Annotated in this window: 107 protein-coding genes and 1 other RNA gene (1 of these 108 running past the window's edge); 76 read left to right on the forward strand and 32 right to left on the reverse strand. The window is 38.9% G+C overall.

Features of this window, described 5'->3' with window-relative positions:
• Positions 1–59 precede the first annotated feature (59 nt).
• The gene (locus NYP54_RS00005; RefSeq protein ID WP_283156606.1) at positions 60–293 is read right to left on the reverse strand and encodes a type I restriction-modification system subunit M N-terminal domain-containing protein; all 234 of its coding nucleotides are present in this window, start codon (positions 291–293) and stop codon (positions 60–62) included.
• 182 nt (positions 294–475) lie between these two features.
• Between NYP54_RS00005 and NYP54_RS00010 the strand changes: the two genes are divergently transcribed.
• Together NYP54_RS00010 and NYP54_RS00015 are read left to right on the forward strand one after the other, a co-directional pair.
• Positions 476–778, forward strand: a complete 303-nt coding sequence (locus NYP54_RS00010) for a type II toxin-antitoxin system RelE/ParE family toxin (protein WP_283156607.1) — start codon at positions 476–478, stop codon at positions 776–778.
• Positions 775–1080, forward strand: coding sequence for a helix-turn-helix domain-containing protein (locus tag NYP54_RS00015; RefSeq protein ID WP_283156608.1), 306 nt, complete (start codon positions 775–777; stop codon positions 1078–1080). Before NYP54_RS00010 ends, NYP54_RS00015 begins: the two co-directional genes overlap by 4 nt.
• 242 nt (positions 1081–1322) lie before the next feature.
• Here NYP54_RS00015 and ssrA read toward each other — a convergent pair.
• Both ssrA and NYP54_RS00025 read right to left on the reverse strand, forming a co-directional pair.
• Positions 1323–1733, reverse strand: a transfer-messenger RNA (tmRNA) gene (gene ssrA, locus NYP54_RS00020).
• 56 nt (positions 1734–1789) lie between these two features.
• Complete coding sequence (locus NYP54_RS00025; RefSeq protein ID WP_283156609.1) at positions 1790–3307, reverse strand: hypothetical protein; 1518 nt, start codon at positions 3305–3307, stop codon at positions 1790–1792.
• Positions 3308–3487: 180 nt separating this feature from the next.
• Between NYP54_RS00025 and NYP54_RS00030 the strand changes: the two genes are divergently transcribed.
• The 5 genes from NYP54_RS00030 to NYP54_RS00050 all read left to right on the forward strand — a co-directional run bounded on the left by NYP54_RS00030 (position 3488) and on the right by NYP54_RS00050 (position 6895).
• On the forward strand, positions 3488–4240 hold the full coding sequence (locus tag NYP54_RS00030) for a YebC/PmpR family DNA-binding transcriptional regulator (protein WP_283156610.1): 753 nt from the start codon (positions 3488–3490) through the stop codon (positions 4238–4240).
• Positions 4237–4752: a crossover junction endodeoxyribonuclease RuvC gene (ruvC, locus tag NYP54_RS00035; protein ID WP_283156611.1), complete on the forward strand. Its 516-nt coding sequence runs from the start codon at positions 4237–4239 to the stop codon at positions 4750–4752. The genes NYP54_RS00030 and ruvC overlap by 4 nt, the downstream gene beginning before the upstream one ends.
• On the forward strand, positions 4749–5396 hold the full coding sequence (gene ruvA / locus NYP54_RS00040) for a Holliday junction branch migration protein RuvA (protein ID WP_283156612.1): 648 nt from the start codon (positions 4749–4751) through the stop codon (positions 5394–5396). The genes ruvC and ruvA overlap by 4 nt, the downstream gene beginning before the upstream one ends.
• A 117-nt stretch (positions 5397–5513) precedes the next feature.
• A complete protein-coding gene (locus tag NYP54_RS00045) occupies positions 5514–6344 on the forward strand; it encodes a hypothetical protein (protein ID WP_283156613.1) in 831 nt (276 codons plus the stop codon).
• Positions 6341–6895, forward strand: a complete 555-nt coding sequence (locus tag NYP54_RS00050) for a DNA-3-methyladenine glycosylase I (protein ID WP_283156614.1) — start codon at positions 6341–6343, stop codon at positions 6893–6895. The genes NYP54_RS00045 and NYP54_RS00050 overlap by 4 nt, the downstream gene beginning before the upstream one ends.
• On the opposite strand, the gene NYP54_RS00055 is transcribed toward NYP54_RS00050, so the two are convergent.
• From NYP54_RS00055 to smpB, 3 genes are all read right to left on the reverse strand, one after another.
• The gene (locus NYP54_RS00055) at positions 6869–8065 is read right to left on the reverse strand and encodes a Bcr/CflA family efflux MFS transporter (protein WP_283156615.1); all 1197 of its coding nucleotides are present in this window, start codon (positions 8063–8065) and stop codon (positions 6869–6871) included. The genes NYP54_RS00050 and NYP54_RS00055 overlap by 27 nt on opposite strands.
• A 149-nt stretch (positions 8066–8214) precedes the next feature.
• Positions 8215–9036 (reverse strand): tRNA 2-thiocytidine(32) synthetase TtcA, encoded by an 822-nt coding sequence (ttcA, locus tag NYP54_RS00060; RefSeq protein ID WP_283156616.1) that lies wholly within the window; start codon positions 9034–9036, stop codon positions 8215–8217.
• 4 nt (positions 9037–9040) lie between these two features.
• Positions 9041–9523 (reverse strand): SsrA-binding protein SmpB, encoded by a 483-nt coding sequence (gene smpB, locus NYP54_RS00065; protein ID WP_151193601.1) that lies wholly within the window; start codon positions 9521–9523, stop codon positions 9041–9043.
• Positions 9524–9597: 74 nt separating this feature from the next.
• Between smpB and NYP54_RS00070 the strand changes: the two genes are divergently transcribed.
• The 7 genes from NYP54_RS00070 to NYP54_RS00100 all read left to right on the forward strand — a co-directional run bounded on the left by NYP54_RS00070 (position 9598) and on the right by NYP54_RS00100 (position 16401).
• Positions 9598–10041, forward strand: coding sequence for a type II toxin-antitoxin system RatA family toxin (locus tag NYP54_RS00070; protein WP_117002697.1), 444 nt, complete (start codon positions 9598–9600; stop codon positions 10039–10041).
• Positions 10038–10340, forward strand: a complete 303-nt coding sequence (locus tag NYP54_RS00075) for an RnfH family protein (protein WP_283156617.1) — start codon at positions 10038–10040, stop codon at positions 10338–10340. The genes NYP54_RS00070 and NYP54_RS00075 overlap by 4 nt, the downstream gene beginning before the upstream one ends.
• 146 nt (positions 10341–10486) lie before the next feature.
• Positions 10487–11536 (forward strand): PDDEXK nuclease domain-containing protein, encoded by a 1050-nt coding sequence (locus tag NYP54_RS00080; RefSeq protein ID WP_283156618.1) that lies wholly within the window; start codon positions 10487–10489, stop codon positions 11534–11536.
• Complete coding sequence (locus NYP54_RS00085) at positions 11529–12554, forward strand: PDDEXK nuclease domain-containing protein (protein ID WP_283156619.1); 1026 nt, start codon at positions 11529–11531, stop codon at positions 12552–12554. The genes NYP54_RS00080 and NYP54_RS00085 overlap by 8 nt, the downstream gene beginning before the upstream one ends.
• Before the next feature lie 177 nt (positions 12555–12731).
• Complete coding sequence (locus NYP54_RS00090) at positions 12732–13154, forward strand: hotdog fold thioesterase (RefSeq protein ID WP_283156620.1); 423 nt, start codon at positions 12732–12734, stop codon at positions 13152–13154.
• Between the two features lies 1 nt (position 13155).
• On the forward strand, positions 13156–15120 hold the full coding sequence (gene mnmC, locus NYP54_RS00095) for a bifunctional tRNA (5-methylaminomethyl-2-thiouridine)(34)-methyltransferase MnmD/FAD-dependent 5-carboxymethylaminomethyl-2-thiouridine(34) oxidoreductase MnmC (protein WP_283156621.1): 1965 nt from the start codon (positions 13156–13158) through the stop codon (positions 15118–15120).
• A gap of 69 nt (positions 15121–15189) precedes the next feature.
• On the forward strand, positions 15190–16401 hold the full coding sequence (locus tag NYP54_RS00100; RefSeq protein WP_283156622.1) for an MFS transporter: 1212 nt from the start codon (positions 15190–15192) through the stop codon (positions 16399–16401).
• A gap of 2 nt (positions 16402–16403) precedes the next feature.
• On the opposite strand, the gene NYP54_RS00105 is transcribed toward NYP54_RS00100, so the two are convergent.
• From NYP54_RS00105 to NYP54_RS00120, 4 genes are all read right to left on the reverse strand, one after another.
• Entirely contained in the window at positions 16404–17609 is a 1206-nt protein-coding gene (locus NYP54_RS00105) for a multidrug effflux MFS transporter (protein WP_283156623.1), read from the reverse strand.
• Between the two features lie 13 nt (positions 17610–17622).
• On the reverse strand, positions 17623–18792 hold the full coding sequence (gene bamB / locus NYP54_RS00110) for an outer membrane protein assembly factor BamB (RefSeq protein ID WP_283156624.1): 1170 nt from the start codon (positions 18790–18792) through the stop codon (positions 17623–17625).
• A 22-nt stretch (positions 18793–18814) separates the two neighbouring features.
• Entirely contained in the window at positions 18815–19462 is a 648-nt protein-coding gene (locus NYP54_RS00115) for a tetratricopeptide repeat protein (RefSeq protein WP_283156625.1), read from the reverse strand.
• A gap of 128 nt (positions 19463–19590) precedes the next feature.
• On the reverse strand, positions 19591–20340 hold the full coding sequence (locus NYP54_RS00120; RefSeq protein WP_283156626.1) for a TatD family hydrolase: 750 nt from the start codon (positions 20338–20340) through the stop codon (positions 19591–19593).
• A 101-nt stretch (positions 20341–20441) separates the two neighbouring features.
• Between NYP54_RS00120 and NYP54_RS00125 the strand changes: the two genes are divergently transcribed.
• Complete coding sequence (locus NYP54_RS00125; RefSeq protein WP_283156627.1) at positions 20442–21809, forward strand: sodium:alanine symporter family protein; 1368 nt, start codon at positions 20442–20444, stop codon at positions 21807–21809.
• Between the two features lie 3 nt (positions 21810–21812).
• On the opposite strand, the gene NYP54_RS00130 is transcribed toward NYP54_RS00125, so the two are convergent.
• Both NYP54_RS00130 and NYP54_RS00135 read right to left on the reverse strand, forming a co-directional pair.
• Positions 21813–22073 (reverse strand): BolA family protein, encoded by a 261-nt coding sequence (locus tag NYP54_RS00130; protein ID WP_151193590.1) that lies wholly within the window; start codon positions 22071–22073, stop codon positions 21813–21815.
• A 4-nt stretch (positions 22074–22077) separates the two neighbouring features.
• Positions 22078–22662 (reverse strand): 5-formyltetrahydrofolate cyclo-ligase, encoded by a 585-nt coding sequence (locus NYP54_RS00135; RefSeq protein WP_283156628.1) that lies wholly within the window; start codon positions 22660–22662, stop codon positions 22078–22080.
• A 267-nt stretch (positions 22663–22929) separates the two neighbouring features.
• Here NYP54_RS00135 and NYP54_RS00140 point away from each other — a divergent pair, with 267 nt between their 5' ends.
• Positions 22930–25239 carry a hypothetical protein gene (locus NYP54_RS00140; protein WP_283156629.1) on the forward strand — a complete coding sequence of 770 codons (2310 nt, stop codon included), beginning with the start codon at positions 22930–22932 and terminating at the stop codon, positions 25237–25239.
• Positions 25240–25300: 61 nt separating this feature from the next.
• Here NYP54_RS00140 and secB read toward each other — a convergent pair whose 3' ends face one another.
• Positions 25301–25759 (reverse strand): protein-export chaperone SecB, encoded by a 459-nt coding sequence (secB, locus tag NYP54_RS00145; protein WP_117002667.1) that lies wholly within the window; start codon positions 25757–25759, stop codon positions 25301–25303.
• A gap of 113 nt (positions 25760–25872) precedes the next feature.
• Positions 25873–26760, reverse strand: coding sequence for an NAD(+) kinase (locus tag NYP54_RS00150; RefSeq protein WP_117002664.1), 888 nt, complete (start codon positions 26758–26760; stop codon positions 25873–25875).
• Positions 26761–27129: 369 nt separating this feature from the next.
• Here NYP54_RS00150 and NYP54_RS00155 point away from each other — a divergent pair, with 369 nt between their 5' ends.
• From NYP54_RS00155 to NYP54_RS00170, 4 genes are all read left to right on the forward strand, one after another.
• Positions 27130–29265, forward strand: a complete 2136-nt coding sequence (locus NYP54_RS00155) for an adenosylcobalamin-dependent ribonucleoside-diphosphate reductase (RefSeq protein WP_283156630.1) — start codon at positions 27130–27132, stop codon at positions 29263–29265.
• Between the two features lie 10 nt (positions 29266–29275).
• Positions 29276–29866: a BglII/BstYI family type II restriction endonuclease gene (locus NYP54_RS00160; RefSeq protein ID WP_283156631.1), complete on the forward strand. Its 591-nt coding sequence runs from the start codon at positions 29276–29278 to the stop codon at positions 29864–29866.
• Complete coding sequence (locus tag NYP54_RS00165) at positions 29866–30489, forward strand: MT-A70 family methyltransferase (RefSeq protein WP_283156632.1); 624 nt, start codon at positions 29866–29868, stop codon at positions 30487–30489. The genes NYP54_RS00160 and NYP54_RS00165 overlap by 1 nt, the downstream gene beginning before the upstream one ends.
• A 66-nt stretch (positions 30490–30555) precedes the next feature.
• Complete coding sequence (locus tag NYP54_RS00170) at positions 30556–32385, forward strand: alpha/beta hydrolase fold domain-containing protein (protein WP_283156633.1); 1830 nt, start codon at positions 30556–30558, stop codon at positions 32383–32385.
• 2 nt (positions 32386–32387) lie between these two features.
• Here NYP54_RS00170 and NYP54_RS00175 read toward each other — a convergent pair whose 3' ends face one another.
• Positions 32388–32858, reverse strand: a complete 471-nt coding sequence (locus NYP54_RS00175; RefSeq protein ID WP_283156634.1) for a polyhydroxyalkanoate synthesis regulator DNA-binding domain-containing protein — start codon at positions 32856–32858, stop codon at positions 32388–32390.
• A gap of 227 nt (positions 32859–33085) precedes the next feature.
• Between NYP54_RS00175 and ftsZ the strand changes: the two genes are divergently transcribed.
• Positions 33086–34171 (forward strand): cell division protein FtsZ, encoded by a 1086-nt coding sequence (gene ftsZ, locus NYP54_RS00180; RefSeq protein ID WP_283156635.1) that lies wholly within the window; start codon positions 33086–33088, stop codon positions 34169–34171.
• 191 nt (positions 34172–34362) lie between these two features.
• On the opposite strand, the gene NYP54_RS00185 is transcribed toward ftsZ, so the two are convergent.
• Positions 34363–36420, reverse strand: a complete 2058-nt coding sequence (locus tag NYP54_RS00185; protein ID WP_283156636.1) for an AMP-binding protein — start codon at positions 36418–36420, stop codon at positions 34363–34365.
• Positions 36421–36603: 183 nt separating this feature from the next.
• Here NYP54_RS00185 and NYP54_RS00190 point away from each other — a divergent pair, with 183 nt between their 5' ends.
• From NYP54_RS00190 to NYP54_RS00200, 3 genes are all read left to right on the forward strand, one after another.
• Complete coding sequence (locus NYP54_RS00190) at positions 36604–37035, forward strand: universal stress protein (protein WP_283156637.1); 432 nt, start codon at positions 36604–36606, stop codon at positions 37033–37035.
• The gene (locus tag NYP54_RS00195) at positions 37028–39730 is read left to right on the forward strand and encodes a PD-(D/E)XK nuclease family protein (protein ID WP_283156638.1); all 2703 of its coding nucleotides are present in this window, start codon (positions 37028–37030) and stop codon (positions 39728–39730) included. The genes NYP54_RS00190 and NYP54_RS00195 overlap by 8 nt, the downstream gene beginning before the upstream one ends.
• 103 nt (positions 39731–39833) lie before the next feature.
• On the forward strand, positions 39834–44009 hold the full coding sequence (locus tag NYP54_RS00200) for a glycosyl hydrolase (RefSeq protein WP_283156639.1): 4176 nt from the start codon (positions 39834–39836) through the stop codon (positions 44007–44009).
• Here the strand turns inward: NYP54_RS00200 and NYP54_RS00205 are convergent.
• Positions 44006–44287, reverse strand: coding sequence for a hypothetical protein (locus NYP54_RS00205; RefSeq protein ID WP_117002643.1), 282 nt, complete (start codon positions 44285–44287; stop codon positions 44006–44008). The genes NYP54_RS00200 and NYP54_RS00205 overlap by 4 nt on opposite strands.
• Before the next feature lie 264 nt (positions 44288–44551).
• On the opposite strand from NYP54_RS00205, the gene NYP54_RS00210 reads away from it, so the two are divergent.
• The 5 genes from NYP54_RS00210 to NYP54_RS00230 all read left to right on the forward strand — a co-directional run bounded on the left by NYP54_RS00210 (position 44552) and on the right by NYP54_RS00230 (position 50936).
• Positions 44552–45214 carry a phosphoribosyl-AMP cyclohydrolase gene (locus NYP54_RS00210; protein WP_206609098.1) on the forward strand — a complete coding sequence of 221 codons (663 nt, stop codon included), beginning with the start codon at positions 44552–44554 and terminating at the stop codon, positions 45212–45214.
• Between the two features lie 101 nt (positions 45215–45315).
• Positions 45316–47175 (forward strand): thiol reductant ABC exporter subunit CydD, encoded by a 1860-nt coding sequence (cydD, locus tag NYP54_RS00215; RefSeq protein WP_283156640.1) that lies wholly within the window; start codon positions 45316–45318, stop codon positions 47173–47175.
• The gene (gene cydC / locus NYP54_RS00220; RefSeq protein ID WP_283156641.1) at positions 47163–48842 is read left to right on the forward strand and encodes a cysteine/glutathione ABC transporter ATP-binding protein/permease CydC; all 1680 of its coding nucleotides are present in this window, start codon (positions 47163–47165) and stop codon (positions 48840–48842) included. Before cydD ends, cydC begins: the two co-directional genes overlap by 13 nt.
• Before the next feature lie 109 nt (positions 48843–48951).
• Positions 48952–49845, forward strand: a complete 894-nt coding sequence (gene era / locus NYP54_RS00225; protein WP_283156642.1) for a GTPase Era — start codon at positions 48952–48954, stop codon at positions 49843–49845.
• Positions 49846–49871: 26 nt separating this feature from the next.
• Complete coding sequence (locus NYP54_RS00230) at positions 49872–50936, forward strand: HlyD family secretion protein (RefSeq protein ID WP_283156643.1); 1065 nt, start codon at positions 49872–49874, stop codon at positions 50934–50936.
• 1 nt (position 50937) lies between these two features.
• Here the strand turns inward: NYP54_RS00230 and NYP54_RS00235 are convergent, their stop codons facing one another.
• Positions 50938–52419, reverse strand: a complete 1482-nt coding sequence (locus NYP54_RS00235) for an MFS transporter (RefSeq protein WP_283156644.1) — start codon at positions 52417–52419, stop codon at positions 50938–50940.
• Between the two features lie 219 nt (positions 52420–52638).
• On the opposite strand from NYP54_RS00235, the gene NYP54_RS00240 reads away from it, so the two are divergent.
• The 20 genes from NYP54_RS00240 (at position 52639) to NYP54_RS00335 (ending at position 72550) form a co-directional block, all read left to right on the forward strand.
• The gene (locus tag NYP54_RS00240) at positions 52639–53187 is read left to right on the forward strand and encodes an HAD-IIIA family hydrolase (RefSeq protein ID WP_117002631.1); all 549 of its coding nucleotides are present in this window, start codon (positions 52639–52641) and stop codon (positions 53185–53187) included.
• A complete protein-coding gene (gene lptC / locus NYP54_RS00245) occupies positions 53187–53768 on the forward strand; it encodes an LPS export ABC transporter periplasmic protein LptC (protein WP_283156645.1) in 582 nt (193 codons plus the stop codon). Before NYP54_RS00240 ends, lptC begins: the two co-directional genes overlap by 1 nt.
• Entirely contained in the window at positions 53755–54570 is an 816-nt protein-coding gene (locus NYP54_RS00250) for an LptA/OstA family protein (protein WP_283156646.1), read from the forward strand. The genes lptC and NYP54_RS00250 overlap by 14 nt, the downstream gene beginning before the upstream one ends.
• A 9-nt stretch (positions 54571–54579) precedes the next feature.
• Positions 54580–55014: a DUF3301 domain-containing protein gene (locus NYP54_RS00255; RefSeq protein ID WP_117002623.1), complete on the forward strand. Its 435-nt coding sequence runs from the start codon at positions 54580–54582 to the stop codon at positions 55012–55014.
• A gap of 2 nt (positions 55015–55016) precedes the next feature.
• Positions 55017–55724: a glutathione S-transferase family protein gene (locus NYP54_RS00260; protein ID WP_283156647.1), complete on the forward strand. Its 708-nt coding sequence runs from the start codon at positions 55017–55019 to the stop codon at positions 55722–55724.
• Between the two features lie 239 nt (positions 55725–55963).
• Positions 55964–56923 (forward strand): adenosine deaminase, encoded by a 960-nt coding sequence (locus tag NYP54_RS00265; protein ID WP_283156648.1) that lies wholly within the window; start codon positions 55964–55966, stop codon positions 56921–56923.
• A gap of 38 nt (positions 56924–56961) precedes the next feature.
• Positions 56962–58257, forward strand: a complete 1296-nt coding sequence (locus tag NYP54_RS00270; protein ID WP_283156649.1) for an NCS2 family permease — start codon at positions 56962–56964, stop codon at positions 58255–58257.
• A 16-nt stretch (positions 58258–58273) separates the two neighbouring features.
• Entirely contained in the window at positions 58274–59131 is an 858-nt protein-coding gene (pheA, locus tag NYP54_RS00275; RefSeq protein WP_151193566.1) for a prephenate dehydratase, read from the forward strand.
• A 102-nt stretch (positions 59132–59233) separates the two neighbouring features.
• A complete protein-coding gene (locus tag NYP54_RS00280) occupies positions 59234–60325 on the forward strand; it encodes an AI-2E family transporter (RefSeq protein ID WP_283156650.1) in 1092 nt (363 codons plus the stop codon).
• Positions 60325–62142 carry a DHHA1 domain-containing protein gene (locus NYP54_RS00285; protein ID WP_283156651.1) on the forward strand — a complete coding sequence of 606 codons (1818 nt, stop codon included), beginning with the start codon at positions 60325–60327 and terminating at the stop codon, positions 62140–62142. Before NYP54_RS00280 ends, NYP54_RS00285 begins: the two co-directional genes overlap by 1 nt.
• Positions 62139–64229, forward strand: a complete 2091-nt coding sequence (gene dinG / locus NYP54_RS00290) for an ATP-dependent DNA helicase DinG (RefSeq protein ID WP_283156652.1) — start codon at positions 62139–62141, stop codon at positions 64227–64229. Before NYP54_RS00285 ends, dinG begins: the two co-directional genes overlap by 4 nt.
• Positions 64230–64385: 156 nt before the next feature.
• A complete protein-coding gene (locus tag NYP54_RS00295; RefSeq protein ID WP_283156653.1) occupies positions 64386–64922 on the forward strand; it encodes a methylated-DNA--[protein]-cysteine S-methyltransferase in 537 nt (178 codons plus the stop codon).
• 154 nt (positions 64923–65076) lie between these two features.
• Positions 65077–66000: an EF-P lysine aminoacylase EpmA gene (gene epmA, locus NYP54_RS00300; RefSeq protein ID WP_283156654.1), complete on the forward strand. Its 924-nt coding sequence runs from the start codon at positions 65077–65079 to the stop codon at positions 65998–66000.
• A gap of 94 nt (positions 66001–66094) precedes the next feature.
• Positions 66095–67048 carry a transaldolase gene (gene tal, locus NYP54_RS00305; protein ID WP_283156655.1) on the forward strand — a complete coding sequence of 318 codons (954 nt, stop codon included), beginning with the start codon at positions 66095–66097 and terminating at the stop codon, positions 67046–67048.
• Positions 67049–67055: 7 nt separating this feature from the next.
• Positions 67056–68261 (forward strand): flavodoxin-dependent (E)-4-hydroxy-3-methylbut-2-enyl-diphosphate synthase, encoded by a 1206-nt coding sequence (gene ispG / locus NYP54_RS00310; protein ID WP_283156656.1) that lies wholly within the window; start codon positions 67056–67058, stop codon positions 68259–68261.
• Between the two features lie 2 nt (positions 68262–68263).
• Positions 68264–68500: a hypothetical protein gene (locus NYP54_RS00315; protein ID WP_206609097.1), complete on the forward strand. Its 237-nt coding sequence runs from the start codon at positions 68264–68266 to the stop codon at positions 68498–68500.
• Between the two features lie 5 nt (positions 68501–68505).
• The gene (locus NYP54_RS00320; RefSeq protein WP_157968248.1) at positions 68506–68673 is read left to right on the forward strand and encodes a hypothetical protein; all 168 of its coding nucleotides are present in this window, start codon (positions 68506–68508) and stop codon (positions 68671–68673) included.
• 64 nt (positions 68674–68737) lie between these two features.
• Complete coding sequence (locus tag NYP54_RS00325; protein WP_157968247.1) at positions 68738–68908, forward strand: hypothetical protein; 171 nt, start codon at positions 68738–68740, stop codon at positions 68906–68908.
• A gap of 11 nt (positions 68909–68919) precedes the next feature.
• Positions 68920–70467, forward strand: a complete 1548-nt coding sequence (locus NYP54_RS00330) for a DUF1186 domain-containing protein (protein ID WP_283156657.1) — start codon at positions 68920–68922, stop codon at positions 70465–70467.
• 46 nt (positions 70468–70513) lie between these two features.
• Positions 70514–72550 carry an NADPH-dependent 2,4-dienoyl-CoA reductase gene (locus NYP54_RS00335; protein ID WP_283156658.1) on the forward strand — a complete coding sequence of 679 codons (2037 nt, stop codon included), beginning with the start codon at positions 70514–70516 and terminating at the stop codon, positions 72548–72550.
• On the opposite strand, the gene NYP54_RS00340 is transcribed toward NYP54_RS00335, so the two are convergent.
• From NYP54_RS00340 to NYP54_RS00350, 3 genes are all read right to left on the reverse strand, one after another.
• On the reverse strand, positions 72547–73800 hold the full coding sequence (locus NYP54_RS00340; protein WP_283156659.1) for a linear amide C-N hydrolase: 1254 nt from the start codon (positions 73798–73800) through the stop codon (positions 72547–72549). The two genes, NYP54_RS00335 and NYP54_RS00340, sit on opposite strands and share 4 nt — an antisense overlap.
• Before the next feature lie 38 nt (positions 73801–73838).
• The gene (gene ubiA / locus NYP54_RS00345) at positions 73839–74672 is read right to left on the reverse strand and encodes a 4-hydroxybenzoate octaprenyltransferase (protein ID WP_283156660.1); all 834 of its coding nucleotides are present in this window, start codon (positions 74670–74672) and stop codon (positions 73839–73841) included.
• A gap of 225 nt (positions 74673–74897) precedes the next feature.
• Entirely contained in the window at positions 74898–75422 is a 525-nt protein-coding gene (locus tag NYP54_RS00350; protein WP_283156661.1) for a chorismate lyase, read from the reverse strand.
• 279 nt (positions 75423–75701) lie between these two features.
• Between NYP54_RS00350 and NYP54_RS00355 the strand changes: the two genes are divergently transcribed.
• From NYP54_RS00355 to NYP54_RS00390, 8 genes are all read left to right on the forward strand, one after another.
• The gene (locus NYP54_RS00355; protein ID WP_151194226.1) at positions 75702–77456 is read left to right on the forward strand and encodes a DEAD/DEAH box helicase; all 1755 of its coding nucleotides are present in this window, start codon (positions 75702–75704) and stop codon (positions 77454–77456) included.
• A 347-nt stretch (positions 77457–77803) separates the two neighbouring features.
• Entirely contained in the window at positions 77804–78886 is a 1083-nt protein-coding gene (gene hppD / locus NYP54_RS00360; RefSeq protein WP_283156662.1) for a 4-hydroxyphenylpyruvate dioxygenase, read from the forward strand.
• A gap of 197 nt (positions 78887–79083) precedes the next feature.
• Entirely contained in the window at positions 79084–79728 is a 645-nt protein-coding gene (maiA, locus tag NYP54_RS00365) for a maleylacetoacetate isomerase (protein WP_283156663.1), read from the forward strand.
• On the forward strand, positions 79721–81013 hold the full coding sequence (hmgA, locus tag NYP54_RS00370; protein ID WP_283156664.1) for a homogentisate 1,2-dioxygenase: 1293 nt from the start codon (positions 79721–79723) through the stop codon (positions 81011–81013). The genes maiA and hmgA overlap by 8 nt, the downstream gene beginning before the upstream one ends.
• Positions 81013–82362, forward strand: a complete 1350-nt coding sequence (gene fahA, locus NYP54_RS00375) for a fumarylacetoacetase (RefSeq protein WP_283156665.1) — start codon at positions 81013–81015, stop codon at positions 82360–82362. The genes hmgA and fahA overlap by 1 nt, the downstream gene beginning before the upstream one ends.
• Positions 82334–83158, forward strand: coding sequence for a phenylalanine 4-monooxygenase (gene phhA / locus NYP54_RS00380; RefSeq protein ID WP_283156666.1), 825 nt, complete (start codon positions 82334–82336; stop codon positions 83156–83158). The genes fahA and phhA overlap by 29 nt, the downstream gene beginning before the upstream one ends.
• Positions 83159–83226: 68 nt before the next feature.
• Positions 83227–83562 (forward strand): 4a-hydroxytetrahydrobiopterin dehydratase, encoded by a 336-nt coding sequence (locus tag NYP54_RS00385; protein ID WP_283156667.1) that lies wholly within the window; start codon positions 83227–83229, stop codon positions 83560–83562.
• Between the two features lie 238 nt (positions 83563–83800).
• Positions 83801–85108 carry a Glu/Leu/Phe/Val dehydrogenase dimerization domain-containing protein gene (locus NYP54_RS00390; protein ID WP_283156668.1) on the forward strand — a complete coding sequence of 436 codons (1308 nt, stop codon included), beginning with the start codon at positions 83801–83803 and terminating at the stop codon, positions 85106–85108.
• A gap of 16 nt (positions 85109–85124) precedes the next feature.
• Here NYP54_RS00390 and NYP54_RS00395 read toward each other — a convergent pair whose 3' ends face one another.
• The 7 genes from NYP54_RS00395 to NYP54_RS00425 form a co-directional block, all read right to left on the reverse strand.
• The gene (locus tag NYP54_RS00395; protein ID WP_283156669.1) at positions 85125–86216 is read right to left on the reverse strand and encodes a TfuA-like protein; all 1092 of its coding nucleotides are present in this window, start codon (positions 86214–86216) and stop codon (positions 85125–85127) included.
• Positions 86209–87273, reverse strand: a complete 1065-nt coding sequence (locus NYP54_RS00400; protein ID WP_283156670.1) for a YcaO-like family protein — start codon at positions 87271–87273, stop codon at positions 86209–86211. Before NYP54_RS00400 ends, NYP54_RS00395 begins: the two co-directional genes overlap by 8 nt.
• Positions 87274–87880: 607 nt before the next feature.
• A complete protein-coding gene (gene lptE / locus NYP54_RS00405) occupies positions 87881–88549 on the reverse strand; it encodes an LPS assembly lipoprotein LptE (RefSeq protein ID WP_283156671.1) in 669 nt (222 codons plus the stop codon).
• Positions 88549–89457: an MlaD family protein gene (locus NYP54_RS00410; RefSeq protein ID WP_283156672.1), complete on the reverse strand. Its 909-nt coding sequence runs from the start codon at positions 89455–89457 to the stop codon at positions 88549–88551. The genes lptE and NYP54_RS00410 overlap by 1 nt, the downstream gene beginning before the upstream one ends.
• A gap of 2 nt (positions 89458–89459) precedes the next feature.
• The gene (locus NYP54_RS00415; RefSeq protein ID WP_283156673.1) at positions 89460–90254 is read right to left on the reverse strand and encodes an ATP-binding cassette domain-containing protein; all 795 of its coding nucleotides are present in this window, start codon (positions 90252–90254) and stop codon (positions 89460–89462) included.
• A 3-nt stretch (positions 90255–90257) separates the two neighbouring features.
• Positions 90258–91391 carry an ABC transporter permease gene (locus NYP54_RS00420; RefSeq protein ID WP_283156674.1) on the reverse strand — a complete coding sequence of 378 codons (1134 nt, stop codon included), beginning with the start codon at positions 91389–91391 and terminating at the stop codon, positions 90258–90260.
• Positions 91392–91465: 74 nt separating this feature from the next.
• Positions 91466–92065 (reverse strand): nucleoside triphosphate pyrophosphatase, encoded by a 600-nt coding sequence (locus NYP54_RS00425; protein WP_283156675.1) that lies wholly within the window; start codon positions 92063–92065, stop codon positions 91466–91468.
• Positions 92066–92196: 131 nt separating this feature from the next.
• Here NYP54_RS00425 and NYP54_RS00430 point away from each other — a divergent pair, with 131 nt between their 5' ends.
• The 5 genes from NYP54_RS00430 to nudE all read left to right on the forward strand — a co-directional run bounded on the left by NYP54_RS00430 (position 92197) and on the right by nudE (position 95586).
• The gene (locus tag NYP54_RS00430) at positions 92197–92892 is read left to right on the forward strand and encodes a hemolysin III family protein (protein WP_283156676.1); all 696 of its coding nucleotides are present in this window, start codon (positions 92197–92199) and stop codon (positions 92890–92892) included.
• 215 nt (positions 92893–93107) lie between these two features.
• Positions 93108–94154, forward strand: a complete 1047-nt coding sequence (locus NYP54_RS00435) for a PDDEXK nuclease domain-containing protein (RefSeq protein WP_283156677.1) — start codon at positions 93108–93110, stop codon at positions 94152–94154.
• Complete coding sequence (locus NYP54_RS00440; protein WP_283156678.1) at positions 94147–94293, forward strand: hypothetical protein; 147 nt, start codon at positions 94147–94149, stop codon at positions 94291–94293. Before NYP54_RS00435 ends, NYP54_RS00440 begins: the two co-directional genes overlap by 8 nt.
• Positions 94294–94325: 32 nt before the next feature.
• The gene (locus NYP54_RS00445; protein ID WP_283156679.1) at positions 94326–95045 is read left to right on the forward strand and encodes a nucleotidyltransferase family protein; all 720 of its coding nucleotides are present in this window, start codon (positions 94326–94328) and stop codon (positions 95043–95045) included.
• Positions 95035–95586, forward strand: a complete 552-nt coding sequence (gene nudE / locus NYP54_RS00450; protein ID WP_283156680.1) for an ADP compounds hydrolase NudE — start codon at positions 95035–95037, stop codon at positions 95584–95586. Before NYP54_RS00445 ends, nudE begins: the two co-directional genes overlap by 11 nt.
• 105 nt (positions 95587–95691) lie before the next feature.
• On the opposite strand, the gene recN is transcribed toward nudE, so the two are convergent.
• On the reverse strand, positions 95692–97350 hold the full coding sequence (gene recN / locus NYP54_RS00455) for a DNA repair protein RecN (RefSeq protein ID WP_283156681.1): 1659 nt from the start codon (positions 97348–97350) through the stop codon (positions 95692–95694).
• 144 nt (positions 97351–97494) lie between these two features.
• Between recN and lipA the strand changes: the two genes are divergently transcribed.
• From lipA to tsaB, 5 genes are all read left to right on the forward strand, one after another.
• Entirely contained in the window at positions 97495–98481 is a 987-nt protein-coding gene (gene lipA, locus NYP54_RS00460; RefSeq protein WP_283156682.1) for a lipoyl synthase, read from the forward strand.
• Positions 98482–98513: 32 nt separating this feature from the next.
• Entirely contained in the window at positions 98514–98720 is a 207-nt protein-coding gene (locus tag NYP54_RS00465) for a type II toxin-antitoxin system VapC family toxin (protein ID WP_283156683.1), read from the forward strand.
• Between the two features lie 141 nt (positions 98721–98861).
• On the forward strand, positions 98862–100226 hold the full coding sequence (glmU, locus tag NYP54_RS00470) for a bifunctional UDP-N-acetylglucosamine diphosphorylase/glucosamine-1-phosphate N-acetyltransferase GlmU (protein ID WP_283156684.1): 1365 nt from the start codon (positions 98862–98864) through the stop codon (positions 100224–100226).
• A gap of 171 nt (positions 100227–100397) precedes the next feature.
• Entirely contained in the window at positions 100398–102245 is a 1848-nt protein-coding gene (gene glmS / locus NYP54_RS00475) for a glutamine--fructose-6-phosphate transaminase (isomerizing) (RefSeq protein ID WP_283156685.1), read from the forward strand.
• Entirely contained in the window at positions 102245–102910 is a 666-nt protein-coding gene (gene tsaB / locus NYP54_RS00480; RefSeq protein WP_283156686.1) for a tRNA (adenosine(37)-N6)-threonylcarbamoyltransferase complex dimerization subunit type 1 TsaB, read from the forward strand. The genes glmS and tsaB overlap by 1 nt, the downstream gene beginning before the upstream one ends.
• Before the next feature lie 2 nt (positions 102911–102912).
• Here the strand turns inward: tsaB and dnaX are convergent, their stop codons facing one another.
• The gene (gene dnaX, locus NYP54_RS00485) at positions 102913–104901 is read right to left on the reverse strand and encodes a DNA polymerase III subunit gamma/tau (RefSeq protein WP_283156687.1); all 1989 of its coding nucleotides are present in this window, start codon (positions 104899–104901) and stop codon (positions 102913–102915) included.
• Between the two features lie 149 nt (positions 104902–105050).
• Between dnaX and cgtA the strand changes: the two genes are divergently transcribed.
• The 6 genes from cgtA (at position 105051) to NYP54_RS00515 (ending at position 111530) form a co-directional block, all read left to right on the forward strand.
• A complete protein-coding gene (gene cgtA, locus NYP54_RS00490; protein WP_117001142.1) occupies positions 105051–106076 on the forward strand; it encodes an Obg family GTPase CgtA in 1026 nt (341 codons plus the stop codon).
• Positions 106077–106096: 20 nt separating this feature from the next.
• On the forward strand, positions 106097–107464 hold the full coding sequence (locus NYP54_RS00495) for a LysM peptidoglycan-binding domain-containing protein (RefSeq protein ID WP_283156688.1): 1368 nt from the start codon (positions 106097–106099) through the stop codon (positions 107462–107464).
• Between the two features lie 169 nt (positions 107465–107633).
• Positions 107634–109013: a class II fumarate hydratase gene (gene fumC / locus NYP54_RS00500; RefSeq protein WP_283156689.1), complete on the forward strand. Its 1380-nt coding sequence runs from the start codon at positions 107634–107636 to the stop codon at positions 109011–109013.
• A gap of 172 nt (positions 109014–109185) precedes the next feature.
• Complete coding sequence (locus NYP54_RS00505; protein ID WP_283156690.1) at positions 109186–109599, forward strand: hypothetical protein; 414 nt, start codon at positions 109186–109188, stop codon at positions 109597–109599.
• Positions 109600–109634: 35 nt separating this feature from the next.
• Positions 109635–110567: an ABC transporter substrate-binding protein gene (locus NYP54_RS00510; protein ID WP_283156691.1), complete on the forward strand. Its 933-nt coding sequence runs from the start codon at positions 109635–109637 to the stop codon at positions 110565–110567.
• Positions 110568–110792: 225 nt separating this feature from the next.
• A complete protein-coding gene (locus NYP54_RS00515) occupies positions 110793–111530 on the forward strand; it encodes an MIP/aquaporin family protein (RefSeq protein WP_283156692.1) in 738 nt (245 codons plus the stop codon).
• Here the strand turns inward: NYP54_RS00515 and NYP54_RS00520 are convergent.
• Both NYP54_RS00520 and NYP54_RS00525 read right to left on the reverse strand, forming a co-directional pair.
• A complete protein-coding gene (locus NYP54_RS00520) occupies positions 111527–112108 on the reverse strand; it encodes a hypothetical protein (protein WP_283156693.1) in 582 nt (193 codons plus the stop codon). The two genes, NYP54_RS00515 and NYP54_RS00520, sit on opposite strands and share 4 nt — an antisense overlap.
• Entirely contained in the window at positions 112105–113292 is a 1188-nt protein-coding gene (locus NYP54_RS00525) for a nucleoside transporter C-terminal domain-containing protein (protein ID WP_283156694.1), read from the reverse strand. The genes NYP54_RS00520 and NYP54_RS00525 overlap by 4 nt, the downstream gene beginning before the upstream one ends.
• A gap of 166 nt (positions 113293–113458) precedes the next feature.
• Here NYP54_RS00525 and NYP54_RS00530 point away from each other — a divergent pair, with 166 nt between their 5' ends.
• The 3 genes in view from NYP54_RS00530 to NYP54_RS00540 are tightly spaced (at most 11 nt apart) and all read left to right on the forward strand, a layout consistent with a single transcriptional unit that may run on beyond the window.
• The gene (locus NYP54_RS00530) at positions 113459–114070 is read left to right on the forward strand and encodes a glutathione S-transferase N-terminal domain-containing protein (RefSeq protein WP_283156695.1); all 612 of its coding nucleotides are present in this window, start codon (positions 113459–113461) and stop codon (positions 114068–114070) included.
• Between the two features lie 11 nt (positions 114071–114081).
• The gene (gene sohB / locus NYP54_RS00535; protein ID WP_283156696.1) at positions 114082–115086 is read left to right on the forward strand and encodes a protease SohB; all 1005 of its coding nucleotides are present in this window, start codon (positions 114082–114084) and stop codon (positions 115084–115086) included.
• A 10-nt stretch (positions 115087–115096) separates the two neighbouring features.
• On the forward strand, positions 115097–115343 hold the 5' end (the start) of the coding sequence (locus NYP54_RS00540) for a DNA polymerase III subunit delta' C-terminal domain-containing protein (protein ID WP_283156697.1). It continues 674 nt past the right edge of the window; 247 of the gene's 921 nt are visible here — the first part of the coding sequence; the start codon lies at positions 115097–115099; the stop codon falls past the right edge of the window.

Raw genomic sequence — 115343 nt, forward strand, 5'->3', positions numbered from 1 at the left:
GTATCGCATTCAGTTCAAGTTAAACTACAGCTGATTTACCCACAAATCGCGAATGCGCCCTAATCTTCGCGAGGCATATAGTAGATATTGTCAATGCTGTTATCTTGCGTAAAAAGAGACTTAAGCTCTTGTTGTCGCTCCTCAAATGCGTCTGATACATATTTTAGGAAGATAAGCCCTAATACGACATGCTTATAATTAGCCGCATCCAAATTGTTGCGCAGTTTATCGGCAGCTGCCCATAATTTTTCATCAAGTGCGTTTAGAAACTCTTGCTCGGCGTATTGTGTCATGATTTAAAATTCCTTGCTCTGTGCAGATATGGCATCAGCGATGACCTATTTTCTATAGCGAAGGATTATAAGGAAAAATAATGGGCTAAGCCAACAACTATTGTTTCATTGTTTTATAGCACCTTGATTAATACTTTTTATCGTACTACTATAAAAAGAACTGAAAGAGCCAGAGTTTAGATATGTGGGAAATAAAGTATCTTGAAATAGTAGAAAAATGGCTAGATGCACTAACTATTCCCCAATATAAATCAGTTGCTAAGGAACTTAAGCTGTTGGAGATGTGTGGTAATAAACTTAAACTCCCACACAGTAAAACACTTGGTGGCGGATTGTTTGAGCTAAGGGAAAGAAAATTTGGCTATAGAATATATTATAAATTTGAAAAAGATTGCGTGGTTTTGTTATTGCATGCTGGTGACAAGACATCTCAACAAAAAGATATAAAGAGAGCTAAAAAATTATTAAAGGAGATTCATTTATGAAGATTGAAAGTTTTTCAGAGCACCTTGAAAAAAGGCTTGATAAAGAAGAAATTAAAGAAATTGAACAAGCGGCTAAAATTGAATTTGATGCGCTGAAAGCATTACAAAATGAAGTGTCACAGGCAGTGATACACTATATGTCTGATAACAATATAGGCTTTAATGACATGGTTTCAAAGCTAGGTAAAAGCCCATCACAATTATCTAAAATAATTAAAGGAGAGGCTAATTTAACAGTATCTACCATAGCTCAAATATCTTCTATTATGGGTTACAAGCCTCATTTACACTTTGCTAGATAGGCGGTTTGATAAAGTATTTATAAGGTTTTAATGGTGTTTTTTGGTGGAGGCGGCGGGAGTTCTTACTGCACTTGGCTTCCTGCCAAGTTTGCAAGTCGGCCTTTCGCAATCCGTGCTTCAGGCGTTCGCCAGTAAAAAGCGCAATCGCTTTTTATAATCTGGCTCACCTCGCGTCCCGCGAGTTCAACTGCAACGATAAATAAGTATATGAAACGTCATTGGTATATTATGTATTATTGATTTGGTGGAGGCGGCGGGAGTTGAACCCGCGTCCGCAAACTCGCCATCTTCAGATCTACATGCTTAGATTTATCTATTATCTTTAACTTAAATTTGCCCGATAAATCAGGGCAGCATTTAAGCGAGTCTTAAGGTTTAACCGCAGTGTTTAGACAGACACCTTGGCGATCTTGTGAAAGAGATGAACGAACGTAAGATAGATCCACAAGCAAATACTATCGGTTCGTGCGTATCTAGGTTCTTAAGCTAGATTAAGCAGCTTTACGAGCAGCGAAAGCTGTGTCGTTAGCTACAACGCGGTTTGCTTTATTTTTGCCAGTTATTAGCAAATTGTAACGTGTTTTACGAGGCAGATACACCCTCGGCATGCACCGTAAGACATTGACATTCCCGTCGAAGCCATATTCGCCCCCCAGTGAGGTTTGTTATTGTAGGTAAGGGCAGCAATAAAGGCAAGTGGCAAGCTAAGTTATTTTGATTTTTTTGCGCATTTTAATGATTTTGACTTTTGTGCAAATCGGGCATAGATAATAATACCAATCAGAGGTGCTAATAAACCAATAACTGAGACGGTGATTAACAGTACGCCTAGCTCACTATAGTTTGCCGGTGTGGTAATGGTGTTATTGCTATGATCCACGACTTCACGTGTGACGACAAAGATTTGATTAAGATATTTGCTAAATAGAGATCCTGCAGTTAAGGCTAAATTCATAAAGCTTGCCATTAGGGCAAACCAGGTCGCGGCATTGCCCTTGGGTGCGTAGCGTGCGATAAGGGCTAACATCGGAATCATTGCTAGTTGGGCAAAGGGTGAGGCAATCGCGCTATCAATGAGCACAATCGTGCGTGCACCAAAACCAAAATAAACCATTGTCCACTCATGTAAACCATAATAAAGTGCGATAAGTGGTAGCTCTAATAAAAAGCCTGCAACAGTGAGCCATAATAGCACCCATGCGATCGATTTCTCGGTGATAAGACGCGCGAAAAACCACATGCCAACAATCGACATAAAAGCACCAATTTGTGAAAGTGTGCCAAAAAAAGCTTTATCAAATCCAAGCACATCGATCATAAACCATTGCGCGCCGGGCCCAGCTGTAGGTGAGGCGCGAAAGATAAAGATCATAAGGGCGGCGACAAAAATAGCACGCAATAAATCTCGCGGTAATTCTTTGGTAATGGATTTAAGTAAATAGATAATAATCACTAACGATACGATAAAGACAACCTCTTGGGCAAAGGGAATATTACTCAAACCGATTACAATAATAAAAACAGCGTAGATCAGCCCACCAATAAGTACTGTTTTGTTGATTGGTTTTCTCGGTACTTTATCCAAGCGAATACATAAAATACCGGTAATACTAATCAGTGGAATAACTAAGGTCAGCAAAAATAGATTTTGATAACTCATTACTTGCGCAAGCCAGCCACCAAGACCTGCCACCAAAAACATACCTAAGCTTAAGCTTAGGCGCCCCAAAAGTTGAACCATTGCCAAGTCTTTGTCGATATCTTCTTGTGGGCGTCCCTCGCGTTCAACCACCTCAACACTCATGGCATCAGCAACAACATCCTGTAAGACAACGCCAAGAACAGTCAGAAGTGATGATACAAAGAAAAGCGTATTATCGGGTGCTAAAGCCACGACAAAAGACCAGCGCCCAGCGAGTCCTGCCATAAGTAGAGAGCCACAAACCATTAAAATCGCTGCAAGGTAGATATAGGCTTTGCGTTGTGAGCCAAACAAGGGTAGGCTGTCAACAAATTGCCCAAAAACCATTTTGATATTCCATGGCAAGCTTAACCATACACCAATAACAATAAGGCTTTCAGCCGATAAGTTTAATTGCTCTTTGACAAAAAAGGATTCACCAATGCCCGAGAAGATGCTGCAACCATAGGCAAAATAAACCATCAACAGCGGCAAATAACGCAGGCGCATCGCCTTGATTGGTTGGATTAAACTATCAACTTGCATATTAAAATCATCCTTGCCTGATATTCCCTGTAATGTTAAGCATAGCCAAGATTATCTAATTTACAAAAATCATATCAAACGCACTAATCACGGCATTGTTTTGCCATGTTTTATGATACAATTGCCGCGTTTTATTAAGCTAAATATCAAAAAGATCAAAGATTCAACAGAGGTTTTAATATGGCTGGTCACAGTAAATGGGCAAACATTAAACATAAAAAAGCAAAAGAAGATGCTAAGCGCGGTAAGGTGTTTACTAAGCTTATTCGTGAGATCACCGTTGCTGCACGCTTGGGTGGTGGGGATAAGGACTCAAATCCACGTTTGCGCGCGGCAGTGGCAACTGCGTTGTCAAATAACATGACCAAAGATACGATTGAGCGCGCAATTAAAAAGGGTGCTGGCGGTGAAGAAGGGGGTAACTTAGAAGAAATTCGTTATGAGGGTTACGGTCCCGCGGGTGTTGCATTTATCGTTGATTGTATGACCGATAATCGCAATCGTACGGTGGCTGAAGTGCGCCATGCCTTTACGAAAGCCGGCGGTAATTTGGGTACAGATGGTTCAGTAGCATATATGTTTAATAAAAAGGGCATTATCAGCTTTGATGCGGGCTTAGATGAAGATATGGTGATGGAAGTCGCCATTGAAGCTGGTGCTGAAGATGTCGTGAGCTTTGATGATGGTGCGATTGATGTCATCACCGATCCCAATACGTTCTCAGAGGTTAATGATGCTTTAGAGGCTAAAGGCTTAAAGGCGATCTCAGCCGAGATTACGATGGATGCGGATGTTAAAACCAATATTGACGATGCCGAAATCGCACAAAAAATTATGAATATGATCGATCGGTTAGAGGATCTTGATGATGTGCAAAGCGTTTATAGCAATGTCGAGTTTGACGAAAGTGTAATGGATGCGCTTAATTCGTGATTATCTTAGGCATTGATCCGGGCTCGCGTATTACTGGATTTGGTGTAATTAAAGTTCAGGCAAAAGAATGCTTGTATGTTACCAGTGGCTGTATACGGATCACTAAAGAAGCAACTGCTGAGCGCTTAAAGCAAATTCAAGATGGCATTAATGATATTGTTGCCGCTTATCAACCAACGGAAGCGGCAATTGAGCAGATCTTTATGTTTCAAAACCCAGGTGCTGCATTAAAGCTCGGGCAAGCGCGCGGTGTCGCAATGTGTGCTTTGGCAAATCAAAATCTCATGGTTAACGAATACTCAGCTAAGCAGGTGAAACAAGCCGTTGTTGGCAATGGTAATGCAACAAAGTTTCAAGTGCAGCATATGGTGCAGTCTTTTTTGCAATTAAGTAGCAAACCACAAGCCGATGCCGCGGATGCTTTGGCGATTGCGATTTGCCATTTTCACAGTCGCAATAGTTTGCAGTTTATTCCAGGGGCTAACAAAATAGTGCGAGGAAGATTAAGATGATTGGAAGAATAAAAGGTGAGCTTATCGAAAAGCAGCCGCCATTGATATTGGTTGAAGCCGCTGGTGTTGGCTATGAGATATGGGTGCCAATGAGCTCAATTTACAAGCTTGGTGATATTGGACAAGAGGTGATATTGCATACCCATTTTGTTGTGCGTGAAGATGTACAACAACTCTATGGCTTTGCGACTAAGTCAGATCGCAGATTATTCCAAGAGCTTATTAAGATCAATGGCATTGGTGCTAAGATGGCGCTAGCGATCTTATCAGGTATGGATGGGGTCACTTTTGTTAGCTGCATTGAGTCACAAGATCATGGGTTGTTATGCACGATTCCTGGTGTTGGTAAAAAAACGGCTGAGCGTATTATTATTGAGATGAAGGATAAGATCACAAAATTAGTCCTTGAGTTAGGTGCTCTAACGCAGAATATACCGCATACTACAGAAGATAGCACAAGCCTCGCTCATTCAGGTAATACAAGCTATCAGGCAAGCTCAATGATACATCAAGCGGTTGATGCACTGGAAGCACTTGGTTATAAGCGTAAAGAAGCGGAAAAATACGTTCAAAAAGTCAAAAATGACGCTGATAGTGTCGAAAGCCTTATCCGTTTAGCGTTGCAAGGGACGCAAAAGGTGTAAAAGACGTAAAGGTTATTTGCTATAAAACATTCTTCACTTAAATAAAAACTTTGTTAAGCTAATCAGCGAGTGTCCTACTTGGCAAAATGGAAAATAAGAAAGGTGAGAGATTAGCTTATGAAGAAAATTAAAAAAATGAGAAAAATCGTTAAAACATTATCGTTACCACTCATAGGTATGAGCTTAATGTCATCAGCAGTTGCAATGACAAATTACCAAGGTCCCAATCAGACGAAAGCATTATTTATATTACACAATGCGCATACGAATCCTTTATATAAACCTGTGCTTGAGGTACCTGCCAAAGATAACGTAAAAGGACATGCCAATGTGTATCAAGGTGAATATGCCGTATATATTCCTGTCAAAGGTAACAAGCCATTACTGACTCTGTTAAAAGAAGTTAATACGTTGGCATATCCTGATATGGCAACAAGAGTTATGACAACGCCGCATATTAGTATTATTCAAGGTGTATTTAAAGGAAAAAACTATCAAGAGTTGGTTGCAGCGGTTACCCAGTTGGCGAAAAACACCAAAGCGCAAGAGGTGACTTTAGCCAAAAACTTCAGCGTGGCAGGGGATACCTTATCTTTGGATGTTGCCGGAGATAATGCCTTTTTGAATGGGCTTAATGCAGAGTTAACTGCCAAAACGCATCCCAATGCACCAACACATCAAACGATTGTTGCTATTGAAGAAGGGCATGCTGATCTTACGCAAATGCAAAGCGGTAGCGCGTGGCGTGATTATAATATTCCAGGCAGTAATCGCTCTCATATTACAGCGGTTTATAACAAAGGTAATAGTGAATTGGCTACCAAAGCAAATAAGTTACTCAATGACAAAAGCTATAGTGTAATGGCTGATAGCATTGCGATTGCCAAAATGGATGATAATGGCAATTTATATGGTAAACCACTTTTTGTTGCTCAATTCAAATCATGACTTTAGTGCGTTGTCCTTGGGCAAACTCAAGCCGTCAGATGCGAGATTATCATGATCACGAGTGGGGTGTGCCACTATATGATGAGCAAAAACTGTTTGAGTTTTTATGTTTAGAAGGAGCGCAAGCAGGCTTAAGTTGGCAAACGATATTAAAGCGACGTGATAATTATCGCCAAGCTTTTTGTGACTTTCAGATTGATAAAGTTGCAAACATGACCTCAGATGATATTGAAACTTTAATGCAAAACCCTGGTATTATTCGTAATCGTCTTAAGATCAAAAGTGTGATTAACAATGCTCAGGTTTGGCTTCAACTATCCAAAACACAATTGATGGTTGAGGCGCTTTGGCAGTTTTCCCCTAAAGAAGCAATTATTTATAGGGAGCATGAAATGATTCCAGCATTCACTGAAGAGTCAAAGCAGATGAGCAAATGGCTTAAATCACAAGGTTTTAGCTTTGTTGGACCAACGATATGTTATGCCTTCATACAGGCAACAGGGATGGTTAATGATCATTTAAGCTCATGTTTTGTCTTTGATGCCAAATAGAACAACAGTAGCAATAATCGCCATAACAAGTATTAATAAGGCAATTAGCAAGTTGGGCGCCAAAGGTAGCGATAAAGCAAAGCCACTGATAAGGCCTGCGGCAAGCATGCTAATGCAGCCATATAAACTACCCACTGCACCTAAACGCGCTTTAAAAGTGACAATGGCTAACGTGCTACTCGTTGGAAAAATGACACCCGCGGCAAAGTTAAAGATAATCACTGCCAGCATGATAAATTCAAGGCTATGGCTAAAGAATACGGCTTGAATGGTAATGAGAATGCCTGAGAGCAAAAAAAGCATCACAGCAATGGCTTGAGAGCGTTCAATAGAAATATATTTAAGTGCCATACCATTGGCAAACATACCTACAGCAATAAAGGCTTCACCAATGCCAAATACAATGGCGTAGTGGATTTCGCTTAAACCAAAATATTGTTGAAATAAGAAAGCGCTCATTGATAGATAAGCGATGATAGCGCCCATAATCGTGCTTGAGATTGTCATGTTTTTAATGAATGTTTTATTCTTTATAACCCATAGATAGGTTTTAACGGATAATTTGGCTGAAAGGCGTTTTTTGGGGTTCAGTAGAGTCTCAACCAAATAGATATAGGCGCCAATATAACAGATTACACTTAAAGTTAAGATGAAAATAAAGTCTGCACGCCAATGATAAACGTGTGCTAAGAATGCACCAACGATTGGTGCAATCACAGGTGCCATTAAGGTGCCAATACCCATAAATGACATAAAACGCGCATATTTGACTTTATCAGGAATGACATCACGCAAAATAACACGACCTAATGACATAGGTGCTGCCATACCAATGGCTTCAAGTGTGCGTCCAACCATCAGCATGCTAAAGTTTAGACTAAACACGGTAATCAGTGTGCCAACAATGCTAATAGCAAGGCCTGTAAGAAAAATTTTGCGTCGTCCAAAGCGTTCTGACAGGGGACCATAAATAAGCTGCGCACAGGCAAAAACAATAAAATAATAGGTAACACTAAATGCTAATAAGTGGGCTCCCGTGCCAAAATCCTCACTAATACTTGGTAACGAAGGGACATAAATATCAGAGACAAAAATACCTAGCATCGAGGTAACCATAATAATAAAAACGAAAATAACCTTCGCCGATGTAGATGCTTTAATATGTAACATGATGCCTGCCCAATAACTAAACTTTTAATGTTGTAAAACTTTCAAAAATGAACGAAAGTTCAGTATAAAGTAAAACAATTTTTTGTGCCAGACGGATTCCGGGAAAGTTTGTAGTGAAATTGTAATCATTGGGTGTTTAATTAAAACAACTAAAACAGATGTTCAGATGATTCATTGGTTATTAAGCAGTTACTATCAGCATATATGCGTTCTTGATCACATTCACGCGTATCAAATAGGTTTTGATCATATAAGTGACTAGGGACAACATTACTCAGTGATGCAAAGATATTCTGTGGAATAATCGGGTTTTGTTGAGCTAACTCGTGAATGAGATTTTTTACCTGCTGACGCTTTAGGTTTTCCTGCGTGCCACATAGGTTACATGGGATAATTGGAAAAGCTTGCTCTTTGGCAAAGCGGGCAATATCACGTTCTTGGCAATAAACCATCGGTCTGATCACCACATTTTGCTTATCTTCAGTTAATAGCTTGGCAGGCATTGATTTAATCTTGCCTTGATAAAACATCGACATTAATGCCGACTCAATTACATCATCCCGATGATGACCAAGCATGATCTTATTAATGTGGTTATCGCGTGCGAAACGATAGATATTACCGCGACGTAAGCGTGAGCATAACGAACAATAAGTTTTATTTTCAGGCACTTTATCAATCACGACAGAATAAGTATCACGCTTTTCGATAATATATGTAATGTTGTGATCTTCAAGATATTGTCTTAATCCAGAGTCATCCCAGCCTGGTTGGGTTTGATCTAAAGTGTAGACAATTAAATCAAGTTCATAAGTGCCGTTGGCGACTAAATCGTGCATGACTTTAACCAATGTGAAAGAATCTTTACCACCGGATAAGCAAATCATCACCTTGTCACCTTTTTGCAGCATTTTATAATCGGCAACGGCTTTGGTGATATAAAAATGAAGTTTCTTTTCTGTTTGCGTCATGGTGTTATAGGCTCTTTTTAAATAAACGCTCTTTTTCACGTTTCCAGTCATGCTCTTTAGAAGCTTGGCGTTTATCATGCAGTTGTTTGCCTTTGGCGATTGCGATCTCAATTTTAACGCGTGAGCCTTTCCAGTACATTGCCAATGGTACAATCGTGTAGCCTTTGATATCGACTTTACCTAAGAGTTTATTGATTTCTCTACGGTGCAATAATAGTTTTCGCGTGCCTGCAGGAACAGGGACAACATGTGTTGATGCAGAGTGCAAAGGTGTGATCAATGCATTAAAAAGCCAAGCTTCATTGTTTTTAACATGAATGTGACTATCGGTTAATTGCACACGACCTGCGCGGATGCTTTTGATTTCCCAACCTTGGAGCACAATACCTGCTTCAAAGCGCTCTTCAATTAGGTACTCATGAAAAGCTTTTTTATTTTTAGCAATCGTACTACTGGTTGCCGTTGATTTTGGTTTTATCTTTGCCATTGTTTTGCAAAATAGTGCATAAGCGTTACAATAGCCAAGATTCTAACATGAACTTATGACATAAGAGAAACACTATGACAACAATTCATCGAACGGCATTGGTTGAATACAGTGCTAAAGAGATGTATGACCTTGTAAATGATATTGATAAATATCCTCAGTTCTTACCCATGTGCCAAGCAGTAGAAGTGCACATGCATACCGAAACCGAAGCTGAGGCGACACTCAAAATTGCCAAAGGTGGCGTTAAGATTGATTTTGGTACGCACAACGACATGATTCCAAACAAAGAGATTAAGATACGATTAATCAAAGGTCCCTTTAAGCGTTTATTAGGCGTGTGGCATTTTATTCCTTTAAATGACAAAGCCTGTAAAGTGACACTTGATTTAGAGTTTGAATTCTCCTCCAAAGTCATGGCATTAGCATTAGGTGTTGTTTTTAATACGTTGGCTAATACGATGCTTGATGCTTTTTGTAAGCGTGCGAAAACAGTGTATGGGGCAGAAGCTGTATGAAAGTAGAAGTGATTTATGCTAACCCTCAAGCGCAAAAGCTATATCAACTTGAGTGTGATGAAAATATGACGGTCAAAAATGTGATTACACAAAGTGGGGTGTTAAGTGATTTTCCTGAGATTGATTTAACGACACAATCAATAGGCATTTATAGTGAAGTTGTGACACTTGATCATATTGTAAAGCCTGATGATCGTATTGAAATTTATCGCGAATTAACCATTGATCCCAAAGATGCCAGAAGAATTCGCGCTGAAGAAAAGCGCAAAAAAGATGGATTAAAACTGTTTGGGGCTTAAAAGAGAGTAAAGATGGTAATTAAAAAATCTCAGTTATATTCATCACTACGGGCAATTTGTGATGAGCTACAGTTAAGCATTAACTATTATTTTGTGGGATTCATGCAAACAAAGGCTGTTGTTATCGATATTGAGAGGACAGATAGATGAGCTTTCCTAAAGATACTCAATTTATGAGCCTAATTAATGATATTGCCATTATTATTGAAAGCAGTAGGCAACAAGTACGTCAAACGGTCAACCATGCGATGGTTCAAAGCTATTGGGAAATTGGTCGGCTAATAGTTGAACATGAACAAAAAGGCGAAAGTCGAGCCGCTTATGGTAAGCAGCAGTTACAGTTACTTTCAAAAGAACTTACCGAGCGCTTGGGAAAGGGTTTTGATGTAGGTAACTTACGTAATATGCGCCAATTTTATATTACTTTTCCAATTCGCTACGCAGTGCGTAGTGAATTGAGTTGGACGCATTACCGTATTCTTATGCGCATAGATAGTTTGGTTGCACGCGAGTGGTATTTGCAAGAAGCAATTACGCACGACTGGAGCGCCCGAGCATTGGAACGTCAGATCAGTAAATTATATTATGAGCGATTGTTATCAAGTAAAGACAAAGAGCTCGTGGAGTCAGAGGCGGCACAAGCAACAAAACTTTTGGCAGAAGGTGCTAAAGACTTTTTACGAGATCCTTATATTCTAGACTTCCTTAATCTTCAAGATAAAACCTATCAAGAAAGTGATCTTGAAAAAGCAATTATTAGTAATTTGCAACAATTCTTATTGGAGCTAGGTAAAGGTTTTGCATTTGTAGAACGTCAGCAACGTATTCGCTTTGAAGATGAAGATTTTTATATTGATTTAGTGTTTTACAACTTTAAGCTTAAGTGTTTTTTATTGGTTGATTTAAAGCTAGGTAAACTTAAGCATCAAGATATTGGACAAATGGATACTTATGTGCGTTTGTATGATGAGCAGAAAAAAGGCAAAGATGATAATCCAACCATCGGTTTAGTGTTATGCAGTGAGAAAAGTGAAGCAGTTGTTAAATACTCGATATTATCCGATCAAAAGCAGCTATTTGCTGCAAAATATCTGCCTTACTTACCGACAGAAGAAGAGCTGATAAGAGAGCTTGAGCGCGAGCGGATGCAAGCGCTGATGAAGCTCAATCAGCTTAAGGGTGATGAAAATGAGTGAAATAGACAGCTTACCAGATAATTATCAAGCTTTGCTGGATAGTCTTTCGAGTGCTTACTTGCAAGGGCAAAACCAAACGTATTATGCTATTAATAGACAATTGGTAGAAACTTATTGGCAAATCGGTAGATACATAGTGGAGTATGAGCAGCAAGGTCATAAGCGAGCCATTTATGGCAAAGCACTGCTAGAAGCACTTTCAAATGATTTAACTTTGCGTCATGGTCGAGGGTTTAGTCGAAGTAATTTAACTCGAATGCGCCAATTTTATGTGTTGTATCCAAATTGTGCGACGGCGTCGCACAATTTAACTTGGTCACATTGGGTTGAGTTATTGAAAATTGATGATGACATGGAGAGAAACTTTTATCTACAACAATCACAAATAGAAAAATGGTCATTACGTGAACTCAAGCGACAAAAGTCATCTTCATTGTTTTTGCGTCTTGCTGCAAGTAAAGATAAAAAAGCGATTTTAGCGTTAGCTCAAAAAGGGCAATTAGTTAAAAAACCAAGTGATTTATTAAGGGATTCATATGTTTTTGAGTTTTTAAAAATTCCAGAACCTTATCATATATCTGAAAATAACTTAGAAAGTTTGCTTTGTGATCATCTTCAGCCTTTTTTGTTAGAACTTGGCAAGGGTTTTACTTTTGTTGGTCGACAATATCGTATTACCTTAAATAATACACATTACAAGGTTGATTTAGTGTTTTATCATCGAATTTTACGCTGTTTTGTTTTGATTGATTTAAAGCTTGGCGATGTTGAGCATTATGATATTGGTCAAATGAATATGTACCTTGGTTATTTTGCTAAAGAAGAAAATATTAAAGGGGATAACCCACCAATTGGTATTATCCTTAGCCGAAACAAAGATGAGTTATTAGTAGAATATGCAACTTATAATCTAAATAGCCAGTTATTTGTGCAAAAGTACCAACTCTATCTTCCTGATCGTGAAAGTTTAAAGAAAGAGATTGAATTGGCTTTGCAGGAGGCAGAAGGTGAGAAATAGCACCCAATTAGATCATAAAGTGCCTTGTGTCTATAAACTAAGCGAAGTAGAAGTGATGCCGGAGGATCGGGCTTCTTCCTATGGATAAGTTTTTACCTACTTGGCGAATATGCAAAGATCGCTTGAATGCCGAGCCCCTAGTGCTTGAAAATTAAAAATTAAACGTTGGAGAAAAACATGAGCATTTGGAAAACACCTGTAACACTAGCGCAAATGAATGAGCGAGGAGCTGGTTTATTCTCGGATACTTTAGGTATTCGTTTTACTGAGTTAGGTGATGATTATTTATTAGCTGAAATGCTATTGCAAAAAAAACACAAGCAGCCAATTGGGATAATGAATGGTGGCGTTTCTTGTGGTATTGCAGAAACCGTTGGCAGCACTGCCGCGAATTATGCCGTTGATCTGACAAAACAATATTGTGTTGGTTTGGATATCAATACCAACCATATTCGTCCGGCAACAGAAGGTGTGTTAACGGCTAAAGCCTATCCACATCATATAGGGCGAACAACACATGTATGGGCAATTGAAATTATCGATGAAAAGGGGCGTTTGATATCGATCAATCGTTTAACGATGGCTGTCAAGGATCGCTAAATTGCAAAATGCAAAACTCAAATGGCAAGAGACAGGTGAACCATTCTCAGATGAATTTGCGGATGTTTATTTCTCAAAACAGAATGGGCTTGCCGAGAGTGAATATGTTTTTTTAGATGGGAATCAGCTGAAAAAAAGATTTGAAAATCTTGATCAAAATGCACATTTCGTGATTGCTGAGACAGGTTTTGGTACGGGGTTGAACTTCCTTGCGACGCTAAATCTTTGGGATAAATGCACACCTAAAACGGCTAAATTAAGCTTTATAAGTTGTGAGAAATATCCGTTAACTTATGGTGATTTAGAGAAAGCATTATCGATATGGCACGAGCTTAAACCCCAAGCTGATCAATTACTTCAGGCTTATCCAAATAGCTTTTATATTGGTGCAACATCTTTAAATATCACTGAAAATATCAATTTAACGTTATTAATCGATGATGCAGCAAATGCGTTGGCAGCAATTGATCTAAGCATTGATGCTTGGTTTTTAGATGGCTTTGCTCCGGCTAAGAATCCTGATATGTGGTCGGATGATTTATTTAAAGAGATTTATCGCTTAAGCCATGGCAAAACAAGCTTGTCTACCTTTACTGCAGCGGGTTTTGTTAAACGGGCGCTCGAAGCTCAAGGTTTTGAAGTGAAAAAACAAAAAGGTTTTGGTCATAAACGTGAAATGATTTGTGCTGTTGTTAAAGACACAAAAAAATTGGCACAAACCAAGATTAAACCGTATTTTGCCAAACCGCAATTAACACTAAGCAAAAAGCAGAAAGTTGCAATTATTGGTGCCGGAATGGCAGGGTGCGCGTTAGCCTATGAGCTAAGCCAATTAGGCTTTGAAATTGATCTATTTGATCAATATGATGATATTGCGCAAGGTGCCTCAGGTAATCCTTATGGCATATTAAAACCTTATATTACAGCCGATGCTAATATCTCTGATAACTTTCATACCCAAGGCTTTGTGCATACCAGAGATTATATTTTGAAGCATAAAAGCGAGATTGATTTTAATGAATGTGGTGCTTTGGAGTTATTAAGTGATAAAAAAACACAGTTACGTTTTGACAATATTATCAAAAAGCGTGCCTATCTTCATGGTTTGCTGCAAATCGTTGATGCAGCAACAGCTTCTGAAATTGCAGGCTGTGATATTTCAAAAGCTTGTGCTTATTATCCAACGGCAATGATGGTTAATCCTTACTCGTTATGTCAGAGCCTCATTCGTAATAGCAAAAATGTGAATTTGTTTTTATCGCATCGCTTAGATGAATTTGTCAGATCAGATAATACATGGCAGCTGAGATTCACTGATAACAAAAAAAATCATAGAGGATCGTTAGTATACGATGCGGTGGTTTTTGCTGGCAATGCCTTGCTTATAAAAGACCTTGAGGCATTTAAACATATAGAGGTTTATCCATCATATGGACAAATCACTCAGGTGCAAACTTTGTTAAATAATAAAACAATCATACTTGATCAAGGCTATATTTTGCCAAGTGTTAATGGCAAACAGCTTATTGGTGCGACATTTCGTGATAATAATGATTTAATGGCTGAAGTGCGTCAGAGTGACCACAATGTTAACTTGGCTCAATTAAGCCATGTTATTGATCCGTCAGTAGATATGAAAATCATCTTGGGACGTGTATCATTACGCTGTGTCACTGCGGATCATGTGCCGATGATAGGTGCCATTGCTGATAACGTGAAGTTCATTGAGCAATATTATCAACGGTTACAAAAGGGTGTTATTTTAAAGGCGCTGCCTCAAGCAGAATATCTCTCAGGGCTTTATTTATTGACTGGTTTTGGTTCAAAAGGATTATGCTCAATGATGTATGGCGCTAAGATATTAAGTCAATTGATGAGCAATGGACGCCAAGCGTCAATGCCAAATTATCTTATAGAGGGATTGCATCCCTTAAGGTTTAATATAAGAACTTTTAAAAAGAGATAAGCTTTTCTTCAAGTTTTAACTATAATGACGGCTGATAATGTAAGAATAATAAATGGATATTAAAAGATCATGGGAATAGAGAAATCGCCAATAACAAACAAGCAAAGTAAAGCGATATTAATTACTTTATTTATTGCTGCTGGGTTTATTCTGGCATATCCGCAAGCAATGATGGATATCTATTTGCCGGTATTGCCTTATTTGGATAAAGCATTAAATACCTCAAAAGAAATGGTGCAGTATACGGTAGCATTTTTCCTGTTGGGTAGTGCAATTTCACAACTTATTTCAGGTGTGTTATCCGATCGCTTTGGGCGTGTGCGCATACTAATTTTAGGGTTACTTATTACGATGTTAGGTAGTGCTTTGTGCCACGTTGAGCATACGATAGAATGGATGCTTGTTGGACGGATTTTACAAGGCATTGGCGCTGGTATGGCGGCTGTGTTAGCACGTGTCATTGTTGCGGACTCTTTTCAAGGCAAAGCTTTTTCAAAAATCTATGCGCTTCTTATTGCATTTTCAGTATTTACTGTATCAATTTCTCCGGTGATCTCAGGCTACTTAATGCAATACCAAGGATGGCATAGTGTCGTTAGCTTTATGTTTTGGTATGCTTTGATCATTGCGTTAATCGTAGGTTTTGGATTGATTATTGGTAGAAATGCCATTAAATCAACTACTTCACATATAAAAATAAATATCGCACAAGTAATAAAAATCATGTTTAATCTACGTTTTCTAAGTGCTACGCTGGTGATGTTTTTTGTTTATGGTGTTGTTGCTAGTGTGCTTTTAACCTACCCTTATATTTTTGTTCAAGTTTACCATATGCCGGTTGCAGCATTTGGTTGGGTTATTGCATTGGTTATTTTATGTATGCTGATTGGTGCATGGTTGAATAGTATACTCCTTAAAAAATATACGATGATGACGTTGGTTAAAGTGGCACTCATTGTCATGTTTATTAGCATGATTGGTGTGACCTTATCATCAAATACCAGTACTTATATTACTGATATTATCTGTCTATCTGTGTTTTGGCTTGTCTATCTTTGGGTTTATCCCAATATGATTGCCATTGCAACATCCGTTTACCCAGAATATAAAGGTACAACAATCGCGATCTTTAGCTTCATTCAGATTATTGGTGGCTTTGTATTTACCGCGTTAGGTGCTTGGCATGTCTTAGATACGGTTTATGAGCTTGGCGTTACTGGCATGATCGGATTACTGTTAGCGTTAATCTCTTTTTTCATTTTGCAACGCTCAAGCCTATAAATTCAATTTACCCTTTTAAGCCACAACATATAAATGACTAAAATAATGATGCTTAAGCTTGAAAGAAAGGTAAAAGCAATCGGCATTGACAATATATCGCTAAAGGGTAATACGGTCACAATTGCTGTGATAAGTGAAGCCGCACCCATTTGAAAAAAGCCCATCATTGCTGACGCAGATCCTGCTGTTAAGGTAAAAGGAGCAAGTGCCTTGGCGGTGGCGATTGGAATAACAAACGATATCCCAGTAAAAAGGATGATTACGGGTGTTAATAAGCTGTATAAATGAACGATGTCAAGTGACATAAAACACAAGAGCATAATTGCACCTATAAGACTAATAATCATGCCAATGAGTAAGATTCCGTTTTGACTGATTTTGTGTACCAAGTAAGTGCATAATACTGATCCAATCATAAATGCCAATACAATTCCTGCAGCAATGACAATAAACCAGATTTTGTCTAAGTGAAGTATATTAATGACAATGCCTGGCGCTTCAACCAAGCAGGCATAAACCATACCAATATTAAGCCCTAAGAGACATAAGTAAACAAAATAGCCACGCGCTTGATATAACTTAAAATAGTTAATAACGAGCTTCTTGGGACGAGTCGCACCATAGTTCTTTTGACGTAGTGTCTCAGGAAAGAGAAAAATCACGGCAATAAGTAGAATAATAGCTAAAACAAATAACACAATAAAATTTGTCTGCCATGAGATAAAGGTGCCGACAATGGCTCCTGCCCCTGGAGCAATAGCAAAAGCGGCATTCATCTTGGCAAATACTTTGCCTTGATCTTTTAAGGAAAATGCATCGCGTACGGCGGCACTTGAGATAACAGCACCAGCACAGGCACCAAACCCTTGTAGGAAACGAGCAAAAATGAGTAAGGTAATACTAGGGCTAATTAAGCAAACGATTGAACCAATAAGAAAAATAACTGCACCAGTAATCATAATCGGTTTACGCCCAAATCGGTCAGAAAAAGGACCATATAGTATCTGACTGATAGAGTAACCTAAAAGATAAAAGGTAATGGTTAATTGAACATTATGGTAAGGTGTATTAAAGGCTTCGGCAATGCTTGGCAAAGAGGGTGCATAGATTGTATCGCCAAAGGGACCCACTGAAATCATCAGCACCAGAATAAACAAAGAAGGGGCAATAAATGCCGCAATTTTCTGTGAAGTGTTCGTGCTAGACATTTACAATATGTTTTTATAATTGGATAGCAGCAAGTGTGCCACTGTTGGTTTGGGCAATGATCGATTTGCCCGTAGCAATAGGTGTAGCACTAATACCATCACCACCAATTTCAACACGTGTGAGATACTTACCTGTTTCGGCATTAAAGATATGCATATAGCCTTCATAATCACCCACGGCAATCATGTTATTAATATATAAAGGCGCTGATGGCTTACGTCCTTCAAGCTCAGTGGCTTGCCAGAGCTTATCACCTGTTTTGAGATTATAAGCGGTAATGTCACCTTTAGTATCAGTTGTAAAAATAGCCTTTTGTCCTAACGCTATATTGCGATAAATAGACGCTTTTTTCTGCCAGTTCATACTACCTAGTTTAGTGTTGAAACTAATCAAATTGCCTTGGAATGTTGCGACATATAGCGTGTCATTATGAATAATAGGTGTGGCAGTGATATCAACCATCTGTTGCGCGGGTGAGCCTGATTGAGGTAAAGCAATCGGGTTATCCCATTGTTTTTCACCAGTGGCTGTTTTTAAGCCCCATAAGCTTCCAGATGAAGTGCCAGCAATTACTAAGCCTTGGTAAACGATAGGTGAGCTGTTGCCAACTAACATTAAATCAGGCGTAGCAATGCTTTGCGTCCATAGTTGCTTACCATCTTTAAGATTATATGCTGAGATGCTACCGTCATGTGTTTGTGTGTAGATGACGTTATCAACAATAGTGGGCGCTGAGAATAAGCTGCTTGGTAATGCGCTTTGCCATAGCACTTTGCCAGAGCTGGTATCCACTGCCACTAATGTGCCACGCAGGCTACCGACAACGGCAACATTACCATTAACCGCAACTGCTGAGCTTAACTGCAATTTAGTATCGGTTGACCATAAACGTTTGCCTGTTGTTGCATTTACCGCTGATATATATCCGTCATAGCTTGATGTGTAGATCACACCATCTTCAATCGCAGGTGTTAGCGTTAAATCAATTTGCCCATCATTGCCATTGCCGATATTGGTATCCCAGACGTATTTAGCATCTAAGCTTGATTTAAATTCAACAAGTGGCTTAGGTGGCGTGTCATTACTTTTATTACCACAAGCAACTAAAGCGCCACCAAATAAAGCAATCAGTGCGGTACTTAGAATAATTTTTTTAGTATTTTTGATTGTTAACTTTGTCATATGTTTATCCGTTTATCCGTTATCATTTGCTTAATGCAGCAAGATTATCGATTTTCATTTGTAATAAGCTTTTAATATTTGCTAACTCTGGCTTGTCGGCTTGAGATAGTGCGCTTTGCCAGTATGTTTTCGCTTTGGCATAATCTTTGTTGGCAAAATAAGCATCACCCAATAGCATATTGCTTGAGAGACTAAAGCCCGCCAATGTGATGCTATTAAGTGTTGCAATGGCATCAGTTGTTTTGTTTTGTGCTAATTCAACGCGGGCAAGGCGAAGCTTGGCAATCGCTTGAAGATTTGGGTTAAGCGTATTATCAGCGACCTGCTTAAGGCTCGCTGCTGCTTGGTCTAATTGATTTTTCAAAACCGATTGCTTAGCAATTTCCAAACGCGCAAAATCAGCATAAATTGATTTAGGATAAAGTGAAATCAGGTTTTGTGCTTGATTTAAAATCGCCTCTGAATTACTTGATGCATTATCAGCAATAAGGGCTAAATTTTGGTAAAGCTCAGCTGCTTGCACATTATTTTCAAGCTTTCTTTTTTGCCAATATTGCCAAGCGATGATAAGTATTAAAATAACGCAAATTAGTGTTACTAGCTTCGAGCCATATTTTTTCCATAAAAGCTTTACTTTATCTAACTCATTACTATCCAATTGTTCAGCCATATTTATTGTTCGTCTTGATCAAAACATTGTGTGGCAATATATCATAAAGCGTGGTGTCACTGTAGTGTATTATCGGCTTTTGCTAGATAAAAACGGCAAAATGTTTGAGATAAGTGATATCGATTGTTTTAAATAATCTGTTGTGCATTTTGTGCCAGTATTCGATGTATTTGATCTTTAGAAAGATTAAAAATGTCAACCAACAGATCGCGTGTTTGCAATAGTGATAATGGTGTGTTTATTTCGTTAGCACTATTTGGTATCGACATATCAGGGGAATCGGTTTCCAGTAAGATATTTTCAATGCCGATGCGTTTTAAAACATTGGGTAATTTGCTATTAGGGTAATGCAAAATACTGCCAATACCCAGTTTAAAGCCAAGCTCGCAATAGGCTTTTGCAATATTAAAGCTACCAGAGAATGCGTGAATAATGCCGCCATTCGTAAAGTGATGATGCTTTAATGTGGCAATCATTTCATGATGTGCTTTAACACTGTGAATGATCACCGGTTTTTGTAAATCTTGGGCAATCGCTAATTGTTCATTAAAAAAGAATACTTGCTGATCAAAACTCTCGATAAAGCGCTTATCTAAACCGATTTCACCAACCAGTGGAATGTGATGTGCTAGAAGCCATGATTTCAGTGCACTAAGGTGTTCTTTCTGATGTTGTTCAACAAAACATGGATGTAAGCCCAATGCTGGTGTGATGGATGGGTATTTTAAACTTAAATCAATTACTCTTTGCCAGTTACTAAACGCTACAGCCGGGTTAATAAAATGAGTAATGTCTTCTTCAACACACTGATCTAAAAGATTGTTGCGCATGCGGTTAAAACAAGGAAAATCAAGATGGCAGTGGCTGTCTATAAGCATAAAAGTAAGTGTTATTTACACATCATGCACAATATTGTAATGCAAATACATGTTTTATTGCTATAGTCAATAAGGGTTTGATGTTCAATGGAGGAAAAATAATGGAGTTTATTCATAATATAGTCGCGTCAATCAATGGTTATGTATGGGGTCCATACATGTTAGTGCTTATCTTAGGCGTTGGTTTGTTTTTGATGTTGGGCTTAGCGTTTTTGCCGCTAAGGAAACTAGGGTTTGGTTTTAAGTTATTATTTAGACGTCACTCAAATGACACTAAAGAAAAAGCAGGGGAAATCTCGCCTTTTCAAGCATTGATGACGGCACTCTCAGCAACGATTGGAACAGGTAATATTGCAGGGGTTGCAACGGCCATTGCCATTGGTGGACCAGGTGCGATATTCTGGATGTGGTGCACGGCATTAGTTGGAATGGCAACGAAATATTCCGAAGCGGTATTAGCGGTAAACTTTCGCGAGGTTGATCAAAAAGGGGCTTATGTTGGTGGTCCTATGTATTACATCAAGAACGGCTTAGGGAAACGTTTTGTTTGGCTTGGTGTGCTTTTTGCTATTTTTGGCTCTATCGCCGGATTTGGCATTGGCAATATGGTGCAGATTAACTCAATGGCAGATGTTATTGATAAAAACTTGTATATTCCTGCTTATGCCACCGGTACGTTTGTTGCACTATTAGTTGCCTTGGTATTGCTTGGAGGTATTAAGCGAATTGCCGAGGTTGCCAGTAAGATTGTTCCGTTTATGGCAGTGGTCTATTTTGTCAGTTGCTTTATCGCGATTGCTTTAAATATTAGCGCTTTGCCAGGGGCTTTTGCTTTGATTTTTAACTATGCATTTAGTCCAATTGCTGCCACTGGTGGCTTTGCCGGTGCTGGTGTGATGCTTGCCATTCAGATGGGTGTCGCACGCGGCGTGTTTTCCAATGAGGCGGGTTTGGGATCTGCTCCTATTGCACATGCTGCAGCTAAAACCAATAGCCCAGTCAAGCAAGGTACAATTGCGATGCTGGGCACATTTATCGATACGATTGTCATTTGCACGATGACAGGGCTTGTTATTATCTTATCTGGGCAGTGGAGCGGTGGCTTAAATGGAGCAAGTCTCTCATCAGAAGCGATGAATACCTTAATGCCAAATTTTGGCGCCTGGGTAATTACCTTTGGTTTGATTCTGTTTGCATTTACGACAATTCTAGGCTGGAGTTATTATGGTGAGCGCTGTGTTGAGTTTTTGTTTGGTGTGAAAGCGATTATTCCTTTTCGGATAGTTTGGGTTATTGCAATTCCAATTGGTGCGGTGTTAAAGCTTGATTTTGTGTGGTTATTAGCCGATACCTTAAATGGCTTAATGGTGCTACCAAACTTAATTGCATTGTTGTTATTAAGCCCAGTAGTATTTAAATTATCGCATGCCTATTTTCGTGAAAATACGCATAGTTCCCCCAAAAAATAATCATTAGCTTTTATCAATCTGAATCGATAGCGCATGGATTTGAGTTTGCATGAGCTCACCTAAACAAGCATAGATTGCTTGATGTGCCTTTAATGTGCTAAGTGAACTAAGCTGTTCACTGGCAATGCGCAATTTAAAGTGCGATTTCCCCGCTTGAAACTGTTTATGTTTTTGATGTTTATGCGTCTCGTCAATAAGCTCTAGTGTAGAAGGTGAGAACGCTTTCTCAAGTTTATCAATAATCTCTTTCTCTAATGTATTCATATAATCAGCGGATGATGCGTGTTGGTGTAATAATGGTGTCCATTTTAATGTCCCAATCATTCATTGCAATGGACTTATGTTCAAATTTGTCAAATTGTTGCTCATCAAAGGCAATACCAACAAATTCAGTTTGATTAAAGGTTTTGCATAATGCTAATGAGCTATCATAAAATCCACCACCCATACCAATGCGATTTTTATGTGAATCAAAGCCAACCAGTGGCACGATAATCATATCAAGCTCCCATGGGGCTAAAATGTCTTTGGCAATAAATAAGGGCTCTTCTAGGTGATATTTATTAAGTCGTTTGCTCTCTGTTTCTTTAGCAAAAAAAAGTTGGCGCTTTTTAAATGGGTGTAATACCGGATAGTAAAGCGCGTGAGTTTCACTTAAAACCTCATCAATCCATCGTGGTGAGATTTCCTCATCAGATGCGTAGTAGCTTGCTATTTTTTTTGGACTTGAAGTTAATAAAGACTCGTAATAGTCAAAAAAAATCGTTTGCAGTTCTTTAGCATATGTTGTTTTTTGTGTCTTAGAAATTGCTTGCCGTTGTTGGCGTAAAGCTTGGCGAATACTTTGTTGCATAGCAAATATCAATATCAGAAATAAAGCTCATTGTATGAGAAAAAATACAAATAAGTCGATGCAAAATTGTAGATTGTAAAAATAAATCTAGCCGCGTGTATAAAATCTGCTTAAAAATGTTTTCAATATCAGCAAAACGGCATATGCTGTTTTTTATCTTTTTATTAAATACTGAGTGTCAATGACCGTCCATCTACATAGCTGTGATAAAAAGACTTAAGTAAAAAACGAGGGAAGTATGTAGAACAGGTAATACAGGAGGAAAATATGACAATTCAACGTCTACAGGATCAATCAAAAGCTTTGACAGAAGTGATTACACTTTTTTCAAAAGAGGCTAAAGTCTACGCACAAGATATTGATAACTTGGCAAGTCAGTATTATTTAAGGATGACGCTAGAGGAGAAGCGCCAACATCGTTTTGATGGCGCGGTAGATGTAGTAATGGGTATGGCAACGGTGGCTGCGACGTTTTTTGGTGGTCCATTGGGCTACGCAATTGCTACCAGTGTTACCAGTATCTATAAGGCATCACAGGTTGATGGAAGCTTAAAAGAGCGTGTTGCCAATACGTTCCTTGTTGCTGTGACATCGAGCCTAACGAATTATATTGTGGCCAAAACCATTAGTGCGGATATTCGTGGCTTTAGTATGACTGATCCAATGACCGGCAAAAAAAATTATGATTCGACAAATGAGTTTTATACTGCAAAGTATAAGGCTCAGAACTGTATTAATGAATTTCTAAACACTATGGTCAAATCTGGTGATCGTGGGGCAATTGACAGCAAAACAGTTGAAGAAAAGATTGACTATTTGCAGCGCAATCAAGATAAATATGCTGAATACGCGTTAAACCAAGCTATTTTAATGGTGACCTTGCGTTTGTATCATCTTAAATCAATAACAAAGGGTGTGAATTATAAAACCAACTTGTTATACATTAGTCTTGCTAATCTTGTTGCAGCTGTTCAACCGGCGGATCGTCATCTAGGAACCAAAGCGCGAGAGGTCTACAATCGCTTTTATGCCGACAAGGACAAACTGGGTAACATGACCCCCGAAGAAGTTAAACAAGTGCGTCAAGAGCTGCTTAAGAAAGTCATTCATTCTGAAGTGATGGCACGTGATACAAGCTATAATCGCAAATATAAAAAACTCAACTTCACAAATAATGGACTTCAAAGTGAATTGCTTGAAAGCTATCCTGTTTATGAATTAAGGCAAGTTGGTCAAGCTAGACAAGCCGAATATAGCATAACGCGAGAGCAGTTTTTTAAAGTGATTGACACCAAGGTCACCTTATGGGCGTATTTTGATGATTACAATAGCTATTTCAATAAAAAGCTAGGTGCTGAAGTGAAACGAGAGATCATTAAAATCATTCCTGATAATTATCAAAAGCATTGGAAAGAAACCTTTGGAAATGATTTGCGTGTACGCGACTTATCAATGGTCTATTTAATCAAAGTCATTCCTGAATTTATTTTAAATGAGCCTATATTTAGCTCATCGCTAATAGGTGAGAACTTGAGTGATGCGATGAATCAATATTTGAGTGCTATATATAATGGCATTGTGAGTGCTTGTTATTTTTATTTAGAATTTTATTCATTGCGCAATCGAGTGGCTGGTCGATCTACTATTAGGCAAAGAGATATTGATGATGCCGTTACCTTGAGTTTTTGCTTGGCAGAAAAAATAAAAGGAATTCTGTGCGCGCCTTTATATCGTGTTAAGGTTGATGCTGCCGTATCACCGCTTGGCAAAGAAAAGCTTAAAATCTATGGGCTTGGTGAAGAGCATTTAAACGAACATAATCAAAAGTTAAATAGCAATGCTTTTTTAACCTTAGTTAATGCTTTTGATCTAAGCAAGGTCAAAGGCTTTTCAGAAGATAGTACCCCCGTAGATCATGGTATATCTGACAGACAACGTAATGAGCTTGCCACAAAAGTTTTTGATCGACTTAAAACGTTTATCTTATCTTGGGATATAGTAGCAGCGGCGCCATATGTTGCTAATCATGTTAACGATTACCAAATGCATGCAGAGATTAATCAAGCATTTGCGGATGTGTTGCCAAAGCCAACAGCTATTTTGAGTTTAACAAAAACAGAGATCACTCATGCGCAGATTACGCATGCGGGGGAAGACTTTAAAAACATCAGTGAATTTTATCAGGATCGTGGTAATCAGCGCTATGTATCAGGCGGTATTGCGGTCAAAACAGGGATGGTTGAAGCTGGTAACGAGCGAACAGAGTATGGGAATTACGGTGAGAAATATTTACAGCATTCGCTCACAAGCCTGAATACAAAGGTTGGGGCAACAAGTCAAAAGCCTGAGCTTAATAAGGCATCACGCTATTTTGCATTACAAAAGAGCTTTCTAAAACAGCGTTTGAGTTTACAAGCCTATCATCATAAAAAAGCGAGTATTGAAGATGTGCTTGAGAATATGGAAGAAACAATGCTTCTAATCACTGCTGAGTTGTTTGCAGATGAAAAAGAGGTAATTGAAAATATAAAAAATAGTCAGCAAAAGGAAATTCAAGAACAAAAAGAAAGAGCTTGACTCTTAGCGCAGTTGCCAGACTATGTTGATTAGCTATGAAAAAGCTATTTTATACTATAATTTAGTGCTGTGTCTGCTCACCTGATTGCTGTTGCGCAAGTCGTTGCATATAAAGTGCATCAAAGTTAATAGGTGCTAGATTAATCTGTGGGAAACCGCCACGGTTGATTAGGCTATCGATGGTTTCTTTGGCATATGGGAATAGTGTGGTTGGGCAAAAAGCGCCTAGCATTGGTGCAATTTGATCTTCCGGCATGTTTTGTAACGTGAAAATACCCGCTTGAGAAACTTCGATCAAATAAGCATTTTTATCATTGTTTTTAACAGTAACAGTTAAGCTTAGTTCAACTTCATATACATCATTATCAAGCTTTGAAGATGTTGTATCCACATTAACATTAGCTTCAGGTTGCCATTGTGCTTTGAAAACATCAGGTGTGCTTGGTGCTTCAAATGAAATGTCTTTGGTATAAATTTTTTGAACAACAAAGTTAGGCTGACTATTTTGTGTGTTTTCCATGTTTAATCCTATTATTTTCTGTCAAATTTGAGACGTTATTATGCCCGATCAAAGCTTAAATACCAATAGCTTTACTGGCAAACAAAGCTCAATGGTTTGAATTTAAGGAAAGATTAAGGAAAGAGCATTTTGCCCCAATGAAGTTTTGAACGTAATGAGTGAAAATAGTCATAATCCAGTGGATGCAGGATTGTTACTGATTTTGGGCAGCGACTAAGTTTTATAGTATCCCCTGGCGTGAGTTGTAGCTTCATGTGTCCGTCAAAACTTAAGCTTGGTTCTGGATTGTTATACTCGCCAATAGTGATTTGAATATCACAGTTGGCATTTAGAACAATCGGGCGGCTATTTAGCGAGTGTGAGAACATCGGCACCATAACAATGGCGTCAAGTCCAGGATGCATGATAGGCCCCCCTGCGGAGAGTGCGTGCGCAGTTGAACCGGTAGGGGTTGCCACAATCATACCGTCAGCACGTTGATCAAAAGCGTAGCGACCATCGATATGGACATGCATCTGAAACAAACGACTATGCTGACCTGCGGCAATAACAATATCATTTAATGCCACGGTTTTTTCAGGTGGGCAGATGTCACTTTTGATTGATGCTTGTAGCATAAAGCGTTGTTCTTGTTGGTAATTCCCTTCAAGCACATCAAATAAGCGCGTGCTTAATTCATCGGGGTTAATATCTGTTAGAAAGCCAAGCTTGCCACGGTTAATCCCGACAATGGGGATACTACTTAGCAGAGATAAGCTTCTTGCCGCATTTAAGAAATTGCCATCCCCGCCAACAACGACAGCAACATCACAGTGTTTTGCGATTGCTTTTAAATCATAACCTTCCCCAAAGCGATGATCTAAACTCTCTGCCGTTTCAGCTTCAAGATAAATGCGTGCTGAGTGCTCAATCAATGTATGTGCCAGATATTCAACAGTTTCAGCAACCGCAGGGTTATCGTGTGTGCCAATGATGGCAATTTTTTTAAAAATAAAACCCATGTTGTATAGATTGTCCTTAATTTTTTAAACCACAAAATGATACTCGAGCACTACAAACTAAAGCGCATTGTCATTGTTAACTGGTTGGTTTCTTGTCACTAAAAGATGTCCATCATCATATATCAGTTAAGTATTCTTTACCAAATGCTTTTGTTTAAAATTGCATGGATAAATTAGGTTAAGCGCTAAATAAATGCATGCCAAAACGGTACTGCTGCCTCGAAGGTTTGTTTTGTCACGAAACTCAATTAAAGCCGATGAGTCAAGTCATATCATGAAAATATTCAGGGAAAAAAATACCGCCATTCATAAAAAATAGCGCTAGAATAGCACGAGTATTTTTTGGTTTTTAAGTTATGAGGAGCCCCCATGTCGTTGACAGAAGCAACAGCTACAATAGATTTTCAAGCAGCATCCTTGGATATTTGGGATAGTAAATACCGTTTAAAAACACGTTTAGGTGAACCAGTTGATCAAGATATTGATGCGACATATCAGCGTGTTGCGAAAGCATTATCAGAGGTTGAGACAACCAAAGCGTTACGACAAAAATATTATGAAGAGTTCTTGTGGGCTTTAAGAAATGGTGCCATTCCTGCTGGGAGAATCGTCTCTAATGCTGGCGCACTTGAGCATAAACCTGCCACCTCTACGATCAATTGTACAGTTTCAGGTACAATTCATGATTCAATGGATGATATTTTGCAAAAAGTGCATGAATCAGGATTGACACTTAAAGCCGGGTGCGGGATAGGTTATGAATTCTCGACATTACGTCCAAAGGGTGCGTTTGTCGCAGGCGCTGGCGCGCATACTTCAGGTCCCATGTCATTTATGGATATCTATGACAAAATGTGCTTCACCGTGGCGTCAGCAGGTGGCAGACGTGGTGCGCAAATGGGCACATTTGATGTTGGACATCCTGATGTCTTTGATTTTATCCGTGCCAAACGTGAAGATGGACGTTTGCGCCAATTTAATCTGTCATTACTCATTACTAAAGACTTTATGGATGCCGTTGAACATGATGGGCAGTGGCATTTGGCTTTCCCAATGACCGAAGCTGAACAAAAAGCGCATAAGATTGATTTACAGGATAAATCACAAGTATTATGGCGCGATTGGGCAGTGAAAGAGGGCTATATCAGTGATGATTCAGGACTTGTCGCGTGCAAAATTTATAGCACGATCAAGGCGCGTCGTTTGTGGGATATGATCATGTCATCAACCTATGATTATGCTGAACCGGGATTTATCTTAATCGATAAAGTTAATGAAGATAATAATAATTGGTTTTGTGAGACAATACGCGCAACAAATCCATGCGGTGAGCAACCATTACCACCTTATGGCTCTTGTTTGTTAGGCTCGGTTAATTTAACTAAGTTTATTGAAGCACCATTTACCAAAGAAGCACGTTTTGATTGGGATAAATATCGCAAAGTTGTGCGTATTTTCACGCGTATGCTTGATAATGTCGTTGAAATCAATGGTTTGCCATTAAAAGAGCAACGTCATGAGATCGAATCCAAACGCCGCCATGGCATGGGCTTTTTAGGTTTGGGCTCTGCAATTACCATGCTTAAGATGAAATATGGAAGTAAAGACTCGGTAGCGTTTACCGAAGAAGTTGCCAAACAAATGGCGCTAGAAGGTTGGCGTGAAGGGATTAAACTTGCCAAAGAAAAGGGTAGTGCGCCGGTGCTTGAAAAAGACTATACCGTTACAGAAGAGTTTTTGCGCTTGCGTCCTGAAATGGCAGCAGATGGGATTAAAGTTGGCGATGTAATCAAAGGGCGGATGTTGCATGCTAAATATAGCCGCTATATGCAGCGCATCTCTCAAGAAGACATCTCCATTATTGACGCCATTTGTGAGCAGGGCTGTCGCTTTACCCATCACACATCTATCGCTCCCACTGGCACGATCTCGTTATCACTAGCGAATAATGTTAGTAATGGTATTGAGCCGAGCTTTGCGCATCACTATGCGCGCAATGTCATTCGTGCAGGTAAAAAATCCAAAGAAAAAGTAGATGTATTTTCCTATGAGCTATTGGCATATCGTCAGTTAGTCAATAAAGAAGCCATGCCTTTTACCAAAGATCCAACGCAAAAATTACCGGAGTATTTCATCAGTGCCGATAATGTCAAACCAAAAGAGCATGTTGATATTCAGGCAGCTGCACAAAAATGGGTTGATTCAAGTATTTCAAAAACAGCTAACGTGCCAACGGATTTCCCATTTGCTGATTTTAAAGACATCTATCTTTATGCCTATCATCAAGGCCTAAAGGGTTGTACGACCTTTAGGTTTAATCCTGAAGTTTTCCAAGGTGTTTTGGTTAAAGATGAAGATCTTGAGAAAACCAAATATCGTTTCACGCTTGATGATGGCTCAGTGCTTGAGCTAAAGGGTAATGAAATGATCGAGTATGATGGTGAAGAGCATACAGCAGCAAATCTTTATGATGCTTTAAAAGAAGGGTATTACGGGAAATTTTAAGGTGTAGTCAATGGGAATTGAAATATTGTCTGATTATATTCACTCGCACTACGAGGTTTATGAATATAAGCATGCTTGTGCCATTTTAAAGGAAGACTTTCCTGAAGAATGGTCAGAGCTACTTGGTTTACTAAGTAATTTTAAACTAAAAAAAAGTTGGATTGTAAATCCAGGTGGGCGCAAGTCAAAAGTGTCTGAATACATTGATACATATTTGTACAAGCGTGGTTGGGTTGAAAAACAATTTAACACTCAAGTAGTTATAGATAGTGTGAATTATGATTCTCCAACACATAAGGTTGATTGCTTTAAAAATAGAGTAGCATTAGAGATCGAATGGAATAATAAAGACCCTTTTTACGATAGGGATCTTAATAATTTTAGGCTGTTATTTGATTTAAAAGCCATAAGTGTTGGTGTTATTATTACTCGCTCAGATGAGTTACAAGAACTCTTTAATAAGCTTGGGAGAGGGTCATCTTATGGAGCGTCTACAACGCATATTGGCAAGTTATTACCGAGAATAGATGGGGGTGGGGGTGCGGGCTGCCCCTTGCTTGTCTTTGGAATTAAGAAAACTTTATTTGAAGAGGATATTTGATGGGGGCTAAAGAAGATTTCATTAATGAGCTAGGTGGCAAAAAATTTAAAACAATTTTAGCAGATCCACCATGGCAATTTCAAAATAGAACTGGAAAGGTCGCTCCTGAGCATAAAAGATTAAATCGTTATCCAACACTAACGCTAGATGAGATTAAACAGTTGCCTATAGCTGATGTATCCGACGATGCATCACATTTATATTTATGGGTTCCTAATGCACTCCTAGCTGAAGGTCTTGACGTTATGAAATCTTGGGGCTTTACTTACAAAACAAATTTAATCTGGTATAAAGTTCGTAAAGATGGTGGCCCTGATCGAAGAGGCGTGGGATTCTATTTTAGAAATGTTACAGAGATAATTCTGTTTGGAATAAGAGGCAAGCACGCAAGAACATTGCAACCAGGTCGAAGCCAGGAAAATATTCTGTTATCTAGAAAGCGTGAGCATAGCAGAAAACCAGATGAGCAATATGAATTAATTGAAGCATGTAGCCCAGGTCCTTATTTAGAACTTTTTGCCAGAGGTTCACGAGAGGGTTGGGTGGCATGGGGAAATCAATCAGAAAACTATGTGCCTGATTGGGATACTTACGCTAATCACTCACAAGCATTATCAAAATGAGGTAATTTCAATTTGGTTATGTATAAAGCTATACATGATATAGTGAAAATTTTATAAGGAAGCGTTATGTGGGCAATTATCGGTAGCAGTGGATTTGAAGAGTTTGACGAGTTTGAAGTATTAGAAACCTTGCCGCGCGAGACACCATTTGGGCTATGTTCAAATGGCTTTTATCGTATTAAAGTCGGCGATGCTGAAATGTTGTTTTTGTGTCGCACAGGACAATCTGAAAATATCTTACCAAGTAAAATCAATTATCGCGCGAACATTTATGCCCTTAAAAAATATGGTGCGACCGCTATTTTAGCCTTGTCATCTGTGCGTAGCTTGCAAACGGTATTAAAACCCGGTGATATGGCGATACCTTACCAGTATATTGATCGCACCAAGGGGTTGCGTGAATCTACCTTTTGTGACGATGGCATTTTAGCCTATGTTTCACTAACCCATCCAATCAGTGAAAAGGCGGCTAACATCATCAAAAAACAAAAAGCGCATTTTGATTTTCCAATTCATTTTGGACAAATCTGTGTATGTATTGATGGACCACAATTTCCAACGATGATTGATGCTAAATGTTATCAGGCAATGGGTGGTGGAGTTATTGGTATGACTGCCTTTCCTGAGTTTGCCTTGGCACGCGAGGCGGGGCTTCATTATCTGCCTTGCAATTTTATCGTGGATTATGTGCCATGGTCGGATGATATTGCCAATAATGATTGTATATTACAAACGCGCTTTGACAACCATGCAAAGGCAGTGATGCTAATTCACTGGGTTGGTGAAAACTTAACTGAATTCTCACAAAGTGATTGTAGTGATCAAGGTATTGCAAGCTCAATCAGTGGCATGGGGGACAGAATGACGCCACGCCAGCAAAGCTGGTTTAATGTGTTAGCGAAATCTCATAGTGAAACGATTGTTGCTACATCAACTGCTGAAAGTATTCGTGAAGTAACCCTTTATCACGGGCAAAAAGCAGTGCCAGAAAAACTGCAAAACTTATTAGATTTCGTCAATAAGTATAGAAAGGATGAGGTTTTATCCATTGCAGGTGTGCGCAAATCAGCCGCATCGCTTATGTTATACGCTGGCAGCAAAGTCGATATTGCCTCTGTGCGTGATTTTGCGGTTAAGGTAGATGGGCGTGAGATTAATGTACGCTTATATCATCCAAATCCTAAAGAGCATTTACCTATTGTGATTTATACTCACGGTGGCGGATTTGTGTCTGGAACACTTGATTCATTTGACGCACCATGCAGGCATTTGGCACATACGACAAATCGTGTGGTGTTAGCTATTGACTATCGTTTAGCACCCGAGAATCCATATCCATCAGGCTTTAATGATGTCTACCAGGTAGCTAAATGGGCATATGAGCATGCTGCTGATATTAAGGCTGATCATAATGACTTCACCATGATTGGTGATAGCTCAGGAGGAAACTACACGGCACTTTGTGTTGAGAAATCCATTCAAACAGGTGAGTTTACGGTAAGCAATCAAGTGCTTATTTATCCGACAACTGATTTAACACATAACACCGAGTCAATGCGCGAATTTAGTCAAGGGTATTTATTAGAGTCACGTCAAGTCAATTGGTATAACGCACAGTATCGACCTGAAAATATGGATGGTACTGAGCCAGAGATATCGCCACTGTATATTAAAGATCTTGAAAAAATGCCACGCACAATGGTGTTTACCGCAGGCTTTGACCCATTAAGAGATGAAGGTTTGCTCTTTGCGCAAAGTCTGATGGAGAAAGGAGTTGACACACATCATTATCATTTTGATAACATGATTCACGGCTTTATTAATTTTGGTAAATTAGTGCCGCAGGAATGCGAAGTATTATATCAGCGGATTGAACGCTTTTTAGCTGCTAAATAACGCTATGGCTTTTTTGAGCTTTTTAGATTATCCCAAGATTTTTGCCAGCGATTAATATTCTCTCTTGCAGTGGTGTTGAAGTAATCGCTTGGTGACATTGCAGTATTTGATTTTTTGGTAATGGCTTCCGTGGCATGCTTTTGTCCTAGATATAAATCTAACGTTTTGTTAAAACACATCACTAGCGTATTTTGCATATCGGTGCCATAAGATTTAATAATGTGTGCCAAAAATTCATTACTAAACATCTGTCGAGGACTCCTTTCCTCAAGATCGTTAATAATCTGCATAAGTACACTACGGGTGATATCTTTGCCACTTTTATTCTCAACGACAACGACATTTTCATGCTCAATAATCAGTTTGTGTACACCTTCTGCGGTAATATAACAACTGTCTTGAGTGTCATACAAACGCCGATTAGGGTACTTCTTAATGAGTCTAACTTCGTTTTTATCGTATTGCTTCTCCATGAAAAAATTCCCATCATCTAGAAAACTTACTTGAATCGCAGTGTAACATAAATCATTCATTATCAATATATGAGAAAAGCAAATACACGGTGCAAAAAATAATTTATGCTAAATTTCTTTTATTTACGAAAAATTTTTGCATGAAAGCGCAGAAATATCGTTATTTTAGCGTATTTACATATATACTATAAGCGTTTTTAGTTAAGGGAAAAGTTTTAGGAGAAACGATGGCAAGTTTAGATCAAGAACAACATTCAAGTGGTTTTGAACATGGTCGTATTAAAGTAATCGGTGTTGGTGGCGGCGGCGGCAATGCTGTCAGCTACATGGTCGAGAAAGGCTTACAAGGTGCGCAAATTTATGCGATGAATACTGATAAGCAAGCGCTTGATAAAAATTTAGCACCACATAAAGTGCAAATTGGTGAGTTTATTTCCAAAGGACTAGGTGCCGGGGCCAATCCTGAGGTTGGTCTTAAAGCCGCGCAAGAAAGTATGCATCACATTGAAGAAGCTATTGCTAATTGTGATATGTTATTCATTACTGCAGGCATGGGCGGTGGTACTGGTACAGGAGCTGCTGGCGTTATTGCTGAAGTTGCAAAACGTAAGGGCATTGTGACAGTGGGTGTGGTAACGACACCTTTTTCATTTGAAGGGCGACGTCGCGAGGTTGTTGCTAGACAAGGTATTTCAGCACTTCAAGAGCATGTCAATTCCTTGATCGTTATTCCGAATGATAAATTACGTAAATCATTGGGTGATAGAACAACGCTAATGGAAGCTTTCCATGCTGCCAATGATGTGCTTTTTAATGCGATGTCATCAATGACTGGGATTATTCGTACCCCTGGTCACATTAACGTTGACTTTGCGGATGTGAAGACAGTTATGGCATCTCCTGGTTTGGCAGTAATCGGTACAGGGCACGCCGGTGGTGAAGATCGTATTTTAAAAGCGGTTGATAAAGCGGTTTCTTGTGATTTGTTGGAGGACATTGAACTGAAAGATGCCAAAGGTTTATTGGTCTGTGTTACCTCTAGTAATGATATATCTTTAGGAGAGTTCACCGAGTTGGGTGATCGCGTGGCAGAAATTGCATCTCCTGACGCGCCAGTTATTATCGGTACCTCAATCAAAGAAGATATGGGTGATCATGTCGATATTACGATTATTGCAACTGGTTTTGATGTTGATGTCACGACTGAGCGTTATAACACGATTCGTCAGGTAAAAACACAGACTCAATCTAACCAAAATAGCTTAACCGAAGGGCAAACCTTAGCGCGTAAAGCAAATCCAGAAGATAATTAATAACTTGAGTTACGACTTTTGCTATTTCAACACCCCGCCTCGCAAGCTCGGCACCCCTCTTGCAAAGAGGGGAATTAAAATCACAGTCGCCCAATTCCCCTCTTTGCAAGAGGGGTGGCAGCCGTAGGCTGACGGGGTGTTTATGCAATCATGGTTTTTCTAAAGTGCGTAACCTCAGTTAATAAACTTCTTCAGCAACATGGGCTGTTTTGACAATATTGCGCATAATGCGCTTTTAATTCCCGATGCATTATTTTGTTACTTGCTGTTCTTGGCAGTTTTTCAATTAAAATAACATCGCTTATTTTAAACAATGGATTTAAATACTCTTTAAGCAATGTTTGCATTTGTGTTTTTAATTGGCAGAGATCAATTTGTGCTGTTGGTACAACATAAATAACGAGTTTAGATATTCCTTCAATTTCATCATTAACTGCCACGGCAGCAAGTTCATAAATATGCGCTAAATTTAAAAGCACTTGCTCAATTTCAGCACTTGAGGTTTTAATTCCACCTAAATTCATGGTGTTATCAGCACGTCCTAATGAGCGGTAATAGCCATTGACAGAGCGCTTTAATAAATCACCATGTCGACGTAATGGCATATTATTGTAAGATGGCATGTCACGATAATATATATCATTGTTATCGGCATTTAATAAACGATTTGATAAGCCTAATGCACAAGAGCTTAATGCAGCTTCACCAATGCACACAGTGTTTTGTGGCAAAATGTGATGCTTCTCATCCAAAAGTTTAAGCTCAATACCAAAACATACTTGCGAGAATTGGGAAGGAACATTCGCTTGCAACAGAGTTGAGCTGATATAAGCACCGCCAATCTCAGTGCCGCCACAGTATTCTATAATCGGTTTATAGCCGACATGTAATGATAGATAAAACATGTCTTCAACATTAGAGGATTCACCGGTGCTGGCAAAGAGCTTAATATGCTGCCAATTAACTTTTTCAAGCACGGCATTGGTACGCCATGCGTTAACGATACTTGGAATAACACCTAATTTAGTGACTTGAGTTTTTTCAATAAACTGGGCGAATTCAAGTGAAGTTGGTAAGTCTTCAGTTAATACCATCGTTGCTCGATTTAAAAAAACCGCAAATACAAGCCATGGACCCATCATCCAGCCAAGATTGGTTGGCCATGCCCAGATATCTTCTTTGTTAGTATCCATATAAATCTTAGCATCGGTTGCTGCTTTAAGTGCCGTGCTTTGCTCCCAAATAATGGCTTTTGGAGTGCCTGTTGTGCCTGAAGAGAATAAAATGTTAATGACACCTTGCGCATTATGTAGATAAGGATCAACCATTATATTTGGAGTTAACAGATCATCAAAAGACATATCATTAGCACGTAAGTTAATGCCTTGATTCTTAGTGTTTAAACGGATAATTGATGAAACCTGACAATTTATGATCTTTTGATAGAGCTCAAGTGTTTTATTGCCACGAATGATTACATCTTGTGTTACTACGAGTTCGCAATTGCTAATCTTAAGTCGTTTATTGATTTCACTCTCAGAAAAGCTATCGGCAATTGAAACAACACTTGCACCAAGATAGATAACAGCCAAGTAAGTTGCCACTGCCTCAATATTCATTGGCATAATAATGGCAACGGTATCCTTTGGGCTTAATTGATAATGATGTTTAAACCCTTGAGCGATCGTAAGTACCAAGTCTTTGAGCTCTGCATAATTTATTGTTTGATCGGTATATTTACCATAACGCATCCCTTTATAAATAATCGCAGGCTTCATCGCAAGATCATCTTCAACATCAATACAACAATCAGCAATATTAAAAGAAGCGCCTGGCAACCATGTTGGCGTGTAGGGAAATAATGACATATCAAAGCTTGCTAGTGGTTTTTTGTTAAAAGACAAACCCAAATCAGCAATGGCTTGTCCCCAAAAAGCTTGAGGGGAGTCAATGCTGTATTGATAAAACTGAGAAACATCCGAGAATTTAAGCTCATTAAGCCATTTGCCTAGATAACTATTTTTCATTGTTTCACTATCTGGCAACCAAATGGGTTTAAATTCAGTTTCAGCGTAACAAAGGTGATATAATTTATAATGGATATCAAAAGGAATATCTGACGTTAAATAGTGTCTTGTTAGTTGTTGCCACTTTTCCTGAGATGATAATTTACTTGCAAGTAATTGTTTGATGGCGTTTATATCAGCTGTTAATGGTGTATTGCATAAAAAATCTAAATCCTTATCCATGGCTTTTCCTTTTTTAATTTTTTAAATTGATTTAAAGCACAAAACAAGGATATTGTAGCTAAAATTAAATTGAAGTAAAAAGGTTCATTCCTGCAAAGTATTCGCTTGACCTTAATCCCAAGGTCGGAATAGAGTGTAGAAGAGCGGTATATGTCATTTCAATGCAACTAAAAGGAGATATGAATGTTTGAATACCAAAATATTATTTATGCAATCGATGCCAATGACGATGTGGCAAAAGTATTGGATCATTTGGTTGATTATGCTAAAACCAAAAAAGCAAACTTACATGTTATCAGTGTTCATAAAACGGTTTTTGACTACGGCTATGGCGCAGGTATTTCAGAGAAAACACCTAACCAGTTAATCAAAGATCGCTTGATACAAAAATTTACTGAAGTCACTGCAAATATTGCCAAACATGATCATGTGATCTGTAAAGTGATTGATGCGGACTCTGTGGCAGATGGCATTATTGAATATATTGAAAAACAAAACATCGATCTTCTGATTCTCAATGGACATCACCATGGCGTTTTTGGGCGCATGGGCTCAGTGGCAAGCAAGATTTCTAATAATGCACCGTGTGATGTGGTTATTCTAAAAAATGCTTGATGCATACAAACAATTAAATGATGATCAAGGCATCAGTCATTATCTTGGGTTATTAAATCAAATTGATGACAAAACAATCGTCATCACCGCCAATACGCGCTTAAAAGATCATTTAACGACAATGTATTTAGACTATGTGCGTAATCAGCAGCAGTATGTTGTATTCTATGATGTTTGTATGAGCTTTGATGGGTTAATTGACGCCTTATATACGCATGCACAAATAATTGATAATACGTTACCTAATTTAATTAGCGATGATGAGGCACGCTTTTTATTATTGAGCTTTCTTAAGGACGATGCGGATGTTTTTATGCCCAATGCGCAGCAGGCAAAGCTCGTACTGGGTGCATGGCAATTGTTACAACAATGGAATCTGGATGTTAAAGCGCTTGGGAGTGAAACAGCAAATAAGAATGTTTGTTTGTTTTTGCGCTGGATCGAACGTTATCAAAACACCTTGATTGAACATAATTGGATAGATAAATCACGCCTCATCACAGCGCTTTTGGCAAAGAGAGAGGTATTAGCTAAGACGTTTGCGCATTTAGATTATCAGAAGATTATTTTAGTTGGTTTTGATACCTTGACACCGCAAATGGAGGGGCTTTTTGCGTACTGTATATCTAAGCTTAATATTACGATAGCTAATTGGACTTTAATCAATACAAAAAGCAAGCTGCAGATAACCGAATATCTTGAGGATCAACTGGAGATTCAAAAAGTTGCCAAAGCTGTCTTTGAATTAATCCAAAGCAAACCACTAGCAACAATTGGCGTGATTGTGCCAGATTTACAGACGCAATTTAGTACTTTGATTGATGCCTTTGATCAGTATTTTATTGCAACTGAAGTCAAACAAAATCCACTGTTAGATAACAGTGCGCGTGAATACACCATATCAGGTGGCGAAAGTTTATTGTATCAAGGCATTGTTTATCAGCTGATGCTATGGCTTAAGATGAGCAAAACGCTAGGCTATGATGATATCAAACTGATGATAAGCTCAAGCTATCTTAAAGGGCACACTGATTTCAAAACTCAAAGATATCAAAAGCTGCAATCTCTTAAATCAAAAGTCCCTGAATCCATTGAGTTTGCTAAGTTGGTTAAACTTAAGTTATTTACTGATGATTGTGATCCGATCTTATTGGAAGTAATCACGCAAATGTTACGTTTCCATAATTCACAAAAGCAAGAGGGTAAAATCACAGCCTTTACTTTTATTGAAAAGCTAAAAGAAGCACTTGTAATACTTGGGTATCTTGATCATTGCAGGCTTACCAGTACAGAGCACCAGGCATTGGCACAGTTTTATAAGCTACTGAATAAGCTTATTATATTAACGCGCTTAGAGATTAAGCTTGAGTTTAATCAGTGGTTAATAGAGTTACAAACCTTAGCCAGTAACACGCTTTTTCAAACTGAAACAACGACGAATCCACGCGTACATATCCTAGGGATGCTTGAGGCAACCGAAGTTTACTTTGATCATCTGTTTGTGATACGCATGAATGATAGTAACTGGCCAAGTCTTGCCAATATGAATCCTTATTTGCCTTTGTCATTGCAAAGATCACACTCGATGCCACATTCCAGTGTCGAGCGAGAGCTTCAGTTCGCCAAAACCATTACCAAGCGCTTAACCAAACAGGCGAAACATATTCATTTTAGCTATGCCTTATTAAATGATGAAAAAATACAAATGTGCTCACCTTTACTGATGGGGTTAGCTGCAATTGACTATGATCACACAAAGATTGATTATAAAAAGAATGATGAAGTTCACTTTGATGTATTTGAGGATAGCTCATTGTCAGCCATGACAACTGAAGTTTGTCAAACACTCAAAGGTGGCTCGCAAGTGTTTAAAAACTTTGCTGAATGTCCGTATCGCGCGGCATTGATTCATCGGTTGCGTCTGGATGCCGATAAGGCGCATAAGCCAATATTATCAGCACTTGAGAAGGGTGTGATTATCCATCACGTACTAGAGCAGATTTGGCGCGAGTTAAGAACATCGGATAAGTTAAGCAATATGCCAAAAGATGTATTGATTCAAAAAGTAGCGCAACATGTCCAATCAGCGTTAAATATGCATGTGGCGTTAATCAATATGCTGCCACAACTTATCAAAGAAGTTGAGATCATGCGTCTGCAAGAGGTGATCATACAATGGCTTGACTATGAGAAGTCACGCCAAGAGCCGTTTGAAGTCTTAACCCTTGAGAAAGAGCTCAAATGCACGATTGCAGGGGTGACACTTAAACTACGTTTAGATCGAGTTGATCGACTTAAAGACAATCATACCGTAGTCATTGATTATAAAACGTCTAAAAGTTATCAAATTAGTGATTTGCTAAAGTCGCCGATTACCGAATCTCAATTGCCATTATATGCGATCTATGAAAATGCTGATGCCGTGGCAGTTGCGACGGTAAACGGTGCTAAGATTGGCTTGCAAAGTATCTCAAGCATTGACGATTGGATACAAGAAGGCGAACCAAAAGCTTATCCTGCCAAAAAAATATCTGAAGATGCGCCACAAAATTACATGGTATTAAAGCACTATTGGCAAAGACAACTTGATGAACAAATGTCAGGTTTCGTTGCAGGGGAGTCGATGCTAACACCCTCAGCGGCGAGTTGTCAGTACTGTGAGTTTGCGATTGTTTGTCGTATAAGTTACTTCTAGTCATCATTAGTCATTTTTAGTCATCAAAAAAACACCTGTGATTCTTTATTCCATTTGTATACTAAATGTGCACACATTCTTTTGACTTTAAGAGGAGCATATTATGAATACCAATAAGTTGTTATCACCTATTAAGTTTTTTAAAGTGTCACGTCTATCTCGTTATTTAGGCTTTGGCTCATTATTTTGTTTGTCACCAACATTTGCCGATATCTTACCGCTTGAAAAGGGTAGCTATACCGATAGCTTGCAGAATAGAGTGGATATAATGAGTGGCAAACCATTTACTGCATTAAATGCAGCACCTAAAGTCTCCTCACAATTGAGATCACCTTATCCAACAACCGATTGGTGGTCATCGCTTATTTGGAGTTTTAATAATCAAAACATGTTTTCAGAGGCGATGTTTCCGCATCCATTAAGTGTAAAAACAAATGCCAAAGGTTTAGAGATTGGCTATCCACAAGAGGCGCGTGTTTATTCGCATGAATGGCAGGGCAAAATACTGCAACGCAATTCAGGCTATCAATACCCGCACTTTGCTGATATGACGGTTGGCTTAGATGGTTTTAACGTTGATAAAACGGTTGTTGATGCCTATTCCGATTGGACTGTGACAAGCTTATGGCAACAAGGGCAAGATGAGTTAAGAGCGACTTTTGGTCATGGATTACCTTTTACCTATTTTGAAAAAAAGGGCAACAAAGATGCAGTGATTGAATTTGCTGAGCTTAAACAAAATCATCATTTCTCACCTTTTAATGCACAAGTATTCACATTAGATCATATCAATGGTCAATATCTTGGAAGTGCTACAGAGTTTGCCATATTTATTAATGCCAACGCGCCAGGCTTGGCGGTTAAAGCGCGTATATCCTATGATTTCAATGGTGATGGCGAGTATGACAAAGTCGAGCTTTATAGTAATTTTGCGACGGATGCCGACGAGCAAAGTATTGAGCGATATACACAGAATGATCGCGGTGGCTTAGATCAAGATCGATCGTATGGTCAGTATCAGCACTTTAATAATGGTAAAGTACGTGTTGAGGTTTGGCAAACGGAAGGACAAGGAAGTTTGCTACTGGATCTAACGCAAACAAATGTCAAATTACCTTTTCAACTAGAGACACAAAGCTATTATCTTGATGCATCAAATAATCGCCTAACAGCACATATGCCTGCTGTGAATGTTGCAAATATTGGTAGCAGTAACGAGCCGCGTGCAGTTGGAGATATCGCCAAGGTATGGTATCAGTCAAATAATACTGTTGGCGTTACCATTAACAATCACCATTATGGAATATTTGCACCACATGGTAGCCAATGGCAGCGATTGCAGCATGGCAATAATGACTGGGTTTATGGCTTACGCTCTAATTTATCCGGCAAAGATTACTTCTCAGTGGCAGTTTTGCCAGACAACACACCAGAAACGCTTAGCTTTTATCAAAAACATGCCTTTGCCTTTGTGCGTGATACGCAAGTTAGTTTTGAGTATCAAAAAGAGCAAAGTAGGGTATTGAGCACTTTTAATATGCAAACAGAATTAAAAGAGTCTCACCCTGATTACATCAACACGCCATTGGCTGCACTCTATCGCCATCAATGGCTTAATAGTAGTGATGAGCTAAGCGCATATAGCTATCAAAGCGCGCGCGGTGAAATGCGTGTTGTTGCGAATAATCATTTTAATACGTCAATGCGTTTTCATGGGGTGTTGCCAATATTGCCTAAGTTTGAGGATAACACGCTATTGCGTCAAAAATTTATGGCAGATTTTCAAAAACTACAGGCAAACCCAACACTCTTTAGTGCCAAAGATACTTATTGGCGTGGTAAGGAATATGCCAAAGTTGCCGATCTTATTCAAGTAGCAGATCAATTGGGATTATTGACAGAGCGCGATTACTTATTATCACACTTAAAAAGTGATATTGCCGCATGGTTAACGGTTGATGCCAATAATGATCAAGCATTTTATTACTATGAGCCAATATGGGGTACACTCATTGGCTATCCGGCGTCTTTTGGCAGTAATGATCAGTTAAATGATCACCATTTCCATTATGGCTATTTGGTCAAAGCGGCTGCCGTTGTTGCACTGTACGATAGTGCGTGGGCTCAGAATTATAAAGACATGATTAATTTGGTCATTAAAGATGTGGCAAATATTGAACGCAATGACATGCGCTTCCCGTGGTTAAGACAATATGATCTATATGCTGGACACGCTTGGGCGTCAGGGCATGCGAGCTTTGCCTCAGGTAATAACCAAGAGTCATCGTCAGAGTCGATGCATTTCTCAAGTTCGGTGATTTTATGGGCAGAAGCAACACAGCAGGATAACTTAAGAGACTTGGGTGTGCTGTTATATAGCTTAGAAAATCAAGCGATTAATCAATATTGGTTTGATGTGGATAACGCCGTTTTCCCGAGTGATTTTGGTCACTCTAATAATGCGATTGTCTGGTCTGATGGTGGTGTTTATGGCACGTGGTGGACAGCAAATCCTGAGGAAATCCATGGGATTAATTTCTTACCGATTCATGGTGGTTCGCTATATTTGGGGCAATATCCTCAGTATGTTGCTAAAAACATCGCAGATTTAAATGCCAGCAATGCTTTTTTTGAAACTGCCAATGGCAACAATAATTTACAGTGGAATAACTGGCAGGGGATTTTGTTGCAGTATATGGCACTGCAGGATGCGCAAGGGGCGATGACAGCTTACCAAAACATGCAATACACGCCAGAATATGGTACGACAGATACCTTGATATATCATTGGTTGCATAATCTGACACTACACGGTCAAGTGGTTAAAGATATTTATGCAAATACGCCAAGCTATGCGGTTTTTAATAACAATGGTCAATATGGTTATGTTGCCTTTAATGCCGACAATGTGGCGAAAGAAGTGCGCTTTAGTGATGGTGTGAGTTTTATTGTGAACCCTCGAAGTTTCGCACTTTTAGATAATGGCATTGTCAAACATATCCCCTTATCGGCTCAAGAGAATACAACTGAAGATCCGCATGATAATACAAGCACAAATAATAATACAAATGATCAAACAAACAATGCCTCTGAGGATACAGCAGATAATAATTCATCTACAAATAACTCAAATAATAGTAATGACAGTAATAGTAGTGACCAGAATAATCAAAGTGGTGACAATAATAATGAGCAATCATCAACCACAGAGAATAACTCACAAGATACAACCACAAATAATGATGTCGTTTTCGCAATAACTGATCCTGAAGGGCGCTTTGATGGTGTATTACGTGTTAATGATAATGTGGTTACCGTTCAGATAAATAGCGAAGTGACGCGTAACTATATTATTCTGCACTTTATCGATCATAATGGCGTGCAGCAAAATGTTCAACTGATACTAAATGGTGTGATCAATGGTAAGTCGCAGTGGACTTATAGCACACAATACTTTGATTTGAGTAAACCGTTTAAATTTACCTTGCAGGATTTAAAATTTGGGCAGTTTGAAAGTATAGCGTATTTAGCAGCTGACTTAGCCGTAAATACCGACAATACAGCGGCAAATAATAGTAATAGCACAAGTGATGCAAATACTTCAACTGATCCAAATAATACAAACGAAGAAGCTCCGGTTAATTCAAATAGTATCTTGCTCAGTGATTCAGAGGGGCGTTTTAGTGCCAAGATGACACGCAATAATGATGAGCTACAATTGACGTTTGATGCAAAACAGCAGCGTCATTATGTGATTTTCCACTATATGGATCAGCAGGGTCTTAAACAAAATGTGCATCTATTACCTACAGATGGTTATCAATGGACTTGGCAGGGCAATAATATTGACTTGATGAAACCAGTGCAGTTTACCGTACACGATATGCATGTTGGGCAGTTTAACTCATCGGAATATTTATTAGCGGCATTGCAAGTGGGCTCAGTAACTGAGACAACAGAATCTGCGAGTGACTCCTCTAACAATAGCAATCATAACGACGATCAACGTATTGAAGTGAATGAAGAACGCTTTAGCTTATTGGCAGTTATCAACCAGTCGAATGGAGTGTTTAATATCACGTTCAATGCCAAACAAGAGCGTGCTTATGTGATTATTCATTACGTAGATAAACAAGGCATTCCGCAGAATAGACACCTTATTCGACAAGAAAATAATCAGTGGCAATTAGATGCTGATAGTTTTGATCAACATAAAGGTTTCTCTTTAACGATTGACGACCCTCGTGGGCAATTTTCAACAGAGAGGTATTTTTTCTAAGCATATTGCCCAACTCGCCAACGACGAGAGAGGAAATTATCGATATTGAGCTTCTTTTTAAGGAAATTTTGATTTTGTGCCAACATCGGTGTCGGCTCGGGGTGGTGAAAATGAAAATTATACTTGCGCGCGATACGACGCAAGTTACTGACACTACAATCGAGTAATTTTGCAATATCATGGGTTTCCATTTTGCGGTGCATGCACTGTTGAAAAAACTCTAAAATTGAGCAGTGGTAAAGGTTAGTAATTTTTTCTTCAACGGTGATTTTCTTCATTAACTTTCTCCCTATGTATTTGTCCTTATATTTGTTTTGTCATTGAGACTTAACAAAATATTATCATTCACATCTCCTAATTAAGCATCCTGCTTTGGCAAATAAGCTCAAATTTCAATATGGTGCTTATTAGTTGCGACTTACTTTATATAAAGCCTTAGCGATTGGCTAGCATAAAATGTAAAAAAATTGCAAATTTAGCAATTTAGTGCTTAACTCGCCAAGGTTACATGTTGATACAAACTATAACAAAGGAGATAGTTTATGGATAATGATAGAAAACTACCAAAATCTCAGGCTGAAAAAGTTAAGTCATTGGATTTAAAAGGTCGCATTACACCTGTTGTATTGAGTTTATTTCTCGTGCTTGGGATTGCTGCTATGCAAAAAGCAAATGCAGCAGCGACATCAACAGCAACGGACAGTAAAGCATTAACAACACTCACAAAAAGCACCAACAGTGTTACGGTAGCCGAGGTTGAAAAAGCACAATCACAATGGGCAGCAGGAATTGTGGCAATAGGCGATGCTTATACAAATAAAGGAAATTATAAAAAAGTTGCTAAAGATCTTATTAATACACTCTATGCGTATAATTATGAAAAAGGTGTGGTGATGTTTAAACCAACTAAAGCCAAGGATATTCCATTTAGACCAACGAAGGAATCAGCACTTTCTTACTTTGTCGGTGGCAATAAAAAATTCAAAGAAGATAAGGGTTTTGCTCTTCAACCATGGACTAAAGTGGTTTTCCATAATGATGAGATGTATTTCCATGGTGATATGGCAATTGCAATGGGTACGTATGACTTTACCGACACTAAAGGCAAAGTAACCACCGTTGAATATACCTTTGCTTATGTCAAAATGCCAAATGGGCAGTTAAAGATTGTCTTACATCATTCTTCCGCACCATTTTCAGATTGATTTATCCTACAATAACTCTCAAATTGCCTATATTCACTTACATGTCAGCGTGGTGCGGTATATAATGCCGCCATTGTTTCAGATCGATTTATTTCACCTTTATGCAAGCAAATACAGCTTCAGAACGTAAGTCAGCACGGATCTGGTTAAAGTCGCGTGCTCATCCTGCTAAAAAATGTGTACAACTCACCATACTAGTGAGTTTTTTAAGTGGCTTGTTACTCATAGGACAACTTTATCTGTTGGCACATATTTGTTATGCCGCTTATATCGAAAAACTCTCAAACATTGAACTTATTAGCTACTTTGTGGCGATTATTGCTATTGTGTTCATGCGAGCAGGTCTGTCGTGGCTTAAGGAAGTTGTGAGCTTTAAGGCTGCGGCTAAAGTAAAAGAGCAATTAAGAGACGATGTTATTGCGCATATTAATCAATTAGGTCCTGTGAAATCAGGCGAGCTAAGTAGTGGTGATTTGATCAGTGCGGCAACGGAACAAGTGGAAGGCTTAAATAATTTCCTAATGTATTTCTTGCCACAAATGACCTTAGCCGGACTTATGCCACTGGCGATTTTAATCTTTGTTTTTCCACAAAGTATTGTTTGTGGCATTATTTTACTGGTATGCGCACCTTTAATTCCACTTTTTATGATGCTGGTTGGTTGGGGCGCTGAAAGTGAAAACCAAAAGCATTTTCAAACCTTGGCACGAATGAGTAGTGTCTTTTTAGACACACTGCATGGCTTAGCTACTTTACGACTGTTTAATCGTGCTGAAAGCCATGCGCAAAAAATCTTTGAATACTCTGATGATTATCGTGTTAAAACTATGAAAGTATTGCGTATTGCGTTTTTATCATCCGCGGTACTTGAAGTATTTTCAGCAGCCTCTATTGCACTGGTTGCGATTTATCTAGGCATGGGCTTTATCAATAGCGCTAATGTTGATACTGTTTGGTGGTCTTTTGAAAATATGACCTTGCAAGGTGGATTGTTTATTTTGCTATTGGCACCTGAGTTTTTCTTGCCTCTTCGTGAGTTAAGCACGCATTATCATGCAAAAACCGAAGCGATGGGGGCAGCCTTGGAGTTACAAAAAATATTTGCTTTATCAAAGCATGAGGATGCAAAAGGCGAGAATAGTGAGCAAGGTAAAAAAGGTGAAAAAGGTGATCAAGTCAGCTTGATACAAGACTTACCAATGATTGATTTAATTCAATTTAATCATTTAAGTTTTTGTTATGCCAATAAATCTAAAAATGCACTGACTAATATTTACTTTGAGGTCAAGCATAAACAGAAGATTGCGATTGTTGGCGCCAGTGGTGCTGGTAAAACGACTATTTTAAATTTGCTTATGCAATTTATGTATGCAAAAGATGAAGAGATTACGATTAATCATGATTTGCCACTTAATCGCATTGATGAAAAGCTTTGGCTTAGTAGAATCAGTTGGCTTGGACAAAATGCAGGTCTCTTTAAAGGCAGTATTCGCTATAATTTACAATTAGCAAATGCTACTGCTTCAGATGACGAGCTATGGCATGTATTAAAACTTGCGCAATTAGATCAAGAAGTGAACGCGTTTCCCGATAAATTAGCAACTGAAATCGGTGAGCAAAGTATAGGCTTATCCGGAGGGCAGGCACAGCGTTTGGCATTAGCGCGCGCCTATCTTAAGCCTTGTGAGTTACTCTTGTTAGATGAGCCTACGGCAAGCTTGGATAAAGAAAGTGAGAACTTGATTATGCAAAGCTTATTAAACAATTGGCAAAATAAAACGGTGATTATGCTTACGCATCGCTTACAGTTCTTGAGTGAGATGGATCACATTATCGTGATGGATGAAGGTGAAATTGTACAACAAGGGTGCTTGGAGGAATTGTTGCAAGATCAATCAAGTTACTTTTATGCACTATACCGTCACCAAGTCTTAGAAGGAGAAGTTGCATGCGCGCATTAATTCCTTTTTTAAGCATTTTTAAGCATCAAGCAAAATGGATGTTTATTGGCACCTTTCTGGCATTTTTAGCAATTTTAGCCAGCATTGGTTTATTGTCTTTATCCGGTTGGTTTATCTCATCAACTGGGTTTGTGGCTATTTCAAGTTATGCGATTGCTAGTCAATTCAATTATTTTTACCCATCAGCTGGCGTACGTGCTTTTTCATTGATGCGTATTTTAACGCGCTATGGTGAGCGTGTTGTCACACATGAGGCAACGTTTAAGTTATTAACTGATATTCGAGTATGGGTGTATAACAAGCTTGTGCCCTTGGCGCCAACTCATTTAGCACAATATAAAAGTGGTGATTTACTCAATCGCTTAGTCACTGATGTTAATAGTTTGGATAATCTATATATTCGGATTATTTCACCAAGTTGTGTGCTGTTTTTGTCGATTTTGCTGATTGGGGTATTTTTTAGCTTTTTAAGTATTCCTTTAGCGTTAATGACCATGGGCTTTGCTTTTGTTGCAGGGTTTTGTATTCCTGTTGTTGGGGGCAAATTATCTGCCCATACCGCAAAAACGCTAGCGGAAGAGTCTGCAGATTTAAAAACATCAATTACTGAGCATGTGCAATATTTAGCAGAGCTTAAGGTCTTTGCTGCAGAAGATAAGCATGCAGAGATAATTAATATGCAAAATAAAGCGCTTATTACAACGCAACAAAAAATGAGTCATTATACTGGGCTTAATGCAGCCCTTATGACCCTGTTTTTGGGTGCGACACTATGGTGTGGTGTGTGGCTAATGGTCGGGCTTGTCCATCAAGGTGTAATAAGTGGTGCTTTTATTGCTTTGGTTGCGCTAGGCATTATGGGCTTGTTTGAGGCGATTATGCCTTTGCCTGTGGCTTATCAGTATTTAGGACGTACAGTATCTTCGGCTAAAAGATTATTAAATATTATTGAGCAAAAACCAGCAAAATTATTTGTTGATGATGACAACAGTGAGCAACTAAATACATCAAAAAAACCAAAACACAATAACATTTCTTTTGAGGATATTTCGTTTAGCTACCCTGGGCGTAATAATCTGATCTATGAGCATTTTAATCTTGAGATTGTAGCCAATGAAAAGCTTGCTATTGTCGGTGCTACTGGTTGTGGTAAGTCAACGATTGTTTCGTTGTTAGCACGGTTTTATGCGCCATCAGCAGGCAAAATATCAATAGGTAATATTGATATTGCACAATTTACCGAATCACAACTGCGTCAGCAAATAACGATTATCAGTCAGCATGCGCATATTTTTAATGGCAGTATTCGTGATAACCTGTTAATAGCGAATCCTAAAGCGACTGATGAGATGTTATGGCATGCTTTACATGTTGTCGATTTAAAAAACTTTGCATTAGAGTTGCCACGTCAGTTAGATAGCTGGACAGGGGAGCATGGAAGGCATCTTTCAAAAGGGCAGCAAAAGCGTTTGTCATTAGCGCGTGCGGTATTGTCGCAAACACCTATTTTGATTTTGGATGAACCAACAGAAGGTTTAGATAAGGTCATTGAAAAAAAGGTGATTGATAATTTACAGGCGGTATTTAAAGATAAAACGGTGATCATTATTACGCATAACGACACATTGCTAAGCAGCGTTGATAGGGTATTGCGCATAACACAATAAAAAATGAAGTATTGCATTGCAATATAAACGCGTGATTTCATTCGACAATGGGCATTGTGCTAACTACAATGACTACAATTTCATAAGGAAACAGTAAGACGATCATAAGATGAAAAAATGTGGATTTGTCGCCATTATTGGGCGACCTAATGTTGGAAAATCAACGCTTTTAAATCATATTCTAAAATACAAAATCAGTATTACAAGTCGCAAACCACAGACAACACGTCATCAAATTACCGGTATCAAAACCATTGAAAATACACAGTTTATCTATGTTGACACCCCTGGACTTCACCAAGATGAACCGCGTGCCATTAATCGCATGATGAACAAGCAAGCAAGTAGCGTGATCAATGACGTCGATGTCATTTTATTTGTTGTTGAAGTGGGTAAGTGGACAACGGCTGAAGAATGGATATTGCAAAAAATCGAGTCGGTCAAAGTGCCTGTGATCTTAGTGATTAACAAGGTTGATCAGTTAAATAATCGACATGAGGCAGTCGAATTTACTGATGAGATCAAGCAAAAATACCCCTTTGCTGCCAGTTTTCTTGTTTCTGCTAAGCAAGGGCATTTAATCAATGACTTAGAAAGCAAAATTGAAAGTTATCTTCCTGAAAGTGAACATTTTTTCTATGCCGAAGATCAGGTCACTGATCGCACCGAGCGATTTATGATGGCAGAAATTATTCGTGAGAAATTAATGCGCACATTAGGTCAAGAGGTACCATATCAATTAACCGTTGAGATTAATAAAAGTAAATTTGATGAAGCACGTCAAATTATGGAGGTTTATGCCACCATTTTGGTTGAACGTGCTGGACAAAAAGCAATGGTAATTGGTGCCAAAGGACAGAAACTCAAAAAGATCGGCAGTGAAGCACGTCAAGATATGGAGTTTATGCTTGGAAGAAAAGTGTTCCTACAGCTATGGGTCAAGGTTAAAGAGGGCTGGTCAGATGATGATCGCGCACTTAAATCATTGGGTTATGATTTTTAGGGTTTTCAGGACTGGAGCTATTGTCAATGACTGAACAAACGACAGAAATTTCAAATAAAACAGAAATAGATAATCAAAATAAAGTGCCAACAGCAAAAAATGCTAGAGCAAAAACGTGGAAGAAATATGCCATTTTAGGGATTGTGATTTTGCTTTGTGTAATCGGTTTTTACGCTTACGTAAAATATACTGAAATATATCCATCAACCGATGATGCTTATGTTAATGCTGATGTGATTCATATGTCAGCGCAGGTCACGGGTAAGCTTGATAAGTTATATATCAGTAATAACCAAGAGGTTAAAAAAGGTGAGCTGTTATTTACGATTGAGCCGCAAAGCTTTGAATATGAGCTTGCTAAAGCCAAAGCAGATTTGACATTAGCACAAGAGGAAGTTGCTGCGATTAAAGACTCAATTAACCTACAAGAAGCAAAGCTTAAACAGGCACAAGCACAGAAATTTGTCGCAGAACAAAAAGAGGCGCGTATTGGCAAGCTGGTTGTTCAGGGAATGGTTTCAAAAGAAGATGCTGATGAGGCTAAAGGTGATCTTGAAGTGGCTAATGCCAATGTCAATGCTGCATTTGCCAGTATTGCTCAAGAGCAAAAGCAATTAACATTGCAACAATCAAAAATTGCGGCTGCCAAAGCAGATGTATCAACGGCAGCATTAAACTTAAGTTATACCAAGATTTATGCATCAACATCTGGGTTTATTACTAACTTTACGTTGCGTCCTGGTTCGCTGATTACACAAAATCAAAATCTATTTGTGCTAGTGAGTAATGAGGCCTATTGGTTAGATGCGAACTTTAAAGAAACGCAAATGTCACGGATGAAAGTCGGACAAAAAGCATCTGTAATCCTTGATATGTACCCTAATGTGACATTACATGGCACGGTTCAAAGTATTAGTGAGGGTAGTGGTAGTGTGTTTTCTTTATTGCCTCCTGAAAATGCATCAGGCAACTGGGTCAAAGTAGTACAGCGCTTTCCTGTAAAAGTGGTTCTTGACCAAAGTGAAGTGAACAAGGTGCCGCGTCTACGCGTTGGCGCATCAGCAACTGTTGAGGTTGATACTAACTCTTAAATTATTCTAATTCGCTTTGTAAAACCGGTTGAATTTTATTGGCATTAAGCATGCTGTTTAGCTTTTTCATCATCAGTGAGAAGATAATAGCAACAACAAAAGCAACTGCTGTCATGACTAGGAATATCTTGGCATACATTGGGTTTGTTGCTGCCGCAGTAATGTTTTGAGCATGCTCAGCGCCACTTAACGCAAAGTTTGACACAGGACCTGCCAAATTAATGCCAAAGGCGATATTGATAAATAAATAGCCTGTAAATAAGCCTTGATGTTTTGGCTCAATCATCTCTCCTGCCATAGCGTAATTGACGGAATTTACATGAATTTCACCCGCTGAAACGATTAAAAGTAGCAAGATAGGAAAGAGTACATTAACCAAGTGTGCTTTATCTGCAAGGAATATGCCTAAAGGGATCATTAAAAAAGCAACAACATACATGCTTAAGCCGCGTGCGACTAATGAGCCGGGTTGATAAGGGTTATTCGCTTGCTGACGTCTTTTCATCATTCCGGCTAAAATAAAGCCAAAGATGATAACACCTAGACTTTCAAAAAGGTTAACTGTTGCAGGTTGCATCGGGATGCCAAAAAGAGATTTTGACGTGTTGAATTCAACAAAGTTTTCTAAGGCGGTTGATTGTAAGCCTTGAACAAAGGCAAATGCCATACTTGCTGAGCTTAAGATAAGGTAGGCGTAAATTTTTGTGCGATAACTGCTTTGCTGTTTTAGTGCAAAATAGATCATGTAAATCAATGCGGCAATAAAAGCGATATAAATAAGTGCGGAGCCAAGCTCAGGATGATGCATTAAGTAGTAAGCAAATAATAAGCAAGCAATAACAATTAGCGGCGCAACATAGAAGCGTTTTGTATTAAAGGCAAACGAGGTGACATAATATGTTTGTTTGTCATTAACATGTTTCCAGTTCACAAGGTGTATTATAAATGCGATAAATAAACACACCGCAGCAAAGATAAAAGCAGCGCTGTAAAGATTATTCCCTTGCAAGATCCCAGCGACAAAAAAGCTTAAAACAAAGCCTATATTCATGCAGCTATAGTTAATTGAAAAAGCAATACGGCGACGTTTATCGTCTTGACTAAATAATTGCGTGAGCATCATATTAATACAACTAACATTAAGACCTGAGCCGGTGATAAAAACTGCCATGCCGATTAAAATAATCATATGCACATGCACTGCAATTAGAAATAACCCAACAAACTGCAACACTAAGCTTGCACAGAATAAGGCTCTGAAGCTTAAATAGCGTCCACCGACGGTACCACCTAGAAAGTGAAATAGAAAGTTTAGAGCAAAAAAGCTGGCAGTTAGTGTGTTTGCTTCGATCTTACTCATGCCTGCTTCGCGACTAAGATAGAAATTTAATAAACCCATGAGCACGGCATAACCAACCGTTGAGAAGATTTGAATAAGATTGATATTTAAGACACCCTTGGGCATGTCCTTATAACTTAACATGTAGTTTCCTTTTTATTATCTTTTTTATTAATAAGCTCGAGCATACTAATACGCCATAATTTAAATGTCATGCAGAGAGTTTGATTTTTTAAAACGCACTGAATTTGGTCTGATAAACATCAGAAAACACGTGAGAAATTCAATGGCGGAAATTCTGTAAAATGATTCGCGAGCGGTATATACTAAGCCAAGTTTCTAAATAGAGTTTATATCAGATAAATGGTTAGTTCGGATTTAAAAGAGAAAATAGCAAATATTCAGTTATTGATACTAGATGTTGATGGTGTCTTAAGTGACGGCAAAATTATTCTAAGTAATGATGGTAACTTAACTAAAAACTTTGACGTTAAAGATGGCTTAGGCATGCTGTTGCTGCAGAAGTTTGGCGTTAAATTGGCCGTGATTACGGGGAAGACCTCGCAAGTTGTTCAGGATCGCTTAAGTTCACTTGGTGTGAATGATGTTTACCAAGGGCAAAAAAATAAAATTAAAGCCTATGAAGACTTGTTAAAAAAGCACCAGATAAATCAGGAAAATATCGCCTATATGGGTGATGATTTACCCGATCTGACCTTAATGATGAAATCAGCGGTTTCCTTTGCACCAGCTGATGCCTTAAGGGCTGTTAAAACACGCGTTGATTATGTAACAGCACAAAAAGGTGGATATGGTGCGGTGCGCGAAGTCTGTGATCTTATATTAGAAAGCAAGGGGCTATTAGATAAAATTGTTGATGACTATATCACCTTTGGTGAGGCACGCCTTTAATGTTTTTTAGTAAACGTGTTTTTTTTACAACGATTGGATTAGTTGTTGTCATTGGCACCAGTGGTTGGCTAGTGGTTAAATCAGCACAAGAGCAGATTAGTCATGGTGATCTGCCGGCACATTTTGTTGAGAACACGGCAAAAGCGATTACCTATGAAAAATATGACACGAAAGGTTGGTTAGAGTATACGGCAACCGCAGTTGACGCCACACGTTTTTATAATCAAGATGCAAAGCTTATAACGGTTAATGCCACGCTGTATTCAAAAGATAAAAAAGACAAGCCGTGGAATATCACTGCCAATTACGCTGATATTACCAATAGCAACAATAATATGCATTTATATGGCAATGTGGTGATGTTGCGTAACGCCAATGGCAAAAACTCGCCTGCGATTAAAATTGCGACTGATTCGGTCAATTACGATGATAGTAAAGACTATATGGATACGAACAAAAAAGTCACGATAAGTCAACCAGGTACACCCAACAATACGGTTGGCACAGGCATGAATGGCACACCTAAAAAAGGTGATTTTAAGTTATTGAAGGATGTAAGAAGTTATTATGCAGGACAGTAAAAGAAATAAAAGAAATAAGAGTGGGGTAAAACATAGCTTGCTAAAATATACGCTATGCGGTGTGGCTTCTTTGCTTATGCTACAGCACGCCTTTGCCGCTGAACAAAGCGGCTCAATGGATGCCGCTGGCATGTTTGGTAAAAATGCCAGTAGTGATGGTCAAATTACTATTTGCAGTGACAGTTTATCTTATAGTCAGGATGCACATAAAATCATTTATCAAGGCAATGTGCTTGTCATGCAAACCAAAGATGCAAATATTCAATGTAGTGGTTATAGCGTTCCAAATGAAAATAGCAAATGGCCGGTATATCAATTCCCCGATCCAAAGGAAGCCGATGGCAAAATGGATTATACCAAAGTGCAAAAAGCGGCATTAGACTATGCTAAGGACGTTTGTACAAAGCAAAATGGCTGCCGTTTTTTAACTGGGCAAACGCTGACGATTCTATTTGATGATCAAAATAAGCAAGTCAAAGATGTCGTATTAACGGCTAATACACCTTATATTGCTAAGTTCTATTCCTTACCATTTCCAAAGCAAGATAAAAATAATCAAAACAAAAATAAGAGTGATAGTTCGGACCAGCAAACGGTATATGCTGAAGGTAGACAAATGAACTTTAACTTGCTCAATAGTACGCTAACGATACAAGATAAAGCCTATGTTGATCGCGCAGGAAATCGCTTCTCCGGAGATAAAGTGCTTTATGACACCAAAAATGGTCTAGTGACGGTGCCAAATACGGGGCAACGAGCAACGGTTATTTTAAATAACTTAAATAGTGAAAATAGTAAGTAGGTTGTTAGCATGAGTATTGGCGTAGTAAGTGCCGTTATTATCATTGTCATCGCGATCTTGATCTGGCGTAATTCAATGAAAGCAAGAGAGCATGCGGTTTATATGGCAGTTAAAACAGCTAAGCAATGGGATGTTCAGCTATTAGATGATACCGTGTGCCTCACAAAAATGCGTTTATCGCGCCAAAGTAACATAGGTAGCATGTGTTTGTTTCGCGAATATGCGTTTGAGTATAGCTATGATGGTGTGGATCGCTATAAGGCTTTTTTGCAGTTTAATGGTAACCAATTCTTGCAGGTGATTGCTAATGATCAAAAAATCACGGTTGAAGAAATGAAAGCAGCCAAAATGCCTGAAGATACAGAGGGTGGTAATATCATTGATCTAAGTGAATATCGCATGCAGCAAGCAAAAAAATCAAAGCATGAGGATGATAAGGAATAGTTATGATTGAATTACATCAATTTCCTAAATTAGGTAATGTGCCAAACTCCAGTCCTTTTTGTATGAAATTAGAAAGCTATTTGATTGCACAAAAAGTGCCTTATCAAAATTTTTATAGTGCAGATTTACGTCGCTCACCAACGGGCAAAATGCCATATATTAAAAAGCAAGATAAGTTCTATAGCGACAGTAGTTTTATTATTGATTTATTAGAGAAAGAAAGTAGCACACCAATGCAGCAAGGCTTAACTGCTTTAGAAAAATCGCAAACCTTGGCGTATCAAAGACTATGTGAGGAGCATTTATATTGGGCGTTGGTTTATAGTCGTTGGGTTGATGTTTCTACTGATAATAACTGGCGCAGCATAGTACAAAAAGGAACGAAACTGCCTAAATTATTGTTTGGCATGATTTTTAAAGTCATGAGCAAAAATGCGTCCAGGCAAACCTATGAACAAGGGTTAGGGCGCTTAACCAAAGCGCAAATCTATCAAAAAGCAGATGAAGATTTATGTGCATTGTCTGAGTTTTTAGGTCAAAAAACCTATTTTTTCAATGAGTCACCAAGTTTGTTAGATCATGTTGTTTATGCTGTTGTTGCTAATATTGAGCACACCCCTTGGCAAAGCCAGTTAAAACAACAACTAACCAAGTATCCCAACCTACAAGCGCATAGTGCGCGTATGCTTAAGGAGATTTTTAGCAAATGAAACCATTGATAACTAGAGTTACATATTTTTGAAAAAAACTATAATTCTAAGAACACCCCGTCAGCCTACGGCTGCCACCCCTCTTGCAAAGAGGGGAATTAGGCAACGGTTTTATATTCCCCTCTTTGCAAGAGGGGTGCCAAGCTTGCGAGGCGGGGTGTTGAAATAGCAAAAGTGCTTAACCTCAGTTAGTAAATAAGTAAAAGAAAAAAACACAAAAAATAGGTAAAAACAAAACCATGTCACACGATATCAAAACCTTATTGCAACAGCCGAAAGCTGAGTTACATATGCATCTTGAGGGGAGTCTTGAACCTGAGATGATGCTGAATTTGGCGCAAAAAAATGGTGTTAATCTAAAGTACAAAAATTTAGCAGAGATCAAAAAAGCATATAACTTTAATAATCTGCAAGAATTCTTGGATTTATATTATCAAGGCATGTCTGTACTTCAAACCGCTGATGATTTTTATGATTTAACCTATGCTTATTTACTTAAATCACAACAAGATCATGTGACACATGCTGAGATTTTTATCGATCCACAAGCGCATTTATCGCGCGGTATTTCACTTAATACCCTTTTTGATGGTGTTAATCGTGCCGTCAAAAAGGCGCAAACTGAGCTAAACATAGATACGCAATTAATCATGTGTTTTTTGCGTCATTTATCAGAAAAAGATGCTTTAAACACCTTTGATCAACTGATGGAATATCGTGATAATTTTATTGGTATTGGTCTGGATAGCTCAGAGCTTGGCAATCCACCAGAGAAATTTAAAAATCTCTTTGAATTAGCACGTAAAGAGAAGCTTCATTTGGTTGCTCATGCTGGTGAAGAGGGACCTGATGAGTACGTTTGGCAAGCATTAGATATCCTAGGGGTTGAACGCATTGATCATGGTAATGCAATATTAACTGATGATGCATTAATGAAGCGTATTGCAAAAGATAATATTGCACTCACGATGTGCCCACTATCAAATAAAGCCTTAAAAGTAGTGCCAAACTTAGTCGATCATCCGGCACGAATTTTGTTAGATAAAGGCATTAAAGTGACGATTAACTCCGATGACCCAGCGTATTTTGGTGGTTATGTTAATCAAAACTATATTGAACTGATTGACGGTTTAAAGCTAGGTACTGCAGAAATTCAACAGTTAATTCATAATAGTTTGTCAGCAAGATTTATCAAATAATATGTGAGTGCCATACTATGTTGCCCAGAATCTTTGATTTGAAATCTCAATCAGTTAATGTTAAAACGGAATTTATTTCAGCGATAACAACTTTTTTAGCAATGATGTATATTATCGTTGTTAACCCACTTATTCTTGCGGACGCAGGAATTCCATATGCTGCAGCATTAACAGCAACGATTACAGTTTCAGCAATAGGCTGTATATTGATGGGCGTTTTTGCTAATAACCCAATTGCAGTGGCGCCAGGAATGGGTATTAATGCATTTTTTACTTATGCAATTGTCGTGCATATGCAAATTAGTTGGCAAGTAGCTCTTGGAGTGGTTTTTTGGTCTGGCGTTATCTTTACCATTCTATCCATTTTAAATTTACGCACTTATATTATTAGAGCAATTCCACAGCAGATTCGTTATGCCGTAGTGTCTGGCATTGGCTTGTTAATTGCGGTAATAGCATTAAAGTCAGCTGATGTAGTCATGCCAAGCCAAACAAACATGATACAAATGGCGCCATTAAATTTATCTTATATTTTGTTTCTATTAGGACTTTTGGTGGTAGGTATACTGCTTTACCATAGAGTCAAAGGGGCATTGATCATAAGTATTCTATTAACAAGTACACTTTATTTTATGGTCACAGTATTTTTTCCAGAAGTTGGAGATCACATAAAATGGCAAGGTATTTTCTCTATGCCTGATTTTTCGATTTTCTTTCAATTAGATTTGATTAGTTCATTATCTATCGCATTATGGCCAGCTATATTTGCTTTCCTATTTACCACTTTGTTTGATAGCTTATCTGGACTTATTGGGGTCTGTGAAGCAGGTCAGTTACTTGATAAAAATGGAGATCCTAGAAATATCAAAGAAGCACTAACAGTCGATGCTATATCAGGTGTTTTGTCTGGTTTATTTGGCACAAGCTCGGCTGTTTCTTATATCGAATCAGCGGCAGGAATTGAGGAAGGGGCTAAAACAGGTCTAAATGCAATTTTTGTGGGTCTATTGTTCCTACCATTTTTATTTTTTGCGCCATTATTATCGATGGTACCAAAAGTTGCCACAGCACCAGCATTGATGATTGTTGGTGTTTATATGATGAAAATGGTGACTAAAATTCAATGGACAAAGATAGACGAAGCTTTACCTGCAATTTTAATTATCTTAATTATTCCGCTCTCTAGCTCAATTACCCATGGAATTATATTAGGCATTATTATGTGGCTACTGATGAAATTTTTTACCAAGCAACGTGATCAAATAGATATAACGTTGACTATCATTGGTGTGTTATCATTATTGTTGCTGATCATTGAAGCTATATCTATATAGTAAAAAGGGGGTTAATATGAGTTTGGTGATATCTTTCCAGGGGGAAAAGGGGGCTTATTCAGAACAGGCAATTCATAAGTTTTATCAAACGCAAAATAAGAAAAACGAGCAAAGTGCGATTGAAACTTTAGCCTGTGGCTCATTTGCCGAAGCACTCGAGATGGTTGCTGAGAAAAAAGCTGACTTTGCAATGATTCCAGTGGAAAACTCAATTGCTGGCAGTGTGATTCCTGCCTATGATGAGCTCATTAAATACAATCTACGCATTCAGCATGAAGTCATTCTAAAGGTTGAGCATTGTTTGATGATCCATCCTAATGCAGATATTGATAATATCGACTTAGTACGTTCACATCCACAAGCCTTGGCACAGTGTCAGAATAATATTGCACGCATGCATTTATCACCTAAGAGCTTTGTTGATACCGCGGGAGCTGCTAAATACATCGCTGAAAAAGAGATTCTAACGCAAGCGGCAATTGCCAGTAAGTTAGCCGCACAAACCTATTCGTTAAAGGTCATTAAAGAGCATTTTGAAGATGAGCCGTTTAACTTCACGCGATTTTTCTTATTGGGGCGTGATGCGTTAAATATGCCTTATGCAGAGAATGAGCTCTATAAATCATCAATTATCTTTACGACACTGCATAAACCCAATGCATTAGTGCAAGTACTTGCCTGTTTGTCAGAGCACAATATCAATATGTGTAAGATTGAATCCAGACCATCACGCTCGCGTGCTTGGGATTATAGTTTTTTTGTCGATTTTGAAGGTCATGAAGAACAGCAAAATGTGCAGGCTGCCTTATTAGCAATTTTAAAGAAGACTTCATTTTTGAAGAACTTAGGGTGCTATCAATCGATCACGCTGTAAATCTTAAAAATTCACTCGTATTTGCAATCATGAAACACTATAAAAAACACGATAATTTGTATACAATCGTTTGTCATTGAATCTTACAAATAGGTAATTCCTTTGATTAAGTATTTAAGGCAGTGGTATCAGAAAAAATTTGATAGTAATGAACCTGCCGTCTTTATTGTTGTAACGGTTATTGCGGTACTCATTATTAACTTTTTTGGTAATTTATTAGCACCAATTTTAGCCGGTGTTGTCATTGCATATTTATTAGAAGCCATTGTTTCTTTTTTGTCAAAAAAATTAAAATTAAACCGCAATTTGTCTGTTTATATCGTTTTCTTAATTTTTATTGCGTTAGTGATTATGTTATTACTATTTGTGCTTCCAGCATTAATGCATCAAGCAGGGCAATTTGTGCAAAGTATTCCGCAACAAATTAATAATCTACATGCCAGTTTATTAGCGTTATCTCAAAAATATCCGACGATTATCACCCCTGAACAGATCAAAGATGCGATTAGTACGATCTCAAATATTAAGATGGATAAAATTGCCGGTATTGGTCAATATCTACTTAAATTTTCTCTAGCATCTCTATCAAGTATATTTACTTGGCTAGTGTACTTATTTATCGTGCCATTGTTAGCATTTTTCTTTTTGAAAGACAAAAACCGCATTGGTAAGTGGTTTGTCAATATGCTACCTAAAGAGCGCGGTGCATTAGAGGAAGTATGGGCAGATGTGCGCCCACAATTGGGTAATTATGTCAAAGGTAAAACAATTGAATGTTTGATTGTTACTGTCGTTACCTATATTGGCTTTATCGTTTTTGGCTTGAATTACTCACTACTATTAGCCATTTGCGTTGGGCTTTCGGTATTTATTCCTTATATCGGGATGGTGATTGTTACCATTCCTGTGGTACTCATTGGAATCAGTCAATTTGGCTTTAGCTCTGAGCTTTTCTATATGCTGCTAGTTTATTTGATCATTCAAGGTTTGGATGGCAACTTATTGGTGCCGTTATTATATTCTGAAGCATTAAGCCTTCATCCCGTGGCAGTCATTGCTGCTGTTCTTATCTTCGGTGGAATATGGGGCTTTTGGGGTTTGTTCTTTGCGATTCCATTAGCGGCACTTATTAATTCTGGTGTTAAGATGTGGACTCGACGCAATATTAGCAATAAAAAGCCGAAGGAAGCCTAATGGCTGAAGTGAGGATCAAAGAGAGGTTAAAGCGTCCAGAGATTATTATTCAACTGCGTCCCTTTCATCGCAAAGTGCATCAAGTATTGCTTGAGAATAAGGTGGATAGCTTTATTGCGAGTATTATCGCACGACGCATCGATGATCCTGAACATGCTTTAAAATTTGCACACCTAAAGCTTAAATTTCTAACCTCGCCACATTTATTAAAAGACGCAACAAAAGCGGCAAAGCGTATTATTCAAGCATTAGAGCGTGGTGAAATTATTGGTCTTGAAACTGATCATGACTGTGATGGGCAAACATCGCATGCGATTTTGCATGTTGCATTGACTCATATTTTTAATCATCCAGCTGATAAGATTCGTTCATATATTGGGCATAGAATGGCAGAGGGATATGGCTTATCTGATAAGCTTGCACAACGTATTTTAGATGATGATATGCGTCCGACATTGGTGATCACTGCCGATAATGGTTCAACCGATGAAGCGCGTATTGCATTATTAAAGTCACAAAATATCGATGTGATTGTCACCGATCATCATGCAATTCCTGAAGAAGGCGTGCCGCAAAGCGCTTATGCTGTGCTAAACCCAACCCAAAAGGGCTGTGAGTATAATGACCCCTTTATTGCTGGATGCATGGTTGCTTGGTTACTAATGGCAGAGGTCAGAAGACTATTACTGCTTGAAGGAAAACCAACCAATAGTGATTGCCAGTTAACTGATTTACTTGATTTTGTTGCTGTTGGCACAGTTGCTGACTGTGTTTCTATGGCAAAGAGTATCAATAATCGTGTTGTGGCTTACTATGGTATGCACAAAATTTCACAGTTAACACGTAGCTGTTGGAGTAGTTTTAGTGATCATTTTCATCACAAGGTCGATAGTGAGTTTTTAGGGTTTGTGATAGCGCCTTTACTCAATAGTGATGGACGCATGTCTGATGCCTTAAGCTCGGTGAGTTTCTTATTAAACGAAGATCATCAAAAAACCAAACAATGGGTTGAGTTCTTGCAGCAGCAGAACAATCATCGCAAGGTCATTCAAAAAGATATGACTGCCAAAGCGATGAGTGAAGCCTCAAAGCAATACGCAAAGGGTGCCTCAAGTATTTGTGTCTATCTTGATGATGGGCATGCTGGGGTGCATGGCATTTCAGCAAGTCGCATTAAAGATAGTTTTGGCTTGCCGACAATTTTATTCTCACCCAAGCAAGGGGAAGATGATATTATCACGGGATCAGCGCGCAGCATTGATGGCTTAAACATTAAAGCTGTTTTAGATCTTATTTATCAAAATACGACAGATATTCTGATCAAATATGGTGGACATACCGGAGCTGCTGGATTAACCATTTACAAAGATAAATTTGTAGAATTTTCTCAAAGCTTTAATGATTACTGTCAAAAAGCGATTGCTGAGAATAATATTACTGCCACACCAATTATTTATTGTGATGGTGAGTTAACTGCTGAGGAGTTTACGCTTAAACATGTTGAAAAATTTGCTTTGCTTGAGCCTTATGGTCGCGAGTTTGAAGCGCCTGTTTTTTGTAATAAAGCAAGTATTTATAGCTTTAAATGGGTGGGAAAAGAAAGCCAACATCTGCAATTAATGCTTACCATTCATGGTAAAACACTTAAAAGCATTTGGTTTTTTGCTGATGAGTATTTAGATGATGCTGATATTCAAGTGGGTGAAGAAGTCCAAGTGGCGTATCGTTTATCAAAAGAGCACTTTAATGGTCAGACTTATGTGAGCTTAAAGATCGTGCACTTGGCTAAGTTGACGCATCAAAGGCAAATATTATGACGACTCAAAGTGTTGGACATACAGAGCTTAATATCAAAAAGTTGTTTGAAGAAGCCGGCTTATATGTGCGTGATGCGCAGCTGACAATGATTGAAGCAGTTAAAGAAACATTGATCAATAATGAAAAAATTGTTATTGAAGCGCCAACGGCAACCGGTAAAAGCTTTGCTTATTTGCTTGGTGCGCTTTTAGCCAATGAAGTGCGCGCTAAACAGGGGCAAGATAAGTTATCAATTGTTGTCTCAACGGCAACAGTAGCATTGCAAGAGCAGCTGATTGATAAAGATTTACCGTTTATTCATGAGCTTATGCAACACCATAAAATTGAGTTTAGTTATCAATTGGCAAAAGGGCGCTCGCGCTATTTATGCCCGCGTAAACTGCATCATTTTGACAGTGATGATAGTGACTTGCAAAAAGAAGCAGAAATGCTCGATCAGCGCTTGAGCAAAGATTGGGATGGCGATTTTGATCTGTTGGAGAAACCGGTTTCTAAAGCACTGATGAGTGAGATTTATAACACCAGCAGCTCGTGTTCGTTTAGCCGCTGTGAGTGTTATCGCGAATGTCCTTTTTTTAACGCGCGCCAAGGCTTACGCAAAGTGGATATTATCGTTGTCAATCATAGTTTGTTATTGTCACACCTTGATCTTGGTGATGGCGCGATTTTGCCTAAATTTGAAGATAGTCTTTATATTATCGATGAGTGTCATCATTTACCCGATCGGGCATTAAGATCACTTTCTGGTTTTGCTTCATTACTTGGCTCGCAAACATGGATTAATGATGTTGATAAATTGTTAAATGGCTTACCTTCTGAGCTTGCTGATCGTACCATGCGTGAGAATTGGAAAGAGGTGCGTAAAAACCTGATTCAGCAGCTCACTCAAATGCAGCAGTTAATTGATCCTATGTATGCTAAAGCGATGAAGGAAGAAAATGTTTGGCGCATGACCCATATTACGGATGAGATGCTTCAGCTTGCGACATCCATCAAAGAGGGTGCGGCTTTTTATATGAATCAGTGTGATAAGCTTAAAACGAAGCTTGATGATTTTGCCGAGAAAAGCCAGATTCATTCAGCCAGTAGTTTAGAGAAGCAATTCACGCAAATTGGCTTTTTATTAGAGCGCTCAAAAAATCTCTACAATGTCTGGTCATTGATGATTAATCAAGCGACGATGCCGCCGATTGCCAAATGGGTTGTCCCGCATGAAAAGAAAGTAAAACATGAAGAAGTAAAAGAAGCAAAAGAAGCAAAAGAAGTGCAAACGGATATGTTGGCAACTCATTTTCAAGATTATGATATTCATGCCTCACCGATTGAAGCTGCTTCATTATTAAAACAGGTCTTTTGGCAAAATGTACAACATGGTGTGGTGATGTGTTCAGCCACGGTGCGTTCATTAGGTAAGTTTGATCGCTTCTTAAATGCCACATCCCTTAAAAAAGAAGCCAAAACCTTGCTTTTATCTTCACCGTTAAATTATTCAAAATCAAAGCTTATTATTGCTGATATGCAATATGAGCCAGCACAACAAGACAAACATATTGAAGAGACAGCCAAGCTCCTCAATGAAGTCTATTTTAAAGACTTACATGAAGGTGCCTTGATGCTCTTTACCAGTATTCATGCGATGGAAAAGGTCTATATGCGCTTAAACAGTGCCCTTAAGAAAATCACGCTTATTCAAGGTGATCGCTCAAAACAGGCAATGATTGCCATTCATAAAAAGCGCGTTGATCAATTTAAACCATCGATTATTTTTGGTGTCGATAGCTTTTCTGAAGGGGTTGATTTGCCTGGCGCTTATCTAACACGATTGATTATTCACAAATTACCATTTTCTGTGCCAACCAATCCGATTGACAAAACACGCTCTGAATGGCTAGAGTCGATTAAGCGCAAACCCTTTATGGATATATCACTGCCGCAAGCTTCCTTGAAATTAACACAAATGGTAGGGCGTCTCGTGCGCACAGAGGCGGATATTGGTGAGGTAATTATTCTAGATAAGCGTTTAAAAACCAAGTTTTATGGTAAAGCACTTTTGGAGAATTTGCCTGATTTCGAAATTGTAAAATGATAAAATTGTGACATAGTAATGATGTATGAATAGGTTGCATCAGCTAGTACCTCTCCCCTTGAGGGATTGCTCATGCAGCATAAGCTGCACGGGTGAGGGAATATTAAAGCTCAACTTATTCTTGATTCATTACATAGTAAAACGAAAGGGAAAACCATGAAAAGAATTCAGAAATTTTTCAAACTTCTACCTGATCAAACCGTCTATGATAGGCTGAATTCACCCATTGGAGAGCTTATTTTATTTGCATCAAATAAAGGACTTCATCATGTCTTTTGGGAACATGAAGCACAGTTAGAAGCTTTTCAGATGGGTATTCAATCATTTAAGCAAGATGTTAATCATCCGATAATCGTTAAAGCAAAAACTCAGTTGTCTGAATACTTCAAGGGCAAACGTCAAGTATTTGATATTCCATTATGCCCGTATGGCACGGACTTTCAGCTAAGTGTCTGGCAAGAGCTTCGTAATATCCCTTATGGCAAAACGATAAGCTATGGCGAGCAGGCAAGGCGCTTGGGTGATAAAAATAAAGCACGTGCTGTTGGACTTGCTAATGGTTTAAACCCGATTTCAATTATTGTGCCATGCCATCGAGTCATTGGCAGCAATGGCAATTTAACGGGCTTTGGTGGGGGATTAGATAATAAGGCGAAGTTGCTGGAGCTTGAGCGGGGTGGTGCTAACTCTTGATTAGGTAAACCACTGGTTTGACCAGTGAGTCAATAACACTTCTTTATACACCTTCATTGGTGATTATAAAAATTGGTTCACAAAACCTAATAACAGTTATTTTCATCATATTTGTTTGTTAGAATATTGGCACTTTATATAGATGATCTAGATTATGCTGCCATCAAATAGCGCACTGATTCAGCGTGCTGAATATATTACAAAAATCCGCAAGTTTTTTGCCAAAAGAGATGTATTAGAAGTCGATACTCCTTTGTCTTACCCATATCCTGTGAGTGATCCCTATATCGATGCTTTTGCTATTGATACCCAGTCAGGCATACGCTTTTTGCAAACCTCACCGGAATATGCGATGAAGCGATTATTAGCACAGGGTTCAGGCAGTATTTATCAGATCTGTAAAGCATTTCGTGATGATCCTAAAGCGCAATATCACAACCATGAATTTACGATGCTTGAATGGTATCGTGTGGGATTGGATGATATGGCATTGCGTGAGGAAATTGCACAAATGTTGCTTATATTGAAGCCGCAAACATCTATTGAATATTTTAGCTATAAAGCATTATTTCAACAGTTGATAGGCATAAATCCACATACGGCAGATTTGAGCTCTTTGCAAAAAGCGCTTTCTCAGCATGTGGGAGATATTCAAGGCTTAGCCAGTCCAAATAATATCGAGTGCTTAGATGTATTATTTACCCATGTCATTGAGCCTAAACTTAAAGCGCATCAATTTGTGTTTGTCTATGATTACCCTGAAGTGCAAGCTGCCTTGGCGTGCGTGATGCCAGATAGTAGTGGGCAAATGGTTGCCAAGCGTTTTGAGCTTTTTTATCAAGGTGTTGAGTTAGCCAATGGTTATTATGAGTTAACAAGTGCCATTGAACAAGCAAAGCGTTTTGAGCATGATTTACATTTGCGTCAAAGCCTTGGTAAAGCAGCAGTTCCTATTGATCAAGGCTTATTAGCTTGTCTTGATCACATACCAGAGTGCTCAGGCGTTGCTTTAGGCTTGGATCGCCTTTTAATGTGTCTTGAGGGCTATGCGGATATACAAGAAGTGTTATATTGCTAGATTGCTGGGCGTAAAGCTTGAGCGTGAAGCTAATCAACTATATGCTATGACACAGTCAAATAGATAAAAGAAAAAAATAAAAGTGGAAAACAAGATGAATAAATTAGAACAGTTAAAACAAATGACCAAAGTGGTTGCTGACACCGGTGATTTTGCGCAAATCGAAGCATATCAACCCGTTGATGCAACAACTAACCCAAGCTTGTTATTAAATGCAGCTAAAATGCCTGCATACAATTATGTAATTGAGCAGGCATTGGCAAAAAGTGCGCATTTAAGTGGTAAATCACGCGTTGATGAGGCAATGCTTGATATGGCAGTAAGTTTCGGTATTGAGATTTTAAAGGTAATTCCTGGGCGTGTTTCCACCGAAGTTGATGCCCGCTTATCGTTTGATACAGAGGCGACCATTGATTACGCGCGTCGATTAATCGATAAATACCAAGAAGCCGGTGTTGATAAATCGCGTGTGCTTATCAAAATTGCATCAACTTGGGAAGGGATTAAGGCTGCTGAAGTGCTTGAAAAAGAGGTGGTGAACTGTAATTTAACCTTGATGTTTAGTATTGCCCAAGCCATCGCCTGTGCTCAGGCTAAAGTCTTTTTGATTTCACCTTTTGTTGGGCGCATTACTGACTGGTATATGAAAGAGCAAGGTGCAACAAACTTCCCTGATGTCAGTGAAGATAACGGCGTGTTATCGGTTAAAGAAATTTATCAGCATTACAAGCGTTATGGTTATCAAACAATTGTGATGGGGGCAAGTTTCCGCCATGTGGGACAAGTGGAAGCCTTAGCAGGATGTGATGCATTGACGATTGCGCCAAATTTATTACAGCAGTTACAGCAGGATGATAATACGTTAAATAGGCAGTTAGTTGAGATTGAGAAAACCAATCAACCAGATCGCAAATTAACAGAAGGTGATTTTAGATGGGCAATGAATGAAAGCCCAATGGCAACGGAAAAATTAGCCGAAGGTATTCGTAAGTTTGCCATTGATACGGTGAAACTTGAGAAGTTAATCGAACATAAATTAGGACTATAGCCACACTATGCATAAGTCTATTGCGGTAAAAGTAGGGAATATCACAATCGGTGGTGGAGCGCCGGTTGTCGTGCAATCGATGACGGATACAGCGACTGCCGATATTGAAAAAACAGTGTCACAAGTTTTAGCACTTCATCGCGCGGGTAGCGAGCTTGTGCGCATTACGGTTAATGATGAAGAAGCAGCTAAAGCCGTCCCTGAGATCAAAAAGCGCTTATTACAAAAGGACTGTGATGTGCCTTTAGTTGGCGACTTTCACTACAATGGTCACAGATTATTAGCAGACGTTCCAGAATGTGCTAAAGCACTGGATAAATATCGTATTAATCCAGGCAATGTTGGCTTTGGTCGCAAAAAGGACACACAATTTGCTGAGATTGTGCAAAAGGCGATTGAATATGATAAACCAGTGCGTATTGGTGTCAATTGGGGTAGCTTAGATCAAGCGCTACTGGCAAAGCTAATGGATGAGAATAGTCAGCTGACGGTACCGTTATCTGCGCGTGAGATTATGCACAAAGCGCTGATTGAGTCGGCTTTATCAAGTGCAGAATACGCTGAGCGTCTGGGACTTAAGGCTGATAAAATCATTGTATCATGCAAGGTCAGTGATGTTCAGGATTTGATTGAAGTTTACCAAAAGCTTGCACGTGAATGCCCGTATCCTTTGCATTTAGGGTTAACTGAAGCAGGGATGGGGATTAAAGGCATTGTTGCCAGCAGTGTAAGTCTGGGCTATCTATTACAGCAAGGCATAGGTGATACGATTCGCGTATCCTTAACACCAGAGCCAGGTGCGCCACGCACCAATGAGGTGAAAGTCTGTCGTGAGATCTTGCAAACGATGGGCTTAAGAGCGTTCACGCCAACGGTTTCCTCATGCCCTGGATGTGGGCGGACAACTAGTAGTTTTTTCCGTGAGCTTGCCAATGATATTCAAAACTATCTTAGTGAGCAAATGCCCATGTGGAAACATCAATATATCGGTGTTGAAAACATGAAAGTTGCGGTAATGGGTTGTGTGGTAAATGGTCCTGGCGAGAGTAAGCATGCCAATATCGGTATTAGCCTGCCAGGCACAGGTGAGGCACCTGTTGCCCCGGTGTTTATCGATGGACAGAAAAAGCATACATTAAGAGGCGAGCATATTGCTAAAGAATTTATGGTGATCGTTGATCAGTATGTTAAAGCAAAGTATCACAGAGATTAACCATGGACTTTAGCAAATATACTTTAATGAAGCAAAAGCTTGATGCATATCGTCCTTTGCCAAAAGAGGTTGTTCATAATTTACATGAAAATCTTATTCTAAACTGGACGTATCACTCTAACGCAATTGAAGGAAATACGCTGACGCTTAAGGAAACAAAAGTCGCACTTGAAGGGATTACTGTTGGTGGTAAAACGTTAAGAGAGCACTTTGAGGCAATCAATCATAAAGGAGTTTAATTATTATGACGGATCAAAAAAATCCTTACCCATTATTATCAGAACCTTTGGATTTAGGCTTTACGATGTTAAAAAATCGCGAGGTAATGGGGTCGATGCACACTGGTCTTGAAGAACAAAAAGGTGGGTTTGAGCGTTTGGCTTATTTCTATCAAAAACTTGTGAAGCCGTGAATAAGTTCAACTTAGACAAGATGAAAAAGTCGCTCAAAACACGGGTGGTAGCTATTCACTTGTAATGAGAGCTATTAAAAACGATGAGGTACTGCATGAGGTTAATACAACCAAAGATAGTAAGCAGTTTGCAACAAGGCGTTGTTATTTCAAGTTGTACATGCTACTAATGCACGATATTAAGGCATATGCATTTGATTATGTGGTGCCAGAGTTTAAGAATGTAGAACATTAGGATTTAAAGCAATGAGTGATGCAGTAGAAATAAGATATAATTTTGAAATTCAAGATGAGTGGTACTCATCTCAGACAATCAAAGATATAGACAGTTGGAGCGACTATTATCTAGATGAGTTTCTGGTAAAGAAGCCAGACGAGTTATCTGAGTTAGATAATGATGACATAAGAATTTTAGTAAGGGATTCTTTTTGGTGGATGTATAGACTATATCTTAATAAACCAAACTTTTGGGATGAAAAAAAATTAAAATATTTCCTATGTAGTCATGTCCCAAGATATTGGATTGTTGAAAATGACCTGAAATTAGAATGCCTTACCAATGTATTGGTAGTATTTATAAAATGGTTAGATGCCCAACGTGTAACCACCAATCAAGATAATATATTAAGAGTGATTATTGATTCTCAGGATGAATTTCAAAAGAATTTGAATAATAAAAAACTCTGGAGCGATAGAAAAACACTTAAAAATGGTCTTAGATTACCTAATTTATTAGGCTCTGCTAGTAGAGGGAAATATAAGGCAAACAGACCTGCCGATGAGGAGGAAATATCAGAAATAATGTCTTCATTCATCAAAAAATCAGGGATAGATGTCGAGAAAAACAAACTTGAATCAAAAAAACTCAGGAGTAAGAAACTAAGAGCAGCAACAGCAGATGATTTAAACAATTACCCAAATGCAGCTACAGTGTATAAAAAGCTTAATGAAATTGGATATACCTATTTCCCTGAAACAGAGTTAGCTGCTGCAATTCATTATAAAGATGACATCTCACCAATGTTGCTTGGTTGTCTTGATGACTTAATTGCTAATAAAGGTATAGATAAATACGACACCACCTTGTTTATGTATGCATTTTATTTGCTTAGCATTTTTAGGGATCAGCGAGCGTATCCAAAAATTATTAAGATAATGCAATTAGATAGAGATAATGAATTATTGGGTGATTTGATAACAAGTTATGATCTTAAAAATATAATAGCTTCAACTTATAATGGTGACCTTTCAATACTAGATAAATTAATCAAAGATAGTGATGCTTATTTTTATGCACGTAGTGCTGCGATACATTCTATTGTCACCTTAAAAGTTATGGGCAAAATTGAGCAATCAACTTTTGAGAATAAACTAGATTACTATTTGAATTACAAATATAGCAATATAGCAAAAGAGCAAAAAGAGATGGTAACATCCGTAGGTAGCTGTATTTTAGAAAGTGATTCACTTCATTTGTTAAATAAGCTGCAAGAGTTGATTATACAAAACAAAATTGATATTGATCATTATGGTCTTGAATCTATTAGAAGCTCCGTGGATAAAATTAAAAATAAGGCAGATGATTGTAGAACCTCACCCTATCATTTTATTGATGACATACAATCAACTTTTGGTACATGGGCGATGTTTCATGAATCGAGTGTTTCTAATCATTCTAATGACCAATTATTATTCTCAAATAAAGAAAGAAGCAAAAAGAAAGCAGGCAGAAATGACCCTTGCCCTTGTGGGAGTGGTAAAAAATATAAGAAATGCTGTTTACTGAATTCATAATTCTTTTCTAACCTTAGAGAAAAGTAAAAGAGGAGTTTATATTGTTATGACGGATCAAAAAAATCCTTATCCATTATTATCAGAACCTTTGGACTTGGGCTTTACGACGTTAAAAAATCGCGTGGTAATGGGGTCGATGCACACTGGTCTTGAGGAGCAAAAAGGTGGGTTTGAGCGTTTGGCTTATTTCTATCAAAAGCGCGCTGAAGGTGGTGTTGGTTTAATTGTCACAGGAGGTGTGGCACCTAATATCTCAGGGTGGCTTTACCCCTTTGCGATTAAGTTAACCAATCAAAAGGAAGTTAGAAAACATCGGTTAGTGACTGAGGCGGTTCACAAAGCAGATGGCAAGATTTTGATGCAGATTTTACACGCTGGACGCTATGGATATCATCCTTTGTGTGTCAGTGCTTCAAAACTTAAAGCGCCGATGAATAAATTTAAACCCAGAGCATTAAGTAACTGTGGTATTAAGCGCACGATTAAACACTTCGCTCGTGCGGCTAAACTTGCTAAAGAGGCAGGTTATGATGGTGTTGAGATCATGGGATCTGAGGGGTATTTGATCAATCAATTTCTCGTTGAGCATACCAATAAACGTAAAGATAAATGGGGTGGTAGCTTTGAAAATAGAATGCGTCTGCCGCTTGAGATCATCAAAGCAACACGCCAGAAAGTCGGTGAAGAATTTATTATTATGTTTCGTTTATCGATGCTTGATCTGGTTGAAAAGGGTAGCAGTTTTGATGAAGTTGTCACTTTAGCTAAAGCCTTGGAAAAGGCAGGTGTTACCATTATCAATTCAGGGATTGGCTGGCATGAAGCGCGTATCCCAACGATTAGCACGCAAGTGCCACGTGCCGCTTTTGTGCCGATTACCGAGGAAATCCGTAAGCATATTAATATTCCTATCGTTTGTGTTAACCGTATTAATACACCTGAAGTGGCTGAGGATATTTTACAAAAACAAAAGGCAGATCTTGTTTCAATGGCGCGTCCATTATTGGCTGACCCTGATTTTGTCAAAAAAGCACAAAATAACCAATCCCAAGCGATTAATACCTGTATCGCGTGTAATCAGGCTTGTTTAGATCATGTCTTTGTTGGCAAACAAGCTTCTTGCTTGGTCAATCCTTATGCCTGTAATGAAAGTGTCATGCAATCAAAACCTGCCACAGATAAAAAGAGTATTGCTGTGATTGGTGCGGGACCTGCTGGCTGCACTGCGGCAATTGAGCTTGCCAAGCGTGGGCATCAAGTTGATCTCTATGAAGCATCTGATAAGGTCGGAGGGCAGTTTAAGTTAAGTGCAAAAACGCCGGGTAAAGAGGAGTTCTCTGAAGCGTTGCGTTATTTTGAGTATCAGTTAAATGCGAATGAGGTCAATGTTAAGCTTAATACCAAAGTTAATGCAGAGGATTTAAAATCGCTAAATTATGATGAGATTGTGATTGCTTCAGGTGTTATGCCTCGGATTCCTAAGATTGATGGGATTGATCATCCAATGGTTATTAACTATATGCAGCTGTTAAATGGTGAAGTGGCAGCTGGTAAAAAGGTCGCAGTTATTGGTGCCGGTGGCATTGGCTTTGATGTCTCTGTTTTTCTGGTGTTTGCCGGTAAAAAAATTGGTGAGAATACGGAAGACTATTATCACGAATGGGGAGTTGATGTGACGTTGGCGCATCGCGGTGGTTTGACCAAACCGCATGAGCCTGTGCCGGAAGCGGAAGTTTATCTATTGCAACGCAAAGATGAAAGACTCGGCAAGCGTCTAGGTAAAACAACTGGTTGGATTCATCGCACCACCTTGAAGCATCAAAAGGTTAAGATGTTAAGTGGCGTGAGCTATGACAAAATTGATGATGCTGGTTTGCATATCACACTTAAAGGTGAGAAGAAGCTACTTGATGTTGATCAAGTGGTGATTTGTGCCGGACAAGAATCAGATAGATCGTTATACAATAGCTTAATAGATCAAGGCATTAAAAATGTGCACATCATTGGTGGTGCACATGTTGCTGCAGAGGTTGATGCGAAGCGTGCAATTAAAGAGGCAACTGAGCTAGCATTAACGCTTTAGTTAAATCCTAAATTTTTGGCATCATTTAATCCTGGAATATCATTAATGGATAATACCCCTGAAATCTGATCCTCGGGGGTGATCTTTAGCCCTGAGTTTAATTGCTCTGGCGTAAATGCCACAAAATCTATCTTTGTTAGGTCATATTCAACAAAGCCGTTGTTTAAGGTGTTTTGTTTGATGCGATCACGATCGTAATACAGTAAATCACGATAGTAGATACGTTTATTATCAAGATCTTTAATTGATTGCCATAAGGTTGCCGTTGCCTCATAGTAGGGCACGGTCACACTTGAGAGAATTGTATTGGCTTGGTAAAGTGCTTGATCTGTGTTTTGTGGCGTTGGCGATTCACGTGTTAGAATGCTAGCGCGTACAAAGCGTGAGACGGATGTGTAATCTCCAGGCATGCCAAGAAGACCAGCATCCTCAGGTTGTGCATATTTAATTACTGTTTTATAGTCAGGGATAAAATGAGCAAACGGCAGACTTGCTTTGGCATCTTTATCACTTAACGTTTTATAGTGTGTCAGGTTTTTAATCTGCCATTCATAATCAGGCGCATTGGTGAGTACATTCGTGGCATGGTCATAAATAACGGTTTTGCCATCGATAAACTCAATGACGGCACTGTGTCCTGTTTTATCACGAATGACAATATGTAACGGTATATCCTTGATGTATAAGCCACTGGTGGCATACATGGCTGATTCGACAAGTTGATATTGCATAATAAGCTTTAATGCATCTTGAGTTGAATTTGCCATGCCTAAGATAAAATTGGATAAATCATAAATTCCAAGTGCTGGACGCGGGTCATGAGGATTGTATTTGGGGTAAACGCTGCCTGGTAAATAAAGCGCTGCGATACTTACGCCTTGTGTATTTATGCCATCGGTTAAGGTATAACCAATAAAACCTAAGCGTCCGAAAAAACCATATTTGTTTTGCCAATGAGCAAGTTTATCTTCGGGGACTTTATCGCGATTGGCAATGAGATTAGTTGTATTCTCAACATCAAGATATCCAGTATAAAAGCTAAAAGCACGAGAAGTGATGTGGGTGAGATTAATATCTGTTTGAAATATCTTTTGATACCAACTATAAGTTTCAAAGCTTTGAGTATATAGCTTTAATGGAAAATCAAGTGTGCGTGCCGTGATATGAAAAGGGGTTTTATTGATAAAAATATCAGTACAGTTAAAACCAAACTGAACATATCCTAAAAGTAGAATGCTTAAATAGCGCATGTAAAATCCTTTTTGTGCATTGAATGTATAAAGTATAGCTACTGCATCAAAATTGCCAATAGAATAACAAGACCAACCCAATGATTATCTGAAAATGCCTTAATGCATTGGGCAATGCCACCTTTTTGCCACGTCTTATGCTGATAGAAGAATAACACGGCAATGATGACTAAGGCTAAGAAAAAGACAGTATTATAATGTTGCAGCATGCCAAAGACTGCGAGGCAAATAATGGTTAGTATCTGGAAAATACTCATGATCAAAAGATTATGTTTGCCAAAGGTAATCGCAGAGGAGTGTAAGTTAAGTGTTAGATCATAGTCTTTGTCAGCTAACGCATACATCGTGTCATAAGAGATTGTCCAAAAAATGGTGGCAAGATAGAGCATCCAAGCAGATAAAGGAATGTGATTAATCTGGGCTGCATAAGCCATGATAATACCAAAATTAAAGGCGAAGCCTAAGACTAGTTGTGGGACGGCAAAAAAGCGTTTAAAAAGCGGGTAGCTAAGCGCCAGTATCACAGCAATGAGCGATAGCAAAATAGTCATAAGATTAAGCTGTAACACAAGAATAAAAGCGATAAGAAGTAATAACACACCAACGAAAACAGCTTGTTTAACGGTGATGTCCCCTGTTGCTATGGGGCGCGTGGCAGTGCGCTTGACTTGGCCGTCAAAATCGCGATCAGCAATGTCGTTAAAAATGCATCCAGCGGTACGCATGATAATCACACCAAGAACAAAGATAATAAACACTTTGAAGCTAGGTAGCGCAGAGGTTGCTGCAAAAAGCCCCCATAAAGTGGGGTAAAGAATGATTAAGATAGGAATTGGGCGATGCAGGCGCATCAAGTAAAAATATGCTTTCATATATAGTGGTATTAGTATTATTTATAGTAAGAGGTTAAGTATACTTGTTTTATACCCATCATAAACCATTTTACAGAATTTTTTGCTTTGTATTTTGCGTGCTTTTGGCAAGTTGAATTTTGATAATAGTCCTAGCTATTACCTGCAATCCGACTTGCCAAAATCTTCACAAACTACTTTACAAGTAAACACCGCAAAATGATTTACGATGGGTATTGCTTAAGTTTAAACAGGTGGTATATGCACAAAAAACTCTTCAATTAATAACTGATGCTCAGCATCCAGTGTAAAAATGGATGCGCGTACCCATAATGGATTGGCGGGAAAGGTATCATTTAAGTTAAGTTTGTGCTTCAAGAGATCAAAAGAACAGTGTTTGACATAGAACTCACTACGTGTGATATGCGTGTTTTTAAATAAAAAGTGCTCACCAATGGAGTTGTTACCTAATGAATCAAAACAATCTTGATAACGTTTATAAGTGCTTTGTGGGATAATCGTCCGCCCAAACACATAAGTGTTATCTTGATGATGATGTTTAATCAAGCGAATACGACTTGCGCGCTCATTTAAGTTCAAAAGTTCAGCTTCATCATCATCCATCGGCGCATGATATTCATTGATGCACTTTAAGCCAATATCAGGGATGGACTGCGCCAAAGTGACACCCAAGCGTTTGACATTAAATAGCCAGTGCTCAAGCTCGGCAGGTAGTGTAATCGTTTCTTTCGTATTCCAGTGATCAGTCATAGAGCAAAATAAGTTGCCAAAAAAATTTGGCTAAGGGTATCATAGAACATTGATTGTGACCAATAGTTGTGGCGTACATTTTTGGGTTACGTAAGCGCCTTTAAAGGTCTGATGTTATTTTAACCAAATTAACTTTAAATAGTTCTGTACCTTTTTGTTTATTCAGGTACAATGGCGCCTTGAATTTATCAACAACATACTCGTCGCGTATCGTTTGTAGTCGTTTAAAACGCAGAAGGGGCAGTGATGGGTATCATAACTTTTGGGTTTTAAATCACTATGAGTACCGAGAATAATGAATCTCAAGAATTAAGCTTTCATAATTTGGGCTTAAACGACAAGATATTGTCAGCTATTGAAGCAATGGGTTACCAAACACCCACACCGATCCAAGCAAATACGATTCCTTTTGTATTGCAAGGTCGTGATGTATTAGGACAAGCGCAAACTGGAACCGGTAAAACCGCAGCATTTGCATTGCCACTTCTAAATAACATGGATTTATCTGGCAAAGAACGTATGCCACAAGTATTGGTGTTAACCCCAACACGTGAGCTTGCGATCCAAGTGGCTGAAGCATTTGAATCTTTTTCTAAAAATATTGCCAAGCTTGAAGTTGCTTCTATTTATGGTGGTCAAGAATATGGTCGTCAAATTCAGGCATTACGTCGTGGTGTGCAGGTTGTCGTTGGTACCGCAGGTCGTGTAATGGATCATATGCGTAAAGGCACATTAAAGCTAGATGCATTAAAAGCATTAGTATTAGATGAAGCGGATGAAATGTTACGTATGGGCTTTATTGATGATGTTAAATGGGTGTTGTCACACACGCCGGAAGCATGTCAGCGTTTGCTGTTCTCAGCAACCATGCCGCGTGATGTGTTGGATATTGTTAATGAATATCTACGTGAACCATGTAAAGTACAGATCAAAACAAAAGCAGCAACCGCTAAGACAATTCATCAACGCTTTTTAGTGGTCAAAGGTTTATCTAAATTAGATGCGCTTGATCGCGTATTAGAAGTTGAAGATACCGATGGTGTAATGGTGTTTGTTAAAACCAAAACATCAACCATCGAAGTAGCTGATGGCTTAAAAGCGCGTGGTCACTTGGCTGCAGCGATTAATGGTGATATGCAACAAAACCAACGTGAATATATAATTGACCAGTTGAAAGCCTCTAAAATTAATATTCTTGTGGCAACAGATGTTGTGGCACGTGGTTTGGATGTCGAGCGTATTAGTCACGTGATTAACTATGATTTACCACAAGATAATGAAGCATATGTACACCGTATTGGTCGCACGGGGCGTGCTGGACGTGAGGGTGATGCAATTTCATTGATTTACACCAGAGATTTGCGTCAACTACGTATGCTTGAGCGTGTTATTCGTCATACTTTGGAAGAGATGCAGTTACCAAGTGCTAAAGAAATTACTGAAAAGCGTGTTACGCGCTTTAAGCATGAAACTGCTGAGATTATCCGTCATAAAGACTTAAGTAAGTTTAAAGAACTAATGCAGGAATTTGCGACTGAATATGGTGCTGAAGCCGATGATATGGTGGCAGCACTTGCCTTTTTAGCGCAAGGCGACAAAAAGCTTTTTGTTAAAGAAATTCAGGTTCAAGAGTCAAGAAGGTCAGAAAGATCTGATCGTTTTGATCGCTCAGAGCGTGGCGGACGTGGTGATCGTGATGGTCGTAGAAATGATCGCGATAGCAGATTTTCACAACGTCGTGATGAGCGTGGCGGACGTGGTGATCGTGATAGAGGATCGCGTCGCTCACCAGATATGGATATGACGACTTATCGCATTGAAGTGGGTCGTAGTGATGGTGTTGAGCCGCGCAATATCGTTGGTGCTATTGCCAATGAAGCCGGTATTAATAGCCGCAATATTGGACATATCAAATTATTTGATCAATTCAGTACCGTTGATTTACCGAGTGATACACCAAAGAATGTTATTGAGCATTTAAAGAAAGTGTGGGTAGCTGGTAAGAAGCTTGAAATCAAAGAAGATAAAAGATAATAGTTAAGACATAGGGCGTATGCAATACGCCCCTACGGAAGTGTTGGCTGAGCGTTAGTCGAAGCCAGAGTACGCAAAGTAACTCTCTAGGCTGTAGAATGATTTCATCTTTAAAATAATTTCAATATTTTTTCACCTTTTCCGTTGTGATCTGGGTGCAAACCCAGCCAAGCTATGCTATGTTAACGCCACTTAAACGGGGCGCTTCCTGTATATACTTGACATAATTCAGTGAGTTACTATCTGGAGTATTCCGTTTTGTATTGATTTTTCATTATTTGTAAAGAGAGATCTATACCCATCATAAATCATTTGATGATGGGTGTTACAGTAACAAGGAGATTGGAATGAGTAAAATGGATATAACGACAAATCCAGCGGGAACACGTGGATTTAGTTTCTTGGAATTTGTCAGCACAACGCCGCAAAAAATGCGTGATTTATTTAGCCTTTTGGGTTTCACCTTGGTTGGACAGCATAAAACTAAAACCATTGAACTATGGCAACAAAATGATATTTTCTTTTTGTTGAATAACGAATCACAAGGTTTTGCCAAAGCGTTTAAAGAAACACATCAATCGGGCGCATGTGGTATGGGTTTTGTGGTTGAAAATGTTGAGCATGCCTTAGCTCACTGCATTAAAAAGGGTGCCAAATTGAAAACGCAAAATACGGATGACTGGCATGGTCAAAGTATCGAAGTCATCCATGGCATTGCCGATACTAAGCTTTATTTAACAGATTATTCTTCAATTATCGACAGTGGATTATTTGAGATGATTCCTGATGCGAAAGCTCAGATGCAAGACAATGAGTGTGGCTTGTTATATATCGATCATCTGACACATAATGTCTTTCGCGGCAATATGGATAAATGGGCAGATTACTATATTGATTTATTTAACTTTCGCCAAATTCGTTACTTTGATATTGAGGGTAAACTCACGGGATTGTTGAGTCGGGCGATGACGAGCCCATGCTTGAAAATCAAAATTCCAATCAATGAATCTGCTGATGATCATTCGCAAATCGAAGAGTTTTTACGTGAGTTTAATGGTGAAGGGATTCAGCACATTGCTTTGGAAAGTCAGGATATCTTTGCCACGGTTGAAAAGCTTAAAGATTCAGGTGTTGAGTTTATGCACACGCCTGATAGCTATTACACCAAGACGCATGAACGCCTGCCGTATCACCCTGAGTCCGTTGAGCGCATGCACAAAAATCGCATTTTAATCGATGGTGCGCCAACTAAAGATGGTGGCTATTTATTGCAGATTTTCACCAATACTGTGATTGGTCCAGTATTTTTTGAAATCATTCAGCGCAAAGGTGATGATGGCTTTGGTGAGGGCAACTTCCAAGCCCTGTTTGACTCCATTGAGCTTGATCAAATCGAGCGTGGTGTGCTAAGTACGCAAGAGCATAAATAACTGGAGTTATGCACTTTAGAAAAAACTATGATTTTATAAACACCCCGTCAGCCTGCGGCTGACACCCCTCTTGAAAAGAGGGGAATTAGGCAGCGTTGATTTTATATTCCCCTCTTTGCAAGAGGGGTGCCGAGCTTGCGAGGCGGGGTGTTGAAATAGAAAAAGTCCGTAACTCTAGTAATAACTAAGGAAATAAGATGATTTTATATGATTATTTTCGTTCATCCGCAAGCTTTCGCGTGCGCATTGCCTTGCAACTTAAAAAAATAAGTTATGAATCAAAAGAGATTCACTTAATTAATCATGGTGGCGAGCAATTCTCAAGCGCCTATAAAGCGATTAATCCGCAATCACGCGTGCCCGCGCTACAAGATGGTAATGTCATTATCACGCAATCTTTGGCGATTATTGATTATTTAGAAGATAAGTATCCTAAGCATTCAATCTACCCAATTGATCCCGTATTAAAGGCTAAGGTTAAAGCCTTTGCTTTGACGATAGCTTGTGATATCCACCCTCTGAACAATTCAGGCACGCTTAATTTTTTGAAATCTGAATTTGCCGCAAATGAGACGCATATTAATAAATGGTACGCACATTGGGTGCAATTAGGTTTTTCAGCCTTGGAGCAAACCTTACAGCAAACGGCGGGCATGTATTGTTTTGGTGATGAGATTAGCTTGGCAGATATCTGCCTTATCCCGCAAGTGTTTAATGCTAAGCGCTTTAATGTGGATATCAGCAGCTTTCCAACGATTCAGAGAATCTATGAGCATGCCATGAAGCATCCGGCGTTTTTTCATGCCTCACCCGAGCAGATTATGCTAAAGGAGCATGAATAAAATGGTGGATTATCAGCTAGGATTTCATAGTTATTTTGCAAGTGAAGCGCTCAAAGGCGCATTACCTCAAGATCGTAACTCACCACAAGTAGCGCCCTTTGGCTTATATGCTGAGCAAGTCAATAACAGTGCGTTTACCGCGCCACGCGCGCAAAATTTTAAAGCATGGCAATATCGTATTCGTCCATCGGTGTTGCATAGTCCGAAATTCACATTGATTAAAGAGAGTTTATTGCGTAATCACTACCATCAAGATGATGTGTTGACGCCTCCTGAGCAGATGCGTTGGAGTGCCTTGAGCTTTCCACATGAGAAAACAGACCTGATACAAGGGCTTGTGACCATGATGTATAATGAGGCAGCAGCAGTGCATCTATATGCGATCAATCAATCGATGGAGAATCGTTATTTTTACAGTGCAGATGGTGATTGGCTGTATGTATTGCAACAAGGGCGCTTGCGCTTCAAAACAGAATATGGCGTGATTGAGGCAAGACCACATGAGGTGGTCGTTATTCCACGCGGTGTTCGTTATTCTGTTGAACTACTTGATGAGCACGCACGTGGCTATATTTGCGAGTCTAATGCAAGTACGTTTTATTTACCAGAGCGAGGTCCTATAGGTGCAAATGGCTTAGCAGAAGAGCGTCATTTCTTAGCACCTGTTGCCTCATTTGAGGATAAGACACAAAAGGCTTTGTTATACAGTCAATATCAAGGGCGTCTATGGCAAGGTGAGATTAACCACTCTCCTTTAGATGTCGTTGCGTGGCATGGCAATTTATATCCGTATAAATATGATCTTGATTTATTTTGCCCTGTGAATACCGTGCTTAAAGATCATGCCGATCCAAGTATCTTTACAGTACTTACTGCGCCATCCTTAAATACGGGTACAGCAAATGTTGATTTTGTGATTTTCCCACCGCGCTGGGTGGTTGGTGAGGATACCTTTAGACCACCTTATTATCATCGCAATATCATGAGCGAATGCATGGGATTATTAACTGGTGTCTATGATGCTAAAGGTGAAGGGTTTGAGCCAGGAGGCATCAGTGTACATAATCCGATGTCGGCACATGGTCCTGATTATGATACATTTATTAATGCATCAGAGATGACGCTTAATCCTGTACGCTATCAAAACACCATGGCATTTATGTTTGAATCACGTCTGCCATGGCAATTAACCGAGTTTGCATTAATGAGTGAGCTGCGTCAGCCGAATTATCTGAATTGTTGGTCATCATTAAAAGCAAATTTTACAAAAGAGGTCATTGAATAATGTTAACAATCAAAGCAAATAACCCTAACTTAAAATCATTTATTGCAGTCGATAAAGACTGTCATTTCCCCATTCAAAATTTGCCTTTTGGCATTTTCAGCAAAACTGGCGAAGATAAAAGTAAAAAGCGTATTGGTGTTGCAATTGGGCAATATATTTTAGATGTAAAGGCAGCTTATAACGAGGGCTTGTTACATGAGTTTAATGTGGACTTAGCACAAATGAGCGCTTTAAATGATCTGTTTCAACATGGGCGCGAAAAGGTGCGTGAATTAAGGCAAATCATCAGCGATTTACTCAATAGCGAGACAGCAACCTTACGTGATAACAAGTCATTAAGAGATAAAGTGCTAATCAAACAAAGCGATTGCAAGTTGTATTTACCGATTGAGATTAAAGGCTTTACGGATTTTTATTCCTCACGCGAGCACGCTGAGAATGTCGGTAAGATGTTTCGTGATAAAGATAATCCATTACTGCCCAACTGGTTACACTTACCAGTCGCCTATGATGGACGAGCAGGAAGCGTTGTTGTTAGTGGCACAGAAGTCGTGCGCCCAAAAGGTCAAATTAAACCAAATCCTGATGAGGCACCGATCTTTAGTCCATCTAAAGCCTTAGATGTTGAGGTGGAGATGGGTGCGATTATTGGCATGCCTTCGCAGCATGGGCAACCGATTACAATTGACCAAGCGCCTGAGCATGTAATCGGTATGGTATTGGTCAATGATTGGAGTGCGCGTGATATTCAAAAATGGGAATATCAGCCATTAGGACCTTTTTTATCGAAAAATTTTGCTACCTCTATTTCAGCTTGGGTTGTGACCTTAGATGCGCTAGAGCCATTTCGTGTGCCATCACCAAAACAAGACACTGAAGTCTTAAGTTATCTTAAACGTAAAGAACATTGGGCAGTGGATGTTGAGCTGCAATTATCGATTAAACCCGCTAAAGAGCCAAATTATGAAGTAATATCAACCACCAATTATAAATACATGTATTGGGATATGATGCAGCAGCTAGCACATCACAGTGTTAACGGTTGCCCGATGATGACAGGAGATATCTTGGCATCAGGAACAATAAGTGGCAAAACAAAAGATAGCTTGGGCTGTTTCTTAGAAATTACCGAAGGTGGTAAGCATCCAGTTGTCTTGAAAAATGGCGATAAGCGCGTGTTTTTACAAGATGGTGACGTTGCACGTATCGCAGGATTTTGCCAAGGGCAAGGGTATAAAGTCGGTTTTGGCGAGCTAACTGGCGAAATTGTGCCATTTTCAGCTACACTTACAAACAACAACGCTCAAAGGGAGAATGAGCATGAAAACAAACAGCAAGTATGTTTCTAAAAAGCCAGATTATCGTGGGTTTGTTGTCTATGATGAGATAGAGAACAACACGTGGCAAACACTGATGGAAGCGCAACTTAAGATTATTCAAGGGCGAGCTTGTGATGAGTATTTAAAAGGCTTGGAATTTCTTAATTTTCCAGTTAATCGTATTCCACAGATTCCTGAGGTTAATGAAAAACTGCAGAAGGTCACGGGGTGGGCTGTGGAGCCGGTACCTGCATTGATTGGCTTTGATCGCTTTTTTAAATTATTATCTGAACGTAAATTTCCGTGTGCGACCTTTATTCGCACACCAGAGGAGCTTAAATACTTACAAGAGCCGGATATATTTCATGAGTTATTTGGTCATTGCCCGATGTTGGCTCATCCGGTTTATGCTGACTTTATGCAGCGTTATGGAGAACTAGGAGTTGGGCAAACACCGGATATTCAAAGACTTTTGGCGCGCTTTTATTGGTTTACTGTTGAGTTTGGCTTAATTAATACCCCTCAGGGATTGCGTTGTTATGGCGGTGGGATTTTATCATCAATGGGTGAGACGGTTTATGCGTTGGAAGATCCAAAGGTGCGTTATGAGCGATTTGATGCTTTAAATATATTAAGAACGCCATATCGTATCGATATTTATCAGCCGGTTTATTATATCATCCATTCTTATGAAAGCATTTATAACGTATTAAAAGACAACTTTATTGATTTAATTAAAAAATCTCAGCGCTTACCTGAGTTTAGAGCATTGTTTCCTAAAAAGGAAAAACCTTTGGAAAATGAAGGACTTGAGTTGACTGAATGAAATGTAATATGTGATGTGATGGCGTATGCAATACGCCCCTATGATTTTTGAAAGGTTAAGGAAATGTTATGGAAAGTTTACTAGATAAGAAATGCCAAGTTTGTGAGTATGGTGATTTTACACCATTTACAAAAGTTGAAGCACAAAGCTACTTACAGAAATTGCCATTGTGGCAGTTAAGTGCATGTGGCAAGAAAATAACACGCATATTTGAATTTAAAGGCTTTTATAAAACCATGGCGTTTGTCAATGCCGTGGCATGGGTTGCCAATAGTGAAGGGCATCACCCAGATCTAGAGGTAAGCTTCAATCGTTGTGTGGTGCATTTTACAACACATGCCGTTGATGGCTTGACGGAAAATGATTTTATTTGTGCCGCTAAAGTCGATGCTCTGCTAGTTTAATTGCTGAATATGTAATGAATCAAGAATAAGTTGCAATGCCTGGCACCTCTCCCACAAGGGGAGAGGTCGTGCAGCTTAAGCTGCGCGGGTGAGGGGGAGTTGAAGTTTAACTTATCTTTGTATTTGTTACTACATGTGTGAGGGTGTATAGATACAAGGGCGTATGCAATACGCCCCTACGGTTAGAAAAGGAAATTTTAGTAAAGTTTAAAAAGCAAAAGGAATAAAGGGAATAAAAATGAATTTAACGGATTTTCAAAATAGTGTGGTTGATCGTTTACAGCATTTCTCACAGCAGGAACCTGAAATTACCTTTCAGTGGAAAGACAAGCGATCTACTGCACGCGGGTTTTTAGTAATTAACTCGTTGCGTGGCAATGCCGCAGGTGGTGGCACACGTGTGCATGAGCATATTACGTTAGAAGAGGTCACCACATTGGCTAAAATTATGGAGATTAAATTTGCGCTATCAGGGCCGGCAATTGGTGGGGCTAAAACGGGTATTCGTATCGACCCAGATCATCCTGAGAAATATGCGATTCTTGAGCGCTGGTATGAAGCCATTCGCCCACTATTGACCGAATATTATGGCACCGGTAGTGATTTAAATACTGATATTCATAAGATTAACCATTTGCTGCGTGGTTTGGGGATCGATAACTCGCAGCAAGGGATTATTCATGCCTTTTGTCAGGGGGATCACTTTAGAACGCAAGCAGCTTATCACAATATGCATCTGCTAAATGCCAGTGTTAAAGTAGGGCAAGCAGATATTAAACTTGCTGAAATGGTCACAGGTTTTGGTGTGGCACAAACAGCGATTGCTTATTATCATGCGCGCAATGAAAGTATTCAAAATAAGCGTATTTATATTCAAGGTGCGGGCAATGTTGGCGCGGCAGCTGCCTTTTATTTGCATCAGGCAGGTGCTGTAATTGTCGCAATGACTGATCGAGATGCAGGGGTGATTCGTGATAAAGGATTAAGCGAGCAGGAAATCAATCAAGTTGTTAAAAGCCGTAGAGTACTTAATGTATTAACCGATAATCTGACGCACCAACAATTTAATCAACAACTGATATCTGCGAATATTGATGTATTAATTCCCGCAGCTGGATCTAATATTATTGATAAAAATTTCATTGATCAAATGCAAAAATCAGGGCTTGAGCTTATTGCATGTGGCGCAAACCATCCGTTTGTTGAAAGTGAATATTGTTATGGGCTTTGCTCGCAATACTTAGATGGCAAGCTTGCGGTGGTACCTGATTTTCTTGCCAATATGGGTATGGCGCGAACCTTTTATACGATGATGTCAACGCCTGAAGATAAAATATCAGTTGATTATATTTTTGAAGATATAAAAGCCATTATGCATAATGCGATAGATAAAGCATTTACGATGACCGGTGGACGTTTACTCACAGCAAGCCTTTATGATCTTGCGTTAACAAATATTGATTTACCAGATAAAACAGCCAATTTTCTAAAGCAATCGGCTAAGAAGAGCCAAGACAATCATACGCCTGGCATTGCAATCCTTTAATTTCCTAATTTACTCCCTAAAACCCATAATTAAGCTGGTGCTCACAAGCATAGGCATTGGCAAGACGCTTGATGAGTAGCAGGTTTCTAAAGGTGGTTTCAACAAGATTCATATCGAGTTTTTTATCAATACACCACTGTTTGAAAACCTCACCATCATTCAATCCAAGGTTTAGACGAATAATATTAAGTGAACGCATAAAGCCAAGATCGGTTAATGCGATGCCTGTATGTTTTAATTGACATAGCGCAAACTCACAGATATTGATTGACCAGTTCGTAAGTTTGCTGAGTTCTTGCGCTTCATGAGAAACCTTTAAATCAGAGTGTTTAAGATAACCTTTATCCTGCATTTCCTGCAAAACAAATAAAAGAGCAGCAAATTCACCACTGCAAAAGGTGTCTTGTTTTAGTTTGTTAAGTGGAATGGTTGATGGTGTTGTAAACGATGTAATCTCTTGTGTTTTTGCCTTATTGATAATGTCAGCTAATTGCGTAATACACTGATAGGCATCGTTATATTTTGCATTAACATAATGCGTTTTTAGTAGATTAAAGGCATCAGTGGTTAACGTGCTTTGTAAAGCCTGCCAAGTGCGACGTTTATAAAAGATATTATGTGCACTATTAAAAAGCTCATGAGCAGCTTGTTGTGTGCATAGCTTGTTATCTACAAGAGTATCGCAGGTTGCGCGAATATTAATGCTGGGAATTGTTTGTATCATCTCATCACCCAAACGATAGTAGTTTATTGCTACTTCACTATCATCATCGGTGATATTGTTTTTATAACATTCATAGGCAAAACCAAAGCCAATCATGCCAAACACATCAAGCTCAGCAGCACGCAAAGCACCCATTGATGAGGCACCAATAACGGTAATCCCTTTCTCAAGTGCACAAAGGATTTCTTTATGCCAAACCGAGTTAGTGAAATCAAAATTGCCATCAATAAGAATAATCATGTTACTCTCTGGAATAGCGCGCAATATATCGCCTGTTTTTGCCGAAGTGTGCAGACGGGCATGCGGCAGGTTCGTTTTAATCTCAGCATGCGTGATGCTTGTCTCGGCAAAAATATCGATTTGAAGTTTGATTAGATCAAGCATTATCAAGCACCTCCTGTTTGACTAGAATGGATTTTAAAAAGGTGAGTTTCTGACTGTGATAAACATGAATAAGCGCATCTTGTTGTGCTTTGTGAAGAGCATCCTTAAGTAGTGCTAGTGCCTCAGTTATGCTGTTGGTGTTATGCTCTGAAATTTCACTGAAGCTGATTTCATAAGCGTCTGAGTTAAGCTTAAGATTTGATTTTTCATAAGCATGTTTAAATAAATCATCACGCGACCCGGCAATGGTGGTGACTTTGGATTGAATGGCTTCAGTTAGTGCGCGATTAAGAGCAATTTCTTTGTTAAGATGCGCGCCATAGCCTGAGAAAACCATTTGATTGGCTGTTTTATCTTTGCTTTGGATTAAGCAACCAATGACGGGGATGCCATAAGGGTTTGGATAATACTTTAATTCAATATGATGAAGTAGGGCGATTTTGTCATAAAAGATATGCTCAATATCGAGTTTGAATTGTTGACTCTTTAAAGCAGTGCTTTTGCGTTCAATGCACTCCAGTAAGCTGTGCACTAGAGCCTCATCATAACTGTTCCCTGATGCAATGCCTGTGGTGTCAGTGGCTTGGATCACAACATCGGGGTGTCCTGAGTCAATGGATATGAATTGAAAGGGAACATAGTAGCTTTGATTGCTTAGAAAGCTTTTACTTGGGCACCAGTTATGCGTTTTATCATCTTGGTAAATAATATTGCTAGAGAGTTGATTGGGTGAGATAAAGTGACTGTTTTGCTCAAATGGCTTGTTATATAACTCAGCCTTAACTTCTTCAGCAAAGTATAGCTCTAGCGCTTCCATATAAGCGCTAACTTTCGCCGCATCATGTGAAAATGACTTGCCTTGACTGGTTGATAATGATTTGCCTAATGGGCGAATAGAGGTGTATACAGGGATTTTGCTATCATCAAGGTCCGTTAAATTAGCCAGACGTGTAATCTTTGCTTGCGATAAATAAGCTTCAATGGCTTCAAGGGTCTCGCTAGGTGTTTTAATGCGTAGTGCGCTATCTAAAGTTGACATATTATGCGTGTCTTTCACTATATTATATTAAGAAGTGATTATTATACATGAGTCATAAACGACCTTTATATCTAAACTGGCAAAAGCTTGAAGTTAGTTGCTTTATAAGGGTTTGGTAAATATTGAAAATATGAAAAGATGGTTGGAGTTCAACGCTGATCCTTGCCGAGTATTCCGTTGCTTGCTAACTGGGGGAGGGGCAGTTTCGCGGCAGATTGATTGGGGAACAATCTCATTCGCTGAACTCATGACCCGAGTATAACGATCATTAATGTCTAAACAAGCGAAAAATTGCAGAAAGATCTTAAATACCAGTAAAAAAAGTGAATATGATTGTAATCTAACCTTTTTTGCATTGATTATTGATCGTTTTGAGTCTGCATTATATTGCATTGCAAAATAAAAATACAAACGACTATCAGCATTCCTATGTTGATAGTCATTCGCGAACACTGCCCCCAGTGTTATTGCCCCCACGCTAATTTTTAAAATCTAGCAAGCAAGTTTCTTGGTGAAGAAACAAAGATAAACGGATGGTAGCATGCAATTTCATTTATGGCAATAAAGTTATCTGATAAATCTCATTTTAATTTTAATTCAACTAGCTACTTATCGCTATTATGCTTTAATTGCTCGTGTTATTTGAGAGTGGTTGAGTGATAAGCCAATCGTTCAGTGCTTTAGATAAATCTGCAGCAAGCTCGTTAGTGACATTAGCAAAGCTCTTAGCATTTGCCTTAGCTGGTTTGTTTAAAGTAAATGTCTTAATGGCAACAGCTTGACCACTATTGGCATTTGTTAGCGTGAAGCTCACAGATAGAATGACATTGCTTTCATTGGCTTTGATGACTTGAGTGAGTTGGTTTAGGTTACCTGTTAATCGATAATCAGCATACCCAATAAAGTTACTCGAAACGATATTCTTAAAGCTCTGATAGCCTTGCAGGCTTTGCAGTAAATTTTTACTAAGCATTTGCTCAGGATCAGCTGCCCATAAATTATGTGTGTAGCTTGCCAATTCATAATTATTTTCACGATAGTACATCTGGGTTGAGTTATATGGCTGATCTGCTGTTAAAGGCGCGATAAATAGCGTCAAATCAAATCGTTTTTCAGTTTTTTGAATCGCTGACTCAGTGCCTGTGGCATTACGTGTCATTTGTAAGTTTGGTGCAATAATTTGATATTGTTTAACTTCAGGACTTTTTACTGGGGATAAAATACCACAGCTGGTGATGATGCTAACACTTGCTGCAATGCTTAATATTTTAAGAAGTTGAGTAGGTCTATACATTATTGTTCTCCTGGTCCAGGCTTCCTTGGCAATTCACCACGCACAAGGATAGATGGGTTTTGATTCATTTTCTTTAACAGATCAGATAGCTGAATGGATGTTTCATTAATATTGTTGAGCGTTTGTGCAAGTTGAGGTAATAAAATATTATTAATGCCTTGTAACGTCTGATTGTTAAAGCTTGTAATCGTTTTACTAACATGTTCCGAAGCATGAGCAACTGCTTTTGAGCCCTGATTGATATTACGAGCAATCTGATCAAGTTCGGCAGAGCTTTTGGCAGCATTTTTTAATATGATGTTTAATGACTCAATACTTTGATGAATATTTTGGCTACCAGTGGCAAGTGAGTTAGAAATATCTTCAACATTGCTAACGATATGATTGATTTTTTGAACATTGTCATCACTGATGATTTTAGCGACACGTGTTGAGATCAAAGTGACTTGCTCGGCAACAGTACTCATTTGATTGACAATATTGGTCAGGAAAGAGGGTTTGGTTTTAACAACAGGAAATGGAGGAATATCTCTAGGTTGAATAATGTGTCGATCAGGATTGCTTGAGAGCGATAAAGTAATAAAAACCTGTCCAGTAATGCCTTGTGGCACCAGGCTTGCATAGGTTGTATTGTAAATGGGGATTCCTTGCTGAATTTGCATAACGACAATAACAATGCTGGGATTTTGTTTGTCGATATTAATGCTTTCGACCTTGCCGACATTAACACCATTGTAGTTGATTGCAGCATTGACATTTAATCCCGTCACGGACTCATTAAAGCGTGCGATATAAGTGTCATATTTAATATCTTTTAAGCCAAAAGCAAGCCAAAAGCCAATAAAGATCATCACTATGGTGGTAATGATAATAAACAAACCTGCAACAAAGTAACGATTGTTTTTCATGGCTATGATCCTAGTACTGTTTTTTCTTCTTTAATGGTTTTAGCGCCATTAAAGAAATTATTAAGGTTTTCATATTGTGTCATTTTAGCAGCATTCTCAACGCTATCATGAATAAGGATGCGTTTTTGATCAATATAGACGACTTCATCAACAATGCGCCAAATACTTTCTAAATCATGGGTAATCATGATAATAGAGAGATTCAAATCTTGTTTTAATTTTAAAATCAATTGATCCAACTCATAAGTTGAGTGAGGGTCAAGACCAGCAGAAGGCTCATCGAGAAATATAATCTCAGGATCAAGTGCCAAAGTCCGTGCAAGTGCTACGCGCTTAAGCATTCCACCACTTAATTGCGAGGGGTATTTAGCATAAGCATCTTCGGATAAACCAACCATTTTAAGTTTTAAGCGTGCTAGATCAATGACAATATCACGACTGAAACTGGTGTATTCTTGTAAAGGAAACATGACATTTTCAAGTGCAGTTAAGGCGCTAAAGAGTGCACCACCTTGAAACATCATGCCCATATGGCTTGCAAACTGGCGGCGTTTTATCTCATCATCACATAGATCAGAAATTTTTTGCCCTAATAAAAAAATCTCGCCTTCAGTGACTGGCTGCAGCATCAATATTTCGCGTATCAATGTCGTTTTACCGGAGCCGCTGCCTCCAATAATTGAAGTAATGTGATGGGGGTAAATTGTCAGATTTAAATTTTTATGTACCCAGACGCCATCAAAGCAAGTGCCTAGGTTTTTTACTTCAATAATCGGTTGTTCTGTTATTTCCGGCATCACTTATATCCCTATCGCACTAAATAAGATGGAAAATAGTGCATCGGTCACAATAATCAAAAAGATCGCATAAACCACGCTTTTAGTGGTTTCTTGACCGATGCTTAACGAATTGTTTTTAACAACAGTGCCACGATAGCAGCCAACAGCACCAATAATAATTGCAAAAAATGGTGCTTTGATCAGCCCTGTCAGATAGTTATTAAATGAAACTGCTGTAGAGAAGCGTTGCAAAAAGTCATAAAAGCTAATGCCAAGCGATGTTTTCGCCATAATCATGCCGCCAACACAGCTGATAATATCAGCAATAACGATGAGTAGGGGAAGGGAGATCATCATACCAATAATGCGTGGTAATATCAGGCGCTTAATTGGGCTAATACCAAAAGTTTTAAGGGCATCAACTTCTTGCTGGACTTTCATTGAACCTAGCTCTGCCGTATATGAGGAAGCAGATCTGCCTGCGACAATAATCGCTGTGATCAAAGGTGCAAATTCACGCAGTAGTGAAATACCCAGAAGATCAACGACAAAAATATTAGCACCATAAATTTTAAGCTGTGAGCCAATTTGATAGCACAATACAATTCCGATCAAAAAGCACAGTAATGAGACAATGGGAATGGCCTTGACGCCCGTTTGGATAATGATATCTAATAATAAGCGCCATTGAGTAGCAAAAGGTGTGCGAATCACTTGTAAATAACTCATCACTGTGGCACCAATAAAAGCGATGAGATTTTTACTATCTTTAATGTAGCTTGTTGTTTGCTCGCCAATTTGATAAACCTTTTCATAAGTATTTAAAGGTTGTAAACGACTGTCATAGTTGGTGTAGTTCTTATGAACCAAATCAATTAAACTTCTTTGTGTATGAGTGACTTTAATGGCAGCTTTTAAAAAAAATTGTTGAATTTTATAAATAAAGTAAGCGCCAGAGATATCTAGCTTTTCAATTTTCTGTGCATCAATGCACATAATGTGTTCTTTAAGGTTTTTAATTTTTGCTAAGATACTTTGATCAAGCGATTGCCAGCGCCACTGTCCAGTCAATATCAGGGTTTCAGCGCTTACATAAAATTTCGCTTCGTCTTTTTTGCTCATCTTAGTAGTTTTTGACTTACTTTCTTTTTTCATCCTTGGCGCCAACATAACGAACAACTGTTCCAAAGTATAGAGGGTTATCGCTAATATTGGAAAGATTAAAAAAATTAAAAGGAATTAAGAGGATTAATATTAAAGTGATTAATCAATGCGTTATTAAGCATAATAAGTGGCAAACCAATGAGACTGTTGAAATCATCACCTTCAAGGCGTTCAAATAAACTGATGCCCAAACCTTCAACTTTAAAGCTTCCAGCACAGTTCAAAACATCTTCTTGTGCTAAGTAATTAAGAATCTCCTGATCACTTAGATTTCTAAAATGAACGTTAAACTGTGCGTGATCAATAAACTCATGATGGCTTTCTGTATCGACAAGATAAAGGCTAGTTATAAACTTAGCACATTGTCCGGAAAAAGATTGAAGTTGGCTAAAGGCACGATCTTTTGTATATGCTTTGGCGATGATCTTGTCATTGAATATCCCAACCTGATCGCTGGCAATAATAATTGTATTCTTTGGCTTAACCCTTTCTATAATCGCCTGTGCTTTGGCTTGTGCTAGGCGTTTAACAAGCGTTTGCGGTGGTTCATCTTGTCGTGTCGACTCATCAATATCAGGTGTGTAAGCCTCGACATTTGGTAAAAGTGTCTTGATTAAGTTCAAGCGGTAGGGTGAAGAAGATGCAAGAATAAATCTTTTAGGCATAAAATGTCGTATTAGCTTTTGATTAATGGCTACATATAGCGCAAAATAGCAACGTTTAAAATAAAAATCGACCCCAAAGACCAAAAAAACTAAAAAACTAAAAAACTAAAAAAACCAAGAAGATTAAAAATATGTTATTGAAAGAAGCTGACAGTTTAAACACTGAAGTGGGTGTATATGCAGCACCTAAGGTACTTTATTCAAGGCGTGAGGAGTTTTTAAATACCCTGACGCATTTTATCGGCGCATTATTTAGTATTGTGGCGCTTATTGTCATGATTGTTAAAGCCGTAACAACGGGACATACCATTAATGTGGTTGCCGTCACAATATTTGGCGTGAGCTTGATCTCAATGTATGGTGCTTCAAGTATTTATCATGGTGTGTCTAACCCTCGGCTTAAAAAAGTATTGCGCAAAGTGGATCATTTAAACATTTATTTCTTAATTGCTGGCACCTATACGCCGATTGCATTGATTGCTTTATCAGGTGTTTATGGTTGGATTGTTTTTGCGCTTTTATGGGGTGCGGCAATTGCCGGATTTGTCTATAAAGTACTGTTTTTTGGGGATGGTTGGTTATCAACTGCACTTTACGTCATTATGGGCTGGACAGCGATTGGTTTTATTGTACAAATCGTTGAGGCGTTGCCTGGCGGCTGCTTGATGTGGATTATTTTAGGTGGCGTGCTTTATACCAGTGGCGTGGTTTTTTATATGCTTGATGAGAAAATTGAGTTTTGTCATTTTCTATGGCATTTATTTGTACTTGCTGGCAGTATTGCGCATTTTTTTGCAATTTACCTTTATATTGCGGGTATGAGCTAAGCGCTGACTAATGACTTGAGTTTAGGTTTTATATTCTTGTAAGCGTTGCTTATGCTTGACCGCGGGAAATTCAGAAGAAAAATTTATGAGCGAAATGATATGAATATAATACACCTAACCACCAATAAAGGACGCCCAGACGCTCTCAGATTTTATGAAAAGCTGGGATTTAAAGCCAGCCACGAAGGTATGAAATTATATCTGGAGCAAAAATAATGGGAAAAATGATTCTTGATCAAGAATACAACAAATTGTTTTTAGAGTTTAAAACGCGTGTAACTGCATCAAGATATAGGGCTGCTGTTAAAGTTAACAACGAGCTAATTAATCTTTATCATCACATAGGCAATATTATTTTGCAGTCGCAAGAAAAAGAAGGATGGGGAGCTAAGATTATTAATCAGCTATCAATGGACTTAAGAGCAGAGTTTCCAGATATGAAGGGTTTTAGTCCCCAGAACCTTAAATATATGCGTAAATTTGCAGAGGAATTTAGCCAAACTGAAATTGGTCAACAAGCTGTTGACCAAATCCCTTGGGGTCACATCGTACTACTTATATACTCAGGGCTAGATAAAGAGCAAATAAATTTCTATGTAAATCAAGCAGTTGAAAACGGCTGGTCTAGAAACGTACTGTCAATACAAATAGAAACCAAATTACATAAAAGGAAAGGTGCGGCCGTTACCAATTTTGATAAAAAATTACCCTTACCTCAATCAGACTTAGCACAATCAACATTAAAAAATCCATATTTATTTGATTTTTTAAGTTTTGGAGACAAAGCTCAAGAACGTGAAGTCGAAAAAGGTTTAGTAAAGCACATAGAAAAATTCCTTTTAGAACTGGGTGAAGGATTCGCATTTCTAGGAAGGCAATATCACTTGCAAGTTGAGGATCAGGATTTTTATATTGATATGCTTTTTTACCATATAAAACTGCGCTCCTTTGTCGTTTTAGAGCTTAAGTCAGGTCAGTTTAAACCAGAATATGCAGGCAAAATGAATTTTTACTTATCTGCTGTTGATGATTTATTAAAACATTCTGGTGATAACCCATCTATTGGCTTAATTCTGTGTCGATCAAAGGTGGGTGTTTTAGCAGAATATGCATTGCGTGATATGACAAAACCAATAGGGCTTGCTGAATATCGCCTAGAAGATTCATTACCTGATAATATTAAAACATCACTACCAACGATTGAAGAGCTTGAATCTGAGTTGTCGAAAAGAATTAATTCTGATGAGGACGGTGATGAGTAAGATTACTTTTGAAAAAGAAACAAAATTAATTGATTTCGACAAAGATCAACCTAAGAGAATTATTTTTAGTTTTAATAGCGAATCAGCTACCCCAGATGAAAATGACGAGAGTGTTGTTTATGAATGCAGAAAGAGATAATTTTTCAAAATCTAATACGAGATAAAGTATCAATGACAAAGAATGGAATGAAATCACAAAAAATGAAGCAAGATGTTAGCGCAATGATATTGGCAGCAGGTCGTGGACGCAGAATGGGTAACATGACCAATCACACACCAAAGCCACTAATTAAAGTCAATGGCAAGTCATTGATTGAGTGGCAAATAGAGCGCCTTGTTAGCGCAGGGATAACCAATATTGTGATTAACGTTGCCTATTTAGCTGAGTTAATTGTCGATGAAATTGGTTTTGGCGAGCCTTGGGGAATAACTATTTGCTACCTATATGAGCCTCTAGATGCCTATGATACCGGTGGTGGCATTGCGCGAGCGTTACCATGGCTTAGTGATCCCTTTATTGTGGTTAATGCCGATGTGATGACTGATTATGATTTCTCGCATCTTATTCACTATAGTCAAGCCATGAAATCATTAGCGCATTTAATCCTAGTGCCTAACCCTAAACATAATCTAAAGGGTGATTTTTGTTTGGATGGTCAAAGCAATATTATCGATAAAACCGATCAAATAGGGCAAAGCTATACTTATACGGGCATTAGTGTGTGCAGGAAGTCATTGTTTGCCAATGTTTATGTTGGAGAGAAGGTTTCTCTGCCAAGCATTTGGCAGTCTTTCATTGAGCAAAAAGCAATAAGTGGTGAGATTTATCATGCCAATTGGTGTGATGTTGGCACGCCTGAACGTTGGCAGGAGGTTAGTAATGGCTACTAAACCGGTTATTAACAGTAAAAAAGAGTTATTTGCATCACGCTTATTCAAAGTTGAAGCACTTGATTTAACGTTTAGTAATGGTAATACACGTACTTATGAACGTATTGCGCCTAAAAGTGATGGGCATACTGCTGTATTAATTGTACCGATGCTTGATGATAATACGGTGTTGCTTATCAAAGAGTACTCATCAGGTGTCGAGGACTATACGCTAGGTTTTCCAAAAGGTGCGATTGATCAAGGGGAAGATCTCTATCAAGCAGCAGATCGGGAGTTGATGGAAGAAGCCGGCTTTAGCGCAAAGCATTATACGTATCTTAAGGATGTTTATTTGTCGCCTAATTATATGAAGCAGCATATCTCATTAGTCGTCGCTGAAGGTCTTTCAGTCAAAACGGCTCAAGGCGATGAACCAGAAGATTTAGAAGTTGTGCCATGGAAATTATCAGATATTGATGCACTCATCACGCATCCGCAGTTTATCGAATGTCGTAGCTTTGCCGCTTTATTATTTGTCTGGAAAAAATGGCTAGGAAAATAATTGCTAATAAAAATGAATCGATAAGTTACGCTAATGCTTACCTCGCCCCTTGTGGGAGAGCTCATCTAGCGTAAGCTGCACGGGTGAGGGGTGATTGAAGTTTAACTACTTATGATAGAGTTCATACATTTCTTTAGCGTGTTGTAATGTTTTATTGGTAATATCAACACCACCAATGATGCGTGCCGTTTCATTAATGCGCTCTTCTTTATTAAGCTCTAGCACTTCTGAAATCGTTTCATGTTCAAGATGCTTTTTGCTGATATGTAATTGCTGGTCACCTTGAATAGAAACTTGTGCTTGATGGGTAATACAAAGGATTTGCGCGTTTTTAGCGACTTGCTTAAGGAGCTTACCCACAATCTCAGCCGTGCCGCCACTAATGCCGACATCGACTTCGTCAAAGATAATGGTTGGCGGGGCGATTTTTTTTGATGAAACAACATGTATCGCAAGTCCAATACGGCTTAATTCACCGCCTGAGGCGACCTTATCAATAGGGGCAGGTTGCTGTCCTGGGTTAAAGTTAATTAAAAAATCGCAGTGATCAATACCATTGGCATGCTTTGTTTGACCTTGAGTAATACGTGCGTAAAACTCACCTTTTGGAATATTTAGTTGACGAATATATTGTTCAATTTCACTGGCGAATACTTTGCTTGCTACTTGACGTTTGTTGCTTAGTGTTTTGGCTTTGCTTAGATACGTTTCTTCTAAAAGTGATTTGTCTTTAGTTAATTGCAGAAGTTTCTGCTCATTTTGCGCATGGGCATTAATTTTTTGCTCAAGCTCAGCAATATGTAGATAAAGCTGTTTGGGGTCAACCTTGTGTTTACGTGCTAGCTGATAGATCTCATTAAGTCGCTGGTCAATCTGCTGTAATTTCTCAGGGTTAATCTCCAGATGATCTAAAAGGTGCCTTGCCTCATGTTCAGCTTCTTTTAAATAGACTGTAGACTCTGTTAGTAGGTTGTAAATGTTTTTAAACGCTGAGTTGTCGCTATATGTACTTAATTGATGTATTAGGTTATCGAGTGTACCTAATAGGCTTTGCTCATTATCATTGATGCATTCAACAACTTGGGCGATGGTATGGATTTGTGCCTCGGCATTCGCTAATGACTTGTGTTCTTGATCTAGGTCATTTAGTTCATCTGCGCCAAGATTTAATTGAACCAGTTCATCATATTGATATTGCATTAATGCTAAAGCCGTTTTGTCTTTTTCAATACGTTCTTTTTCTTCGGTAATCTGAGTGTTAATTTCAGAGAGCTTTTTGAAAATCACGGTGATTTCATCTACTTCAGCGCCCAAGCCAGCATAAGTGTCAAGGCGTATTAACTGGTTGGCAGGATCTAATAAACTGTGATGAGCGTTCTGACCATAGATGCTAATTAACTGCTCACTTAATTGTTTAAGCTGTGTCAAGGTCACTAAACTGCCGTTGATGAATGCGCGTGTTTTGCCATCTTTTTGAATCACGCGACGCAATAAACATTCATTGTCTTCGGCGAGTTCAAAGCTTTTTAATAGCGTTTTGGCATTAGGAATCTTACTGATATCAAAAATAGCAGAGATTTCACACGCCTGATCATTAGTTAATACTGATTTATCAACACGTGCACCAAGAACGATATTAAGGGCATCTAATAAAATAGATTTTCCAGCACCGGTTTCGCCTGTAATTGTGGTCATACCCGATTTGAAATGGATTTCAGAATTTTTGATAATGGCAAAGTTTTTGATTCCAAGAAAGTTAAGCATTATTTAGTGGTCTTAAGACAAAGTATGGTGAAAATGTAGCATATCCAGCTCTAAAAAGCTTTTAAAATAACATTGTCTTAAGCGTCTTTTTTTGTCATGATGCGTCTTAAGTTTTAAGCGCTTAAAGTATTCAAAATAACTCATATGAGCAAGTTAATCGACATTCCAGTAAAAGTTGAAAGCGGTAAAAAATACCAAACTGAGCAAGGATTTTCCGCAGTCAAAGACGGTATTAAAGATAAGAAAATCAATGAGATCCGTATTCAAAAGCCTGATTGGTTAAAGGTGGCAAAGCAAGATTCAACAAAGACGTATCTGCAGGTGAAGTCACTAACTAAAAAGCATAAGTTATCTACAGTGTGTGAAGAGGCAAAATGCCCTAATATCAATGAGTGTTGGTCACATGGCACTGCCACGATTATGTTGATGGGAAGTGTCTGCACAAGAGCATGTAAGTTTTGCTCGGTTGATACGGGTAATCCCAAAGGTTGGTTAGATGTCAATGAACCGAAGAATGCTGCTGAAAGTGTTAAATTAATGGGGCTTCAATATGTGGTGTTAACGTCAGTAGATCGCGATGATCTATCAGATGGCGGGGCGGCACATTACGCACAAACCATTAATGAAATAAAAGCACTTATTCCTGAGATTAAAGTTGAAGCCTTAACACCTGATTTTCAAGGAGATACAAAGGCGATTGATAAACTTATCGCGACAGAGATGGATGTCTTTGCACAAAACGTCGAAACGATTGAGCGCTTGACAACTAAGGTGCGTGACCCGCGTGCTGGTTATTGGCAAACGATTAAAGTGCTTGAATATGTCAAATCACAAAAACCTCAGATTTTAACGAAAACGAGTTTAATGTTAGGTTTAGGGGAGACGCATGACGAAGTGCTCAAAGCGATGGATGATTTGCGTGCTGCTAAGGTTGACATTTTGACTCTAGGGCAATATATGCAGCCAACGAAACATCATTTAGCAATTGATCGCTTTGTCACACCCAAAGAGTTTGACGATTATCGTCAAGTTGGTTTGGAAAAAGGCTTTCTTGAAGTTGCTTCTGGCCCCATGGTGCGCTCAAGTTATCGCGCTGATCGTGTCTTTAAACGTAATAATTTAGATTTGTAATTTTACCATATGATTTCCAAGTCGATGCTCGTTTGTTAAGACGTGCGTTAATAGATAATGGTTATAGTGAGCTACCTATTTTGAGTGAACATGTTGTTGAAGTGAATACGCTGCCAATGATTCATAAAGATCCATTTGATCGTATTTTAATTGCCCAATCGATGGTGGAAGGAATTATGCTAATATCTGCCGATGAGTCCGTTTGTCAGTACAACCGAGCAATGATCAAGAAAGTATAGGGTTAAAAGAGTTTTAGAATATCATGTAAGAAGCCTATAAAACCTGTTAATGCTGTTATATAATGCGCAGCAGTTTTGCAAATAGTAAAAAAAAAAGCAAAAAAGCAAAAAAGCAAAAGAAGATATTCATAAGGAGACAAAATGGCATTATCGGTAGTGATCTTGGCGGCAGGTCAAGGCTCACGCATGTGTTCCAAAAAATCCAAAGTGTTACAAACATTAGCAGGAAAAACCTTAATACGACATGTTGTTGAAACGGTGGAGTCACTTCAAGCAGATAATATTATCGTGGTGCAGGGACATCTTGGGCAGCAGGTGCAATCCTCTTTGGAGGATAAAACAATCACATGGGTTGAGCAAACTGATCGTTTAGGCACTGGACATGCCGTTTTACAGGCTCTGCCTTATATTAATAAGGAAGATAAGGTTTTGATACTTTATGGCGATGTACCCTTAGTTTCTTTTGATACCTTGAATCATTTAATTGAAGTCACCCGTGAGGATGATTTAGGAATTTTAACGGCTGAGCTTGATAACCCCGTGGGACTTGGGCGGATTTTACGTAATCGCTTCGGTGAAATTGAGTCAATTGTTGAAGAGAAAGATGCCTCAGATATTCAACGCCAAATTAAAGAAATTAATACGGGTATTTATTGTGTTAGTGGTAAACACCTACATCAGTGGTTGCCTGCGATTGAAAATAACAATAAACAGAAAGAGTATTATCTAACCGATATTGTTGCCTTTGCTTGTCGAGATAAAGTTAATATTCGTGCCGCACATCCAGCGCATAACTTTGAGATTTTAGGCGTTAATACCCGTGCGCAATTGGCAGATCTTGAGCGAATGTGGCAAAAAGCAGTGGCAGAACGGGTGATGGCAAAAGGTGTTTCTTTAGCTGATCCTAATCGTTTTGATGTGAGAGGTTCTGTTGAGATTGGGGCGGATACATGGGTGGATATTAATGTATTAATCAAAGGTAATGTTGTTATTGGCGAAGACTGTGTGATCGGTGCTAATTGTATCTTAAAAGACTGTGTGATCGGTGATAACGTTAAAATAAAACCCAATACGATTATCGACGGCGCTGATATTAAAACCAATGCTGTTGTTGGACCTTTTGCGCGTATTCGTCCTGGAAGCATATTGGATGAAGGTGCGCATATTGGTAATTTTGTTGAGATTAAAAAGTCAATAATTGGCAAGGGCAGTAAAGCCAATCATTTAACATATATCGGTGATAGCACGGTAGGTTATAACTGCAATATTGGTGCTGGTGTGATTACCTGCAATTATGATGGAGCTAACAAGCATCAAACGATGATTGGCAATGACGTATTTGTTGGCTCTGATTGTCAGTTGATTGCACCTGTGAGTATTGGTGATGGCGCAAATATTGCCGCAGGCTCAACGATTACCAAAGATGTGCCAGAAGGGAAACTCACGATTAATCGAATGAATAAGCAAACAGTTGTGCCAGGTTGGCAGCGACCAGTTAAAAAATAGCAAATATGACGCGAGAGCGTATTGCATATGCTCAACAAAGAAAGAAACTGTAAGGGCATATTGTATACGCCCAAAAAAATCAAGAAAGTAGGGGCGTATTGAATACGCCCAAAAAACAAAGAACCGTAGGGGCGTATTGCATACGCCCAATAGACAAAAAGCGAGAAAGTTATGTGTGGTATTGTTGGCGCGGTTTCAGAGCGCAATGTATTAGCGATTTTACTTGAGGGGCTAAAGCGCCTTGAATATCGTGGATATGATTCAGCGGGTGTGGCGTTATTAGATAATAAAGGCAAAATTGAGCGTATACGTGCTCTGGGTAAAGTTCAGATGCTTGCAGAGAAAGTGGCAAAAGATAGTGGCTTTAAAGGGTCTACTGGTATTGCACATACCCGTTGGGCAACGCATGGTGAGCCATCAGAGCAAAACGCGCATCCACATGTTAGCCAGTCAGGTAAAATTGCGATTGTACATAATGGTATTATTGAAAACTATATGTCCCTCAAAGAGCAACTCATTGCAGAGGGTGTGTCATTTCAATCACAAACAGATACTGAAGTGGTCGCGCATTTGCTGGAACACGATTGGAATACTAAACATGACTTTATTAGCAATGTTCAAGCAGTAATTAAAAAGCTCAAAGGCGCGTATGGTCTGGCAGTTATGCATGAGGATCATCCGCACAGTATCGTTGTGGTGCGTTCAGGCTCCCCTATTGTAATAGGCTTCGGCATTGGTGAGAATTTTATTTCTTCTGATACTTTGTCATTATTGCCTGTTACCAATCGTTTTGCGTATCTTGATGAGGGGGATATGGCACTTGTTACACGTGAAAAAGTAGAGGCGTACGATCAGTCAGGCATTAAAAAAGTCTTAGATATTAAAGAGCTGGATCAAGCCCAAGATGCTGCCGCTAAGGGTAAGTATAAGCATTATATGCAAAAAGAAATCTTTGAGCAGCCGCAAGTGATTGCCGATACATTTGCTAATTGTATTAGTGTGGATAATGAGATTATTATTGAGAAGTTTGGCTTGGAAGCCAAATCACTTTTTGCTGATGTTGAGCATGTTAAAATCGTAGCTTGTGGCACGAGTTTCCACGCCGGATTGGTCGCTAAATACTGGATAGAGGAATACGCACAAATTCCTGTTGATGTTGAGATTGCCAGTGAGTTTCGTTATCGCCAGAGTGTGGTGCCAAAAAATAGTTTATTTATCACGGTGTCGCAATCAGGGGAAACCGCAGATACCTTGGCAGCATTGCGTCAAGCCAAAGTGCTTGGATTTATGAAGACATTGAGTATTTGTAATATGCCTAATAGCTCAATGGTGCGTGAAGCTGATTTGGTGTTTATGACGCAAGCGGGTCTTGAAATGGGGGTCGCTTCAACCAAAGCATTTACCACACAGTTAGTTGGTTTTCTGCTTCTTGCAGTTGCCTTGGGTAAGTCACGAAAAGTATTGAGCTTAGCGCTTGAGAAAAATATCTTATCATCACTCAAAAAAGCACCTGAAATTGCTAAAAATGTCTTGGCTTTAGATGCTGAGATTGAGCAGCTTTCTTATGACTTTGTTGAGAAACATCATACGCTATTTTTGGGGCGAGGTGCGCAGTATCCAGTGGCACTAGAAGGTGCACTTAAACTCAAAGAGATCTCTTATATTCATGCTGAAGCTTATCCTGCAGGTGAGCTTAAGCATGGTCCATTAGCTTTGGTGGATAAAGATATGCCAATTGTCGCGGTTGCACCTAATGACACGTTACTTGAGAAACTTGAGAGTAATTTGCAAGAAGTGCAAGCACGTGGTGGCAAGCTCTATGTGTTTGTTGATCATGCGATTAGTCAGTCACTACATATTGATTCAAAACACACTTTTATTATCGAGAGTGTGCCAGAGGTCATCTCACCGATTATTTTCACCATCCCATTGCAGCTTTTCTCTTATCACGTGGCAGTGCAAAAAGGCACGGATGTTGATCAGCCGCGCAATTTAGCAAAATCAGTAACGGTTGAGTAATGAATATTCTGGCAATTGATACCTCAAGCGCTTATTGTTCGATAGCGCTTTTTACAGAAGACAAGCAGTGCTTTAGCGTCACGCGTCATATTCCACGTAAGCATAATGAGCAGCTTTTACCAATGATTGATGAGTTAATCAAGCAATCAGGTATACACAAAAGAGAGATCAATTTACTTGCCTATGGCGTGGGACCTGGCAGTTTTGTTGGTGTGCGTTTAGCTGCAGCGGCTATTCAGGCAATGGCATTAACACTAGATTGTCCCGTGATTGGTTTCTCATCAATGCAGGCGATTGCAATAAGTGCTTACCATCGCTATAAGGCAGAGCATATAACTGTCATGCTTGATGCGCGTATGTCAGATGTTTATTTTGGACAATATATCTGGGATAAGGATTCTCAGATTATGAAAATCACTCAAGAAAAATGCCTAAAAGTTGCTGCATTTAATCAGGCGATTGAAGAGCAAAATTTAGGGTTTGTTATTGGTGATGTGATCAATGGTGTGGATATTGAGCTTAATGCCATAGATTACTGCCCTGATGTCAGCTTGTTGCAAGAAGTGATTCTGTATAATTATCAACAGTCTAAAGTTGATCAGCAGTCTAAAACTATTGTCCAGCCTGTCTATTTGCAGGGCACTTCTCAATGGAAAAAGTTGTAAGCTTAGTCCTTAAGTTTGATATTGCTTTTATTGAGTTGAAAGCCTAACTGCTCTAGGTTTTGAATCTCAGGATCTGCCTTTAATGAGGTGTAAATTTCATCGATTTTTTGTGCCTTTTGTTGCTGGATTACTTGAGCTGGTGTCACCTGTGTCGTCACAGGAGGCGTTGCTGTTTCAACGGTATGATCAATTGGTGATATAACAGTAGCTGCTGAAGTAGCATTTTCTGTTGATTGCTTAGCTACTTGACTAGCAGGTGGTGCTAATGTGGTATTAGCATTTGCTTTAGTTGGTGCTTGATCTTGGTTTAAATGGCTAAAAGTAACCTTAATATTACGCCCTTGTTTAAGACTCAAGGCATCTTCAATTTTCTTAATTGCACTCGTTGTAATGAGCGCTTTGACCGAATCAGAAGTTTGTAACGTATAGATATTATCAGTATTATCAAGCAGGCTTGAGTTTAAGACAATTTGTAGTGTTGTGCCTTTAAGTCCAAGGCTTTGACTTAGGTGGTACCAATCAATTTTACTATTTTTACTATTGTTGGTTGCTAAATTAGTGTCATTAACAGTCGCATCAGCCTTTGGTGCGGTGATTGTCTTACTCTCTGCTATTGTTTCAGCTTTTTCGATCGTCATATGCTTGCTGTCAGATGTGGACTCTTCGGCAATCATTGGTTTTGGCTCATTAAGTGTTTTATCTTCTGTTACAAGGTTTGGTGTGATAGCTTTATCGGTAACAGACGCAATAACAGTGGATTTATGCGCTTGGCTAATAGAATGAGATTGACTTGGTGTTGCAAGTGCTTTTTTAAGTGCGCTTAGATCAGGTTTTTTACTTAGGCTTGGTACTGTCTTTGTATTTGTCAGCGGTACTGTTTTGTTTGCCGCTTGTGATACAGGCAGCAAATCCAGTGAAAAAGCGCACAAGCGTAATAATGCCATGCCTAAGCCACATTGGGCGTTTGGTGCCAAATGAAGATCTTCTTTGGCTTTGATTGTTAGTTGGTAATAAAGCTGCAATGTGTCTTTAGTGTAATGTTCTGATATGGTTTTAAGAATTTCATCTGAGCATGGAATGCTTGATAAGCCTTGATAGCTAAAGCCAATAAGGCTTGCGTAGTAAAAACATTCTGCCAGAGCGTTTAATACCGATTGTGGTGATTTACCCGCGAGAATAATGTCATCTGAAAAGTTAATAATAGCGTTAGTATCTTCTTCTAATAATGCAATCACCAATTTATCAATCATTTCCTTATCAACAATGCCAAGCATTGTTTGCACAGCATGTGTTAGAATCTCGCCTTTGCTATAAGCAATTGATTGATCAGTTAAGCTCAGTGCATCACGCATACTGCCATCAGCAGCGTGAGCAATAATTTTTAATGCATTTTGCTCAAAGGCAATTGCTTCAAGTCCGAGGATTTCAACAAGTTTTTGCTCAATCTGCGTCTCACTTAAGTGCTTTAAGTTAAACTGCAAACAGCGTGATAAAATCGTGATGGGTAGTTTATGTGGATCAGTTGTTGCTAGTAGAAACTTAACGTGCTCTGGTGGCTCTTCAAGGGTCTTTAGAAGTGCGTTAAAGCTGTGTTGTGACAACATATGCACTTCATCAATGAGATAAATCTTATATTTACCTTGGCTTGGCATATACTGGACGTTATCAAGAATATCGCGGGTATCTTCAACCTTAGTGCGTGAAGCAGCATCGATTTCAATCAAATCAACAAAACGACCTTGCTCAATCGCAGCACAGTGCTCACATTGCCCACAAGGGTGAGAGGATACACCATTTAAGCAGTTAACCGATTTTGCCAGAAGGCGTGCCAATGAGGTTTTACCAACGCCTCGAGTCCCTGTGAAAAGATAAGCGTGATGTAAACGATTTTGATCCAATGCATGGATTAAGCTATTTAAAACGTGTTGTTGACCAACAACTTCGGAGAAGTTTTTAGGGCGATATTTGCGGGCTAAAACTTGATAAGACATTTATGTACTTTGCTAACTCAAATTGCCAACTAGTATAACGACAACCTTGCCTAATGCACAGTGCGTTTGTTGGTTTTTATACTGTACATTTTCGTAAAATTCTTGGATCATAGGCGGCGTAAATACTAAAGATAATAAAAAGGGTTACTGTGAGGTTTGTAGATGAGGCCGTAATTACCGTGCATGCGGGTAAGGGTGGCAATGGTTGTGTGAGTTTTCGACGTGAGAAATATGTCCCTAAAGGCGGACCTGATGGCGGTGATGGCGGTCATGGTGGAAGTGTGTTTATGTTGGCAGATGAGAATGTTAACACTTTGATTGACTATCGTTATCAGCGTAATTACCAAGCGCAAAGTGGCAAACCTGGTGAAGGTAAGAAGTGTGCGGGCAAAAAGGGTGAGGATTTATACCTTATCGTTCCCGTTGGTACGATTGCTTATGAAGCAACCACTAATCAAAAAGTCGGTGAAGTGCTTAAAAATGGTGATACGTTGAAATTGGCACAAGGTGGACGACGTGGTATTGGTAACGTTCATTTCAAAAGTAGTACCAACCAAGCACCAAGACAATTTACCTATGGTGAAGAGGGGGAGTCTTTTGAGATTCGTCTAGAGCTTAAGCTATTAGCTGATGTCGGTTTACTAGGTTTGCCCAATGCGGGTAAATCAACGTTAATTCGAGCGGTTTCCGCGGCAACACCGAAGGTCGCTGATTATCCATTTACCACGATGTATCCTAATTTAGGCGTTGTTCGTGTTGGGCAATATGAAAGCTTTGTTATTGCAGATATTCCTGGGGTTATCGAAGGTGCTGCAGAAGGCGCTGGATTGGGTTTGAAGTTTTTGAAGCATTTAACACGTACCAAATGTGTGTTGCATATGGTCGATGTGTTACCGGTTGATGGCTCAGATCCGATTGAAAATTATCACAAAGTTGAGAATGAGCTTAAAAAGTACAGTGAAGCACTTTATAAAAAACCACGTTGGTTAGTGCTCAATAAAATTGATCAATTACCTCAGAATGAAGTTGATGACATTTGTGAGCATATTTTGCAAGGTATTGGTTGGAATAAAAATGAGCCTTACTTCTTTATTTCCGGGATGAGTGGGCAGAATACCGAAAAAATGTTGCAAAAAATTATGACAATGCTAACGTCAAAGGACTCTTGGAAATAGATCCTATCAAAGGAGCTTATGTGATAAAAAAAATTAAAAAAATAGTCGCATTAACTACGGCAGTTCTCGTATTATCAGGCTGTAGTGCAATTAATCAATTCTTTAATGGTCAACAGCAAAGCGCGCCAGTAACCAATATTCCAACACAGCAAACCTATTACACGGTGCAAATTAGTGATTCATTGTATGATATATCCCGTCGCTTTAATGTCACTGAAAGAACACTTATCTTATGGAATAAGCTTAAATCGCCTTATGTGCTCACACCTGGATCAACGATTCGTGTCGGGCCTTTGCCAGGTGAGAAAATTCGGCGTGATGGGCAAATGTATACCTATCAAGGTGGTGTGTTAGTGCCAGTGGGCACAAATAAACCAGTGGCGAATACGAGCTCAATCGGAACAGGCTCTAAAGTTTCAGCCGTATCGGAGTCGACGAGTGTTTCTAATCAGCATGCAAATAATATCCCTGTGATTGATCCTGATGCAGCTCCTGTAGCACAAAGCCAAAGTGTGCAGTCAGCACCAGTGGCAGCCACAGCGCAAGATAAAGTGATTAATCAAGATAAAGAGCTAGATATGCATGATTTAGCGCAAAACGATGATAATGTGGGTGTTGTGATACATCATATCGCGAAAAGCAAAACAGGGTTTTATACCGTTCAATCAGGTGATTCTTTGCTTGAGATTGCGGTTGCCAATAATGTGAGTTTAGCTGATCTTCAAGCGTGGAATGATATTAAAGAACCGAGTATGATTTATGTTGGTGAGAAATTGCGTGTTGCTACACCTGAGCAACATTCATCAGCTGAACAAAAAACTGTGGCAGTCAAAAGTATGACGCATGAGTCAGTAACAAAAGCCAAACCAGTTAAGGCTGAAACAGTTGATGTGAATAAGGAAAATAAAGCAACTGAAACAAAGGCTGCTAAATCCCCAGTAGCAACCGTCGCAACACCTGCAGTAGCAGAAAAAACCAAGACCAAACCAATTGTAACAAAAGCTTCATTACCAAATGGCAAAACCGTTGCCGGTATTTCATGGCAATGGCCATTAAAAGAGTCCGGTAAATTTGATAAAGATGGCATTGATCAACAGCGTGAGATTGATGTACCTCAAGGCACGGAAGTTTATGCCGCAGCCACAGGTAGTGTGCTATATGCTGGTGTTGGTATGGGCGGCTATGGGCAGATGGTAATTGTCAGTCACAAGGATGGCTATATCTCAGCGTATAATAATTTAAGTAGTATAAGTGTGAAAGAGTCGCAAGATGTGACACAAGGTGAGCTTTTGGGTGCGGTTGGTAAATTTAATGGTGCCAGTGCATTAGGTTTTGAGATTCGCCAGAATGGAAATGTTGAGAAGTTATCGCAATTTTATGCATTTTAATTACCCCTCACCCGTGCGACTTAAGCCGCACGACCTCTCCCGCAAGGGGAGAGGTAATAGTCGATGCGCAGGGGGGTATCGCATATGCCCGATGAACATATGCATTACGCAGGGGCATATTGCATACGCCCAATCAATAAATAATAAGAAAACACAAGGAGCCAAGTGAATGAATACACGCAAAGAAACCGATAGTATAGGCGAGATTGAGGTTGATAATAGTAAATACTGGGGTGCGCAAACCGAGCGCTCTTTAGTTCACTTCTCGATTGGTCAGGAGCGTATCCCACATGAAGTCATTAAGGCGATTGCCATCTTAAAGAAGTCTGCCGCAATGGCGAATTGTGATTTAGGTATTTTGCCAGAGGATAAAAAAGCACTGATTACCCAAGTAGCAGATGAGATTATTGACGGTAAACACGAAGATCAATTTCCATTACACGTGTGGATGACAGGCAGTGGCACGCAATCAAATATGAATGTTAATGAGGTGATTTCTAATCGCGCGATTGAGATTGCTGGCGGTACGCTTGGCAGCAAAACACCTGTTCACCCCAATGATCACGTGAATATGTCGCAGTCCTCCAATGATACATTTCCAACGGCGATGTATATCTCAGCAGCAGTAGCTGTTAAGAAGACATTGATTCCTGCTGCTAAACTTATGCATAAAGAACTCACCAAAAAAGTTAAGAAATGGGACAAGGTCGTTAAGATTGGGCGCACCCATATGCAAGATGCCGTGCCATTAACCTTGGGTCAAGAATTTTCAGGCTATGCTGAGATGTTGGCACAAAATATTGCTCGTTTAGAGTATTCACTTATCGATGTTTATCAATTAGCGATTGGAGGCACTGCCGTGGGTACGGGCTTAAATGCACCCAAAGGCTTTGCTGAAAAGGCATGTAAATATATAGCTAAAATCACGGGACTTCCCTTTGTATCAGCAGCTAATAAATTTGCCGTACAAGGCTCGCATGATGCATTGGTTGCACTAATGGGGCAGATCAAAGTGTTGGCAAATTCATTATTTAAGATTGCTAATGATATTCGCCTTTTAAGTTGCGGACCCCGCGCGGGATTTCATGAGCTTTTGATTCCCTCGAATGAACCAGGATCATCCATTATGCCAGGCAAAGTCAATCCAACACAGTGCGAGGCAATGACGATGGCATGCGCGCAAGTTTTTGGACTAGATGTTGCCGTAACCATCGGTGGTAGTGCGGGCTATTTAGAGATGAATGTTTATAAACCAATGATGATTTATAATATTTTGCAATCAATCAATATTTTATCCGATAGCATGCTTAACTTTAGTCATTATTTACTTGAAGGGACTAAGCCTAATAAGAAAAAGATCGATGAGTATTTGCGCAATTCCTTAATGCTAGTAACGGCATTAAGTCCTGTCATTGGCTATGATAAGGCATCACAATTAGCGCATTATGCTGATGAGCATGACACGTCATTAAGTGAAGCGAATAAAGCGTTGAAGTTTTTATCACAACAAGAATTTGATCAAGTTGTTGATCCGTATAAGATGGTGTAAGCAATGGCAGAAAAAGAGCAGATGGCAATTGAATTTGTAAAGCCTAAGCATTATTTGTTAGCCGATTTATTGGCTGCAGTGACGGCAGAAAACAAGCATGAGGAGATTGGACTTTAATAAAAGTGATATATCTGTGGATTAGAAAGTGAATATAAAATAGTAGGAGATTATTATGAGTGAAATTTGGAATATTAAAATACAAGTGTCGGATTCATATAAAAAGTGTGAAGTCAAAAGTACAATGACGTTAGAAGAATTATGCCCATTTATATTGAAAAGCTTTAAATTTGATAATGACCATCTGCATGAATTCTACATGGGAAAGCGAACGAGTAGACCTTATGGTGACAATGTTATCAAATTTAAAAATCATCAAGAAAGTGAAATTACATTGGATGATTTATTTCCAAATGATGAGCAGCTTAATTTATTTCTGCACTTTGATTTTGGTGACAGCTGGATATTTCGTGTAATGAAATACAAAAAAGACGCAACCTATAATAGTCGAGCTAAATATCCAAGAGTAGTAAGCTCAGTAGGTGAGAACCCAATGCAGTATCCAGAGTATGAAGATGATGTCTATTAGACTGCGCTTAAATCATGTTTAATTTTGATATTCTCATGTATGCCAGAAAAAATGATTCAATTACTTTAAAATCACACTGTTTTAAATGTTGTGTACTTATCTTGTGGTTTATTCTTGTTTTATTACCGCTACAATCACTATATGCCAATACAATTAAAGTCTTTACAGTGGTATCCCTTTCACCCAATACCACAGCAATTATTCATGATGTGATTGAACAAGCAACAAAAGAGAACGCTAAGGCTGAGATTAATACCAAACTCATCGGCAGTATTTACTATACTGGGCAGCCTAAGTATTATGAAAACTACCAGAATATTGGGTCCTTTCAAGCGCTTAATGTTGAGAAAATTATTAGTTTAGCACCTGATTTAGTGATTACATGGGCGGGACAAACGCAACCGCAAGTGATTGCTTTGCTCAAACGTTTTGGCATTAAAGTCGCCATTTTTAATGCCGAGGATCTTAAATCATTAGCAACGACATTTGCCGATATTGGTGCGAGTATTCAATTAAAAAACGCAGGGATTGCATTGCAACAAAGCTTTGTAACACAACTTCAGGCAATCATTAAACACAAGGCTACAGCATCAATTATTAATCATCATAAACCAAGCGTATTGTTGCAATTAGCAATGCAACCGATTTTTGTTGCTGGAGGTAGCGGGATTTTAAATGATATTGTGGTGCAATGTGGCGGCGTGAATGTATTTAAAGATATCGATAACGTCAGTTTTCAAACAAATATCAATGCGATTGTTGAGCGTGATCCTAGTATAATAATCATGTTATCGAATATAACTAAATGGCATATTGACCAAACATCGATGTGGCAGCGTTGGCAAGATTTATTAGCTGTAAAAAATAAACACGTTTTTCAGTTGTCATCTGATGGAATTTCGCAGTTTTCTCCACAAATATTAACGGGTGTCAAAAATATCTGTGATATATTAGGCGCCGCAGATTAGTTTACTGAAGTTACGCACTATAGAAAAAACTATGATTTTATAAACACCCCGTCAGCCTACGGCTGCCACCCCTCTTGCAAAGAGGGGAATGGGGCGATGGTGATTTTAATTCCCCTCTTTGCAAGAGGGGTGCCAAGCTTGCGAGGCGGGGTGTTGAAATAGTAAGAGTTCGTAACTTCAGCTACTTTACTATTATTCTGCAAGAAAATAACAGGAGGATGATTTATGTTGCATAGTGCTTTTTTTGGGGAATTGCTTGGTTGCCTTGTGTTGATACTCTTGGGCGGTGGTGTGGTCGCAGGTGTTTTATTAAAACAATCCAAAGCGGAAAACAGTGGTTGGATGGTCATTACCGCAGGTTGGGGATTTGCGGTGATGATGGCAGTGTTTGTCGCCCAAGCCGCAGGCTCGCCACAAGCAGATATAAATCCCGCAGTCACCTTAGCTAAATACTTATTAGGAGGAGTTTATCACTCCTTTGGCGAAGTTTTATTATTATGGATTGCACAAGTGATTGGTTGCTTTTTAGGAGCAGTCCTTGTGTGGCTTGCCTATTATCCACATTGGCAATATACCGATAATGCGCACTTTAAGTTAATGGTATTCTCAACCTATCCGGCAATGCGTCATAAGGGCAGCAATTTTGTCACGGAACTTATTGCAACAACATTGTTAATTGTATTTGTCGGCGCCCTGATTAGCTATGGTAATCAATTACCCTTTGCCAATGGCTCTTTACCTTATGTCTTTGGTTTTGCCATTTGGGGGATTGGTTTATCTTTGGGCGGTCCCACAGGCTATGCGATTAATCCGGCGCGTGACTTGGGACCCAGAATTGCGCATGCTTTGTTACCCATTAAAGGTAAAGGGTCAAGTGATTGGAGCTATGCATGGGTGCCAATATTGGCACCCCTAGTAGGCGCAGTTCTAGGATTTGTGTTGATTCGTTTATTTATGTTTTAGGCTGGAGCATTGTTACAACCTTCAAAGTTTCTAGTGTAGACTAAAACTAATCCAACATTAGTTAGTTTAACGTCGTCAACTAGATTTCTATAACTATATTGAAGATCTAGGTGTACTTTCTTTCCTCTATGTGGAATCTTATCAGCTTTAAAGAAAAATCCACATATAACACTGTCCTTAGGCAATCTAAGTGTTGTCTCAATATCAGATAGACGTGCTAGTGGGTATACAGTTTTTTTACCAGCATTAATTGTAAAGGTAGGAGTAAGTGGTGGCTTTGACATATAGCTAGGTAAAGGTATTTTTATCCCTTGAGATGTTATTAGAGATGCATGAAAATCTATGGCTGCACTTTTTCCATTGTTTTTAATGTCTAAAATAAAAGCTTTAGTGTTTGGTTCTTGAATCCAAGAATAAGCTTTAGATTGAACAATATTTAAATCTACAGGGTATTCGTAACGCAGATTAGTTTGGGATAATTGATAAGACGTGTAACTTAAGTAAAGCGCAGCTATTGAAATGGCTAAAGTAGCTAGAGCAAAACATCCTTTAAAAAACAAAGGAAAATTTATTCTCATATAACTAAACCTGCGATAAGGGCAGACAAGAAACTCACCATAGTAGCACCAAAGACTAAGCGCCAGCCGTGGCGTGAAACAAACTTAGCGCGCTCGCCATTTAAGGCAGCAACAGCACCAACGATAATGCCAATCGAGCCAAAGTTGGCAAAAGACACTAAGAAAATCGAGATAATCGCAACGCTGTGCGTTGAGAAGTGTGCCAATTGATCTTTTAATGACAACATCGCAACAAACTCGTTAGAAACAAGCTTGGTTGCCATAATGCCACCGGCTTGAACGATTTCATTGCTCGGAATGCCAAGAAGCCATGCAATTGGCGAGAACACATAGCCTAAAAGGGTTTGAAAGCTAATCCCAAAGATGCCATTGAAAATGCCATTTAACATTGCCAGCAATGCAATAAAGCCAATTAGCATGGCGCCAACAATAATGGCGACTTTAAAACCATCAAGAATATATTCGCTTAACATCTCAAAGAAAGCTTGCTTTTTATCGTTGTGGAGGCTCATATCTTCAAAGCTTTGCTCTTTCGAGTAGTCATACGGATTGATGATATGTAAGACGATAAAAGTGCTTAACATATTTAAAATCAAAGCAGCAATGATGTATTGTGGGTCAAGAATTTGCATGTATGAACCAACGATACCCAAAGAAACCGTTGACATCGCTGTGGCTGCCATTGTGTACATTCTGCGCTCTGAAATTTCAGGCAGAATATTTTTATAGGCGATGAAATTCTCAGATTGTCCAAGGATAAGCGAGCTTAATGCGTTAAAAGATTCAAGTTTGCCCATGCCATTGATCTTAGATAAGATCCAGCCGCCACCGCGGATAATAAGCGGTAATATTCTTAAATACTGCAAGATACCAATTAAAGCGGATACCAAAACAATTGGCATTAATACATTAAAGAAAAAGACGAAGTTTTGAGGTACGACTGAGCCAAAGACAAACTTGGTTCCTTCCATCGCGTATTGCATGACATAATCAAACCCACTTGAAATGACGCTGATAATGTCAGCGCCAACAGCTGATTTTAATAAGAAATAAGCGACGATAATCTCGATGATAATCAGCTGAATAATAAAACGTGCTTTAATATTTTTACGATTCATGCTCGTGAGATATAGGATCACAGCAAGAATGATCAATGCGAGTAAAAAATGCAAAATTTTTAGCATTGTGTGGTAACTCCCTCGTTAGTTGAATTTAGGCAAACGGGCGCATCTTAATACTTTTGGATTAAAATGTCATGTAATTTAGGAATTTCAAATTGAAGCAATTGACCAACTAGGGCAAACCATTTACCATTGTCTATCATTTTGTTTTATAGATAATAACTGTTTCATGTATATCACACTTTTTATAAAAAAAGATTGCCCGTATTCGCATAGCGCACGCATTGCCTTGGAAGAAAAACGTATGAGTTTCAAGGTGGTTGAGTTAGATGAAATCATTGATAAAGAAATGATTTTAGAATTAAACCCTGAAGGAACGTTACCGATTTTAAAAGAGCGTGACTATGTCATTTATGATCCTGAGGTGGTGATGCTTTATATTGATGAGCGTTATCCGGCACCTTCACTGCTGCCAAACTATCCGGTTGAGCGCGCACGTACGCGCTTGGCAATGACACGAATTGATCGTGAGTGGTATTCACTGCTGAATTTTATTTTGTGTGGTACTGATCAAAAAAAGGTTGAAGAAGCTAAAGTGGCATTGGTTGATAGCTTTCGAGCAATTGAACCGATTTTTTCAGAGAATGAGTTTTTTATGTCAGATTCGATGACTTTGGCGGATTGTTCACTGGCGGCATTGTTGCATGCTTTGCCAGCGCAAGGTATTCCGCTTGATGAGTCATTAGGGGATATTACCAAATATGCTGAGCGTATTTTCGCGCGCGAGTCATTTCAACGCACCTTACCAAAACAGGTTAAGAAAGTTTATCGTCGTCACTAGGAGTTCATCGTATGTGGGCAGATCATGCCATTAATTATTTATTTTTCGTGCTTGAGGCGGCAACGATTGTTATTGCTATAGTTATTGCCTTTGGGTTTATCTTGGCTTTATCACTAAAGGGTAAAGCGAGTAACAAAAAAGGGCAGTTGGTTGTTAAATCATTAAATGAAGCTTATCAACAACGCCAAGAGCAGTTAGCGCATGAAGTGCTAAATAAATCAGCATTTAAAAAAATGCATAAGGCAAACCAAGAGAAGCTAAAGCTTGCACATAAAGCGCAACATGATGATTTGAGTAATGTGTTTGTCATTGATTTTAAAGGTGATATCAAAGCCTCACAAAGTGAAGCCTTAGCAGAAGAAGTCAATGCTATTTTGCAGATTGCCAATAAAAATGATGAAGTCGTTATCCGCTTAGAAAGCCCAGGCGGGGCGGTTAATGGTTACGGTTTAGCCGCCGCACAATTAGCGCGCATTAAAGAGGCTAATCTTAAGTTAACAGCGGTGATTGATCAAGTTGCCGCGAGTGGTGGCTATATGATGGCATCAGTTGCTGATACGATTATCGCCTCACCTTTTGCCATTGTTGGCTCGATTGGTGTCGTGGCACAATTGCCAAATATTCACCGACTTCTTAGCGATAAAGGGGTTGACGTTGAGCTACACACTGCAGGCAAATATAAGCGCACTTTGACAATGTTGGGTGAGAATACCGATGAGGGACGTGAAAAATTTAAAGAAGAGCTTGAGGTGGTGCATAAACTTTTTAAAGAGCATATTGCCCACTTTAGACCGAACTTAGATATTGAGAAAGTGGCAACAGGTGAGTACTGGTTTGGGCAATCTGCTTTGGAACTTAATCTAGTTGATGCGCTTAAAACAAGTGATGCCTATTTGTTGGATAAATACCAGTCAGGATCATTAAAGTTATTCCATATCGAATATAAAACAAAAAAATCAAAACTCTCGAGTATGTGTCACAGTGCATTGAAAGTCTTTCAACGCGTTGGACCATGAGCTTCAATAAATGACTGATATTGATATAAGTGTTTTTCATGCTGATTTTATTGAGCAAATCAAAGCGTCACTAGCGCAAAATCGTTTAGCACATGGGATTTTATTAAATAATATTGATCATTTGCCACTTGAACCATTACTGACTAAACTCACGACTGTTTTATTAGAGCATGATATTGTAGATGATCTGGCGACAGCTGCGGATGTTTTTTATCTGAAATCAGATGATGGGCAAATCAAGATTGATCAAATCAAAA

This window comes from Cysteiniphilum sp. QT6929 (assembly GCF_030035755.1).
Lineage (GTDB): Bacteria > Pseudomonadota > Gammaproteobacteria > Francisellales > Francisellaceae > Caedibacter > Caedibacter litoralis.

Coding starts and splice junctions, on each gene's coding strand:
- NYP54_RS00340 (WP_283156659.1), bottom strand. CDS start 73,800: ATGCGCTATTTAAGCATTCTACTTTTAGGATATGTTCAGTTTGGTTTT.
- ttcA (WP_283156616.1), bottom strand. CDS start 9,036: ATGACGCAAACAGAAAAGAAACTTCATTTTTATATCACCAAAGCCGTT.
- NYP54_RS00335 (WP_283156658.1), top strand. CDS start 70,514: ATGACGGATCAAAAAAATCCTTATCCATTATTATCAGAACCTTTGGAC.
- NYP54_RS00160 (WP_283156631.1), top strand. CDS start 29,276: ATGGGAATTGAAATATTGTCTGATTATATTCACTCGCACTACGAGGTT.
- NYP54_RS00205 (WP_117002643.1), bottom strand. CDS start 44,287: ATGAAGAAAATCACCGTTGAAGAAAAAATTACTAACCTTTACCACTGC.
- NYP54_RS00005 (WP_283156606.1), bottom strand. CDS start 293: ATGACACAATACGCCGAGCAAGAGTTTCTAAACGCACTTGATGAAAAA.
- NYP54_RS00200 (WP_283156639.1), top strand. CDS start 39,834: ATGAATACCAATAAGTTGTTATCACCTATTAAGTTTTTTAAAGTGTCA.
- NYP54_RS00235 (WP_283156644.1), bottom strand. CDS start 52,419: ATGTTAAGTTATAAGGACATGCCCAAGGGTGTCTTAAATATCAATCTT.
- glmU (WP_283156684.1), top strand. CDS start 98,862: ATGGCATTATCGGTAGTGATCTTGGCGGCAGGTCAAGGCTCACGCATG.
- lptC (WP_283156645.1), top strand. CDS start 53,187: ATGTTTTTTAGTAAACGTGTTTTTTTTACAACGATTGGATTAGTTGTT.
- NYP54_RS00115 (WP_283156625.1), bottom strand. CDS start 19,462: ATGGCTGAACAATTGGATAGTAATGAGTTAGATAAAGTAAAGCTTTTA.
- NYP54_RS00130 (WP_151193590.1), bottom strand. CDS start 22,073: ATGAATACATTAGAGAAAGAGATTATTGATAAACTTGAGAAAGCGTTC.
- NYP54_RS00045 (WP_283156613.1), top strand. CDS start 5,514: ATGAAGAAAATTAAAAAAATGAGAAAAATCGTTAAAACATTATCGTTA.
- NYP54_RS00210 (WP_206609098.1), top strand. CDS start 44,552: ATGGATAATGATAGAAAACTACCAAAATCTCAGGCTGAAAAAGTTAAG.
- NYP54_RS00140 (WP_283156629.1), top strand. CDS start 22,930: ATGACAATTCAACGTCTACAGGATCAATCAAAAGCTTTGACAGAAGTG.
- secB (WP_117002667.1), bottom strand. CDS start 25,759: ATGGAAAACACACAAAATAGTCAGCCTAACTTTGTTGTTCAAAAAATT.
- NYP54_RS00135 (WP_283156628.1), bottom strand. CDS start 22,662: ATGCAACAAAGTATTCGCCAAGCTTTACGCCAACAACGGCAAGCAATT.
- NYP54_RS00080 (WP_283156618.1), top strand. CDS start 10,487: ATGAGCTTTCCTAAAGATACTCAATTTATGAGCCTAATTAATGATATT.
- ruvA (WP_283156612.1), top strand. CDS start 4,749: ATGATTGGAAGAATAAAAGGTGAGCTTATCGAAAAGCAGCCGCCATTG.
- NYP54_RS00195 (WP_283156638.1), top strand. CDS start 37,028: ATGCTTGATGCATACAAACAATTAAATGATGATCAAGGCATCAGTCAT.
- ubiA (WP_283156660.1), bottom strand. CDS start 74,672: ATGAAAGCATATTTTTACTTGATGCGCCTGCATCGCCCAATTCCTATC.
- NYP54_RS00295 (WP_283156653.1), top strand. CDS start 64,386: ATGAAAAGAATTCAGAAATTTTTCAAACTTCTACCTGATCAAACCGTC.
- NYP54_RS00425 (WP_283156675.1), bottom strand. CDS start 92,065: ATGCCTAAAAGATTTATTCTTGCATCTTCTTCACCCTACCGCTTGAAC.
- NYP54_RS00445 (WP_283156679.1), top strand. CDS start 94,326: ATGACAAAGAATGGAATGAAATCACAAAAAATGAAGCAAGATGTTAGC.
- NYP54_RS00520 (WP_283156693.1), bottom strand. CDS start 112,108: ATGAGAATAAATTTTCCTTTGTTTTTTAAAGGATGTTTTGCTCTAGCT.
- NYP54_RS00250 (WP_283156646.1), top strand. CDS start 53,755: ATGCAGGACAGTAAAAGAAATAAAAGAAATAAGAGTGGGGTAAAACAT.
- hmgA (WP_283156664.1), top strand. CDS start 79,721: ATGAATAAAATGGTGGATTATCAGCTAGGATTTCATAGTTATTTTGCA.
- NYP54_RS00170 (WP_283156633.1), top strand. CDS start 30,556: ATGTGGGCAATTATCGGTAGCAGTGGATTTGAAGAGTTTGACGAGTTT.
- NYP54_RS00050 (WP_283156614.1), top strand. CDS start 6,341: ATGACTTTAGTGCGTTGTCCTTGGGCAAACTCAAGCCGTCAGATGCGA.
- NYP54_RS00410 (WP_283156672.1), bottom strand. CDS start 89,457: ATGAAAAACAATCGTTACTTTGTTGCAGGTTTGTTTATTATCATTACC.
- NYP54_RS00230 (WP_283156643.1), top strand. CDS start 49,872: ATGACTGAACAAACGACAGAAATTTCAAATAAAACAGAAATAGATAAT.
- tal (WP_283156655.1), top strand. CDS start 66,095: ATGAATAAATTAGAACAGTTAAAACAAATGACCAAAGTGGTTGCTGAC.
- nudE (WP_283156680.1), top strand. CDS start 95,035: ATGGCTACTAAACCGGTTATTAACAGTAAAAAAGAGTTATTTGCATCA.
- cydD (WP_283156640.1), top strand. CDS start 45,316: ATGCAAGCAAATACAGCTTCAGAACGTAAGTCAGCACGGATCTGGTTA.
- NYP54_RS00120 (WP_283156626.1), bottom strand. CDS start 20,340: ATGCTTATAGACAGCCACTGCCATCTTGATTTTCCTTGTTTTAACCGC.
- ftsZ (WP_283156635.1), top strand. CDS start 33,086: ATGGCAAGTTTAGATCAAGAACAACATTCAAGTGGTTTTGAACATGGT.
- NYP54_RS00075 (WP_283156617.1), top strand. CDS start 10,038: ATGAAAGTAGAAGTGATTTATGCTAACCCTCAAGCGCAAAAGCTATAT.
- NYP54_RS00510 (WP_283156691.1), top strand. CDS start 109,635: ATGTATGCCAGAAAAAATGATTCAATTACTTTAAAATCACACTGTTTT.
- NYP54_RS00420 (WP_283156674.1), bottom strand. CDS start 91,391: ATGAAAAAAGAAAGTAAGTCAAAAACTACTAAGATGAGCAAAAAAGAC.
- NYP54_RS00190 (WP_283156637.1), top strand. CDS start 36,604: ATGTTTGAATACCAAAATATTATTTATGCAATCGATGCCAATGACGAT.
- recN (WP_283156681.1), bottom strand. CDS start 97,350: ATGCTTAACTTTCTTGGAATCAAAAACTTTGCCATTATCAAAAATTCT.
- NYP54_RS00530 (WP_283156695.1), top strand. CDS start 113,459: ATGTATATCACACTTTTTATAAAAAAAGATTGCCCGTATTCGCATAGC.
- NYP54_RS00125 (WP_283156627.1), top strand. CDS start 20,442: ATGGAGTTTATTCATAATATAGTCGCGTCAATCAATGGTTATGTATGG.
- pheA (WP_151193566.1), top strand. CDS start 58,274: ATGAGTTTGGTGATATCTTTCCAGGGGGAAAAGGGGGCTTATTCAGAA.
- NYP54_RS00285 (WP_283156651.1), top strand. CDS start 60,325: ATGGCTGAAGTGAGGATCAAAGAGAGGTTAAAGCGTCCAGAGATTATT.
- bamB (WP_283156624.1), bottom strand. CDS start 18,792: ATGACAAAGTTAACAATCAAAAATACTAAAAAAATTATTCTAAGTACC.
- NYP54_RS00030 (WP_283156610.1), top strand. CDS start 3,488: ATGGCTGGTCACAGTAAATGGGCAAACATTAAACATAAAAAAGCAAAA.
- NYP54_RS00015 (WP_283156608.1), top strand. CDS start 775: ATGAAGATTGAAAGTTTTTCAGAGCACCTTGAAAAAAGGCTTGATAAA.
- NYP54_RS00265 (WP_283156648.1), top strand. CDS start 55,964: ATGTCACACGATATCAAAACCTTATTGCAACAGCCGAAAGCTGAGTTA.
- NYP54_RS00330 (WP_283156657.1), top strand. CDS start 68,920: ATGAGTGATGCAGTAGAAATAAGATATAATTTTGAAATTCAAGATGAG.
- NYP54_RS00155 (WP_283156630.1), top strand. CDS start 27,130: ATGTCGTTGACAGAAGCAACAGCTACAATAGATTTTCAAGCAGCATCC.
- phhA (WP_283156666.1), top strand. CDS start 82,334: ATGAAAACAAACAGCAAGTATGTTTCTAAAAAGCCAGATTATCGTGGG.
- NYP54_RS00025 (WP_283156609.1), bottom strand. CDS start 3,307: ATGCAAGTTGATAGTTTAATCCAACCAATCAAGGCGATGCGCCTGCGT.
- NYP54_RS00010 (WP_283156607.1), top strand. CDS start 476: ATGTGGGAAATAAAGTATCTTGAAATAGTAGAAAAATGGCTAGATGCA.
- epmA (WP_283156654.1), top strand. CDS start 65,077: ATGCTGCCATCAAATAGCGCACTGATTCAGCGTGCTGAATATATTACA.
- NYP54_RS00085 (WP_283156619.1), top strand. CDS start 11,529: ATGAGTGAAATAGACAGCTTACCAGATAATTATCAAGCTTTGCTGGAT.
- NYP54_RS00440 (WP_283156678.1), top strand. CDS start 94,147: ATGAGTAAGATTACTTTTGAAAAAGAAACAAAATTAATTGATTTCGAC.
- NYP54_RS00240 (WP_117002631.1), top strand. CDS start 52,639: ATGGTTAGTTCGGATTTAAAAGAGAAAATAGCAAATATTCAGTTATTG.
- NYP54_RS00350 (WP_283156661.1), bottom strand. CDS start 75,422: ATGACTGATCACTGGAATACGAAAGAAACGATTACACTACCTGCCGAG.
- NYP54_RS00385 (WP_283156667.1), top strand. CDS start 83,227: ATGGAAAGTTTACTAGATAAGAAATGCCAAGTTTGTGAGTATGGTGAT.
- tsaB (WP_283156686.1), top strand. CDS start 102,245: ATGAATATTCTGGCAATTGATACCTCAAGCGCTTATTGTTCGATAGCG.
- smpB (WP_151193601.1), bottom strand. CDS start 9,523: ATGGCAAAGATAAAACCAAAATCAACGGCAACCAGTAGTACGATTGCT.
- NYP54_RS00395 (WP_283156669.1), bottom strand. CDS start 86,216: ATGCTTGATCTAATCAAACTTCAAATCGATATTTTTGCCGAGACAAGC.
- NYP54_RS00260 (WP_283156647.1), top strand. CDS start 55,017: ATGATTGAATTACATCAATTTCCTAAATTAGGTAATGTGCCAAACTCC.
- NYP54_RS00525 (WP_283156694.1), bottom strand. CDS start 113,292: ATGCTAAAAATTTTGCATTTTTTACTCGCATTGATCATTCTTGCTGTG.
- NYP54_RS00390 (WP_283156668.1), top strand. CDS start 83,801: ATGAATTTAACGGATTTTCAAAATAGTGTGGTTGATCGTTTACAGCAT.
- NYP54_RS00175 (WP_283156634.1), bottom strand. CDS start 32,858: ATGGAGAAGCAATACGATAAAAACGAAGTTAGACTCATTAAGAAGTAC.
- NYP54_RS00505 (WP_283156690.1), top strand. CDS start 109,186: ATGAGTGAAATTTGGAATATTAAAATACAAGTGTCGGATTCATATAAA.
- NYP54_RS00100 (WP_283156622.1), top strand. CDS start 15,190: ATGGGAATAGAGAAATCGCCAATAACAAACAAGCAAAGTAAAGCGATA.
- maiA (WP_283156663.1), top strand. CDS start 79,084: ATGATTTTATATGATTATTTTCGTTCATCCGCAAGCTTTCGCGTGCGC.
- NYP54_RS00320 (WP_157968248.1), top strand. CDS start 68,506: ATGACGGATCAAAAAAATCCTTACCCATTATTATCAGAACCTTTGGAT.
- sohB (WP_283156696.1), top strand. CDS start 114,082: ATGTGGGCAGATCATGCCATTAATTATTTATTTTTCGTGCTTGAGGCG.
- lipA (WP_283156682.1), top strand. CDS start 97,495: ATGAGCAAGTTAATCGACATTCCAGTAAAAGTTGAAAGCGGTAAAAAA.
- NYP54_RS00070 (WP_117002697.1), top strand. CDS start 9,598: ATGACAACAATTCATCGAACGGCATTGGTTGAATACAGTGCTAAAGAG.
- NYP54_RS00430 (WP_283156676.1), top strand. CDS start 92,197: ATGTTATTGAAAGAAGCTGACAGTTTAAACACTGAAGTGGGTGTATAT.
- NYP54_RS00255 (WP_117002623.1), top strand. CDS start 54,580: ATGAGTATTGGCGTAGTAAGTGCCGTTATTATCATTGTCATCGCGATC.
- hppD (WP_283156662.1), top strand. CDS start 77,804: ATGAGTAAAATGGATATAACGACAAATCCAGCGGGAACACGTGGATTT.
- NYP54_RS00435 (WP_283156677.1), top strand. CDS start 93,108: ATGGGAAAAATGATTCTTGATCAAGAATACAACAAATTGTTTTTAGAG.
- fahA (WP_283156665.1), top strand. CDS start 81,013: ATGTTAACAATCAAAGCAAATAACCCTAACTTAAAATCATTTATTGCA.
- era (WP_283156642.1), top strand. CDS start 48,952: ATGAAAAAATGTGGATTTGTCGCCATTATTGGGCGACCTAATGTTGGA.
- NYP54_RS00355 (WP_151194226.1), top strand. CDS start 75,702: ATGAGTACCGAGAATAATGAATCTCAAGAATTAAGCTTTCATAATTTG.
- NYP54_RS00055 (WP_283156615.1), bottom strand. CDS start 8,065: ATGTTACATATTAAAGCATCTACATCGGCGAAGGTTATTTTCGTTTTT.
- lptE (WP_283156671.1), bottom strand. CDS start 88,549: ATGTATAGACCTACTCAACTTCTTAAAATATTAAGCATTGCAGCAAGT.
- glmS (WP_283156685.1), top strand. CDS start 100,398: ATGTGTGGTATTGTTGGCGCGGTTTCAGAGCGCAATGTATTAGCGATT.
- NYP54_RS00105 (WP_283156623.1), bottom strand. CDS start 17,609: ATGTCTAGCACGAACACTTCACAGAAAATTGCGGCATTTATTGCCCCT.
- dnaX (WP_283156687.1), bottom strand. CDS start 104,901: ATGTCTTATCAAGTTTTAGCCCGCAAATATCGCCCTAAAAACTTCTCC.
- NYP54_RS00325 (WP_157968247.1), top strand. CDS start 68,738: ATGAGAGCTATTAAAAACGATGAGGTACTGCATGAGGTTAATACAACC.
- NYP54_RS00150 (WP_117002664.1), bottom strand. CDS start 26,760: ATGGGTTTTATTTTTAAAAAAATTGCCATCATTGGCACACACGATAAC.
- NYP54_RS00315 (WP_206609097.1), top strand. CDS start 68,264: ATGGACTTTAGCAAATATACTTTAATGAAGCAAAAGCTTGATGCATAT.
- NYP54_RS00515 (WP_283156692.1), top strand. CDS start 110,793: ATGTTGCATAGTGCTTTTTTTGGGGAATTGCTTGGTTGCCTTGTGTTG.
- NYP54_RS00185 (WP_283156636.1), bottom strand. CDS start 36,420: ATGGATAAGGATTTAGATTTTTTATGCAATACACCATTAACAGCTGAT.
- dinG (WP_283156652.1), top strand. CDS start 62,139: ATGACGACTCAAAGTGTTGGACATACAGAGCTTAATATCAAAAAGTTG.
- ispG (WP_283156656.1), top strand. CDS start 67,056: ATGCATAAGTCTATTGCGGTAAAAGTAGGGAATATCACAATCGGTGGT.
- fumC (WP_283156689.1), top strand. CDS start 107,634: ATGAATACACGCAAAGAAACCGATAGTATAGGCGAGATTGAGGTTGAT.
- cydC (WP_283156641.1), top strand. CDS start 47,163: ATGCGCGCATTAATTCCTTTTTTAAGCATTTTTAAGCATCAAGCAAAA.
- NYP54_RS00415 (WP_283156673.1), bottom strand. CDS start 90,254: ATGCCGGAAATAACAGAACAACCGATTATTGAAGTAAAAAACCTAGGC.
- NYP54_RS00165 (WP_283156632.1), top strand. CDS start 29,866: ATGGGGGCTAAAGAAGATTTCATTAATGAGCTAGGTGGCAAAAAATTT.
- NYP54_RS00090 (WP_283156620.1), top strand. CDS start 12,732: ATGAGCATTTGGAAAACACCTGTAACACTAGCGCAAATGAATGAGCGA.